84 protein-coding genes and 1 pseudogene are annotated in these 85,238 nt (G+C 59.3%); 32 read left to right on the top strand and 53 right to left on the bottom strand.

The window, feature by feature from the left end:
• Positions 1–1,170 (top strand): annotated as a pseudogene (locus tag K5D32_RS18195) (hypothetical protein); the annotation flags it as partial.
• Between the two features lie 176 nt (positions 1,171–1,346).
• Positions 1,347–1,877, top strand: a complete 531-nt coding sequence (locus K5D32_RS18190) for a permease (protein WP_221601323.1) — start codon at positions 1,347–1,349, stop codon at positions 1,875–1,877.
• Between the two features lie 49 nt (positions 1,878–1,926).
• Here K5D32_RS18190 and osmE read toward each other — a convergent pair whose 3' ends face one another.
• Positions 1,927–2,265 (bottom strand): osmotically-inducible lipoprotein OsmE, encoded by a 339-nt coding sequence (gene osmE / locus K5D32_RS18185; RefSeq protein ID WP_221578557.1) that lies wholly within the window; start codon positions 2,263–2,265, stop codon positions 1,927–1,929.
• A gap of 274 nt (positions 2,266–2,539) precedes the next feature.
• Here osmE and K5D32_RS18180 point away from each other — a divergent pair, with 274 nt between their 5' ends.
• A complete protein-coding gene (locus tag K5D32_RS18180) occupies positions 2,540–3,430 on the top strand; it encodes a triacylglycerol lipase (protein WP_198727632.1) in 891 nt (296 codons plus the stop codon).
• Here K5D32_RS18180 and K5D32_RS18175 read toward each other — a convergent pair.
• Positions 3,427–4,305 carry a DMT family transporter gene (locus K5D32_RS18175; protein WP_221578556.1) on the bottom strand — a complete coding sequence of 293 codons (879 nt, stop codon included), beginning with the start codon at positions 4,303–4,305 and terminating at the stop codon, positions 3,427–3,429. The genes K5D32_RS18180 and K5D32_RS18175 overlap by 4 nt on opposite strands.
• Before the next feature lie 134 nt (positions 4,306–4,439).
• Between K5D32_RS18175 and K5D32_RS18170 the strand changes: the two genes are divergently transcribed.
• On the top strand, positions 4,440–4,730 hold the full coding sequence (locus tag K5D32_RS18170; protein WP_025262180.1) for a PsiF family protein: 291 nt from the start codon (positions 4,440–4,442) through the stop codon (positions 4,728–4,730).
• Between the two features lie 188 nt (positions 4,731–4,918).
• The gene (locus K5D32_RS18165) at positions 4,919–5,929 is read left to right on the top strand and encodes an AI-2E family transporter (protein ID WP_221578555.1); all 1,011 of its coding nucleotides are present in this window, start codon (positions 4,919–4,921) and stop codon (positions 5,927–5,929) included.
• A 105-nt stretch (positions 5,930–6,034) separates the two neighbouring features.
• Here the strand turns inward: K5D32_RS18165 and K5D32_RS18160 are convergent, their stop codons facing one another.
• Complete coding sequence (locus K5D32_RS18160) at positions 6,035–7,300, bottom strand: Hsp70 family protein (protein ID WP_221601322.1); 1,266 nt, start codon at positions 7,298–7,300, stop codon at positions 6,035–6,037.
• 302 nt (positions 7,301–7,602) lie between these two features.
• Between K5D32_RS18160 and cbpA the strand changes: the two genes are divergently transcribed.
• A complete protein-coding gene (gene cbpA, locus K5D32_RS18155) occupies positions 7,603–8,553 on the top strand; it encodes a curved DNA-binding protein (protein ID WP_221601321.1) in 951 nt (316 codons plus the stop codon).
• Positions 8,554–8,592: 39 nt separating this feature from the next.
• On the opposite strand, the gene K5D32_RS18150 is transcribed toward cbpA, so the two are convergent.
• Positions 8,593–9,714 (bottom strand): sensor histidine kinase KdpD, encoded by a 1,122-nt coding sequence (locus K5D32_RS18150; protein ID WP_221578552.1) that lies wholly within the window; start codon positions 9,712–9,714, stop codon positions 8,593–8,595.
• 228 nt (positions 9,715–9,942) lie between these two features.
• Between K5D32_RS18150 and K5D32_RS18145 the strand changes: the two genes are divergently transcribed.
• Positions 9,943–10,269, top strand: a complete 327-nt coding sequence (locus K5D32_RS18145; RefSeq protein WP_221578551.1) for a co-chaperone YbbN — start codon at positions 9,943–9,945, stop codon at positions 10,267–10,269.
• 39 nt (positions 10,270–10,308) lie between these two features.
• On the opposite strand, the gene ureC is transcribed toward K5D32_RS18145, so the two are convergent.
• The 18 genes from ureC to cbiE all read right to left on the bottom strand — a co-directional run bounded on the left by ureC (position 10,309) and on the right by cbiE (position 26,787).
• Positions 10,309–12,009: an urease subunit alpha gene (ureC, locus tag K5D32_RS18140; RefSeq protein WP_025262173.1), complete on the bottom strand. Its 1,701-nt coding sequence runs from the start codon at positions 12,007–12,009 to the stop codon at positions 10,309–10,311.
• 134 nt (positions 12,010–12,143) lie between these two features.
• Positions 12,144–12,449, bottom strand: coding sequence for an urease subunit beta (locus K5D32_RS18135; RefSeq protein ID WP_095068296.1), 306 nt, complete (start codon positions 12,447–12,449; stop codon positions 12,144–12,146).
• Entirely contained in the window at positions 12,446–12,979 is a 534-nt protein-coding gene (locus K5D32_RS18130) for a GNAT family N-acetyltransferase (protein ID WP_221601320.1), read from the bottom strand. The genes K5D32_RS18135 and K5D32_RS18130 overlap by 4 nt, the downstream gene beginning before the upstream one ends.
• Before the next feature lie 10 nt (positions 12,980–12,989).
• Positions 12,990–13,532 (bottom strand): GNAT family N-acetyltransferase, encoded by a 543-nt coding sequence (locus K5D32_RS18125; protein WP_221601319.1) that lies wholly within the window; start codon positions 13,530–13,532, stop codon positions 12,990–12,992.
• 12 nt (positions 13,533–13,544) lie between these two features.
• Positions 13,545–13,847: an urease subunit gamma gene (gene ureA / locus K5D32_RS18120; protein WP_025262169.1), complete on the bottom strand. Its 303-nt coding sequence runs from the start codon at positions 13,845–13,847 to the stop codon at positions 13,545–13,547.
• Between the two features lie 56 nt (positions 13,848–13,903).
• Complete coding sequence (locus tag K5D32_RS18115; protein WP_221601318.1) at positions 13,904–14,749, bottom strand: urease accessory protein UreD; 846 nt, start codon at positions 14,747–14,749, stop codon at positions 13,904–13,906.
• A gap of 48 nt (positions 14,750–14,797) precedes the next feature.
• Positions 14,798–15,496: an urea ABC transporter ATP-binding subunit UrtE gene (urtE, locus tag K5D32_RS18110; protein WP_025262167.1), complete on the bottom strand. Its 699-nt coding sequence runs from the start codon at positions 15,494–15,496 to the stop codon at positions 14,798–14,800.
• Between the two features lie 157 nt (positions 15,497–15,653).
• Positions 15,654–16,514 carry an urea ABC transporter ATP-binding protein UrtD gene (gene urtD / locus K5D32_RS18105; RefSeq protein WP_216704211.1) on the bottom strand — a complete coding sequence of 287 codons (861 nt, stop codon included), beginning with the start codon at positions 16,512–16,514 and terminating at the stop codon, positions 15,654–15,656.
• Entirely contained in the window at positions 16,511–17,590 is a 1,080-nt protein-coding gene (gene urtC, locus K5D32_RS18100) for an urea ABC transporter permease subunit UrtC (RefSeq protein ID WP_221601317.1), read from the bottom strand. Before urtC ends, urtD begins: the two co-directional genes overlap by 4 nt.
• Positions 17,590–19,179, bottom strand: coding sequence for an urea ABC transporter permease subunit UrtB (gene urtB / locus K5D32_RS18095; protein WP_221601316.1), 1,590 nt, complete (start codon positions 19,177–19,179; stop codon positions 17,590–17,592). Before urtB ends, urtC begins: the two co-directional genes overlap by 1 nt.
• A gap of 86 nt (positions 19,180–19,265) precedes the next feature.
• On the bottom strand, positions 19,266–20,531 hold the full coding sequence (gene urtA, locus K5D32_RS18090; RefSeq protein WP_198727645.1) for an urea ABC transporter substrate-binding protein: 1,266 nt from the start codon (positions 20,529–20,531) through the stop codon (positions 19,266–19,268).
• A 318-nt stretch (positions 20,532–20,849) separates the two neighbouring features.
• The gene (locus K5D32_RS18085; RefSeq protein WP_221601315.1) at positions 20,850–22,223 is read right to left on the bottom strand and encodes a PepSY domain-containing protein; all 1,374 of its coding nucleotides are present in this window, start codon (positions 22,221–22,223) and stop codon (positions 20,850–20,852) included.
• A 101-nt stretch (positions 22,224–22,324) separates the two neighbouring features.
• Positions 22,325–22,759 (bottom strand): DUF2946 domain-containing protein, encoded by a 435-nt coding sequence (locus K5D32_RS18080; protein ID WP_409339076.1) that lies wholly within the window; start codon positions 22,757–22,759, stop codon positions 22,325–22,327.
• Between the two features lie 13 nt (positions 22,760–22,772).
• Positions 22,773–23,234, bottom strand: coding sequence for a copper chaperone PCu(A)C (locus tag K5D32_RS18075; protein WP_221594196.1), 462 nt, complete (start codon positions 23,232–23,234; stop codon positions 22,773–22,775).
• Between the two features lie 55 nt (positions 23,235–23,289).
• The gene (locus tag K5D32_RS18070) at positions 23,290–23,667 is read right to left on the bottom strand and encodes a DUF2946 domain-containing protein (RefSeq protein ID WP_221578543.1); all 378 of its coding nucleotides are present in this window, start codon (positions 23,665–23,667) and stop codon (positions 23,290–23,292) included.
• Positions 23,668–23,765: 98 nt separating this feature from the next.
• The gene (locus K5D32_RS18065) at positions 23,766–24,491 is read right to left on the bottom strand and encodes a cobalt-precorrin-6A reductase (RefSeq protein ID WP_221601313.1); all 726 of its coding nucleotides are present in this window, start codon (positions 24,489–24,491) and stop codon (positions 23,766–23,768) included.
• Positions 24,488–25,585 carry a cobalt-precorrin-5B (C(1))-methyltransferase gene (locus K5D32_RS18060; protein ID WP_221601312.1) on the bottom strand — a complete coding sequence of 366 codons (1,098 nt, stop codon included), beginning with the start codon at positions 25,583–25,585 and terminating at the stop codon, positions 24,488–24,490. The genes K5D32_RS18065 and K5D32_RS18060 overlap by 4 nt, the downstream gene beginning before the upstream one ends.
• The gene (gene cbiE, locus K5D32_RS18055; RefSeq protein WP_221601326.1) at positions 25,585–26,787 is read right to left on the bottom strand and encodes a precorrin-6y C5,15-methyltransferase (decarboxylating) subunit CbiE; all 1,203 of its coding nucleotides are present in this window, start codon (positions 26,785–26,787) and stop codon (positions 25,585–25,587) included. The genes K5D32_RS18060 and cbiE overlap by 1 nt, the downstream gene beginning before the upstream one ends.
• A 129-nt stretch (positions 26,788–26,916) precedes the next feature.
• On the opposite strand from cbiE, the gene cobG reads away from it, so the two are divergent.
• From cobG to K5D32_RS18015, 8 genes are all read left to right on the top strand, one after another.
• Positions 26,917–28,257 carry a precorrin-3B synthase gene (gene cobG / locus K5D32_RS18050; protein ID WP_311775791.1) on the top strand — a complete coding sequence of 447 codons (1,341 nt, stop codon included), beginning with the start codon at positions 26,917–26,919 and terminating at the stop codon, positions 28,255–28,257.
• The gene (locus K5D32_RS18045; RefSeq protein WP_198727653.1) at positions 28,254–28,880 is read left to right on the top strand and encodes a precorrin-8X methylmutase; all 627 of its coding nucleotides are present in this window, start codon (positions 28,254–28,256) and stop codon (positions 28,878–28,880) included. The genes cobG and K5D32_RS18045 overlap by 4 nt, the downstream gene beginning before the upstream one ends.
• The gene (locus tag K5D32_RS18040; RefSeq protein ID WP_221601324.1) at positions 28,880–29,611 is read left to right on the top strand and encodes a precorrin-2 C(20)-methyltransferase; all 732 of its coding nucleotides are present in this window, start codon (positions 28,880–28,882) and stop codon (positions 29,609–29,611) included. The genes K5D32_RS18045 and K5D32_RS18040 overlap by 1 nt, the downstream gene beginning before the upstream one ends.
• On the top strand, positions 29,611–31,314 hold the full coding sequence (cobJ, locus tag K5D32_RS18035) for a precorrin-3B C(17)-methyltransferase (RefSeq protein WP_221601308.1): 1,704 nt from the start codon (positions 29,611–29,613) through the stop codon (positions 31,312–31,314). The genes K5D32_RS18040 and cobJ overlap by 1 nt, the downstream gene beginning before the upstream one ends.
• A gap of 198 nt (positions 31,315–31,512) precedes the next feature.
• Positions 31,513–32,160: a hypothetical protein gene (locus tag K5D32_RS18030; RefSeq protein ID WP_221578537.1), complete on the top strand. Its 648-nt coding sequence runs from the start codon at positions 31,513–31,515 to the stop codon at positions 32,158–32,160.
• A 311-nt stretch (positions 32,161–32,471) separates the two neighbouring features.
• Entirely contained in the window at positions 32,472–33,263 is a 792-nt protein-coding gene (locus tag K5D32_RS18025; RefSeq protein WP_221601306.1) for a hypothetical protein, read from the top strand.
• Between the two features lie 72 nt (positions 33,264–33,335).
• Positions 33,336–34,046 (top strand): hypothetical protein, encoded by a 711-nt coding sequence (locus K5D32_RS18020; RefSeq protein WP_221601304.1) that lies wholly within the window; start codon positions 33,336–33,338, stop codon positions 34,044–34,046.
• On the top strand, positions 34,043–34,702 hold the full coding sequence (locus tag K5D32_RS18015; protein ID WP_221601302.1) for a hypothetical protein: 660 nt from the start codon (positions 34,043–34,045) through the stop codon (positions 34,700–34,702). The genes K5D32_RS18020 and K5D32_RS18015 overlap by 4 nt, the downstream gene beginning before the upstream one ends.
• 4 nt (positions 34,703–34,706) lie before the next feature.
• Here K5D32_RS18015 and K5D32_RS18010 read toward each other — a convergent pair whose 3' ends face one another.
• The 13 genes from K5D32_RS18010 to K5D32_RS17950 all read right to left on the bottom strand — a co-directional run bounded on the left by K5D32_RS18010 (position 34,707) and on the right by K5D32_RS17950 (position 51,385).
• Complete coding sequence (locus K5D32_RS18010) at positions 34,707–35,303, bottom strand: MarC family protein (RefSeq protein WP_201005026.1); 597 nt, start codon at positions 35,301–35,303, stop codon at positions 34,707–34,709.
• A gap of 39 nt (positions 35,304–35,342) precedes the next feature.
• Positions 35,343–38,129: a hybrid sensor histidine kinase/response regulator gene (locus K5D32_RS18005; protein ID WP_221578533.1), complete on the bottom strand. Its 2,787-nt coding sequence runs from the start codon at positions 38,127–38,129 to the stop codon at positions 35,343–35,345.
• 91 nt (positions 38,130–38,220) lie between these two features.
• Positions 38,221–39,516: a phosphoribosylamine--glycine ligase gene (gene purD, locus K5D32_RS18000; protein WP_025262145.1), complete on the bottom strand. Its 1,296-nt coding sequence runs from the start codon at positions 39,514–39,516 to the stop codon at positions 38,221–38,223.
• 165 nt (positions 39,517–39,681) lie between these two features.
• Complete coding sequence (purH, locus tag K5D32_RS17995) at positions 39,682–41,283, bottom strand: bifunctional phosphoribosylaminoimidazolecarboxamide formyltransferase/IMP cyclohydrolase (protein ID WP_221601300.1); 1,602 nt, start codon at positions 41,281–41,283, stop codon at positions 39,682–39,684.
• 86 nt (positions 41,284–41,369) lie between these two features.
• Positions 41,370–41,690: a DNA-binding transcriptional regulator Fis gene (fis, locus tag K5D32_RS17990; RefSeq protein WP_002555375.1), complete on the bottom strand. Its 321-nt coding sequence runs from the start codon at positions 41,688–41,690 to the stop codon at positions 41,370–41,372.
• A complete protein-coding gene (gene dusB / locus K5D32_RS17985; RefSeq protein WP_025262143.1) occupies positions 41,687–42,700 on the bottom strand; it encodes a tRNA dihydrouridine synthase DusB in 1,014 nt (337 codons plus the stop codon). Before dusB ends, fis begins: the two co-directional genes overlap by 4 nt.
• 315 nt (positions 42,701–43,015) lie before the next feature.
• Positions 43,016–44,341, bottom strand: coding sequence for a DUF3426 domain-containing protein (locus K5D32_RS17980; RefSeq protein WP_221601298.1), 1,326 nt, complete (start codon positions 44,339–44,341; stop codon positions 43,016–43,018).
• A 24-nt stretch (positions 44,342–44,365) separates the two neighbouring features.
• The gene (gene prmA / locus K5D32_RS17975; protein ID WP_221601296.1) at positions 44,366–45,244 is read right to left on the bottom strand and encodes a 50S ribosomal protein L11 methyltransferase; all 879 of its coding nucleotides are present in this window, start codon (positions 45,242–45,244) and stop codon (positions 44,366–44,368) included.
• Between the two features lie 126 nt (positions 45,245–45,370).
• Positions 45,371–46,714, bottom strand: a complete 1,344-nt coding sequence (gene accC / locus K5D32_RS17970; RefSeq protein WP_221578529.1) for an acetyl-CoA carboxylase biotin carboxylase subunit — start codon at positions 46,712–46,714, stop codon at positions 45,371–45,373.
• 17 nt (positions 46,715–46,731) lie between these two features.
• The gene (gene accB / locus K5D32_RS17965; protein ID WP_221578528.1) at positions 46,732–47,187 is read right to left on the bottom strand and encodes an acetyl-CoA carboxylase biotin carboxyl carrier protein; all 456 of its coding nucleotides are present in this window, start codon (positions 47,185–47,187) and stop codon (positions 46,732–46,734) included.
• Positions 47,188–47,266: 79 nt separating this feature from the next.
• Positions 47,267–47,719: a type II 3-dehydroquinate dehydratase gene (aroQ, locus tag K5D32_RS17960; protein WP_025262138.1), complete on the bottom strand. Its 453-nt coding sequence runs from the start codon at positions 47,717–47,719 to the stop codon at positions 47,267–47,269.
• Positions 47,720–47,847: 128 nt separating this feature from the next.
• Positions 47,848–49,620 carry a protein-disulfide reductase DsbD gene (locus K5D32_RS17955; protein ID WP_221601294.1) on the bottom strand — a complete coding sequence of 591 codons (1,773 nt, stop codon included), beginning with the start codon at positions 49,618–49,620 and terminating at the stop codon, positions 47,848–47,850.
• 100 nt (positions 49,621–49,720) lie between these two features.
• On the bottom strand, positions 49,721–51,385 hold the full coding sequence (locus K5D32_RS17950) for a PleD family two-component system response regulator (RefSeq protein WP_221578526.1): 1,665 nt from the start codon (positions 51,383–51,385) through the stop codon (positions 49,721–49,723).
• Between the two features lie 300 nt (positions 51,386–51,685).
• Between K5D32_RS17950 and K5D32_RS17945 the strand changes: the two genes are divergently transcribed.
• The 5 genes from K5D32_RS17945 to K5D32_RS17925 all read left to right on the top strand — a co-directional run bounded on the left by K5D32_RS17945 (position 51,686) and on the right by K5D32_RS17925 (position 57,437).
• Entirely contained in the window at positions 51,686–52,765 is a 1,080-nt protein-coding gene (locus K5D32_RS17945; RefSeq protein ID WP_221578525.1) for a DUF2333 family protein, read from the top strand.
• Positions 52,765–53,310 (top strand): NUDIX hydrolase, encoded by a 546-nt coding sequence (locus tag K5D32_RS17940; protein ID WP_221578524.1) that lies wholly within the window; start codon positions 52,765–52,767, stop codon positions 53,308–53,310. The genes K5D32_RS17945 and K5D32_RS17940 overlap by 1 nt, the downstream gene beginning before the upstream one ends.
• Before the next feature lie 175 nt (positions 53,311–53,485).
• Positions 53,486–53,857, top strand: a complete 372-nt coding sequence (locus tag K5D32_RS17935; RefSeq protein WP_221578523.1) for a translation initiation factor Sui1 — start codon at positions 53,486–53,488, stop codon at positions 53,855–53,857.
• A gap of 88 nt (positions 53,858–53,945) precedes the next feature.
• Positions 53,946–55,859, top strand: coding sequence for an arginine decarboxylase (gene speA, locus K5D32_RS17930; protein ID WP_221601291.1), 1,914 nt, complete (start codon positions 53,946–53,948; stop codon positions 55,857–55,859).
• 177 nt (positions 55,860–56,036) lie between these two features.
• Positions 56,037–57,437 carry a contractile injection system protein, VgrG/Pvc8 family gene (locus K5D32_RS17925; protein WP_221594208.1) on the top strand — a complete coding sequence of 467 codons (1,401 nt, stop codon included), beginning with the start codon at positions 56,037–56,039 and terminating at the stop codon, positions 57,435–57,437.
• On the opposite strand, the gene K5D32_RS17920 is transcribed toward K5D32_RS17925, so the two are convergent.
• From K5D32_RS17920 to K5D32_RS17900, 5 genes are all read right to left on the bottom strand, one after another.
• Positions 57,431–58,771, bottom strand: a complete 1,341-nt coding sequence (locus K5D32_RS17920) for an MATE family efflux transporter (RefSeq protein WP_221601289.1) — start codon at positions 58,769–58,771, stop codon at positions 57,431–57,433. The two genes, K5D32_RS17925 and K5D32_RS17920, sit on opposite strands and share 7 nt — an antisense overlap.
• Before the next feature lie 70 nt (positions 58,772–58,841).
• The gene (locus tag K5D32_RS17915) at positions 58,842–59,135 is read right to left on the bottom strand and encodes a hypothetical protein (RefSeq protein WP_200995295.1); all 294 of its coding nucleotides are present in this window, start codon (positions 59,133–59,135) and stop codon (positions 58,842–58,844) included.
• 83 nt (positions 59,136–59,218) lie between these two features.
• Positions 59,219–59,626: a response regulator gene (locus K5D32_RS17910; protein WP_025262128.1), complete on the bottom strand. Its 408-nt coding sequence runs from the start codon at positions 59,624–59,626 to the stop codon at positions 59,219–59,221.
• A 69-nt stretch (positions 59,627–59,695) separates the two neighbouring features.
• Complete coding sequence (locus tag K5D32_RS17905) at positions 59,696–59,899, bottom strand: Flp family type IVb pilin (protein WP_025262127.1); 204 nt, start codon at positions 59,897–59,899, stop codon at positions 59,696–59,698.
• Positions 59,900–59,962: 63 nt separating this feature from the next.
• Positions 59,963–60,193 carry a hypothetical protein gene (locus K5D32_RS17900; protein WP_221578740.1) on the bottom strand — a complete coding sequence of 77 codons (231 nt, stop codon included), beginning with the start codon at positions 60,191–60,193 and terminating at the stop codon, positions 59,963–59,965.
• Between K5D32_RS17900 and cpaB the strand changes: the two genes are divergently transcribed.
• Genes cpaB through K5D32_RS17860 form a run of 8 tightly spaced genes read left to right on the top strand, consistent with a single transcriptional unit; the run spans position 60,192 to position 67,688 of the window.
• A complete protein-coding gene (cpaB, locus tag K5D32_RS17895) occupies positions 60,192–61,148 on the top strand; it encodes a Flp pilus assembly protein CpaB (RefSeq protein WP_221601288.1) in 957 nt (318 codons plus the stop codon). The genes K5D32_RS17900 and cpaB overlap by 2 nt on opposite strands.
• Positions 61,149–61,167: 19 nt before the next feature.
• Positions 61,168–62,439: a type II and III secretion system protein family protein gene (locus tag K5D32_RS17890; RefSeq protein ID WP_221601286.1), complete on the top strand. Its 1,272-nt coding sequence runs from the start codon at positions 61,168–61,170 to the stop codon at positions 62,437–62,439.
• Entirely contained in the window at positions 62,436–63,626 is a 1,191-nt protein-coding gene (locus K5D32_RS17885; protein WP_221578738.1) for a pilus assembly protein, read from the top strand. The genes K5D32_RS17890 and K5D32_RS17885 overlap by 4 nt, the downstream gene beginning before the upstream one ends.
• Positions 63,626–64,882 (top strand): CpaF family protein, encoded by a 1,257-nt coding sequence (locus tag K5D32_RS17880; protein ID WP_025262123.1) that lies wholly within the window; start codon positions 63,626–63,628, stop codon positions 64,880–64,882. The genes K5D32_RS17885 and K5D32_RS17880 overlap by 1 nt, the downstream gene beginning before the upstream one ends.
• Before the next feature lie 21 nt (positions 64,883–64,903).
• A complete protein-coding gene (locus K5D32_RS17875; protein ID WP_221601284.1) occupies positions 64,904–65,788 on the top strand; it encodes a type II secretion system F family protein in 885 nt (294 codons plus the stop codon).
• A gap of 1 nt (position 65,789) precedes the next feature.
• The gene (locus K5D32_RS17870) at positions 65,790–66,677 is read left to right on the top strand and encodes a type II secretion system F family protein (protein ID WP_221601282.1); all 888 of its coding nucleotides are present in this window, start codon (positions 65,790–65,792) and stop codon (positions 66,675–66,677) included.
• A gap of 28 nt (positions 66,678–66,705) precedes the next feature.
• Entirely contained in the window at positions 66,706–67,419 is a 714-nt protein-coding gene (locus K5D32_RS17865) for a tetratricopeptide repeat protein (protein ID WP_221601280.1), read from the top strand.
• Complete coding sequence (locus tag K5D32_RS17860) at positions 67,416–67,688, top strand: DUF3613 domain-containing protein (RefSeq protein WP_221596830.1); 273 nt, start codon at positions 67,416–67,418, stop codon at positions 67,686–67,688. The genes K5D32_RS17865 and K5D32_RS17860 overlap by 4 nt, the downstream gene beginning before the upstream one ends.
• A gap of 26 nt (positions 67,689–67,714) precedes the next feature.
• On the opposite strand, the gene K5D32_RS17855 is transcribed toward K5D32_RS17860, so the two are convergent.
• Together K5D32_RS17855 and K5D32_RS17850 are read right to left on the bottom strand one after the other, a co-directional pair.
• Complete coding sequence (locus K5D32_RS17855) at positions 67,715–68,455, bottom strand: response regulator transcription factor (protein WP_221601278.1); 741 nt, start codon at positions 68,453–68,455, stop codon at positions 67,715–67,717.
• 124 nt (positions 68,456–68,579) lie between these two features.
• On the bottom strand, positions 68,580–69,050 hold the full coding sequence (locus K5D32_RS17850) for a prepilin peptidase (RefSeq protein ID WP_221594214.1): 471 nt from the start codon (positions 69,048–69,050) through the stop codon (positions 68,580–68,582).
• A 75-nt stretch (positions 69,051–69,125) separates the two neighbouring features.
• On the opposite strand from K5D32_RS17850, the gene K5D32_RS17845 reads away from it, so the two are divergent.
• Together K5D32_RS17845 and K5D32_RS17840 are read left to right on the top strand one after the other, a co-directional pair.
• Positions 69,126–69,581, top strand: a complete 456-nt coding sequence (locus K5D32_RS17845) for a TadE/TadG family type IV pilus assembly protein (RefSeq protein WP_221578730.1) — start codon at positions 69,126–69,128, stop codon at positions 69,579–69,581.
• Positions 69,571–72,339 carry an ATP-binding protein gene (locus K5D32_RS17840; RefSeq protein WP_221601276.1) on the top strand — a complete coding sequence of 923 codons (2,769 nt, stop codon included), beginning with the start codon at positions 69,571–69,573 and terminating at the stop codon, positions 72,337–72,339. Before K5D32_RS17845 ends, K5D32_RS17840 begins: the two co-directional genes overlap by 11 nt.
• Here the strand turns inward: K5D32_RS17840 and K5D32_RS17835 are convergent.
• From K5D32_RS17835 to K5D32_RS17805, 7 genes are all read right to left on the bottom strand, one after another.
• Positions 72,336–74,381 carry a TadG family pilus assembly protein gene (locus K5D32_RS17835; RefSeq protein WP_221601274.1) on the bottom strand — a complete coding sequence of 682 codons (2,046 nt, stop codon included), beginning with the start codon at positions 74,379–74,381 and terminating at the stop codon, positions 72,336–72,338. The two genes, K5D32_RS17840 and K5D32_RS17835, sit on opposite strands and share 4 nt — an antisense overlap.
• 150 nt (positions 74,382–74,531) lie before the next feature.
• Positions 74,532–75,095 carry a DUF4136 domain-containing protein gene (locus K5D32_RS17830; RefSeq protein ID WP_221601273.1) on the bottom strand — a complete coding sequence of 188 codons (564 nt, stop codon included), beginning with the start codon at positions 75,093–75,095 and terminating at the stop codon, positions 74,532–74,534.
• An 18-nt stretch (positions 75,096–75,113) separates the two neighbouring features.
• A complete protein-coding gene (locus K5D32_RS17825; protein ID WP_221537339.1) occupies positions 75,114–75,740 on the bottom strand; it encodes a DUF4136 domain-containing protein in 627 nt (208 codons plus the stop codon).
• 18 nt (positions 75,741–75,758) lie between these two features.
• On the bottom strand, positions 75,759–76,508 hold the full coding sequence (locus K5D32_RS17820) for a methyltransferase (protein WP_221601272.1): 750 nt from the start codon (positions 76,506–76,508) through the stop codon (positions 75,759–75,761).
• On the bottom strand, positions 76,505–76,810 hold the full coding sequence (locus K5D32_RS17815) for a MazG-like family protein (RefSeq protein ID WP_198727691.1): 306 nt from the start codon (positions 76,808–76,810) through the stop codon (positions 76,505–76,507). Before K5D32_RS17815 ends, K5D32_RS17820 begins: the two co-directional genes overlap by 4 nt.
• 70 nt (positions 76,811–76,880) lie before the next feature.
• Positions 76,881–77,732, bottom strand: coding sequence for a MaoC family dehydratase (locus K5D32_RS17810; RefSeq protein ID WP_221537337.1), 852 nt, complete (start codon positions 77,730–77,732; stop codon positions 76,881–76,883).
• Positions 77,733–77,760: 28 nt separating this feature from the next.
• Positions 77,761–79,116, bottom strand: coding sequence for a 3-oxoacyl-ACP reductase (locus tag K5D32_RS17805; protein WP_221601271.1), 1,356 nt, complete (start codon positions 79,114–79,116; stop codon positions 77,761–77,763).
• A 120-nt stretch (positions 79,117–79,236) separates the two neighbouring features.
• On the opposite strand from K5D32_RS17805, the gene K5D32_RS17800 reads away from it, so the two are divergent.
• Positions 79,237–80,514 carry an acetyl-CoA C-acetyltransferase gene (locus K5D32_RS17800; protein WP_221601270.1) on the top strand — a complete coding sequence of 426 codons (1,278 nt, stop codon included), beginning with the start codon at positions 79,237–79,239 and terminating at the stop codon, positions 80,512–80,514.
• Between the two features lie 114 nt (positions 80,515–80,628).
• On the opposite strand, the gene estP is transcribed toward K5D32_RS17800, so the two are convergent.
• From estP to K5D32_RS17780, 4 genes are all read right to left on the bottom strand, one after another.
• Positions 80,629–82,557: an esterase EstP gene (estP, locus tag K5D32_RS17795; protein ID WP_221537334.1), complete on the bottom strand. Its 1,929-nt coding sequence runs from the start codon at positions 82,555–82,557 to the stop codon at positions 80,629–80,631.
• A gap of 200 nt (positions 82,558–82,757) precedes the next feature.
• Positions 82,758–83,000 (bottom strand): pyocin activator PrtN family protein, encoded by a 243-nt coding sequence (locus K5D32_RS17790; protein ID WP_221601269.1) that lies wholly within the window; start codon positions 82,998–83,000, stop codon positions 82,758–82,760.
• Between the two features lie 165 nt (positions 83,001–83,165).
• Entirely contained in the window at positions 83,166–83,435 is a 270-nt protein-coding gene (locus K5D32_RS17785) for a DUF1654 domain-containing protein (protein WP_221578723.1), read from the bottom strand.
• Between the two features lie 155 nt (positions 83,436–83,590).
• Positions 83,591–84,202, bottom strand: coding sequence for a LexA family transcriptional regulator (locus K5D32_RS17780; RefSeq protein ID WP_221537365.1), 612 nt, complete (start codon positions 84,200–84,202; stop codon positions 83,591–83,593).
• Positions 84,203–84,360: 158 nt separating this feature from the next.
• On the opposite strand from K5D32_RS17780, the gene K5D32_RS17775 reads away from it, so the two are divergent.
• Positions 84,361–84,819: a hypothetical protein gene (locus K5D32_RS17775; protein WP_221601268.1), complete on the top strand. Its 459-nt coding sequence runs from the start codon at positions 84,361–84,363 to the stop codon at positions 84,817–84,819.
• Positions 84,820–85,238: the final 419 nt, after the last annotated feature.

Raw genomic sequence — 85,238 nt, 5'->3', positions numbered from 1 at the left:
AAGGATATCGTCAAGGTCGGTTACAGCCTGGGGTACAGCTTCAACCTGTTGATGGCAGTGTTTGTTGAAGCGCCGTGGGCGGTGATCAAGGAGGCGAAGCCGGTGGTTATTGGTGGATATGACATCGGTATTCTGGATCGCTCTTCCGCCTATTGGAAAGCTCAGGGGAATAAGGTCTGGGGGGATGCGATTCGCGGGTTCAGGGTCACGATGGTGGCGTTGGGAGCTTTTGCAGTGGTGGCGGCGGTGTTGGAGCTTTGGGATATTAGAGGCGATTACCAGAATGCTAAAACAGAGGAGGAGAAAGCAGCGCTTTTTGTAAAAGGCATTTCTGTCTTTGTGATGATTACTGCCGGTACATTTCAATTAATTGCAGGCCTAACTCTCTACAGTAAGGTCGTGTTTTTTGTGATGAGTACGTGGTTTACCATCGGTCTTCTAATAGCAGGTGTCGTTTATTTAATTGCCACCATGGTTCTGAACTATTTCAAGCAGGACAGTGTCGGTTGGTGGTTGAGGAAATGCTGCTGGTCGCGCTCGTCTGAACATCGGCATACGGATACTCCAGAAGGAAAGTTCGAAGAAAAGCGCGCTCTATTGGAGATCCAGTTAAGCCCGCAAATCCTCATTAAAAGCACGGTTGAATATAGGCAGATATACATAGGTGCAGCCGGGTATGTAAATATGCCAGTGCAAAACGGTGCCTGGATACAAATACGTTTGCCTGAAACCATACGCGGGCAATGGGTTCAGCTTAACGTAATCAGCAGTACACGACCTTTCGGTTTTCTGCCTACGGAGGAAGCCAATACACCCATTGCAGATAAATTTGAAGAGCTTGGCAAGTTTACTCCGCTCAAGGAGTTCGGCAGGCTCGGCAATGAACAAAAGCCCTATCACCCATCGGATCTGTATTTTCCGAGTTTTCCTGCGGGCGAGGATGTTGTCTGGCAGACCTGGGTTCCGCTGAGGGAAGATGCCACCTACATCGAGTTGCAAATCTGGTATCCGAAGGCAGTCGGTGTCTCGGGTGAAAAAGCTCAAAGCTATCTTTACCAGATAGAACTAAGCCAAGAGGGAAGCATGGTTGTAGATGGCTCAACACTCACACAAATTGAAGTCAGTAAAAAAAGCCGTGCCAACGCATTGATCCTTGCTCTTCCGGAATAAGAAATATGATGAATAACATAATGCCTTACAATGCAGAGCAGAGCGTACCTTCTTGCAAAGAGATATCCGTAATGGTCTGGAGTATCAAAACAATTGACTGCCCACCAAAGGAATTAAGAAAGATTTATATTGTAATAATATTGTCATGCCTCTTACCCTTTCTTTATTGCGTATGGATGATGTGGAATACGCTTCCCGCTGATGTGGAACTGCTTATAGGGTTCGGTTGTGCGGCAGTGGTTTCCGCGACTTACATGATTATGCTTGTCGCCAGAAAAAAGACCATATTCAATTACCAAATAGATATCCAGGCAGGCTCTGTCGAGTACTACGACTACTACCCAAGCTTTGCAGGCCCGCTCTTCAAAGGCATCGCCATTTTCACCATCCTGCTCTTTCTCGGCGTCGCGCTCGCCACCGGCTCGCTGCTCTTCCTGCTCGGCCCAGCCGCCATTTCAATCGGGGCAGCGCGTACTTTGCTGAATTGGAAGAACCCGATTCATCATCGAGAGACTCGTCCATGGGATATGCATAACTTCGTCACGATTGATCCTAAGCGCTCAATCATTGTTATCCATTGCACTGATATCACCACAGGCTTTGTGGCCCACTTCCCCGACAAGGCGTTATTCGAGCAGTACCTGCAATTCCTGCATTCCGTCCTGCCACCCACGGTCGAGTACATGGAGAAAGACTGGGAGTGGTGAAAAGCCCGGTGCTTGCTGCAACGAGCTTTTTATTACTACACGGCGCACGTCACATGGCGCGTTCGTTCGCTTCGCGCTGTTCGCAGGTCATGAAGCCTTTGTGGTTCACACGGCCGTCGCCGTTGAAGCTCACGTGATAGACCTGCTTGTGGCCTTCCTTGAACAACACGTAGTTATTGCAGGTTCCCGGGTTCACCTTGCGCTCGAAGATGGACGATGGCTCACCGCCGATTGTCAGGACTTGTTGTCGGGTCATGCCGTTTTCGACCTGCTTGACCAGCGGTTCGTCGCGATAGGTCACGAAGTCCACCGGATTCTGCACGGTAGTGGTGCCACAACCCGCCAATGTCCCCAATACACAGGTAGCCGCCAGGATTTTCTTGTACATCGTTGTCTCTCCGCATGACAGAGCCGTTCTTGGCCCGATGGAGGTTGGAGCCGGGAAGGTGTGCGAGAGTTCGATAATTGATGGCTATAGGGCAGTACGTGTGTTTGTCATATATATCTGTCTTGCTGCCAAACACCGCTAGGCTTTGTCTGAAAAGTACCTGCGCGTCGACCAGGCAGCGTTGAAAACAGGCTCGCCTTGCCTGATCACCGCTCGGTGACTTTTCAAACAAACCCAAAGGTTCTAGCTATTGGCTAACGTGGGAGAGGCATATATGGCGCAAGAACAAGCTACGCGATATCCGTTGCTGCTCGTGCCCGGGTTGTTGGGGTTTGTGCGTTTACTGGTCTATCCCTACTGGTTCGGCATCATAAAGGCGCTGGAGCGGGGTGGGGCGACGGTGATTCCGGTGATGGTTTCCGGGGTCAACTCCACCGAGATACGGGGAGAGCAGTTGCTCAAGGTTGTCGAGAAGACCATCCGCGAAACCGGTGTGTCCAAGGTCAACCTGATCGGCCATAGCCAAGGCGCACTGACGGTTCGTTATGTCGCCGCAAAGCGCCCGGATCTGGTGGCTTCGGTGACCTCTGTGGCCGGTCCCAATCATGGCTCCGAACTGGCGGATTATCTGGAGCGTACTTTCCCGGTAGGCAGTGCGGGCGGGCGTGTGGTGAATGCGGTGATCGGTTTGCTGTCCTGGACGATCACGGTGTTTGAAACCGGGTATCGCGGGCCGAAGTTGCCGATGAATATCTCGGCTTCCCACCAGTCCCTGACCACGACCGGGGTGGCACTGTTCAACCGGCAGTACCCTCAGGGGCTGCCGCATACCTGGGGTGGTCAGGGTGAGGAACTGGTCAATGGGGTGCGTTATTACTCCTGGTCCGGGATTCTGCAGCCAGGCGTTACCAATCGTGGGCGCAACCTGATCGACGGGACCAACGTCACCTGTCGGATCTTCGCCCGCACCTTCGTCAAGGAAAAGGGCCAGTGCGACGGTATGGTCGGGCGTTTCAGCTCACACCTGGGCACCGTGATCGGTGATGACTTTCCCCTCGACCACTTCGATATCGTCAACCAGACCTTTGGCCTTGTAGGCAAGGGTGCGAACCCCGTGAAGCTCTTTCTTGACCACGCCGCACGCCTGAAAGCCGCCGGCCTTTAGGTCGTCTGCCGCAGCGGGGTCTTCCAGCGTTCTGCCAGGATGACTCCGCACAGGGTCAAGGCTCCGCCGGCCAGGTGATAGAGCGCCAGTCGTTCGCCCAGAAAGGCGGCCGCGATCAGCGCGGTAGCAATGGGCATGAGGTTGAAGAACAGCGTCGTGCGGCTGGGCCCCAGCCGCATGATGGACGTCATCCACAACCAGGGCGCGAGCATCGAGGTCGGAATGGCCGCATACAGAACCATGGGAATATTACTCATGTTCAGGCCGGTTCTGGGCGAGAGAATGAACAGCGGAAACAGCACAATGATTGCCACCAGAATCTGCAAATACAGCAACTGCAAGGGCGGCAGGCACAGTTGCCATTTTTTCAGCAGGGTGCTGTAGACAGCGTAGGCAGCAGCCGCGACCAGAACCATCGCATCCCCGCGATTGATGCCCTGTTCCACGAGTGCGCTCAGGTTGCCAGCCGAGACCACCACGACCACGCCTGCAAAAGACAGTACGGCCCCGAGCAGGGCACCGAAAGTCAGGCGATTGCCCAGGCAGGCGATGGAAAGCCCCAGCGCCATCATCGGCACCAGGGATTGAATGATCCCCATGTTGGTGGCCGTGGTCATGCCGGCGGCGAAATACGCCAGGCTCTGGTACACCGCCATGCCCAGCACGCCCAGAATGATGATCTTGCCCAGCACCGGTTTGATCCGCGTCCGGTTCTTCCACACGGGCCTCAGCATGAAGGGCGTAAACAGCAGGCCCGCCAGCAACCAGCGGTAGAAACCGATCTCGGAAGGGAAGATCACCAGCGATGAAGCCTTGGTAATCACGGTGTTGGCTGCCCAGATCAGGATGGTCAGCAGAGGAAAGGCGTATTGCATGGGATAACCGATAAAAAACCTGAGGGGATTATCCACCCGATGGGGCGTCTTGGCTCGACATACATCGCAACATCTTTGACTACACTCTTCTGAGGCTGCGCTGATCGGCACGGTCGTTATGGAGAGTTGACCTGATGAAGACGCTCGGTATTTCTTTGTTGCTCGTTGGTCTGATGGTATCCGCCCAAGGTTTTGCCGCCACGGAGCAGCAGAACAAAATGACTTCCTGCAATGCTGACGCCAGTGCCAAATCGCTCAAGGGCGATGAGCGCAAGGCCTTCATGAGTACCTGCCTGAAAGCGGCACCGGCTCCGGCGCAAACCCAGCAGGAAAAAATGAAGACCTGCAACGCGACAGCCACCACCCAGGCCCTCAAGGGCGATGCCCGCAAGAGTTTCATGAGCGATTGTCTCAAGAAGAAATAATTTTCCGGCGAGGGACGCATCCGTCCGAATGCCGGTTCAGGTGCGGGAAATAAAGCCCTCTGGCCTGATTCCCGCCGCAGCGCTTCAGCCAAGGGTCGCGCTATTGCTGTTCAGGCCTTCGGATCACTGGTCCTCGGCTCTGAACGCTGGCAGACTGCCGTCTTCTTTGTGCCGCCCGTTGAGACTTTATGCCAACGTTTTCTGCGCGTCAGGTGTTGTTAGCCAGCTGGATTCTGGTCTTTGGCGGTCTGCTGCTGATCCTGCCTTTCAAGCTCCTGCCAAGTCTGTTGGCCGGTCTGCTGGTCTACGAACTGGTCAACATGCTGACCCCCAGGCTGCAACGCCTGATTTCCGGCGAGCGTGCCCGCTGGCTGGCGGTGGCCTTGCTGGGGACCATCATTGTCAGTCTGCTGACCCTGATTTTCGCTGGCGCCATCAGTTTTGTACTGCATGAAGCCGAGAACCCCGGCGCGTCACTGGACAAGTTCATGGTCCTGGTGGAGCGGGCCCGTGGGCAATTGCCGCCTTTCATCGATGCCTACCTGCCTGCCAGTGCGGCCGAGTTTCAGGTGTCCTTGGGCCAATGGCTGCAAAAGCATATCGGTGAGTTGCAGATGATCGGCAAGGGCGCTGCCCACATGTTCGTGACCATGCTGATCGGCATGGTACTGGGCGCGATCATCGCCTTGCAGCGCATCTCGGACGTTCACACCCGCAAGCCGCTGGCCGCTGCGCTGTTTGACCGACTGAGCCTGCTGAGCCGTGCGTTTCGCAACATCGTCTTTGCCCAGATCAAGATCTCGCTGCTCAACACCGCCTTTACTTCAGTGTTCCTGGCGATTGTCCTGCCGTTGTGGGGCATTCACCTGCCGCTGACCAAGACCCTGATCATCATGACCTTCCTGCTCGGCCTGTTGCCGGTGGTGGGTAACCTGATGTCTAACACCCTGATCTTCATCGTCGGCATGTCGGTCTCGATCTGGGTGGCCTTCGCGGCGCTGACCTACCTGATCGTCATCCACAAGGTCGAATACTTCCTCAATGCGCGGATCGTCGGCGGGCAGATCAATGCCAAGTCCTGGGAACTGCTGCTGGCCATGCTCCTGTTCGAAGCAGCCTTCGGCCTGCCGGGCGTCGTGGCAGGGCCGATTTATTATGCGTATCTCAAGAGCGAGCTACAGAAGGAAGGGTTGGTGTAGGAGGGGAAGTTTCAAGCTGCAAGCTTTAAGCGGCAAGTAAAAGCACAGCGCGTACACCGCCCGCTTTTTCTTGCAGCTTGAAGCTTAAAACTTGCAGCTCACGCCTTACCCATACCTCTTCTTGGCCTCAATCGCCAACCCGCTCCCAATACTCCCGAATATATTGCCTTCCACATGTCGGGCATTGGGCAGCATGGCTGACACGCTGTTGCGCAAGGCCGGAATCCCGCTTGAACCACCGGTGAAGAACACCGTGTTCACCTGCTCGACGCCTACGCCTGCATCGCTCAGCAGTTTGCGGACGCTGTCACGCACACGTTCAAGCTGTGCGTCGATGGCTGACTCGAACATTGCCCGGCTCAAGTCCACGCTCAGGCCGCTTTCGATGCGGTCCATCGGGACGTGACGGTTGTCGGCATGGGTCAGCTGTATCTTGGTTTCTTCCACTTCCATCGCCAGCCAGTGCCCGGCGCGCTGTTCGATCAGTTTGAACAGGCGGTCGATGCCGCCGGTGTCTTCGATGTCGTAGCGCATGCTGCCCAAGGCCAGCTGGGATTTCTGCGAGTACACGGCGTTGATGGTGTGCCAGGTCGCCAGGTTCATGTGATGGCTGGTCGGCATGTAGGCACCGCTTTTCATGCGGCTGCCATAACCGAACAACGGCATCACGCCTTGCAGGCTCAATTGCTTGTCGAAGTCGGTACCGCCGATATGCACGCCGCCCGTGGCCAGGATGTCTTGGTGGCGATCATTGTGGGTACGGCGTTCCGGTGACAGGCGCACCAGAGAGAAGTCCGACGTACCACCGCCGATATCGACGATCAGTACCAGCTCTTCGCTGTTGATGCCGGATTCATAGTCGAAGGCGGCAGCAATCGGCTCGTACTGGAACGACACGTCCTTGAAGCCGATCTTGCGGGCGACTTCGGCCAGGGTGTCTTCGGCCTCCTGATCGGCTTGGGCGTCGTCATCGACGAAATGCACCGGACGACCCAGCACAACCTGCTCGAACTCCCTGCCAGCGGTGCGTTCTGCACGCTTTTTCAGCTCGCCGATGAACAGCCCCAGCAAATCCTTGAATGGCATCGCTGTACCCAGCACGCTGGTGTCGTGCTTGATCAGCTTGGAACCCAGCAGGCTCTTGAGCGAGCGCATCAGGCGGCCTTCGTAGCCTTCCAGGTACTCGTGCAGTGCCAGGCGGCCATACACCGGGCGACGTTCTTCCATATTGAAGAACACCACCGACGGCAGGGTGATCTTGTCGTCCTCCAGCGCAATCAACGCCTCCACGCCAGGTCTTTGCCAGCCGACAGTGGAATTGGACGTGCCGAAATCGATGCCGCAGGCACGGGCCGGGGATTGGTCATTCATGTCTTTTACGTTCCAGTCAAAAAACGGCCGCGCAGTGTATGTCAGTGCATCGCGATTGCGTAGCGGGGAAAACAGTAGATAGGTTGTTATCGGTAATTGCACCCAAGGCTTGAACTCTGGCCGCTCACCCCAATCTTCAGGGAATTGTCGGCAGACCCGGGCTGTATTTCATGTGCCCGGCGCCAGATGCGTTACATTATCCAGCGCGAAATTATCCGGATTGCCTCAAATAAGAGGATGCTGTGCGCATTACACCGACGCACGGAGTTGCGCTGGACATATTGGGGATGGGTGATCGTTAGATGGATTTCAAAGATTATTACAAGATTCTCGGCGTTGAGCCGACGGTCGATGACAAGGCGCTCAAGGCGGCCTATCGCAAGCTTGCGCGCAAGTATCATCCGGACGTCAGCAGAGAAGCTGGCGCGGAAGACAAGTTCAAGGAAGCGTCCGAGGCTTATGAAGTCCTGAGCAGCCCGGAAAAGCGCGCCGAGTATGACGAGCTGCGCAAGTACGGGCGTCAGGGCCGGCCTTTTCAGCCTCCACCCGGCTGGCAAAGCCGTGCGGGTGCGGGCGGCGGTGGTTTTGGTGGGGATACCACGGACTTCTCCGAGTTCTTCAGCTCGATCTTTGGCGGTCGCGCCCAGCAGCAGGGTGGCCGTACACGTAACCAGGGTCGCAAGGGACAGGACGTGGAAATGGAACTGGCGATCTTCCTGGAAGAAACCCTGTCGGGCGAATCCAAGCAGGTCAGCTTCAAGGTTCCCCAGCACAGCCCCAACGGGCAGCGCATGGCGGATATCACCAAGACCCTGAACGTGAAGATTCCTGCCGGAGTCGTGGATGGCGAGCGTATCCGCCTCAAGGGTCAGGGCGCGCCCGGTGTTGCAGGTGGCGAGAATGGCGATCTGTACCTGATCATTCGCCTGGCGCCGCATCCGCTTTTCGAGGTGGAGAACCATGACCTGATCATTACCGTGCCGCTTGCTCCATGGGAGGCTGCGCTGGGTGCCAAGGTGGCTGTGCCGACCCTGACCGGCAAGATCAACCTGACCATCCGGCCGGAAAGTCAGAACGGTCAGCGCCTGCGCATCAAGGGCAATGGCCTGCTGGACAAGAAAGGCGAGCGTGGCGATCTGTACGCTCAGCTCAAGATTGTCATGCCCCGCACGGTCGACGAGGCCACCAGGGCGCTCTGGCAGAAGCTGGCCGACAAGGCTGCCTTTGATCCGCGGAGTCAGTGGGGTAATTGAGTCGTCTGTCAGGTGGTCGATGACCGGCCACCTGAATGTTCAGACGCCGCGTGGCAAGACCACGGTAAAGGTGGTTCCCTCGCCGATGTTCGAGGTCACGGTGATGCTGCCCGCATGAGCGTTCACCACTTCCTTGACGATGAACAGTCCCAGACCGAGGCTGGTCGAGGGCTGCCGGGTGTCCGAGTCATTATTCACGCTGCGCACCATCGGATCGAAAATTGTGCCGATGGCCTCTTCGGCAATGGGCTCGCCGTCGTTGTGGACAATCAGTTCCACGCTGTTTTCCCAGCCAGTGACCTTGACGGTGACTTCGTGGTTTGCGGTTCCGTGTTGCAGTGCATTGCCGATCAGGTTCTGCAGCAGCTGACCGATTCTTGAGCTGTCCCATTCGCCCCGGGTATTACCTTCGATTTTCAGATGCGGTGTGCTGGTCGGCTGCCCGGCACAGGCTTCTTCGATGGCTTCACGGCAGGCGGTTGCCAGGTCCATGGGTTTGCGCTCGACCGGCAGGCTGGCACCCAGGCGGCTGCGCACGAACTCCAGTAAATCTGCGACCATGACGCCCATGTGGCGTGTACTGCTCTTGATCTGAGAAATATAGGCGAGCGTCTTTTCATCCTGCTGTTCTTTGCGCATCAGCATTTCCGTGGACATGCTGACGGCCTGCAACGGTGCCCGCAGGTCATGGCCGAGAATGGCCAGGAACATGTCCCGGGAACGGGTGACCTGCTCGACGTAGGCTGCCGTGGATTCGGCCAGGGCTTCGTCGATGACTTCGTTGAAACGGATCATGTCCTCGAACGCGGTCGGCTCCGGTGCGCTCAGGCTTTCGCTCCACAGCCGGATGACACTGGTGCGCAAGTGGCGAAACTCGGAGGTCATCTGCACCAGGTCGAAGCCTACGGTGTGCCGCAGTTCACCATGGCTGGCGGCTGCTTCATCGAGTTTCAGCGCGGACTTGGGAGCCTTGATGGCTTGATCGCGCTTGCTCAGGACCGCTTCCATGTCTCTGGCGGCCGCCAGCAGAATCGACTTGGCATGGTCGCGCAGTTCGACACGACTCATGGTGTCGGCCGCGGGTTTCAGCGTCTTGGCGAAGTCTTCCCATTCATCGACGATGCTATCCACATGAGCGACGATGAATTCAGATAGTCGCATTGTCGGTTACCTTGCTTCAGGGGTAATGAGGGGTGCCGGGCATATTACCGTTTTTGCCTTGTCCGACAAACAGCCGTCTGACGCCTTTGAAGAGGCGGATACTGTCATTTCTGACAGGTAGACGAGGTGAGAGAGCAGTTATAGGTTACTCGCTAGCGATGAAGACGTTTTGTGAATGAGGTATCGCGTACATCCCGCTCCTGTAGATCAAATAGGAGAAATTGAATCATGAACGTTATGAATGTGGATGATGACAGCTTTCAGGATCAGATATTTACCACGGACAGACTCGTACTGGCCGAGTTCAGTACTTCGGGCAGCAGTGACAGTGCCCTGACCAGCCGGATCATCGATGACCTCGCGACAACGTTCGATGACCAGATATTGATTCTTCGGTTAGATGCCGACAGCACTGAGGCGACTGTCGAGAATTTCGCCGTAGACAGTGTCCCCACGGTCATCTTTTTCAGGAACGGTGCTGAGGTGTCGAGAATGAGCGGCGTTCACGAGCAGGACGATTACGAACAGGAAATCGAGAGGCTCCTGGAAGACTGAAAACCAAAAGGGCCTTCCTGAAGGAAGGCCCTTGCGGGATCAGAACAGGAAGTATCGCTGCGCCATGGGCAGTACATCCGCCGGTTCACACCATAGCAACACCCCATCAGCCTTGACCTGATAGGTCTGCGGATCGACATCGATGTCGGGCAGGTAGTCGTTGTGAATCAGGTCTTTCTTCTGCACGCTGCGGCAGCCTTTGACCACACCAATCTGTTTCTTCAGGCCCAGGGTTTCCGGCACGCCGGCGTCGAACGCTGCCTGGCTGATGAAGGTCAGGCTGGTGGCATGCAACGAGCTGCCATAGCTGGCGAACATCGGGCGGTAATGCACCGGTTGTGGCGTCGGGATCGAGGCGTTGGCGTCGCCCATCAGGCTGGCCGCGATGGCACCGCCCTTGAGAATCAGGGTGGGTTTCACGCCGAAGAACGCTGGACGCCACAACACCAGATCCGCCCACTTGCCCACTTCGATGGAGCCCACTTCATGGCTGATGCCGTGGGTGATCGCCGGGTTGATGGTGTATTTGGCGATATAACGCTTGGCGCGGAAGTTGTCGTTGCCCGGACCGTCTCCAGGCAAAGGGCCGCGCTGTTTCTTCATTTTGTCGGCGGTCTGCCAGGTGCGCATGATCACTTCGCCGACACGGCCCATGGCCTGGCTGTCGGAGCTGAGCATCGAGAACGCGCCCAGGTCGTGAAGGATATCCTCGGCGGCAATGGTTTCCCGGCGGATACGGCTTTCGGCGAAGGCCACGTCTTCGGCGATGCTGGGGTCCAGGTGATGGCAGACCATCAGCATGTCCAGGTGCTCGTCGATGGTGTTACGGGTGAATGGCCGGGTCGGGTTGGTGGAGCTGGGCAGGACATTGGGCGAGCCGCAGGCCTTGATGATATCGGGAGCGTGACCGCCACCGGCACCTTCGGTGTGATAGGTGTGGATGGTGCGGTTCTTGAACGCTGCCAGTGTGGTTTCGACAAAGCCCGATTCGTTGAGCGTATCGGTATGAATCGCGACCTGCACATCGTATTCGTCAGCCACGCTCAGGCAGTTGTCGATGGCCGCAGGCGTGGTGCCCCAGTCTTCGTGCAATTTCAGGCCGATGGCTCCGGCCTTGACCTGTTCGATCAACGGGCCGGGAACGCTGACGTTACCCTTGCCGGTCAGGCCGATGTTCATCGGGAACGAGTCGGCGGCTTTCAGCATGAGAGCCATGTGCCACGGACCTGGCGTGACGGTGGTGGCATTGGTGCCAGTGGCCGGGCCGGTGCCGCCACCGATCATGGTGGTCACGCCACTCATCAGCGCTTCTTCGATCTGCTGCGGGCAGATGAAGTGAATGTGCGTATCGACGCCTCCAGCGGTCAGGATCATGCCTTCACCGGCGATTACCTCGGTCGCCGCGCCCACGGCGATGGTCACGTCCGGCTGGATATCCGGGTTGCCCGCCTTGCCGATGGCGGCGATCCGGCCATCCTTGATCCCGACGTCCGCCTTGACGATCCCCCAGTGATCGATGATCAGGGCATTGGTGATCAGCGTGTCCACCACTTCGGCGGCCAGCAACTGGCCCTGACCCATGCCGTCACGGATGACCTTGCCACCGCCGAATTTCACTTCCTCTCCGTAGGTGGTGAAGTCCTTTTCGACCTCGATCCACAGCTCGGTATCGGCCAGGCGCACCTTGTCGCCAACGGTGGGGCCGAACATGTCGGCGTAGGCTTGTCGGCTTATTTTCATTTATCGGGTCTCGAATTTTGAGCTGCAAGCTTCAAGCTGCGAGCTTCAAGTAAAAGCGGATCACAAGCGCGGCTGCTGCTGTTTCTTGCAGCTTGTAGCCTGGCGCTTGCAACTGGACCTGGTGCGGACACGTTCTACAGGTCTCCCATAACCCGGCCTGCAAACCCGAAAACCCGCCTCAATCCGGCCAGGTCCACCAGTTCCACTTCTCGCGACTGGCCCGGCTCGAAACGCACGGCGGTGCCGGCCGGGATGTTCAGGCGCATGCCGCGGCTGGCGGCACGGTCGAAAGTCAGGGCGTCGTTGGTTTCAAAAAAGTGAAAGTGCGAACCGACCTGAATCGGACGGTCGCCGCTGTTGGCAACGGTCAGGCTGATGGTGCGGCGTCCGGCGTTGAGTTCGATGTCGCCGGGCTGAATCTGGTATTGGCCAGGGATCATGTCTGTTGCCCCAAGGTTTTGAAATAAATGGCGGTTGGCATGTAGCGACCATCCGGTGTGGCGCAGTAATCCGGCAGTTCGCCCACACGGGTGTAGTCGAGGGCGCGGTAGAAGGCCTCCGCAGGCGAACCGGCTTCGGTGTCCAGATGCAGCAGGCCGCGCTTTTGCTGGACGGCAGCCTGTTCGACCGCTTCCATCAGTTGAGTACCCAGCCCACGGCCTCTGGCCTTTTGCAGCACCATGAGCTTTTGCACTTCTGCACGATTGAGGCCGTTGGGCTTCTGGCACAGCGACAATTGCGCGCTGGCCAGTACCTGTTCGTCCTGAACCACTACCCACAACAGCAGACTGCCGCTGGTGATATCGGTCTTCAGGCTGTCGCACCAGGCCAGGGCCTGTTCCGTGTTCAGGTCAGCCATGAATCCTACCGACGCTCCGTTGTGTACGGCATCGAGCAGCAGCTCGGCCAGCCCGTGGCGGTAATGCGCAAAACTGTCAGCGTTTACACGACGCAACTGTGCAGGATTCATGAGCAATGCCCTAGTGAGGTTGTGGGGCCTGAGAAGCCGGTGCCGGTGCGCCGGGCGACAGATCCAGTTGCATGAACGTCAGATCCAGCCAGCGTCCGAACTTGGTGCCGACCTGTGGCATCTGCCCGGTGGTCTTGAAGCCCAGGCGTTCATGCAGGGCGATGGAGGCCGCGTTGCCGCTCTCGATGGCCGCCACCATGATGTGCTTGTCGCAAAGACGGGCGCGTTCTATCAGCGCGGCCATCAGCTTTGGCCCCAATCCCTTGCCGCGCTGATCGGCGCGAACGTAGACCGAATGCTCGACCGTATGCCGAAAGCCCTCGAAGGGACGCCAGTCGCCAAATGACGAGTAGCCCAGCACTTCACCCGAATCGTCGACAGCGATCAGGATCGGGTAGGCCTGTACCTTGCGCGCCTCGAACCAGGCCTGACGATTGGCCAGGTCCACGGGCTGCTCGTTCCAGATCGCCGTGGTGTTGAGCACCGCGTCGTTGTAGATGGCGAGGATGCCTTGCAGATCGGCGGGCAGTGCATCGCGAATCAGGTCGTTCATAAGTCTTTTGGCTCAGGCAATCGGTTGATGCACGGTGACCAGCTTGGTGCCGTCCGGGAAGGTGGCTTCCACCTGAATCTCGGGGATCATTTCCGGGATGCCTTCCATGACCTGATCGCGGCTCAGCAGCGTGGTGCCGTAATGCATCAGATCGGCCACGGTCTGCCCGTCGCGGGCACCTTCCAGCAGTGCCGCAGAGATATAGGCCATGGCTTCCGGGTAGTTGAGTTTCACCCCGCGGGCCAGACGGCGCTCGGCAACCAGGCCAGCGGTGAAAATCAGCAGTTTGTCTTTTTCGCGTGGACTCAGATCCATGGTGTATTCCGTTTCTTAAAGTTCTGGTGTGGGAGCGAACAAACCACACCGCAAAATCATGTGTTCCAGATCCTGGGCGTCACCGCCTCGCGCCCCAGCAATGCCGGGCGCAGCAGTTTCCATAGTTCGATCAGCCAGGCCCGTGCATGCAGGGCTTCATCCGCCAGACAACGGGCAACTACCAGACCCGGCAATTGGGTCAGGTCACCGCTGACCGGGTTGGGCATCGAAAGCGAGCGGCAGGCTTCGAGCAGTTCGCTGTCGATGTCACCGGTGATCAGCAGGGTTGCGAATACGGTCCTGCCGTTCAGCCCGATAGGCGAATCCAGCAGGCCGTCGCCGCCGGCAATTCGCTGCCGTTCATGCCATAGCAACTGGCCGTCGCGGCGGATATCCAGATGTGACTGAAAATGCCCCTGCCCGAAACGCTCGCTACTGGCTGGACGCCCCAGCGCCACCACATCCCAATAACACAGCCGGGCATCGCCTTGCAGGTCGATACGGGTGGTCAGTTCGGCCTGGGCCTGGCTGAACACGATGGTTTCCTGGGGCAGCCACTCCAGCGTCGCGCCGGGTTCGACGCGCAGCTCCAGTTGCTGATAGGCCGGGCTTGCGGCGCGATACCACTTGGCCGCTCCGGGGCTGGTCAGTTGCGCCCAGGCCTGCTGGCCGACAGTGGCCGAGATATCCAGCCGGTCCCCGCCCGCAATGCCTCCGGGCGGATGGACGATGATGTGCTGACAGACTTGCGGACCTTCGGCATACAAATGCTTCTGCACCCGCAGCGGTCCTTTATGGCGTCGCTGGACCGGTCGCGTGCAGTCGTCGAAACGTCCATAGCCCAGCTCCAGCTCGGCATGCCAGCTGGGCGTGAACAGGGCGGTGTGGGCAGGCAGATTCATGGTGTCTTCATTGTTTTGTCGAGTACTGCACCTTAACGGATTGGCGTCTCAAATGGTGACAAGACCACGAACGCCCTCGGCTTCCATGTTCTCGCCACGACCTTGCTGGACGATCTCGCCACGGGACATCACCAGATACTGGTCCGCCAGCTCGGCTGCGAAATCGTAGAACTGCTCTACCAGCAGAATAGCCATGTCACCACGCTCGGCCAGCTTCTTGATGACCGCGCCGATTTCCTTGATGACCGAGGGCTGAATGCCTTCGGTGGGCTCGTCGAGAATCAGCAGGCGAGGGCGACTGGCCAAGGCGCGGCCGATTGCCAGTTGCTGTTGCTGACCCCCGGACAGGTCGCCGCCACGGCGATGCTTCATTTGCAGCAGAACCGGGAACAGCTCGTAGATGAACGCTGGAACCTCTTTGGCTTCGGAGCCCGGGAAACGCGACAGGCCCATCAGCAGGTTTTCCTCCACCGTCAGGCGCCCGAAAATCTCCCGGCCCTGAGGCACGTAGGCAATCCCGGCATGCACCCGCTGGTGCGGTTTGAAGCCGGTGATGGGCTTGCCTTCCCACTCGACCGAACCCTCTTTGGACGGCAACAGCCCCATCAATACCTTGAGCAACGTGGTCTTGCCGACGCCGTTACGACCCAGCAGGCAAGTGACTTCGCCGACTTTCACGTCAAAGGACAGACCGCGAAGAATGTGACTGCCGCCGTAGTATTGGTGGAGTTTGCTAACGTTCAGCATGTGTGTTCCTCGGAGCTGAAAGCGGCAAGCTAAAAGCCGCAAGAAGAATCAAAAGCAGAAAAGCAGTCATCAAGCGGAAAGCTACAAGCTCCAAGAAAAATCAAAAGCCAGGGCGCTTTTTCTTGTCGCTTGCAGCTCACAGCTTGCAACTGGGCGCTCAGCGCCCCAAATACACTTCAATCACTCGTTCATCGGCCTGTACGTCTTCCAGCGACCCTTCAGCCAGAACGCTGCCCTGGTGCAATACGGTCACGTGGTCGGCAATCGAGCCGACGAAACCCATGTCGTGTTCCACCACCATCAGCGAATGCTTGCCTGCCAGGCTCTTGAACAGCTCGGCGGTGAATTCGGTTTCGGCGTCGGTCATGCCGGCAACGGGTTCGTCGAGCAGCAGCAATTGCGGGTCCTGGACCAGCAGCATGCCGATTTCCAGAAACTGCTTCTGGCCGTGGGACAGCAGACCGGCCGGGCGTTGTGCGGATGCGGTCAGGCGAATGGTTTCCAGCACTTCGTTGATCCGGTCGCGCTGTTCGCCATTGAGTTTTGCGCGCAGTGAAGCCCAGACCGATTTGTCGGTCTTTTGCGCCAGCTCCAGGTTCTCGAACACGCTCAGGGCTTCGAAAACCGTGGGTTTCTGAAACTTGCGACCGATCCCGGCCTGAGCGATCTGCACTTCGCTCATTTGTGTCAGGTCCAGGGTTTCACCGAACCAGGCCTTGCCGTGGCTGGGGCGTGTCTTGCCGGTGATCACGTCCATCAGCGTGGTCTTGCCCGCGCCGTTGGGGCCGATGATGCAGCGCAATTCGCCCACGCCGATGTACAGATTCAAGTCATTGAGGGCCTTGAAGCCGTCGAAGCTGACGCTGATGTCTTCCAGGGTCAGTATCGTACCGTGCCGGGTGTTGAGCCCCTGGCCTGCAACCTGGCCCAGACCGATGGCGTCTCGGCTGGTGCCCGCGTCGGAGTTGGGATCGAGGATCGGTTCGAGCATGAAAGCGGGTGTCGGTGTGTTGTTCATGACTCGCTCCTTTTCTTCAGCAGGCCGATCACGCCCTTGGGCAGATACAGCGTCACGATGATGAACAGTGCGCCAAGAAAGAACAGCCAGTATTCAGGGAAGGCCACGGTGAACCAGCTCTTCATGCCGTTGACCAGACCCGCGCCCAGTAATGGGCCGATCAAGGTGCCGCGACCACCCAGTGCCACCCAGACGGCGGCCTCGATGGAGTTGGTCGGTGACATTTCGCTGGGGTTGATGATGCCGACCTGTGGCACATACAAGGCTCCGGCCAAGCCACAGAGCACGGCGCTCAGGACCCAGACGAACAGCTTGAAGCCACGAGGGTCGTAGCCACAGAACATCAGGCGGTTTTCTGCATCGCGCAAGGCGGTCAGCACTCGACCGAACTTGCTCTGTGCCAGACGCCAGCCCACATACAGGCTCGCCACCAGCAACAGGACCGTGAGCAGAAACAGCGTGGCCCGGGTGCCCTGGGAACTGATGCTGAAACCCAGGATGCTGCGGAAGTTGGTAAAGCCGTTGTTGCCGCCAAAACCGGTTTCGTTACGGAAGAACAGCAACATGCCAGCGAAGGTCAGCGCCTGGGTCATGATCGAGAAATACACGCCTTTGATCCGCGAGCGGAAAGCGAAGAAGCCGAACACCAGCGCCAGCAAGCCCGGAGCCAATACCACCAGACACATGGCCCAGAGGAAATTGTCGGTGCCTGCCCAATACCAGGGCAGTTCGGTCCACGACAGAAAGGTCATGAACGCTGGCAGGCCATCGCCTGCCGCTTCACGCATCAGGTACATGCCCATGGCATAACCGCCCAGGGCGAAGAACAGGCCGTGGCCCAGCGACAACAGGCCTGCATAACCCCAGACCAGATCCAGCGCCAGAGCAACGATGGCGTAGCAGAGGATCTTGCCCACCAGCGTCAGGGTATAGGCCGAAACCTGCAGGCCGTTATCGGCAGGCAGCAACGACAACAGCGGCATGGCCAGCAGAATGGCCAGAACCAGAATGCCCACGGTCAGCGTGCCCTTTGGCCCGACTTTCTGTACGGCGGTCACTATCAATGGCTGATTCATCAGTCGATCACCCGTCCTTTCAGTGCGAAGAGACCTTGCGGACGTTTCTGGATAAACAGAATGATCAGCGCCAGGATCAGGATCTTGCCCAATACGGCACCGATTTGCGGTTCAAGAATCTTGTTGGCGATGCCCAGCCCGAAAGCGGCCATTACGCTGCCTGCCAGTTGGCCGACACCGCCGAGCACCACCACCAGGAACGAGTCGATGATGTAGCTCTGGCCAAGGTCCGGGCCGACGTTGCCGATCTGACTCAAGGCCACGCCGCCCAGCCCGGCGATACCCGAGCCCAACCCGAAGGCCATCATGTCGATGCGCCCGGTGGGCACGCCGCAGCAGGCGGCCATATTGCGGTTCTGAGTCACGGCGCGCACGTTCAGACCCAGGCGGGTCTTGTTCAGCAGCAGCCAGGTCAGCACCACCACGAACAGTGCGAAAGCGATGATCACGATACGGTTGTAAGGCAGCACCAGGTTGGGCAGCACTTGAATGCCGCCCGACAGCCATTCAGGGTTGGCGACTTCAACGTTCTGCGCGCCGAAAGCCAGACGCACGGCCTGGATCAGCATCAGGCTGATACCCCAGGTGGCGAGCAGGGTTTCCAGCGGGCGCCCATACAAGTGGCGAATCACGGTGCGCTCCAGCGCCATGCCGATCAGTGCCGTGACAAAAAACGCTACCGGCAAGGCAATCAACGGGTAGTACTCGATGGCACCCGGCGCATAGCGCTGGAACATCAACTGCACCACATAGGTTGAATAGGCACCCAGCATCAGCATTTCGCCGTGGGCCATGTTGATCACGCCCAGCAGGCCGAAGGTGATCGCCAGCCCCAGAGCGGCCAGCAACAGAATCGAACCCAGAGACATGCCACTGAAGGCCTGGCCCAATACTTCGCCGATCATCAGCTTGCGTTTGACCTGCGCCAGACTGGTTTCGGCAGCAATGCGCACGGTTGCATCGGTTTCCACGCCGGGCGACAGCAAGGATTCAAGCCGGGTACGCGCCAGCGGATCGCCGGTTTCACCCAGCAGCCGCACGGCGGCCAGACGCACCGAAGGGCTGCTGTCGACCAGTTGCAGATTGGCCAGCGCCAGTGTCAAGGCGTCCTTTACGCCGGAGTCGGTTTCGGCGGCGACCCGTTGGGTCAGCAGTTCAAGCTGAGCGGGACGGGCGCTTTTCTGCAATTGCCGGGCAGCGGCCAGACGCAATTTCGCATCGGCCGCCAGCAATTGATGACTGGCCAGCGCGGTCTCGACCAGACCCCGCAGCCGATTGTTCAGGCGCAGTTTGCGCGGTTCATCAGGGTTTGGTGCATCGGCGGCGGCAGGTGCCTGGGCATCCACGGCCACGTATTGCTCGTTGTTTTCGAGGTAGGCGCGTTTACTGCTGTCTGCTGCAACACGTCCATCGCGCAAGGCCTCGAGCAGCTCGACACGTTCGGGCACAGGTTTGGCTGCCCAGGTTTCAAGCAGGTCGGCCTGTTGCGAAGAGCTGGCAGAAACGAAGTCGCCGGCATCACTGGCGTGTACTGCCAATGGCAGCAGGAACGCGAACGTGAGAATGAGGCGGTACAGGGTCTTGGGCATATCGATAGCCTGGGAGTCGGCGGTGAGGCATTTCGCGAATGAATTGCCCCGTAGGAGCGAATTCATTCGCGAAGGTCATCTAGGTATTAATTACTCTTCACCGCATGATCCGGCTTCTTGTCGTTGCCAGGGATGTACGGGCTCCATGGCTGGGCACGGATCGGCTCCTTGGTCTGCCAGACCACGTTGAACTGACCGTTATCCTCGACTTCACCGATCATCACCGGCTTGTGCAGGTGGTGGTTGGTCTTGTCCATGGTCAGGGTGAAGCCCGACGGCGCGGCGAAGGTCTGACCGGCCATGGCTTCGCGAACCTTGTCCACATCGGTGGACTTGGCTTTCTCGACCGCCTGCGCCCACATGTGGATGCCGACGTAGGTGGCTTCCATCGGGTCGTTGGTCACTGCCTTGTCTGCACCCGGCAGATTCTTTTTGGTGGCGTAGGCTTTCCAGTCAGCCACGAACTTTTTGTTGACCGGGTTTTCCACGGACTGGAAGTAGTTCCAGGCAGCCAGATGGCCGACCAGTGGCTTGGTGTCGATGCCGCGCAGTTCTTCTTCGCCGACCGAGAACGCAACCACTGGCACGTCGGTGGCCTTGAGGCCCTGGTTGGCCAGTTCCTTGTAGAACGGCACGTTGGAGTCGCCGTTCACAGTGGAGATCACAGCGGTCTTGCCGCCTGCCGAGAACTTTTTGATGTTCGCCACGATGGTCTGGTAATCGGCGTGGCCGAACGGTGTGTAAACCTCTTCGATGTCGCTGTCCTTCACGCCTTTGGAGTGCAGGAAGGCGCGCAGAATCTTGTTGGTGGTGCGCGGGTAGACGTAGTCGGTGCCCAGCAGGAAGAAACGCTTGGCTGCGCCGCCGTCTTCGCCCATCAGGTACTCGACCGCAGGAATGGCCTGCTGGTTAGGCGCTGCACCGGTGTAGAACACGTTCGGCGACATTTCTTCGCCTTCGTACTGCACGGGGTAGAACAGCAGGCCATTGAGTTCTTCAAATACCGGCAATACCGACTTGCGCGATACCGACGTCCAGCAACCGAACACGACAGCGACCTTGTCCTGAGTCAGCAGTTGACGGCCCTTTTCCGCGAACAGCGGCCAGTTGGAGGCCGGGTCGACGATGACAGGTTCCAGCATCTTGCCGTTCACGCCACCCTTGGCATTGATTTCGTCGATGGTCATCAACGCCATGTCCTTGAGCGAAGTCTCGGAAATGGCCATGGTCCCGGAAAGCGAATGCAGAATACCGACCTTGATCGTTTCGGCTGCCTGAACTGTCCAGGTCATACCCATTGCGGCGATTGATGCGGTCAGGGTGAAAGCTTTGATCAGGCTGCGACGCTTCATTGGACGGGCTCCGTTCGGTTGGCTTTTTTGGTAGGGCGAAAGAATTGCCTCAGAGGTCCTAAGCAAAGGCTGTGCCCAGCCGGGCAAATGGAGCACATATCCGTTCTAGAAGAGTCGCCGGGGAAGCGAGCGCACTGAAGTGGCGCTGAGGGTGGTGCGTCGTGGGTTTTTTGTTCGTTGTTGGTGCGTGGAGTGTTCGCGCCCATGAAAAAGCCGACTCGAGGTCGGCTTTTTCAGAGAATCTGACGAGGCCCGAACCGGTCGGGTGAGGAATTCATCACAAAACCGCCCGCCGGTTTCAGGCTTCGCAGCTGCAATTTAAGCTGCCGCCGAAGATTTAGCAAAGCGGGAAAAAACAATCCGATCGAATGCCCATACCAGCAGCAGTGAAATGCCCACCAGCGGGAAGGCTACGGCCAGTGCGAACATGATCACGATTGCCGTTTTCCAGCGTGGCAGATCATGGCGCAAGGGCGGTACACCAAGGCCTCCAACAGGACGGCGTTTCCACCAGATCACCAGCCCGCTGACCGAGCCGAGCAGAATCATCAGGCACGCCACAAAGATCAGCATCTGGTTGATCCAGCCGAAGAACTTGCCTTCATGGAGCATCACGCTCATCTCGGTAGCCCTGGAAACCAGGCTGTAATCCTTCCAGCCCACGTCAGCCAGCACCTTGCCGCTGTACTGATCGATATGCAGGGTGGCGTCATTGCGCGGATCGTCCGCGAACACCGCCACCGTGAACACCCCTTCGGCAGTCTTGGGCGCGGTGATGCTATAGCCGGGCTCGACACTACGTTCGGTGGCGATATCCACCACTTGCTGCAGCGTGACCTTCGGTGCCGCCGGGCCGGCTGACATGCCGTGATGGTGCATGTGTTCGGCATGTTCACCCGTGGACTGCGGCATCGGCGTGTTTTCCAGCGCCCATGGCACGGTCTGCACGCTGGCGGTATTGAGTTCACCGGCCAGTTGCGTGGATTTGGGCACATCGGTCCACATCGCGGCCGGGAAGGTGTTCCACAGCTCGGCGTATTGCTTGCCCCAGAATCCGGTCCAGGTCATGCCGCTGAGCAGCATGAACAGCAGAATCAGCGAGCCCCAGAAGCCGGTGACCGCATGCAGGTCGCGCCACAGCACTCGCCCGCGACTGCTCAAGCGTGGCCACAAGACTCCAGCGGCATTGCTTCCCCGTGGCCACCACAGGTACAGACCTGAAACCACCAACATGATGCCCCAGCCAGCGGCCAGTTCGATCAGCCGGTCGCCGACTGTGCCGATCATCAGTTCGCCATGCAGAGCGCGTGCGATGGCTTGCAGGTTGTCTTTGGCATCTTGGGTGCCCAGGATCTCGCCGCGATAAGGGTCGATAAAGACATTCAGCTCACGACCCTGCTCGCGCACCACAAACTGCGCGCTGCCCTCGGCGTTGACGGGCGGGAAGTATTTGCTGACAGCTGCCTGTGGATAACTGCTCAGCACCCGCTGTTGCAACTCGTCGGCGCTGAGCTGGTGATGAGCGGGTTTGACGGTCAGCAGGTCGCTGTACATCAACTGGTCCAGCTGTGGCTTGAACAGGTAAATGATCCCGGTCAGCGCCAGCAGGATCATGAACGGCGCGACGAACAGCCCGGCATAGAAATGCCAGCGCCAGGCCAGGTTATAGAAAGAGACTTTACGCTGTGACATGAAAAGCGTGCTCACGGTAAAAGGTACAGGACTGATTCGCGCAGGTTTGCGCCAGCTCAGTCAGGTTCGCGCAACCTTCCGGGCTGCGGTCGTTATGGGGGTCAGGCTGCTGTCGTGGCGGGAGGTGCCCGGCTGCGGGCATGCAGGAAGGCGCTCTGACGCGCATGACCTTGCCGGGTGAGCGCGGCAAAGAAATCGGAGGGTTTGGGTGGTGTGGCGGCAACCAGTGTCAGCACTCGAGGCAGAGCGGGGCAGCCGAACAGCAAAGTACAGTAGCCGCATTTGGCCCATAAGGCGTGGTCGTCCATGCCTGTATTGGCAGGCTTGGCCTGCTCGCTGCCAGGGTGGGCGTGGTGCGATTCCATATCCATCGAGGTCGGCGTGGACATGGACATACCGGCGTGATGCTCCATCGGCATCGACTGGGAAACCAGTGGACCGATAAAGATCATCAACATGGCGAACAGACTCAGCCACGTGCCCCGGACTTTACGAGGCGTGGATGAGTGAACGCGATCAGTGCGCATGGCGCTCAAGTCAGGCAGTCACTCAATGCTTGTGTTCAGGTTCCTGCTTCTGGACCACGACCTGTACGTCGATATCGCCAGCTTTCTCGAAGTGCAGCGTCATCGGAAAACGCTGGCCCAATGCGAGCATGGACCGGTCTTTGATACCCAGCAACATCACATGATAAGCCATGGGCGCAAAACTGACCTTGGCACCGGCTGGAACGTCGACTGACGGGACCTGGCGCATTTTCATCAGGCCATCTGCCTGCACGTGTTCATGCAATTGTGCTTCACCGGCGATAGGGGTTTTGACGCTGAGCAGGCGGTCGGCGCTGTTGCCCTTGTTCTCGATGGTGAAATACGCCGCGACGGTCGGCGCATTCGGTGGCAGCTCCATGGACCACGGGTGGCCGATCAACAGCTTCCCGCCGGTGTATTCATGGGCATTGGCAAAACAGGCAGGCAGCAACAATGCCGCCAGCATGAGGGCTTTCTTGAGCATGGGTGATTCTCCGGTCAATTCATTCAGGTGCGTCAAGACACGTGCGAAGTGAATATCAGGTTAGCGGAGAGGCTCGGGGATTGGCGCTTGGCCATTGCTGGCGAGGCGAGGTGTGGATCACAAAAAGGGCAGGCGGGAAGTATTCCGGTCCGGGCCGTGTCTGCGGGCCATGGGTAAAGCCGGAGGGGATGACGACAATGATCGAACCTGAGCAGCATGCGCAATGCTGCATGCCCGAGTGATCGTCATTGCCGGGAATGCTGTTTGTCGCATCGCCCAGGGAAATCGCCACCAGACGCGTGCCGCTGCCACTACAGAAACTGCCCCACAACACCTGATCACCCTGAGAACGAGGCGACAGAGGCATGGCCAGCAGGCTGAACAGCACTGCAAAGCAGGCAATCCAGACCGATGTTGTCCGGCGTTGGGACATTACGGTTTCCGTTTTATCGAAGGGACCCATCAACCCCGCCATTTAGCCTGAATGGTGACGATAAGTAAAAAGGGAGGCGTGTGGCCGGGTGTCGCGGGTTATTTGCGAAGGGCACTAAGGGCATGCAGGGTTTCTTCGACACTTCTCAACACCCGATCCACCTCCGGCAACTCCGGCCGTTTCAACACCAGCACCGGCAACCCGCGTTCCCGGGCGACTTGCAGTTTGGGTTCGGTGGAGCTGCTGCCGCTGTTCTTGCTGATCAGGACGTCGATCTGGCGACGCTCGAAGAGGGTGCGTTCGTCTTTGAGGTGGAAAGGGCCGCGTGCGCCGATCACTTCGCAGCGCTCGTTGCCGGGATATGGGTCCAGGGCGCGGAGGGTCCAGAACTGGTGTTCGGGGATTTCGTGCAGGTGTTGCAAGGGCTCGCGGCCCAGGGTGAACAGTGGGCGCTTGAAAGGCCGCAGTGCCGTTGTCAGATCGGCCCAGTCAGCCACTTCGCGCCAGTCATCGCCAGGGCCGGGCTGCCACGCCGAACGACGCAGCGCCCAGCACTCGATACCCGCCAGACCCGCAGCAACAGCGGCATTGCGGCTGATTTGCGCGGCATAGGGATGGGTGGCATCCAGCAACAGGTCGACACCCTGTTCACGGATGAACTGCGCCATGCCTTCTGCGCCGCCATAGCCGCCAACCTTGAGCTGGCAGGTCAGATCCGTTGGCACGCGGCCAACGCCCGCCAGGCTGTAAATGTGCTCCGGCCCCAAGGTGCGGGCGATGGCCAGAGCCTCGGTTACGCCGCCCAGTAGCAATATGCGTTTCATGCAGTCACTCCGGCTTGTCCCACAATCCCGCCTTGACGATCAATGGCAAAAACCTCCACCTGAACTTGCGCCGGGACCACACTACGGGCGAAGTCCAGGGCGTGCTGGCAGACCGCATCCCCCAAAGGCACACCCGCCGCTGCGCTCATGGCCAACGCCTGCTGGCTGGTATTGGCGTCGCGGATCTGCTGCTGCAACACTTCATCGGCACCGACGTCGGCTGCCCATTGCGCCAGTTGCGGCAGGTCGATGCTGGAATGGCGGCTGTGCAGGTCCATATGCCCGGCAGCCAGTTTGCTGATCTTGCCGAAGCCGCCGCAGAGGCTCAGTTTATCCACAGGCACTTTGCGCAGATGCTTGAGCACTGCGCCCACAAAGTCGCCCATTTCGATCAAGGCGATATCCGGGATTCCGTAAACCCGGCGCATGGTGTCTTCGCTGGCATTGCCGGTGCAGGCGGCGATATGCAGGTAGCCATTGGTCTTGGCGACATCGATACCCTGATGGATCGATGCGATGTAAGCCGCACAGGAAAACGGCCGGACAATGCCGCTGGTGCCCAGAATCGACAGCCCGCCAAGAATGCCCAGGCGCGGGTTCATGGTTTTCAGCGCCAACGCTTCACCGCCTTCGACGCCCACCGTCACCTCGAAACCGCCCGCATAGCCCATCTCCTGCGCCAGCCCCAGCAAATGCTCGGTCATCATGCGCCGTGGCACCGGGTTGATGGCGGGTTCGCCGACATTCAGCACCAGACCGGGGCGTGTCACCGTGCCCACGCCGGGGCCTGCGACAAAACGCACGCCCGGTTCGGCATCAAGCCGCACACGGGCAAATACCAGCGCGCCATGGGTCACGTCGGGGTCGTCTCCGGCATCCTTGATGGTTGCCGACTCCGCGCCATCTTCCCAAAGGCGGCAGAACTCCAGGCGCATCTGCACCTGTTTGCCCTTGGGCAGCACGATCTGCACCGCATCGCTGGCGTGTCCGCCAAGCAGCAGGCGCGCCGCCGCCAGGCTGGTCGCGGTGGCGCAACTGCCCGTCGTCAGGCCACTGCGCAGCGGGGCGGGCTGTTCGGCGGTTTCTTCACGCATCAGGGTTTGACCACATCCAGCAGAGTGATAGGCAATGCCTGACGCCAGGTATCGAATTCGCCCAGAGGTTTGGCATGGGCGACGTGGATGCGGGTCAGCTCACCGCCATGCTGTTCGCGCCAGGCCATCAGGGTGATTTCGCTTTGCAGGGTCACGGCATTGGCGACCAGCCGGCCACCGGAGCGAAGCTGTTTCCAGCAGGCTTCCAGCACGCCGGGGCGAGTAACGCCGCCGCCGATGAAGATGGCATCAGGGGTTTCAAGGCCATTCAGCGCTTCGGGCGCACTGCCGCGCACCAGTTGCAGGCCGGGCACGCCCAGCGCGTCACGGTTGAATTCGATCAGATGCTGACGGCCTTCATCAGCCTCGATGGCCAGGGTCCGGCAGGTGGGATGGGCGCGCATCCATTCGATGCCGATGGAGCCGCAACCCGCGCCCACATCCCAGAGCAGTTCGCCGGGCAGCGGAGCCAGACGCGCCAGGGTGATTGCCCGCACATCGCGCTTGGTGAGCTGGCCGTCATGCTCGAACGCCGAGTCCGGCAAGCCTGCCAGCGTACTCAGGCGCGGGGCGTCGGCGCTGGCGCGGCAGTCGATGGCGACCAGATTCAGCGCCGCGATCTCCGGGTTGCCCCATTCGCTGGCCAGTCCGTCGATACGCCGCTCGGCTTCGCCGCCCAGATGTTCGAGCACGGTCATGTGGCTGGGGCCGAAGCCGCGCTCGCGCAACAAGCCGGCAATGGCTGCCGGGCTGCTGCCATCGTTGCTCAGCACCAGCAGGCGCAGGCCATGGTGAAAGTGTGCGTTCAGGGCGGCCAATGGGCGGGCGACCACCGAAAGCGTGACGACGTCCTGTAACGGCCAGCCCAGGCGTGCCGCGGCAAGGGAATAGGAGGAGGGCGCGGAGACAACGCGCATTTCTTCGATGGCGACCACGCGGGCAAGGCTGGCACCGACACCAAACAGCATCGGATCGCCGCTGGCCAGCACGCAGACTTCGGCACCGCGCTGCTCCAGCACCGGATTCAGGGAAAACGGGCTGGGCCAGTTGCGGCGTTCTGCGCGGATGCAGCGCGGTAACAAGGCCAGTTGGCGCGGGCTGCCGAACACCTGATCGGCGTGCAGCAGCGCATGCCGGGCATTCTTGCCCAGGCCTTTGTAACCGTCTTCCCCGATTCCCACGACTGTCAGCCACGGCGACATGTGCATCCCTCGATCCAAACTTCCGACAGAGCGTCTTTTCATGCTGGCGGACAAAGCAGGCATAATACCGCGCCCGATAGGCACATGTGCCTATTGAAGCTGCAACCAGAGTCCAGATCGGGTGATTCATTGAACGAGCCGAAGTACGCTCGCAAGTCCTCCATAGCCATTCGCCCCTCGGCCTGTCCGGGGTTGCTGCGTATCGTCCCGGCTCTGGACGGCGGAATCTGCCGTATCAAGCTGGCTGGTGGCGTGATCACCAGCGCCCAGGCGTTGGCGGTGGCCCAGGCCGCGAGCACTTATGCACAGGGCGTGATCGAGGCCACCAACCGGTCCAACCTGCAGCTTCGCGGGATCGGTGCCGATCATGACGGGCTGATCGAGTCGTTGATGGCTGCCGGTCTTGGGCCTGCCAATCCCGATAGCGACGATGTACGCAACCTGATGCTCAGCCCGACTGCCGGGCTGGACCCGCAGATGCTCTTCGACACTCGACCACTGGCGGCGCAGATTCTGGCGTCTCTGGAAACCCACGCCCGTTTTCATGAACTGTCGGCCAAGTTCGCCCTGTCGCTGGACGGCGGCGAGGCGCTAGTCATGCTTGAACATCCTCATGACCTGTGGCTTTCGGCGCTGGCGGTGGACGGTGAAGTGCTGCTGGCCTTCGGACTGGCCGGTTGCCCAGCCCATGATCGCCCGCTGGCAGCGGTGCCACTGACGAACGGGCATGAACTGGTTGTCGCGTTGCTGGAGCTGTTTCTCGATCTGGCCAGTGCCGAACACACTCGCATGCGGCATTTGCTGGCTGAAGTGCCGGTCGAGGAAATCCTCCGTCAGTTGGCGGCGCGACTGAGCGTGCCCCTGCGATCTGATCAAAAAATAACCGGATGGCAGCGTCCGAACCCTGGCGACAATCGTCACCTCGGCATTTATCCACAGGCGCAACCCGGCCTTGTGTCAGTCGGCGGCGCAGTACCCCTCGGACGTCTGGATGCCGCGATGCTCACCAGCGTCGCCCGGCTGGCCAGCGAAAAAGGCGATGGCACCTTGCGGCTGACGCCCTGGCAAAGCCTGTTGTTGCCCAATGTTCCCGGCGAGCGGGCACAAGAGGTGATGGCGGCCTTGCAGGTGGCGGGCCTGATCTGTTCCAGCGAGCAGCCGCTGTCGCGCATCGTTGCCTGCACCGGTTCTGCCGGTTGCGGCAAAGGGCTTGCCGATACCAAGGCCGATGCCCTGTTGCTGGCCGAGCAGTTGCCCCCCGGCGAAGCGGCGCACCTGACCGGTTGCGGTCGCTCCTGTGCGGCGGCCCATGTCGCGCCTGTGACCTTGCTGGCGGTTTCGCCCGGCCATTACGACCTCTATTTTCGCGATGCAGCACATTCCGGTTTCGGTGTGCTGCGTGCGCGTGACCTCACTATTGAAGCAGTCGGCGCGCAGCTGGCAGCCGACTCACGGAGCAGTTCTGCATGATTGATTACATCCGCGATGGTCAGGAGATTTATCGCAACTCCTTCTCGATCATTCGCGCCGAAGCGCGTCTGGACACGATCCCCGCCGACCTGGAAAAACTCGCCGTGCGCGTGATCCACGCCTGCGGCATGGTCGAGGTCATCGAAGACCTGCGCTTCTCCCCGGGTGCCGGTACGGCCGGGCGCAATGCACTGGCGGCGGGCGCGCCGATTCTCTGCGATGCGCGCATGGTGTCCGAAGGCATCACCCGTTCGCGGCTGCCGGCCAACAATCAGATCATCTGCACCCTGCATGACGAGGGTGTTCCGGAAATGGCCCGTGAACTGGGCAATACCCGCTCCGCCGTGGCGCTGGAGCGGTGGCGTCCGCATCTGGAAGGCAGCGTCGTGGTGATCGGCAATGCACCGACCGCGCTGTTCTATCTGCTGGAAATGCTTGATGCAGGCGCCCCGAAACCGGCCTTGATCCTCGGTTTCCCTGTGGGCTTCGTTGGAGCGGCCGAGTCCAAGGCCATGCTGGCTGCCGACAGCCGTGGCGTGCCCTTCGTCATCATGCAGGGTCGTCGCGGCGGTAGCGCCATGGCAGTGGCCGCGGTCAATGCACTGGCGACGGAGATCGAATGATGCAGGCTCGTGGTCGATTGATTGGCCTGGGCGTCGGCCCCGGCGACCCGGAACTGATTACCGTCAAGGCGCTGCGCCTGCTGCGCGAATCCCCCGTCGTGGCTTACTTCGTGGCCAAGGGCAAGAAAGGCAATGCGTTCGGCATCATCGAAGGTCATTTGCAGGAAGCCCAGACGCTGATGCCGCTGGTCTACCCTGTGACCACCGAAGCGCTGCCTGCGCCGCTGTCTTACGAGCAGGTCATCAGTGACTTCTATGACGAGGCCAGCCTCGACGTGGCAGCCCATCTGGATGCCGGTCGCGATGTAGCGGTGATCTGTGAAGGCGATCCGTTCTTCTACGGCTCTTATATGTACCTGCATGATCGTCTGGCCGAGCGTTACGAGGCCCAGGTGATTCCAGGTGTGTGCTCGATGCTGGGTGGTGCGTCCGTGCTGGGTGCGCCGCTGGTCTATCGCAATCAGAGCCTGTCGGTACTGTCCGGTGTGCTGCCGCACGACGAACTCAAGCGCAAGCTGGCCGACGCCGATGCGGCGGTCATCATGAAACTGGGCCGTAACTTTCCCAAGGTGCGGGATGTGCTGACAGAGCTGAGCATGGCCGGGCGTGCGCTGTACGTCGAGCGCGCCACCATGGCCAATCAGAAGATCGTGCCGCTGGATGAGGTCAATCCCATGTCGTCACCTTACTTTTCGCTGATCATCGTTCCCGGTGAAAGGTGGCAAGGCTGATGGTCCTGAATATTCCAGCCATTGTGATCCTGGGCAATGGCAGCCTGGCTACTGCGCGACGCATCCAGCAGCTTTACCCGGACGCGCTGATTCATGGTCTTGCCGAGCGGGTGCAGGGTGCGGACAGCACTTACACCGAGTTTGGTGCGACCCTGCGCCAGTTGTATCAACAGAACACCCCGATTATTGCCCTGTGTGCCGCCGGTATCGTGATCCGGACCCTGGCGCCACTGCTGCTCGAAAAGGGTGCCGAACCCGCCGTGCTGGCTGTGGCCGAAGATGGCAGTGCCGTCGTGCCGCTGCTGGGCGGATTGGGTGGCGTGAATGTCATGGCTCGTGAAATAGCCGCGGGCCTTGGCGTTGCACCGGCTATCACCACCAGTGGCGAACTGCGTTTCGGCACCTGTTTGCTCAACCCGCCCAGTGGTTATGCCCTGGGCGATCTGGAACTGGGCAAGCGCTTCGTTTCCGATCTGCTTTCCGGCGAGCGCGTGCGTATCGAAGGCGCTGCGCCCTGGCTGGCTCAGGCGCAGTTGCCGGAGGACCCACACGCCGAGCTGGCCATTCACGTGGGCTGTGCCGAGCGTGAGCCTTCAAGTAACGAATTGCTGATTTACCCACGTAGCGTGCTGGTCGCCGTCAGTGAAACCGGCCCGCAACTGGCCGACAGCGTACGTGCGGCTCTGCACGAAGCCCGAGTGGCTGTGCAATCCCTGGCCTGTCTGCTGGCGGGTGATGCGCAGATGGCGGATGCCGACTTGCATCAGGCGGCTGCCGATCTGGGTGTGCCAGTGCGTTTTGTCCAGACCGAAACTGCCAGTGAAATGGCCCGGCATGCGGTGCCGCAACTGCTGCCGCCCATCAGCGTGGGCGAGGGCATGGCGATTGCGGTTGCCCGGCAGCCGCTGGATGTTCAACAGATCGGCCGTGGACGCGGTCGGCTGGCGGTGATCGGCCTTGGGCCGGGTGCTGCCGAGTTCATGGTGCCTGCGGTCAAGGCCGAGCTGTCCCGTGCCAACGATGTGCTGGGCTATGAAACCTATGTGCGCATGGCCGGGCCATTCCGGGCCGATCAGGTGCTGCACTGCACCGACAACCGCGAAGAAATGCTGCGTGCCCGCCATGCGTTCGAGCTGGCTGCCCAAGGGCGTTCGGTGGTGGTGGTGTCGTCCGGTGATCCGGGCGTATTCGCCATGGCCTCGGCTGTGCTGGAAGCGTTGCATGAGTCCACGGACCCCGAATGGCATGCCGTCGAGCTGGAAATCCTGCCGGGCGTCTCGGCTTCCCTGGCGACTGCTGCTCAGGCTGGCGCGCCATTGGGGCATGACTTCTGTGTCATGTCGCTGTCGGACAACCTCAAGCCCTGGGATGTGATCGAAAAGCGTCTGGACCTGGCTTCTCAGGCTGATCTGGCTCTGGCTTTCTACAACCCGATTTCGCGCTCACGCCCCTGGCAACTGGGCAGGGCGCTGGAAATCGTGCGTCAGCACCGCAGCCCTGAAACGCCCGTGACGCTGGGGCGTGATATCGGTCGTCCGGGGCAGACATTGCGTGTCATTACCCTGGGTGAGCTGACGCCTGAACAGGTAGATATGCGCACCATGGTGCTGATAGGTTCTTCGACCACCTGCACTTTTGCCCGCTCTAATGGCGAGCAATGGGTGTATACGCCGCGCTGGTATCCGGTCAAACCGGGTAGCTGATGTCTTTCGCGAATGAATTTCCCCCTACAAATAGTAGGAGCGAATTCATTCGCGAAGGCAAAACGTAAGAAGTCTCTTTAAATCCTGCGGGTGGTTGTTTATTGTTTTTGTAATTTCCCTCAGGCCGCTATTTCTCTTGTTGTATAACCGTGTCAGTCTGGCTAGTTTCATGTCCTTGTTTCTATAAGGATGTAGATAATGACAAGTCAAACTTTCAATGCCCTGATCGCGGGCAGTAACATTGTTTCCTTCTCTTCCAGTGTCTCAGTGCAGGCGCGGCAGGATATTGCAGATATGCTGTTGTATGCCGAGTTCTTTGCCACCCAGAGTTATCGGCCAAACGAGTTCTGGACCAGCTGGCTCAACTATTACCGCAGCAGCCTCGTCCGCTCAGGGTGCAAACTCAAAAGCCAGATCGTCAAGCAGCCGATGGTGATTAACGATGCTGAAGAGCTGGATGTCATCAGTTTCGATATCACCGGCTCAGTAAGTGTCGGCAACCTGCTGGAGCTCACCCGGCGCTCATTCAAGGCGGCTCGGCTCAATCAGTATGCGCAGCATTTCTTTCAGTACGGCTCGGGTTCTGGGGCGGTTGGCAATTTTCAGGTCGTGCCCTGTGAAGAAGTTGCCGGGGAGGTGCACCTTCTGCTCTGCGGTCTGAATGCCAGCGCCACTGTCACCTCGGATAGCCGTGGTGGGGACTCGTGGATCAAGCGCGAGATGGTGGTGCGTCTGGGCGGTGGTGTCTACGGTTTCACAAGCGCCGCTTTTGCTCCCCAGAGGGAGCGTATCCGCGCCCGCTTGAAGGAAGTCGGCAACTTCAATATCCGGCAGATAAACATCTGAATTATTTGCTTACGGCAGAAGCTGTAAGAAATGTTCCATCTATGAATCGGGTTTTTGGAACGCCTGGATGTCATCCAGGCTCCTCAAGGGTGACGGACATAAAAGATTTTTTGAACATAACGTTCGATCTATCCCTTTGCCTATCTTGTGTTTTTGGTATGTGCGGTATTTATTTGTTTTGTTTTTAATTGTTTGCCGGGGTCCTACTTTTTGCCGTTTTCAGCTTTGGCACGGTATGGAGAAACGCAAAGGCATGGGGTAGCTTTGAATTGTCCCTTACGGATGAACTTTACTTGAAAAGGAATTTGAAAATGTTTGATGTAGTTGAAAAAAGCAAAATCGAAATCGCTAACTGTGACCTGGGTGACTGTGGTCATCAGGAACATGTCGATAACAAGCGGAAGTCTTTGGGCCTTATGGAAGTGGATGAGAAAAATCCTGGTGCACTGGTTGCCGGCGATACCGTTGTCTCTATCGTTTCCGGCATGTCGAAAGAGAACAAACAGATTCTCAAGGACAGTGTTCTGCTCGCTTCGCTGGCCGCCAACAAGAAGTACCTCGACAGCAATGAAAATGCCGTGCAGTGGTATGAAACCTTCACCAAGGTGCTGGGTTACTGCGGCTGGTTCTCCCAGTCCAAAGAGCTTTCTGACTATCGAAGCAGCAATACGCGTTTCACCATGGAGCAGGAAGCACTGAAGATTCTGGAATCGGCCATCGTTGCCATGGCAGTGCCAGGTCCGACCTCTGTATTGCTGCTCAAGGTCGCCAAGGATACCGTCAAGGCTCTGCAGTCCAGCGACAAGCCACTTCGTTTGTTCGAGAACTCAAGCAAAACCCACAAGAGTGCCAAATTCACGATCGCATCCGCCGCCGAGTCCAGTGATGGTGAAGTGGTCATGGCCATGGGTGCAGTGAACTTTGTCACGTCTCAGGACATCACCAACGTGCTGTTCTGGGAGTGGAACAATGCTTCTGTTCGCATCAAGCGTGCCGAGAACAATCTGGTTCTCAACCCTCAGCATTATGCGCGGGTAAAGGGTGAGGTTGAGGCGAAGCTGACGGCAAATGCCCGATTTGCCCTGGCTGAATTCGAGATCTGATGTGTTGTTGAGCCGCGGTTCGCCGCGGCTTTTTTTTGATGAGCGTAGTGAGGGCGTCTTATGTGCAAAGGAATGCAGCAGAGTTATATCAATGCAGGCAGCCTGTTCTTTTTTTCCAGCGGTGTTTCCCCTTCATTCATGGCGGATGTGCTGGACTGCAGCCTGTATAGCCAGTTGGCCGCTTCGGCCAAGCATGAAAAGTTTGTCGAGCCTGTCGAATGGCGTCAGACCTATCTCAATGCGCTGACCCGCTTTCGCTGCAATATCGTTTACCGCGAAGTGCAGGATGCGCCTCTGGAGTACGCAGGTTCACTGTGGGCCTACACTAGGGAAAAGCTGGCCAGGCGCGTGTCTTTGTCGCTTGTCGAGCGTGCAGAGTGCATCTTGAAACGCTTTGCGGATGGCACCGAATCGGAGGCCACCACGGCCTTGTTGGCGGAGCAAACGACGCATTGTCTGCCGGTTCTGGCGCTCCCTGAACCGACCACGGAGCCGGACGCAACAGGCCAGCAGGATTGCTCGGTCATCCTGCAACTGGCGTTCGTCGATGTCGAACCAGTAGTCAACCTGATCATTCTCACTTTCAAAAGCACGCCACCTGCAGGTGAGCTGCCGCTTGCGCAGTTGTTTGCCGAACTGGGCAGCGTGAAGGGGCTGGAGATCGCACATGTCTCAGCCGAGCTGGATGAACATGGTTTCGGTTATTTCAGAAAGGATCTGATCGCCAGGATGGGAGCCAGACGGGACAAGTTGATTGTTGCTCTGAGGGAGGATGAACCATGAGTTCAAACTCTCTGTTGATGGCCAATAATCTGGTTTCTTTCCTGCCTGGCTTTGATGCGCAGGAGCGGGCGGATATTCAGGATTGCCTGTTACTGGCCGAGCTGTGTGCTTTCGAGGCTTTTGATCGCAAGAAAAACTGGGATGGCTGGATCAATGCTTACCAGCAGAAGCTGGTGGCGTGCGGGCTTTCACGCACATCGGTCATTGACCAAAAGTCTGCGGTATTCAAGAAGCCCAAGGATTTTCAGAGCCAGGCCGCGCTGCTGGTGGCGCGTATTACTTCTCCCCGGCTCGCTGAGCTGGCGAAATCCTCGCTGCAGGACATGTTCAACAGCGAGCATGCGAAGGTTTTCTTCAGCAGCTGGTTCAGTGTGGGGCGCTCCGAAAGCTTTCAGATGGTGCCTTGCGAGAAACGTGAGTCCGGGCAGATCCATATCGTGATCTGTGGGCTGCAAATGATCAGTCTTACCAGACCCAAGCCCTGGTATTCATGGATTTCGAAGATTCCCATGTGGCCGCTCAACTATGAAATGAAGTTGTTGCTCAAGGGTGGAGGCTTCGTCTTCGACAATACCCAATACGCTTTGAATCGCGACCGTGTGCGAAAGGAGTTACAGGACAGGGGAGCGGAGCGTATCAAGCGCATTCCGCTCTGAAGTATCAGGGCACCAGATACCCTCTGACTCCGGTGAAAATGATTTGCGCTGCCAGGGCGCAGACGAACAACCCCATCAGACGGCTGACAATCTGCAAGCCCTGGTCACCGAGGATGCGTTCGATTCGGTCCGACAGATACAGAACGACACCAACGCTGAAGCTGGCCAGGGCAATACTCAGGATGGCAGTGAGCTTGTCATCCCAATGAGGCTGGCTGACCCCCATGACCAGCAGCGCACCGATGGTGCCCGGGCCTACGGTGATCGGGATGGTCAGCGGGACGATGGTGACATCCTGCTGGATGTTATCGGTCTGTACCGCCGATTTGCCTTGCGCCATGCCCAGCGCCGAAATGAACAGCACGCTGCCTGCGCCAATCCGGAAGGCATCCACGGTGATGCCGAATACATCGAAGATCACCCGGCCGAACAGATAGAGCAGAACGCTGGAAATCAGCGTCGCCAGCGCGACTTTCCAGGCCAGACGCCGCTGCTCCTTGCGTGAGTGGCCACGGGTCAGGCTGATGAAGCAGGAAAGTACGAAAAAAGGGCTATAGAGCACCAGCATCTTCAGATAAACGCTGAACAGCACATGAAGCATGGTCTTGGCTCACTTGGGGAAAGGCTTTGTCATGGCCCGTCAGTTCTGCTGGTAGAGGTTGCCATTGGACGTCAGGGTGCGGGTTGCCTCGCGCTGTTCGACCCAGTATTCGATCAACTCCCTCAACTGCGACAACTCGATGGGTTTTGCCATATGCCCGTCCATACCCGCCTGACGGGCACGATCCTTGTGTTCGGTCAGAATGTGCGCAGTCAGGGCCACTACCGGAGTCCGCACCCGCTGGTTGCCCACTTCCCAGGCCCGTAGTTGCTCGGTGGCCGAGAAACCATCGAGGATTGGCATTTCACAGTCCATGAGCACCAGGTCGTAACGCTGTGCCTTCATGGCTCGCAGCGCTTCTTCGCCGTTGCTGGCGGTGTCGGGGCGCAGGTTGAGTTTGCCGAGCATGCCGCGAATGACCTTGGTCGAGATGGTGTTGTCTTCGGCTACCAGAATACGGAAGTCGCCGGGCACGCTGACCGGCGTGTTCAAGGCAGGCTGCGACGAAAGCGGAACGACACCCTTGTTCAGTTGAGTCAGTTCGTCTGCCAGCGTGGTCTTGAGCGTATAGCCAGCCACCGGTTTGGCCAGAATGCGCTTGATGCCGGCATTGCGGGCGATGATCTTGCTGGGTGCATTGCTGATGCCGGTGAGCATGATCAGCAGGATGTCGTGATTGAGGCTCGGGTCTTCCTTGATCTTGGCCGCCAGTTGCATGCCGCTCATGCCGGGCATGTTCTGGTCGAGCAGTACCACATCGAAATAGTCGCGCAAGTTCGCCTTGGTACGCAGCAACGCCAGCGCTTCCTTGCCGGACGGCACGGCACTGACGTTCAGGCCCCAGGCGCTGCACTGCTGCACCAGCACTTTGCGGCAGGTATCGTTGTCATCAACCACCAGCACGCGAGCATCCTTGAGCGGGCCGTCCAGATCGGTGGTCGGCTGCTCCAGCAGCTTGGCGTCCAGTGGCAGGCTCAGCCAGAGTGTGGTGCCCTGAGTGTGGCCGCTCTGGATACCGAATTCGCCATCCATCAGCTCTGTCAGCCGGCGCGCAATGACCAGCCCCAAGTGGCCACCGAGCTTGTTGCTGGTCAGGAAGTGCTTGCTGTGCAGTTCGGTGTGCATCAATGCATCGCGCTCTTCCGCGGACAACGGCATGCCACTGTCCTGCACCGAGATGCGTACGCGATGTTTGCCGGGCTTGGAGTCAAGCGCGACCGCCAGCAGGATTTCGCCTTCCTCGGTTTTCTTCAGCGCGTTTTCCAGCAGGCTCAGCAGCGTCTGGCGCAGACGTGTCGGGTCGCCACTGATGACTCGCGGCACCTGGGGATGGATCAGGCTGATCAGTTCGACGTTCTGCTGTTCGGCCTTGGCGCGGAATATGTTGAGGCAGTCCTCGATCAGGGCGCTGATATCGAATTGCACGTCATCGAGTTCGATCTGGCCCGACTCGAGCTTGGAGATATCAAGGATCTCGTTGATCAGTGTCAGCAGTTCGTTGCCTGCGCTGTGGATGGTTTCCACATAGTCGCGCTGCTTGACCGAAAGCGGGGTATCCAGCAGCAGTTCGGTCATGCCGAGCACGCCGTTCATGGGCGTGCGGATTTCGTGGCTGATCTTGGCCAGGAACTCGGCCTTGGCGTTGACTTCCGCCGTGCTGGCGGCCTGATCGCGGCTCAGGCTGAACTTGTCCTCGGTAATGCTGCGCGAGCGTTCGTTGAGAGCGATGCTCATCAGCAGGCCGCAGATACAGAAAACCCCCAGCAGGGCGAGGATCAGCCATTGCGGCGGGATCAGGCTCAGCCACAACAGACCCGGCACGATCACCAGATAACCGAGGTTGAAGAGGATCATCGAGGCCACGAACGTCCGCGCCGGACGGTAGCCTTTCTGCCAGTGCCAGACCGATACCGTCAGGATGCTCAGCGTGGTCAGGGAAACCAGCAGGAAGGTCATGACGTTGAGTGGCACGCTGTCGAACAGCAGTACCAGCAGCACGCCGGTGCCCATGAGCACGGCATCGACCTGCATCAGTCGGTCGAGTACCTTGATGCCTCGATGCACGAAGAAGCAGTAGGTGTAGAACAGGCCGGCCACGGCGGCGAGCAACAGCGCAACGTGGGCCCCCGGCGTTTGCGCGATATGCCAGGTCTTGGCCATGTCGATCAGGTTGAGCAGCAGGAACGCGCTCAATGCCAGCAGGGTTTCACAGGCGGCCAGCCACAGGTTGCTGCGCGACTTGGTGTGCCAGTAGCGCGTGAGGTTCTGGATGATCAGCATGATCAGCGCGCCGAACAGCAGGCCGAACAGGAAAGGTTCGCGCTCGTCGGCCGCGCTGGCTATCGCCGGTTGCAGCGTGATGCTGGGGCGCAGTTTCTGGGTCGAGACGAGTCGCAGGTACAGGTCCAGCGGGACATCGCTTTGCGGTACGGGGAGCAGGAAATCGTTGGAGGGCAGTCGCTGATCCTGCTTGGGCACATCGTTGCCGGTGCGCAGGTGGTCGACCAGCTTTTCGCCTTCGATGATGTACAGGTCTCCGCTGGCCAGGTCTGGCGCGAAGATGCGTATCAGTTGTTCGTGTCGGGTAGGAGGTACCCGGTAGTGCAGCCATAACGCGCTGTCGCGGTCGGCTGCCGTGACCCGTTCAAGGTCGATGGGGCTGAACTGGTTCTGGTAGCGGGCCGAGCGGATATCGTTCAGTTGCAGGCTTGCCTGTTCGTCGAGCAGCGTGGACCACCCTGCGCCATGCTCGGCCTTGGCCGTGAGCATGAAGAGCAAGGACAGTAGTCCAGCTGTTGAAACTATGGCAATCCTGAGCCAGCGCACGGTGATATCCCTTCCTGAGTGAATGCCTGATAACAGTGCGCAGCGCCGGAGCAACCGACCAGCCCCCTTGTCAGGGGCTGGTCCGGCAGACTTACTCCTGACTCTCACCACGCTCACGGGCAATGGCACGGTAGCCAATGTCCTTGCGGTAGAAGCAACCTTCCCAATCAATCCTTGCAGCCAGGGCATAGGCATTTTCCTGTGCCTTGCCGACTGTTTCGCCCAGAGCGGTTGCGCACAATACGCGACCGCCGCTGGTGACGACACGCTCGTCCTTGAGTGCTGTGCCTGCATGGAAGACCTTGCCCGGCAGTTGTGCTGCAGCATCCAGACCTTCGATCGCGGCGCCCTTGGCGTAATCGCCAGGGTAACCACCGGCAGCCAGAACGATGCCCAGACTTGGACGAGGGTCCCACTGTGCCTCGACCTTGTCCAGTGCCTGTGCCAGCGCAGCTTCGACCAGCAGCACCAGGCTCGATTGCAGGCGCAGCATGACCGGTTGGGTTTCCGGGTCGCCGAAGCGGCAGTTGAACTCGATGACTTTCGGGTTGCCTGCCTTGTCGATCATCAGACCAGCATAGAGGAAACCGGTATAAACGTTGCCTTCTTCTGCCATGCCACGAACAGTTGGCCAGATGACCAGATCCATGACGCGCTGGTGAACTTCGGCAGTCACCACAGGCGCCGGGGAGTAAGCACCCATGCCGCCAGTGTTCGGACCGCTGTCGCCGTCGCCGACGCGCTTGTGGTCCTGGCTGGTGGCCATTGGCAGAACATTCTTGCCATCGACCATCACGATGAAGCTGGCTTCTTCGCCGTCCAGGAATTCTTCGATCACGACCCGCGAACCGGCTTCGCCAAAGGCATTGCCAGCCAGCATGTCGCGCACGGCGTCTTCGGCTTCGGCCAGCGTCATGGCAACGATCACGCCTTTACCGGCAGCCAGGCCGTCAGCCTTGATGACGATCGGAGCGCCTTTTTCACGCAAGTAAGCCAGTGCAGGCTCGATCTCGGTGAAGTTCTGGTAGTCGGCGGTCGGGATCTTGTGGCGAGCCAGGAAGTCCTTGGTGAACGCCTTGGAGCCTTCAAGCTGAGCAGCACCGGCAGTCGGGCCGAAGCAGTCCAGGCCACGGCTGCGGAACAGATCCACAACGCCTGCGACCAGCGGGACTTCCGGGCCGACGATGGTCAGGGACACGTTCTTCTCGGCGAAGTCGGCCAGTTGCTCAAGAGCCAGCACGTCGATGGCGACGTTCTCGCACTTGGCTTCGATAGCCGTACCGGCGTTGCCCGGCGCAACGAAAACCTTCTCGACCCGCGGGTCCTGAGCCACTTTCCAGGCCAGAGCGTGTTCACGACCGCCGCTGCCGATAATCAATACGTTCATAAGTGAAAGTCTCCTTCGGAGAAAAGCTACAAGCTGCAAGTGAAGGCTGATCGCGCAGCTCTCGAACTACAGCTTATGGCTTTGAAAAATGGAACTGCCGCATCAAGAAAGAACGGTGCAATCCGCTCTTTCTTGTCGCTTGCAGCTTTAGGCTCAAAACTGCAATCAATGGCGGAAATGACGCATGCCGGTGAATACCATCGCAATACCCGCTTCGTCTGCTGCCGCAATCACTTCGCTGTCGCGCATCGAGCCGCCTGGCTGGATGACGGCAGTGATGCCGGCCTTGGCGGCATTGTCGATGCCGTCGCGGAACGGGAAGAAGGCGTCGGATGCCATGACCGCGCCCTGAACCTGCAGGCCTGCGTGCTCGGCCTTGATGGCGGCGATGCGGGCAGAGTTAACGCGGCTCATCTGGCCGGCGCCGACACCGATGGTCTGGCGGTTCTTGGCGTAGACGATGGCGTTGGACTTGACGTACTTGGCGACTTTCCAGGCGAAGATCAGGTCGTGTACTTCGTGTTCGGTCGGTGCGCGCTGGGTGACGATCTTGAGGTCGGCAGAGGTGATCATGCCGATGTCGCGGCTTTGTACCAGCAGGCCGCCATTGACGCGCTTGTAGTCCCAGGCCGCGCCACGTTCGGCAGCCCATTGACCGGTGGTCAGCAGGCGAACGTTGGCTTTGGCGGAGACGATGGCCGCAGCTTCAACGCTGACGCTTGGGGCGATGATGACTTCGACGAATTGACGATCGACGATGGCCTTGGCGGTTTCGGCGTCCAGCTCGCGGTTGAAGGCGATGATCCCGCCAAAAGCGGATTCGGTATCGGTGGCGTAGGCCAGTTCGTAGGCCTGGCGAATGCCGCCTTCGGGGCTTACGGCAACGCCGCACGGGTTGGCGTGCTTGACGATCACGCAGGCCGGCTTGACGAAGCTCTTGACGCATTCCAGTGCAGCATCGGTGTCGGCCACGTTGTTGAACGACAGTTCCTTGCCTTGCAGCTGGGTAGCGGTCGCGATGCCGACTTCGGCAGGCCTGGCTTCAACGTAGAACGCCGCGCTCTGGTGCGGGTTCTCGCCGTAACGCATTTCCTGCGCCTTGACGAACTGGGTGTTGAAGGTACGCGGGAACTGGCTGCGGCCTTCGGTGCTGAGGGTTTCTGCGCTCTGGTCGACGCTGCCCAGGTAGTTGGCGATCATGCCGTCGTAGGCGGCAGTGTGCTCGAAGGCCTTGAGCATCAGGTCGAAACGCTGAGCGTAGGTCAGGCCGCCGGCCTTGAGGTTTTCCAGGACCTGAGCGTAGTCACTGGCATTGACCACGATGGCGACGTCCTTGTGGTTCTTCGCAGCGGAGCGAACCATGGTCGGGCCGCCGATATCGATGTTCTCGATGGCGGTCGGCAGGTCGCAGCCCGGCTTGGAAACCGTGGCTTCAAACGGATAGAGGTTGACCGCAACCAGATCGATCGGCTTGATGCCGTGCTCGCTCATGATTGCATCGTCGATGCCGCGACGACCCAGGATGCCGCCGTGGATCTTGGGGTGCAGGGTCTTGACCCGGCCATCCATCATCTCGGCAAAACCGGTGTAGTCGGCTACTTCCACGGCTGCAACACCGTTGTCCTGCAGCAGCTTGAAAGTACCGCCAGTCGAAAGAATCTCTACGCCCAGCGCTTCAAGCTCGCGTGCGAATTCGAGGATTCCTGTCTTGTCGGAAACGCTGATCAAAGCGCGGCGGATCGGCAGGCGGGTAGTCTGGTCGGTCATTTCAATTTCCATCAAAAGCAAAGGAAGTCAGCAAAAAAAGGCGACCGCTGTGCAAGGTGGGTCGCCTTTTCTGTATTGAATAATGCTTAAAGCAGATCGTACTGCTTGAGTTTCTTGCGCAGCGTGCCGCGATTGAGCCCCAGCAGTTCGGAAGCCTTCGTCTGGTTGCCCTTGACGTAGTTCATCACGCTTTCGAGAAGCGGAGCCTCGACTTCCGACAACACCAGGTTGTAGACGTCAGTGACGGAAGCGCCTTCGAGGTGGGCGAAATAATTGTGCAGCGCCTTCTCTACACTGCCGCGCAGGGTCTGGCCCTCTTCGCTCGGCGTGTTGAGGTGCTGTTTCAAATTGACGTTGTCGCTCACGGGTGTTGTTCCACTCACTAAAGTCTCGGTCATCATCGTCATGCGGCCACCTCTTCTTTATTCTCGTTATCCGGGCCCCTGTAGCCTTGGCTCAAGAACTCCCGGACGTTGGCGCACTGTGCTTCCGTATCTTCCAAACGATTGAAATGGGCGCGAAATTCCCTGGCGCCCGGCAAGGTTGCGAGATACCAACCGACATGCTTGCGTGCAATACGCACGCCCATCACGTCTCCATAGAAGGCGTGCAGGGCTGTCAGATGTTCAAGCAGAATACGTTCCACTTCACTCACCGGCAGCGCCGGCAGTTTCTCGCCGGTACGCAGGTAGTGATCTATTTCACGAAAAATCCATGGTCGCCCCTGGGCGGCCCTGCCAATCAACAACCCGTCCGCTCCGGTGGCCTGCAGCACGTACCGGGCTTTCTCGGGTGAAACGATGTCTCCATTGGCAAACACCGGAATCGACATCGCCTGCTTGATTTCGGCGATGGTGTCGTACTCGGCTTCACCGGTGTAAAGGTCTGCACGGGTCCGCCCGTGAACCGCCAGCGCCTGTATGCCGGCCTGCTCGGCGATTCTGGCGACCGTAAGGCCGTTCTTGTTATCGCGGTCCCAGCCGGTGCGGATCTTCAGGGTCACCGGTACATCGACTGCGGCCACCACGGCCTGCAGTATTTCACTTACCAGCTTTTCATCTTTCAGAAGCGCCGAACCTGCGGCCTTGTTACAGACCTTCTTGGCCGGGCAGCCCATGTTGATGTCGATGATCTGGGCACCCAGTTCGACATTGGCCCGCGCTGCCTGAGCGAGCATCTGTGGATCGCCACCGGCGATCTGGACCGAGCGGGGCTCGGGATCACCTTCGTGGATCATGCGCAGACGCGATTTGCGACTGTTCCACAGGCTCATGTCACTGGTGACCATCTCCGACACCACAAGCCCTGCGCCGAGTTCTCTGCACAGTTGCCGGAAAGGCTGGTCGGTGACACCCGCCATCGGGGCGAGGATCAAGCCGTTCTGTAACGTATATGGACCGATGCGTACCGCCGACATAGCTTTACCTATCGTGGGGCCGAATCATCCGCAGGCCGTGTAAAAACCGTTCTACACGGTCTGCAACAGCCCCGTCTTCGGTTGCTTTCGCAACATTCAGACCGAACCGAGAGTTTGAAAAAGGGTTGGCATGATACCCGCTCTCGATGACTGGATAAAGGCTGAATTGGATAAAATCTGAACAGTTATTTTCTTATCGCCAACGGTTCGCTTCTTGAGCGAATTGTCATGAAAACGTCGGTATTCAGGCTGTCTGCCATGGGAAAACGTGCCTTCAGGCCCGAAGAGCACCGGCAGACAGGATCAGGCAGAAGCTTATTCCGGTGATCGGAAGTTCAGGCTGTAATTCACGGCTTTCGCGCCAGGATCGAGAATATCCAGCGCAATATGGATCGGTGTCTGGGGTGGCATCTCTTCCTTGCCCGCCATTTCGCCGCTCAGGTATTCGCCCGGCTTGAACCGACGACTGGCAATGAGCTGACCGCTGGTATCGGCAAATCTTAGCTCAAGGAGCGGAAAGGGCTGGGAGAAAGAGGCGCGGTTATAAATGATGGCGTCCACTACCAGCGCGCCCTGGAACTCGGGATGACTGCGTACCACCAGATTGCTGCTCTTGAGCAGGTTGATGTCGACCTTGGAAGGCACCTTGCAGTCGATTTTCGGGCAGATCTGCTGGAACCAGGGGCGATACTGGTCCTGTCTGGCCAGATGGTCGAAGTGATACCAGATGTACTGGCCAGCCAGGCCGGCCAGGGCGAGCAGAACCAGCAGGCTCCAGAACAGGCGACGGCCCCAGCGTGGCTTGGGGCGTTGCCAGTCCAGTTGCAACGGGTCATCGGTCAGGTCCAGAAGGGCCTGATCGCGGACTGCCGGTTCGTTTCGGGCGCGTTTGCCACGAGATTCGATTGCTGGCTCGTGGTCATCGTCGTGATCGTCTTCGTCGTCATCCCGCGCCGACCAGCGCTCTGTGCTTTCGCTGGCTGGCTGCTTGCGGGCGTTTAGTGCTGGCTGATCATCGTCCAGATCGACAGGGGTCGATGACAATGAAGGCTCGGTCCGCTCGCGACCTGAAGGCTGCTCGGGTTCATCTTCATGGTCTGGCTCAGGAGCCTGCTCCGTGGTGCTGATAACCTCGGCCTGGATTTCCGGTAGCTGGCTGACATCGTCGTTGCGCAGGCTGCCGACCCATGTGCCTTCTTCGGTTTGCGAATGGTCACGCTGGGCAGTCAGCGTTGCATCGCTGTTGCGTGTGCCCGGCTTGCCGAAATTGTCGGCCAGCTGGATTTCCCGCTGCTCGAGCCGGGCGAGTTCTTCGTCCAGGTCCAGATTGTCCAGATCGAACTCGCTGACTTTCCAGGGATCGTCATCTTCTGGAGCGGTCTGCGTCGGCTCGGGAGGCGGCTCGGCAATCAGCACCGCAGGCGCTTGCTCGACGACTTCGGGGGCGACGATTTCCTGATCGGGTGGTGGCGTGATGTCGGCTTCGTCGATCGAGCGCTGCTCCAGCAGTTGCCGGGCGGCATTGAAGACCTGCAGGCAGGCCCCGCAGCGCACCACGCCGCGGGCCACGCTCAGTTGGGCGTGGCTGACTCTGAAACTGGTTTGGCAGTGGGGGCACTGGGTGACGAAGCTGTCGGTCATGCTGCTGTCCGGTTCAGGCGGCTGTTAACGGCGACGACCCGTGATGCGTACCCAGCCATCACGGTTGGCGATAGGGTCCAGATCGAATGTAGCAGCATAGGCGGCTGCCACTTCCGGGCCTTGCTCTGCAAGGATGCCGGACAGCGCCAGGCGACCGCCGGTCTTGATCAGGGTTGCCAGTTGCGGAGCCAGCGATACCAGCGGACCGGCCAGGATGTTGGCGACCAGCACGTCAGCTTGTTGCTGAGGCATGTCTTCAGGCAAATAAAGCGGGAAACGTTCGGCGGCAATGTTGTTGCGCCCGGCGTTGTCGCGAGAGGCTTCGAGCGCCTGGACGTCGATATCGGTGCCGACTGCCTGCTCTGCGCCCAGCAACAGTGCAGCGATGGCCAGAATGCCTGAACCGCAACCGAAGTCCAGCACGTTGCAGCCTTTGAGGTCCTGACCGTCCAGCCATTCCAGGCACAGGGCCGTGGTGGGGTGGGTGCCGGTACCGAATGCCAGGCCCGGATCGAGCAGCAGGTTCACGGCATCAGGCTCGGGCGCGGCGTGCCAGCTCGGGACGATCCACAGGCGCTGGCCGAAGCGCATTGGCTGGAAGTTGTCCATCCAGCTGCGTTCCCAATCCTGGTCTTCGATGACTTCGGCGGTGTGCTCGGGCAGTTCGGCGTCGGTCAGCAGACGCAGGTGCGCCAGGGCCAGATCGGCGTCGGTGTCTGCTTCGAACAGGGCCAGCAGGTGGGTGTGTGCCCACAGTGGCGTGGTGTTGAGTTCTGGCTCGAAAATCGGCTGGTCTTCGGCATCCATGAAGGTTACGGATACGGCGCCGACTTCAAGCAGCGCGTCCTCGTAGGTTTCGGCTTGTTCTGGGCTGATGGCGAGGCGGACTTGCAGCCAAGGCATGGCGGATTACCTTCGAGTCAAAATGGGTGCGCGGTACTGCCGCGAAGAAGCGGGCAAGTTTACTTCTATGCGACGCAAACAACAAAGCCGCATCGCTGCGGCTTTGTTGATCTGAAACACGCTGACTTATTGATTGGCCAGTTTGTGTTCCAGATAGTGGATGTTGACTCCGCCTTCGCAGAAGCCTTCATCACGGGTCAGATCGCGATGCAGCGGGATATTGGTCTTGATCCCGTCGACCACGATTTCGTCCAGGGCATTGCGCATGCGTGCCATGGCTTCGTCGCGGGTCGCACCCCAGGTGATCAGCTTGCCGATCAATGAGTCGTAGTTCGAAGGAACCTTGTATCCGCTGTACAGGTGCGAGTCGACACGTACACCGTTGCCGCCTGGTGCGTGGAAGTGCTTGACCAGGCCCGGGCTCGGAATGAAGGTTTTCGGATCTTCAGCGTTGATCCGGCATTCCAGCGCATGACCATTGATGACGACGTCATCCTGGGTGTACGACAGTTTGTTGCCGGCGGCGATGCTCAGCATCTCCTTGACGATGTCGATACCGGTGACCATTTCCGAAACCGGGTGCTCTACCTGAACACGAGTGTTCATTTCGATGAAGTAGAAACGGCCGTTTTCGTACAGGAACTCGAAAGTGCCCGCGCCACGGTAGCCGATGTCGATACAGGCCTGAACGCAGCTTTGCAGTACGTCCTTGCGCGCGTCTTCGTCGATGAACGGTGCCGGTGCTTCTTCCAGGACTTTCTGGTGACGGCGTTGCAGCGAGCAGTCACGGTCACCCAGGTGAATCGCATTGCCCTGGCCGTCGGAAATGACCTGGACTTCCACGTGACGTGGATTGGTCAGGTACTTTTCCAGGTAGACCATCGGGTTGCTGAACCAGGCAGCCGCTTCGGCGCGGGTCTGGCTGGCCGCTTCGATCAGGTCTTCCTCGCGGTGAACCACGCGCATGCCGCGACCACCACCGCCACCGGCGGCCTTGATGATCACCGGGTAGCCGACTTCACGGCCGATGCGCAGTGCGGTTTCTTCGTCTTCCGGCAGCGGGCCGTCAGAACCTGGAACCGTTGGCACGCTGGCACGCTTCATGGCGTCCTTGGCGGAAACCTTGTCGCCCATCAGGCGAATGGTGTCTGCTTTCGGACCAATGAAGGCGAAGCCCGACTTCTCTACCTGCTCGGCGAAATCCGCGTTTTCCGCGAGGAAGCCGTAGCCCGGGTGAATCGCCGTGGCGCCGGTCAGTTCGGCGGCCGAGATGATTGCCGGGATATTCAGGTAGGACAGGTTGGCTGGAGCCGGGCCGATACAGACGGTTTCGTCTGCCAGACCCAGGTGCATCAACTCGCGATCTGCCGTGGAATGTACAGCGACGGTCTTGATGCCCAGTTCCTTACAGGCACGCAGGATGCGCAAGGCAATTTCGCCGCGGTTGGCGATCAGAACTTTTTCCAACATCGCAGGCTCTCCCCGGTTCAAACGATAGTGAACAGCGGCTGGTCAAATTCAACCGGCTGACCGTTTTCTACCAGGATGGATTCGATGACGCCGCTGGCTTCTGCCTGGATGTGGTTCATCATTTTCATTGCTTCGACGATGCAGATGGTGTCGCCTTTCTTGACGGTCTGGCCGACTTCGACGAATGCAGGCGAAGTAGGAGCCGGGGTGCGGTAGAAAGTACCGACCATTGGCGACTTGACCACGTGACCGTTCAGCTTTGGAGCCGAAGGTGCTTCTGCAGCAGCGGCAACCGGTGCGGCCGGAGCAGCCGCTACAGGCGCAGCTACTGGAGCTGGCGCGTAATACGGTTGTGCCGGAGTCTTGCTGTGACGGCTGATCCGTACGGATTCTTCGCCTTCACGGATCTCCAGCTCGTCGATACCGGATTCTTCCAGCAGTTCGATCAGTTTCTTGACTTTGCGAATATCCATTAATCATCAACTCCCAAGGGGTCTGTCAGGGCATTTCGGCAGCCGGTTCAAGCCGGGTGGGCCAGCGTTGCTGGTCCGCTCATGGCTTGGAGCTAACGGCCAATTGTTCCAGGGCGGCCTCCAGGGCCAGTCGGTAACCGCTGGCGCCAAGGCCGCAGATCACTCCTACAGCAGCATCTGAAAAGTAGGAGTGATGGCGGAAAGGTTCGCGTTTGTGCACGTTTGATAAATGCACTTCGATGAATGGGATGCTCACTCCCAGCAGCGCGTCACGTATTGCCACACTTGTATGTGTAAAAGCAGCCGGATTGATCAGAATGAAGTCCACGCCTTCCGTGCGGGCGGCATGGATCCGGTCGATCAATTCGTACTCGGCGTTGCTTTGCAGGTACATCAGATGGTGACCGGCGTCGCGAGCGCGCCGCTCCAGATCCTGGTTGATTTGAGCCAGGGTCACTGCGCCATATATCCCGGGCTCGCGAGTACCGAGCAGATTCAGGTTGGGGCCGTGCAGTACCAGGAAAGTCGCCATCGTTTATTCCTTTTTGTGTTTACGGGCGTTCACGCCCGGCGACTATGCCGCAAGGAGGATGTACTGTCCAGTTAACTACAGTAGCCAGCACAATGAGCGATGTTTGCGTAAAGTTTGTGACCCGGCAGCTATTTTGGGTCATTTGCTCTATTTATGCGCTCAATGAAGGCAGGGGCGTCGATTTCACCGATGACCCGGACATTTTCCAGTTCTTCGCCGCTTTTACTGAAAAATAACAACGCGGGTGGTCCGAACAGCTTGTAGCGGTCAAGCAGCGCTCGTTGTTCTGCATTGCTGTCAGTCATGTCGAAACGGATCAGGCTGTAGCCTGCCAGTTTCTCGACGACGCCCGGATCGGGCAGTACTTCGTGCTCGATCACCTTGCAACTGATGCACCAGTCGGCATACCAGTCGAGCAGCAAGGGCTTACCTGCATTTCTGGCTTCGCTGAGGGCACGCTCCAGTTCGGCAGACGTGGTGATGGTCTGCCATTGGGATGACGTCGGTAATACCGTGCCGTTGTTGAGGGTCGCTTGTGGGCGTCCCAGTGGACGAGTCGGGTCGGTCTGCCCGCTCAATGCGCCGTACCAGCATGCCAGAGCGTAGACCAACAAAAGCAGGCCGAGCAGTTGTGCGAGCTTTTGTCGTGGAGATTTTGCAGTGAGTTCCAGCGTTCCGAGGAACAGCGCGACACCGGCACACAGAATGCCGATCAGCAGCAACGTGACCTGCCCCGGCAATACACGGCTCAGCAAGCCTATGGCCAGACCCAGCAGCAGCACGCCAATGGCGTTTTTCACGGTGACCAGCCATGGGCCGCTTTTTGGCAGCCAGGCCGCACCGCCGGTCGCGACCAGCAACAGCGGCGCTCCCATGCCCAGGCCCAGGGCGAACAGTTTCAAACCACCGCCCAGTGCGTCTCCGCTGGCACTTATATAAAGCAGCGCACCGGCCAGTGGCGCCGAGACACAAGGTGATACCAGCAGGCTGGAAACCACACCCAGTACGGCGGCGCCCCACAGCGAGCCGCCTTCGGTCTTGCCTGCAATACGATCCAGCCGGTTGCTGATGGCCTGAGGGAGGCGCAATTCGAAGACGCCAAACATCGCCACCGCAAACAGCACGAAGAACAGTGAGAACGGCACCAGCACCCAGGCCGATTGCAGGCGTGCCTGCAGGTTCAGTCCTGCGCCGAACATGCCCATCAATGCGCCCAGCAAGGCGAAGCACAGCGCCATCGGCAGTATGTAGGCCAGTGACAGATTCAGACCGCGCAGCCCGCCGACCTGACCCCGCAGGACCACGCCGGAAAGAATCGGCAGCATCGGCAGCACGCAAGGAGTGAAGGTCAGGCCGATACCTGCGAGGAAAAACAGTGCCAGTTCTTTCCAGCTCCAGGCCTGCTGGCCGGTTGTTGACGCTGTGTCGGCGGGCACATCACCAATATTCAGGCGTTCGGTTTCCGGGGGATAGCACAGGCCTTTGTCGGCGCAGCCCTGATAGCTCACGCTCAGGACAAAGGGGCGCTCTTCGCCGGGCTTGCGGGGCAGGTCGATATCGAGAATGCCGTGATAGACCTCGACGTCGCCAAAGTACTCATCGTGCTTCTTTTCGCCGGGAGGCAGTTGTGCTTCGCCCAGGCCGATGTCGGCGGGTTCGGTGCGGAACTGGAAACGATGGCGATACAGGTAATAACCGTCGGTGGCGACGAAGCGCAGCTTGATCGATTGCGGAGTCGTTTCGATCAGGCTCAGTTTGAATGCCTCGCGTACAGGCAGGAATTCCTTGCTGTTATCCAGTGAGGTGCCACCCAGTGTCGGTGCAGGGCGACTGTCCAGCAGGCTGGTCCCGAAAGCGGGCAGGGCCAGGATCAACAGCATCAGGCATAACAAACGGCGCATGGCAGGCTCGATTCTCGAAAGTCAGCGCATGATAGCGGAGTGTTTCAAGGCATGCAGGGGTGAGGTTTGTAAGGACGGATTTCGTACTTGTCCTCGGCGGCTATTGTTCCTGGACTTGCGGCTCGGGCAGTACTACGTGATAGGGCTCTTCAACTACGGCCGAGTGAACCTGATTGCGGCCTGCATGTTTGGCACGATACAGCGCGTTGTCGGCCTGGGAGGCAAGGGTCAGGCTGTCGTCATGCACGCCCAGCGCCACCACGCCGGCACTGAAGGTGCAGAACAGGTCCGTGGGCTGGGCGGGGTAATGTATTTCCGCAAAACGATAGCGGATCTCTTCGAGTACCTGATGGGCACTCTGAATATCGGTATCCGGCATCACGATGGCGAACTCTTCGCCGCCGTAGCGCCCGATGAAGTCGGTCTTGCGCAGGCGCTGCTTGAGAAACAGCGCCAGGCTCTTGATGACGCGGTCGCCCATGGGGTGGCCGTGGCTGTCATTGACCTTCTTGAAATGGTCGATATCGAGCATGGCAAAGCACAGCGGCTTGTTTTCGCGCCGGGCGCGAAAGCTGCAGTCTTCCAGCAACTGGAGAATGTGGGTGTGGTTGTACAGGCCGGTCAGGCTGTCACGCACCATGCGCGCCTTCAGGCTGCGCGCCCGGGCCGCCCGGTTGCGGACCGTTGTAATCAGGTGGCGCGCCTTGATGGGTTTGGTCAGGAAGTCATCGCCGCCTTCGCTCATGGCGTCGAGCTGCTTGTCCTGATCGTCTTCGGCGGACAGGTAGATGATCGGCACACTGACGTAACGGTCGTTGTGACGAATGACTTTGGCCAGTTCCGTGCCTGTACAGCCGGGCATGTACATGTCGAGGATGATCAGGTCCGGCTGGAATTCCGCCAGTTCGGACATGGCCTGGATCGGGTCCAGCAATGTGCGGGTCACGATTCCGGCAGCATTGAGCACCCGTTCGGTGTGGGTGGCCTGGGCGCGGGAGTCATCGATGACCAGCACCTTGTAAGGCTCGTACTGGGCCACGCAGGTCAGGACTTCGATTTTCTCCAGCAGGCTTGAAGCTTCCAGGGTTCCGGTCAGGAATTCCTCACCGCCGGCGCGAACGGCCGCCAGTCTCGTCGGTGTATCGGTTTCATGATGGCTGAAGAAGAGGAGGGGCAGTTTCTGCTCAAGTCCTTCCTGAACCTGTGAGGCGAGTTTCAGGCCTTCGCCCGGTCCGCTGAAGTCTACATCCATGATGATGACCGACGGATGGCGCTCCAGCATTGCTGACTGAAACTGGGCAACGCTGTCCAGTGACAGGGCTGACAGGCCGAAGAACTCCAGCTGTTTGGCAAGGCGTTCGGCCCGTTCGCGATCTTGAAGCACGACATAGACCGGTTTGCGCAGTGGCGGGAGTGCGGTTTGTTCCAGTTTGTCGCCGTGACGCAGGCCGGTGCGGGAAAGGCGCTGCATCAAACGGTTGAGTTCGGTGATCAGGGTGCTGTTGAGTCGGCCGCGGTTGGCTTCGACGGTTTCCAGTGCCTGCCCGATATCCCGGGCCAGCCCCAGGTGTTCGTCCTGCTCGAATCGTTCGGCGAACCGCTGCAGGCGCAGGGTCGAGTCCTTCAGTTCGGCCATGTCGGCGATAGACCATTCGGATTTCTGCAGTCGCTGCCAAGTCTCAAGAATCTGACGTGCTTGATGAGTGACCCTTTGGGCAAAGTGGTGCTTGAGACGATCGCGGCTAGGGTCTTCTGACTCGGTCATATTATGAGTACTGTGGGGTTGCTGAGTAGTACCGATGCTGGCTCTATGCTAGCACCTCCGCTTGTATAGAAGAGTGCCGTAAGTCACTTATTCGTCAACAAAAGGGCGTCCGGTTTCTGTCAGAGTCATTTTTGCGCCTAAAGTTTGCACGATGGCGGTATTTCTCTGCCATTCGCACCTTGTTCCCGAGCGGCATGTGTCGATGCGACAACAAAACCTTGCGTCGCGCATGTCAGCAAAAGGCACCTTGCTGTAAGGTTGCGGTCGAAGCCCTGAACCCGGACTGAAAGGACCCTTACCATGCTGGATTGGAAGAACCGCGCAGGCAGCGCGGGTGAGCGTACCGCTGATACTGCGTCGGTCAAGAGACGTGGTTACCTGGGCAACCTTTTCTATAGCAGAGCCCTGGGTTCCCTGATTCTGATCTATTTGCTGGTCACCCTGCTGGTGGGCTGGTACTGGAGCAAGGAGCCTGCGCTGTTTCCCGTGCAGCAGAATGCCCAGGCCGCTGCCGAGCGTGAAGGCAAGCCGATGGTGATCGGTTACACCACGGTCGAAACCCTCAAGACAGTTTCCCGGACACTGCTCGACAAGCGTGGCGGCTACCTGTCCAACGATCGCTTCCCGCCAGGTCTGTGGCTGGACAACATGCCAAGCTGGGAATATGGCGTGCTGGTACAGGTCCGCGACCTGAGCCGTGCGTTGCGCAAGGACTTTGCCCGTTCGCAGTCGCAATCGGCTGAAGACGGTGATCTGGCCCGTGCCGAGCCGTTGTTCAACTTTGATAACCGCAGTTGGGTGCTGCCGTCGAGCGAGTCGCAGTACACCGATGGCATCAATGCCCTGAGCCGCTATCAGGCACGCCTCTCCGACCCCAATCAGAAGGGCGCCTTGTTCTATGCCCGTGCCGACAACCTGAATAACTGGCTGGGCGACGTGGGCACACGCCTGGGTTCCCTGTCCCAGCGTCTGTCGGCCAGTGTCGGTCGGGTCAAGCTCAACAGCACTCTGAAAACCGAAGCCATTGCCTCGGTCAAGCCGGGCGAAGTTCCACAGGTCGACGAGGAAATAGTTGAAACCCCGTGGCTGCAGATCGACAACGTCTTCTATGAAGCCCGTGGTCAGGCCTGGGCCCTGTCGCATCTGTTGCGCGCCATCGAAGTGGACTTCGCCGATGTATTGGCCAAGAAGAACGCGACCGTCAGCGTGCGTCAGATCATTCGTGAGCTGGAGGCTTCCCAGGAGCCGCTGTGGAGCCCGATGGTCCTGAACGGCAGCGCGTTTGGCGTGCTGGCCAACCACTCGCTGGTCATGGCCAACTACATCTCCCGTGCCAACGCGGCGGTGATCGACCTTCGCCAGTTGCTGTCCCAGGGCTGATGGACGTTTCTGCGCAAGAGGCCGCGCATCGCGCCGCCTCGGACGCCGAGCAGATCGCCTGGGTCGATGAGCAGGACCGGCTCCTGGGTTCGCTCCCTCGGGCCGAACTGCGCGAGCGTGGCCTGATCGGGCGAGGCACTTATATCTTGCTGTTCAATTCGGCAGGCGAGCTTTGCGTTCACCAGCGCACCCTGAGCAAGGCCATTTATCCCGGTTTCTGGGATGTGGCGGCGGGAGGCATGGTGCAGGCCGGTGAAAGCTATGCCGAATCGGCTGCCCGTGAGCTTGAGGAAGAGCTGGGTGTTGGCGGTGTTGCGTTGCAGGCTCATGAGCAGTTTCTCTTCGATCAGCCGGGCAACCGGATCTGGTGCGCGGTATTTTCCGCCGTCTGGGACGGGCCTCTGAGCCTGCAACCGGAAGAGGTCTTGCAGGCGCGCTTCATCCCGGTGGCCCAGGTCTTGGCAGAAACTGCCGAAAAGCCTTATTGCCCGGACTCTCTGGCAGCGTTGAAACGCTACCTGGAGCAGGTCGCAAATGTTCAGTAAATTGGCGCATTCAGGCTCTTAGCAAGCATGCTTTTTGCCGGTACACTGCGCGACCTTTTAAAACTGGGCCGGTCATGCCGTTCCAGTAGCGCTGCCCCTGCCAGAGTGGGGCTTCGCGGTCGAAGGCTCACGATCGAGCCCGGCCCGTCTTCAGTCCTCAACAAGAGGATTTCCAGTGGCTAAAAAAGCCGCATCCTTCGCCGCCCTGGGTGGCCTGGTGTTTTCAACCGACGCAGGGCGTCATTGTCCCGAATGTCGTCAGCCTGTCGATGCCTGCACCTGCAAGCAGAACGTCATCCCCGAGGGAGACGGCATTGCGCGCGTGCGGCGCGAGAGCAAAGGCCGTGGAGGCAAGACCGTGACCACCATCACGGGCGTGCCGCTGGCCGAGGATGGGCTCAAGGAGCTGGCCAAGGCGCTCAAGCAGCGTTGTGGCACGGGCGGAGCCCTCAAGGACGGAGTGATCGAGATTCAGGGCGATCACGTCGAGCTGTTGCTGGCGGAACTGGTCAAGAAAGGTTTCAAGGCCAGAAAGTCCGGCGGCTGAGCGAGAACCAAACCGTCATTTCCACTCTCTACACTGCGCATGCCTGTCATTGGGGCGGCGCTACATGACTTATCTATAGGGGACTTCGATGTCCGTAAGACGCACACGCAAAGACGATGGCAGCCAATGGACCGTTGCGGACAGCCGCAGTGTTTACGGGATTCGTCATTGGGGGGCCGGTTATTTTGCGATCAATGAATCCGGTCGCGTTGAAGTTCGTCCCAACGGGCCGGGCAGTTCGCCCATCGACCTTTATGAGCAGGTCGACAATCTGCGCAAGAGCGGTTTGTCCCTGCCATTGCTGGTGCGTTTCCCCGATATCCTTCAAGACCGCGTTCGCCAGTTGACCGGTGCCTTCGACAGCAACATCGCGCGCCTGGAATACCAGAGCCAGTACACCGCGCTGTACCCGATCAAGGTCAACCAGCAGGAAGCGGTGGTGGAAAACATCATTGCTACCCAGAACGTCTCCATCGGCCTTGAGGCGGGTTCAAAGCCTGAGTTGATGGCGGTGCTGGCGCTGGCGCCCAAGGGCGGGACCATTGTCTGCAACGGTTACAAGGACCGTGAGTTCATCCGTCTGGCGCTGATGGGCCAGAAGCTGGGCCACAACGTCTTCATCGTGATCGAGAAAGAATCCGAAGTCGAACTGGTCATCGAAGAGGCTGCCGAGCTCAAGGTTGCTCCGCAAGTGGGCCTGCGCGTGCGCCTGTCTTCGCTGGCGTCGAGCAAGTGGGCCGATACCGGCGGCGAGAAATCCAAGTTCGGCCTGTCGGCCGCGCAACTGCTTTCGGTGGTTGATCGTTTCCGCAAGGAGGGTCTGGATCAGGGCATTCGCCTGCTGCATTTCCATATGGGCTCGCAGATCGCCAATCTGGCGGACTACCAGCACGGCTTCAAGGAAGCGATTCGTTACTACGGCGAGCTGCGCAATCTGGGGCTGCCGGTAGACCACATCGACGTGGGCGGCGGTCTGGGCGTGGATTACGACGGTACGCACTCGCGTAACGCCAGCTCCATCAACTACGACATGGATGACTACGCCGGTGTCGTGGTCGGCATGCTCAAGGAGTTCTGCGACGCCCAGGGTCTGCCGCATCCGCACATCTTCTCCGAAAGCGGCCGCTCGCTGACCGCCCACCACGCCATGCTGGTGGTGCAGGTGACCGACGTCGAAAGGCACAACGACGAAGTCCCGCTGATCGAAGACAAGGAAAGCCTGCCGGAAACCGTGCAGTGGCTGATCGATCTGCTGGGCCCGACCGATATCGAGATGGTGACCGAAACCTACTGGCGTGCCACGCACTACATGAGCGATATCGCGACCCAGTATGCCGACGGCAAGATCAGCCTGGCGCAGAAAGCCCTGGGCGAGCAGTGCTATTTCGCGGTTTGCCGCCGCCTGCACAACTCGTTGAAAGCCCGTCAGCGTTCCCATCGCCAGGTGCTGGACGAACTCAACGACAAGCTGGCCGACAAGTACATCTGTAACTTCTCGGTCTTCCAGAGCCTGCCCGACACCTGGGCCATCGGCCAGGTGCTGCCGATCATTCCGCTGCATCGTCTGGGCGAAGAGCCCGTACGTCGTGCGGTGCTTCAGGACCTGACCTGCGACTCCGACGGCAAGATCAACCAGTACGTGGACGAGCAGAGCATTGAAACCAGCATGCCGGTGCATCCCCTGAATGAAGGTGAAGACTATCTGCTGGGTATCTTCCTGGTAGGTGCCTACCAGGAAATTCTGGGTGACATGCACAACCTGTTCGGCGATACCGACTCGGTGAACATCTACCAGAATCAGGATGGCAGCGTTTACCACGCCGGTATCGAAACCCACGACACCATCGAAGACATGCTGCGTTACGTGCACCTGTCGCCGGAAGAACTGATGACCCATTACCGGGACAAGGTTGCCAGCGCCAGGATCAGCCCGCGTGAACGCACTCAGTACCTGGATGCGTTGCGCCTTGGCTTGACGCGTTCCTCTTACTTGTCTTCCTGACCTTTCGCGAATGAATTGGCTCCTGCACCTGTGGGAGCGAATTCATTCGCGATCAATCACTGTGTAGTCCAAAGCCTCTTCACATGTAGGCAGCTTCCTGTTCTGCCTTTTGCTCTCTACTCGATCCCGCTTCTCGGCCAGAATCGCCGCTCGGATTCCTCTGTAGAGAACACCCTCATGCCCGATCCCGCCAGCGCGCCGCTTTTTCGTCTGGAGATCGCCCGTCTGCGTCATTGTTTTACCGTCCTCTGGTTACGGGGTACGGAAGCGATCAGTCAGCCGTTTGCCTTCGAGCTGGAAGTCGTCAACGAAAGCCTCGATGTGGATCTGGCAAGCCTGATGTACAAACCGGTATTCCTGAGCTTCAAAGATGGTAGTCATGGCTTTCATGGCCAGATCCACAGTGCGGTGCGCAGCCATTTCCGGCCCGGGCCTGCCTGTTATCGATTGAAGATCGGCCCTCGGCTGGCCTGTCTCGGGCAGCGTTACAACCAGCGCATCTTTCAACACATGACCGCCCCGCAGATTATTGCCAGGGTTCTGGAGGAGCATGGACTGCGCAAGGGCAGCTATCGCTTCGAGCTGAAAACCCAATGCCGCGAGCGTGAGTATTGCGCGCAATATCAGGAGTCTGACCTGCAACTGGTGGAGCGCCTGTGTGCCGAAGAGGGCATTCACTATCACTTCATTCATTCTCGCCAGCGCCATGAGCTGGTCTTTGGCGATAGCCTGCGCGGTTTTCGTCCTGCGCCTGCGGCGCCCTGGCAGCAATTGCCACACCGACAGGGCGTCACCCGTTTTGCTGTTACCACCCAGGGTCAGGACTTGCCGGGCAGTCGCTCCCGGCAGCGGGCCGAAGGCGAAAGCAGCCTGCCATTTGTGGTCTCGGGGTATCTGCTGCCGCTGACTGGCCATCCTGAAACCGAGTGGAACCACATGTGGCTGGTCAACCAGGTCGAGCATCACTGCGTTGAACCGGGGCCGGAAGCTGAAGACGGTGAGGGTTATACCAATCGTTTTCAGGCTGTTCCCTGGGAAGTGGGCTTTAGCGTGCCTGAGCCGCAGCCTCGTGCGAAGGTGCCGCAGTTGCAGCGCGCCTGGGTCGTCGGTCCGCCGGGGCAGGAGGTCGAGCGCGATTCGGTGGGGCGTCTGAAGGTGCAGTTCGAGTGGGGGTTGCAGGGATGTGGTGCGCGTTACAACGATTGCTGGCTGCCGGTGATGCAGGGGCTTGAATGGGTGTTTACCGGCGGGATGGAAGTGCTGGTGAGCTTGCTCGATGACGATATGGATCGCCCGGTGATTACGGCCTGCCTGCATTCTCGTGCCTGTGAGCCGGCTTTCAGTCCGTGCGAAAGTGCCTTGCCCGCCGACAGCGTGCAGGCGCAACTGGACTGGCAGATGATCATGGGCGAGAAGCGCCGCTTTCGTCTGGATAACGGGCCGACCGTGTCGTTTGAAGAGGGCAGCGAGCTGTCGTTGAGCATCGGTTCCAGTCGGGTGCGGCTTGATTCACGCGGGCTGACCCTGACCAGCCCGAGAATCACCTTTGCCGGCAGGATGGCCGAGAGCGATCAATAGGCGAACCAGCCGTCCTTGCGGTTCAGGCGCCAGGCGATGGTCCCAAGGCTCAAGCCACGCACCAGGGTGAAGGTCATGAACGTCAGCCAGAGTCCATGGTTGCCTTGGTCGACGGCGAAAAAGGCGACGGGAGCGATCAGGGCAACGCTGATCAGCATCGCATTGCGCATTTCACGGGCGCGTGTGGCGCCGATGAAGAGGCCGTCCAGCAAATAACTCCAGACCGCGAGCAGGGGCATGGCAGCCAGATAGGGCAAATAGACAAGAGCGGTTTCACGCACTTCGGGGATGTTGGTCTGCATCTGCACGAACAGATGCCCACTCGTCAGGAACAACAGCGCAAAGGCCAGGCTGGCAATCAGGGACCAGCCACCGGCGACCACCAGAGAGCGCCGTAATGCCGTGCGGTCACGGGCTCCGATGGCATGCCCGCACAAGGCTTCCACGGCATGGGCCAGCCCGTCCAGTGCGTGGGACGTCAGCAGCAGGCCGTTGAGCAGCAATGCATTGGCGGCGACGGTGGCATCTCCCAGTCGAGCGCCCTGGGCGGTGATCAGGAACATGATCGATTGCAGCGCCAGGGTGCGAATGAAGATGTCGCGGTTGACCGCCAGCAGCGGGCGCCAATTGCTCCAGAGTTTCAAGGCTGCCCAGACGATCCTGCCCGGCCAGGCCCGCAGAGCGTTGCGAGCCATGAACAGACCGATCAATGCGCCGGTCCACTCTGCCAGCACCGAAGCCCGCGCCGAGCCGACCACTCCCCAGTCCAGGCCCAGAACGAACCACAGGTTGAGAAGGATGTTCACCGCATTGGTGATCAACAGAATGGCCAGCGGCGCCCTGGCGTTCTGGGTGCCGAGAAACCAGCCCACCAGCGCATACGTTGCCAGTGCCGCAGGCAGGCCGAACAGCCGGGCGTGGAAGAAATCCAGGGTCATCTGTTGCAGGTCGGCCGAGGGCTGCATCAGCGACAGGGCCAGATGACTGAAGGGCAGGGCAATCAGTCCCAGCAGGCAGGCCAGCCCCATCGCCAGCAGCAGGCCTTGCAGCAGAATCTGGCGCAACGCCGCGCCGTCGCTACGCCCGGCAGCCTGGGCAGCGAAGCCGGTGGTGCCCATGCGCAGAAAACCCATGGCCCAGGCCAGGAAGGTATAGAGCGTGGCCCCCACCGCGACTGCGCCCAGTTGATGGGCGTGGGGCAGGTGGCCGATCACGGCGGTGTCCACCAGCGCCACCAGCGGTACGGAGATATTCGACAGAATCATCGGTAGCGCCAGGCCCCAGACCCGATGATGAGTGGGGCGATGACGCCAATCGCTGGACAACTTGGACATGAGGACTCCCGGCAAGGCGGGCATTGTAGCCGTAATGCCGGTCAGTTGAAGCGCACGGGGCGTGTGACGGTCAGTGAATGATCCAGCTCAGCAGCCACAGTCCCAGCGCCAGCCAGATGATGCCCATGATGATGGAGGCGCGCATGAAGGCACGGATGGCGGAGTACAGAAGCATCAGGCCGATGACCAGTGCGACGATGCTGATCAGTGAAGCGTCCATGCCCAGGGTGCGGGACAAACCGTCCACGAAGTTGCCGCCGGCATGGGTGAAACCGTTGAACAGCCAGGCCAGAGCATCCACCACGAAGCGGATCACGGACCCGATTGCCTGGCCCAGCCATTCAAAAAAGCTTTCTACCTTCATTTGTGCATCCTGATCACGTTATAGGTCTGCTCGCTTTGGCTATGGAGCAGTATGGCTAGTTCCGTGGATCATGAAGGTTCGTGTCACTGCACCTGAAAGATTTTCGGCTCGGGAAAGAGGTTGTTGAGGGTTTCCAGCAGGCGGACGTGGTAGATCGGCTTGCGGAACAGATCCAGTACCTGCAGGCGCAGCAAGTCGCTGACGTCCTCCATGTCGGCATGTCCCGAAGTGACGATCACAGGCAAGTGCTGGCGCGAAGTGTGTTCACGCAGGCGTTTGATCAACTGAATACCGCTCTCTTCCGGCATGCGCAGGTCGGTGATGACCAGCGCAATGTCCGGGTGGCGTGTCAACTGCTGCAGAGCCATCTTGACGGAGGACGCAGTGAAGCAGCAGAACCCCTCGCCTTCGAGCAGTTCTGCCAACTCTTCATTGGCGTCCTCTTCGTCATCAACCAGAAGCAGCTGTTGGCGTGTGGGGTGGACGGCCATATAGATACCCTTGAAAACGTTGGTAACGGCCTCGGATCTTACAACACTTTATCCTCGTTCAATCAAGCGTCAGACTGCCGTACCGCCCAATGCCACCAGGACCTGGTTGAAGATGACTCGCACCTGAGCACTGATGGCTGGCACGAAGGCAACAATGGCCACGGCCACCATGGCAGCCAGAAGTACGTACTCGATAGCCGAAGCGGCTTCCCGGTTTTTCAGGAAGGCCTGAATGTGCGTATAGACGCGTATGTACAGATTGGTAAGGAACATCTCGATTCTCCTTGCACCCTTCATGGCGCGGCTCATACCAGCAATTTCGTACAACCTTTGCACTTACAGCATTGCCTCCAACTCGCGAACCCACAACCGTAATAAAGCATTAATCACAAAGTTATAAATCGCCTTTCCAGACCATCCAGAGAAGGATATTTCACCGACCTTGATGGCGTTTTGGGTGGTGTGGGCTACCTTCAAAAGAGCGGCATGTGATTGTTCTTCATTGCTATTGCGAAGTTGATGCGTTGGATTGAGGTGGTCATGCGATGACAAAGGAAGCGTTGCCATGAGCAGTCGTATCACCATGGTGCTCGCTATCGTTTTTTTACTCGGCGCACTGATTGCCGGGTATCTGGGAATAGTGGTCAGTAAAGAGCCAGCGCCGCCGCCCCCTCCTGTGGAGGCTCCCGTCGTACAGGCACCGCCTCCTGTGGAGGTCGCGCCGCCTGCTCCACCCGTCGAAGAAGCGCTGCGCCAGAGTGTCGTGGTGCTGGCGCGCGATGTGCCTCCCTACACCTCTCTCAAGGAAGACGATCTGCTGATCGAGCGTCTCAAGGTCGCGCCTGTCGGCAGTTTCAGCAAGATCGAAGACGTGCTCGAACGCCGCACCTGGCGTCCACTGGCGGCAGGGACCTGGCTGAGTGAAAGCAGTTTCGAGGCGGGTGGCTCCCTGGCGCGGATGATTCGTCCCGACGAACGGGCACTGGCCTTGTCCGTCGATGAGGTGATTGGTGCTGGCGGGCTGCTCAGCCCCGGCGACTATGTCGACGTTCTGCTTTATCTCCCCGAAGACACCGCCAACCCTGTCCGTTCCAGTCAGGTGGTGGTGCCCGCTTTGAGAATCCTGAGTGTAGGTGGGCTGCTCGGGCTGACTCGCGACGGCAAGCCTGCCCACAACATCAGTGCCGACGAGCGCTTCCAGCTGGAACAGCAACGCATAAATGCCAGGAGCGTAGTGGTGGCGGTGCCCGAAGCCTTGCTGAGCCGCTTGCTGCTTGCCACCCAGACTGGCGTGTTGCGTCTGGCTGTGCGCAGTGCCGATGAAGGCAATCTGCAGGATTACTGGACCGGTGACTCCGGTCGCCCCGATGTTGCCGTACGCCTGGATACGGCCAGACGCAACCTGGTGCAGTTCAGCCAGTTGGCCCTCAGTGGTGGAGGCAACCAGCATGGCGGTGCGTCTCGCGGATCGCGTGGTGTCGAGGTGATACGCGGCAACCAGGTAACGCAACAAACTCCCTGATCGAGCAAGGAAGCATTTGATGAGCCGTTGTTTCGTACCGGTCTTAAAACGTCACGCGCTGTTTTTACTGTTCGCTGGACTGGGCGTTGATTCAAGCTGGGCAGCTTCAAGCACTGCCAGTAATGCCAGCAATGGCTGTGCAAGTCTGGCGGCCATGCCGACCGTGCTGGAAGTCACGCAAGGCATGCAGCAGGATGTTCGTTCGCCGGTGGCTATCACCCGGATTGCCGTGGGTAATCCGAAGGTGGCCGATGTGTTGGTCAATGGCAACCAGGGCTTTCTGCTGACGGGCGTCTCTACGGGGGCCACCAGCCTGATGGTCTGGACGGCCTGTTCCACCTCGCCGCGCCAGAGCATGGTGTTTGTTCGGGGCAGCGGCACCGCCGCGCTGGTCGATCCTGCGCCGGTGCCTTCTCTCGACCCCCAGTTGCCCAGTCAGGTGCAGACCGACATCCGCTTCATTGAAGTCAGTCGTACCAAGCTCAAGGAGGCCAGTACCTCGATCTTCGGGACCGGCTCGAACAACTTTCTCTTCGGCGCTCCCGGCACGGTAACCGATGTCACGGTCTCGCCAGGCACGGTCGGGTCCACGCGGCCAGCCATCGGCTTGAATAACAACAACTTCAATATCGTCTGGGGCGGTGGCAGCAGCAAGGTGCTGGGCATGATCAACGCCATGGAAGGCAGCGGCTTTGCCTACACCCTGGCGCGCCCGAGCCTTGTGGCGCTGAACGGGCAGAGTGCGAGCTTTCTGGCGGGCGGCGAGTTTCCGGTGCCGGTACCCAGCGGAGATGGCAATGGCATTTCCATCGAGTACAAGGAGTACGGCGTACGCCTGACGTTGACGCCTACCGTGGTCGGACGTGACCGGATTCTGCTCAAGGTCGCGCCCGAGGTCAGCGAGCTGGACTTCTCGGCAGGCATCACCATTTCAGGAACCACTGTGCCTGCACTTAATGTGCGACGTACCGACACCAGTATTTCCCTGGCCGACGGGGAAAGCTTTGTGGTCAGCGGCCTGATCAGCTCCAGCAATATCGCCTCGGTGGACAAGTTTCCGGGGCTTGGCGATATCCCCATTCTGGGCGCTTTTTTCCGTAATTCGCAGATCCAGCGCGATGAGCGTGAGCTGCTGATGATCGTCACGCCGCATCTGGTGCAGCCTCTGGCGGTCAACGCCCAGTTGCCTACGCTGCCAGGCGAAGGCCTGCGCAATTACGATCCGAATTTCTTCCGTATGTATTTCCTCGAGAACGGTGATTTCGAGCGCCGTAGCGGGTTATCTCAATGAGTCAGAGCCTGAGCCAGACATTCCTGGCGATTACCCGAAACCCCACTGATCTTGAATGGTTGCAGGGCGCTCTGGGATCGCTGGGGCAGGTGGTGAGTGCTGGCAGCGGCAGCCTGGACGATTTGCTGGCGCTGGTGGACGTGACCTTCGCCAGCGTGGTGTTCGTGGGGCTCGATCGTGAGCACCTGATGAACCAGAGCGCGTTGATCGAGGGCGCACTGGAAGCCAAGCCGATGCTGGCGATTGTTGCGCTGGGCGATGGCATGGATAACCAGTTGGTGCTCAATGCCATGCGCGCCGGAGCCAGGGATTTCGTGGCCTATGGCTCGCGCTCCAGTGAGGTCGCCGGTCTGGTGCGGCGCTTGAGCAAACGTCTGCCAGCGGTGACGCCCAACCCCAACATGAGCGGTCTGTCGGTGTTGTATGGGGCTCAATGCGATGGCGACGGTGCCCTGATCGCCTCGCACCTGGCGATGGTGGTGCAGAAGGCCGGGCAACGCACCTTGCTGCTGGATCTGGGCTTGCCCCGTGGCGACAGCCTGTCGATGCTCGGTCTTGAATCGACGTTCAGTTTTGGCGATGCACTGCGCCATTTGCGCAGGCTGGACGCGACCCTTATCGACAGTGCTTTCACCACAGCCGAGAACGGCTTGCGCATTCTGGCCTACACCGAGGCCGACGATCATCTGGAGCAGTCCAGTGCGGCCGAGCTTTACATGCTGCTCAGTGCCCTGCGCCAGCATTTTCAGCATGTCATCGTGAATCTGGTGGGCCAGCCCGACAGCGAAGCCCTGCGCACCTTTGTAAGCCACTGTGACCAGCTGCTGTGGTACGCCGACCAGAGCGTGATCGAGTGCCGACGCAATCTGGCAGTGCTCAATCTGTGGCGGGACAAGGGCATGCGGATGCAGCACGCCGGGTTGCTGATCGACGGCTATCTGCGCTCGGTAGCGCCCAATTCGGAAACCGTGGGGAAAACCTTCGGCCTGCCGGTGATTTCGGTCTTGCCGCTGAGCCCTGAATTGCGACTCAACGCGAAGAATCAGGGTGTTTCGCTGTTCGATCTGGCGCCCAGGGAAGCCTTGTGCGCGGGTTTACGTCGACTGGGTGATCACCTGGTCCGTCATTCCGATGCTTATGAAAAACCCAGTGAAGGTTTCTTCGCTCGACTATGGGGGAATAAATAATGGCGGAGAAATTGTTTGGCGTTGCTTCGCGTACCCAGGGCAGTACGGATGACGGGCAAGGGCTCAAGCTGGTGCTGCATCGCTACATCATCGATGGCATCGAGGAGAGCGGCAAGAACCTGCTCGAAGGCTCGCGGCCAGTCCTGGCGCAGTTTGTGTTCGACAAGGTGGCTGAATATGTCGCCCGGCTGCGGCTGGCCATTTCGCGTTATGAAATGGAGCGTCTTGCGGAGGAGCTGGTCGACGAACTGACCGGCTTCGGCCCGCTGGAAGTGCTGCTGCGCGATACCGCAGTGACGGAAATTCTGGTCAACGGGCCGGGCAAGGTCTTTGTGGAACGTGACGGTATCTTGCACCACACCGACTTGCGTTTTATCGACTCGCACCACGTCGAGCGCGTCATGCAGCGCATTCTGGCGCCTCTTGGCCGTCGGCTGGATGAGTCCTCGCCGATGGTGGATGCGCGACTGCCCGACGGCAGCCGGGTCAACGCAATCATCCCGCCGATTGCTCTGGACGGGCCTTGCCTGTCGATCCGGAAATTCCGCAAGGACATGCTCAAGAGCACCGATCTGGTGGCGATGCAGACCATCGATCAATCGATCTTCGACTTCTTCCACGAGGCGGTGGGCAAGCGTTGCAATGTGTTGGTCAGCGGCGGTACCGGCACCGGCAAGACCACCATGCTCAACGTGCTCAGTCAGATGATCGACACGCAACAGCGGCTGGTGACCATTGAAGACGTTGCCGAACTGCAACTGATTCACCCCCATGTGGTGCGCCTGGAAACCCGGCCGCCCAACGCCGAAGGCCATGGTGAGGTGCGCGCCAGCGACCTGATCCGCAACTCCCTGCGAATGCGCCCGGACCGCATCATCCTTGGGGAGATTCGTGGTGTGGAAGTGCTGGATGTACTGACAGCCATGAACACTGGCCACGATGGCTCCATGAGTACCGTACACGCCAACAACGCTCAGGATGCCTTGTTGCGTCTGGAAACCCTGGTCGGCCTGACTGGCCGGCAGATTCCCGAGCGGACCCTGCGGCAAATGATCTGCGCGGCACTGGACGTCATCATCCAGCTGGCCCGCCTGCCTGACGGGCGTCGTTGCGTCAGTGAGGTGGTCGAGGTGGTGGGCATTCGCGACGACATTTATGTCACCAACACCCTGTTCCGTCTGGACCGGCGCACCGGCATCGGCTTTCTGCGTGAGGCCGTACACGCTGCGGGTGACAAATTGCGACCTTCTTACTGACGCGAGCAGGGAGGCTGCCCCATGAAAGCATCACTGGTGCTGGCGATCATTTTTGTACTGCTGCTGGGCGCTGCGTTCTACATGTTCTATCTGGCGCTGAATCGTGGCGCCAGCGAGCGAGTGATGAAGCGCCTGCAGGTCGGGCAGACGATCGCGGTAAAGGAAAAGCCCGGTATCGAGTGGCTGGAACGTGCCTTCCTGCGCGCCGGGCTGGGCAGGCCCACCGAGCGAATCGGTCTGGCGATTACCTTGTGGGCCGTCTCGATGTTGCTGGGCTACCTCATGGGCGACTGGTTTGGTTTCGGAGTCGGTCTGGTCGCAGCCCCATTGATGCTGCGCATGTTCATTTCCTGGCGCTATCGCAAGCGGGTACGGCGCATGATCGAGCAGTTGCCGCAGATGCTCGATCACACGGTGCGCAGCCTCAAATCCGGGCGGACCCTGGCCGATGCGGTGTTGCACGGTATCCAGGCCGCAGACCAGCCGTTGCACGACGGCATGCTGCGGATCGAGCGCAATGTGCAAATGGGCGTCAGCCTGCCGGATGCTGCCCGGGATTTTGCCGAGCTGTATGAGCGAGATGAATTTCATCTGTTCGCTCTTGGGCTCAAGGTCAATCACCGCTATGGCGGCAACGCCAGCGAACTCATGGAGAACCTGATCAAGCTGATCCGCGAGCGTGAGCAGGCAAGCCGGCAGTTGCGTGCCATGACCGGTGAAACCCGGATGACCGCTATCGTGCTGGCGCTGTTGCCCATCGCGATGGTGGGTTATTTCATGCTGACCAATCCCGATTACCTGATGCACATGTGGCAAGACAGCGGCGGGCAGCGAATGCTGATCGTCGCGTTTGCCTTCCAGGTGATGGGTTGTCTGGCGTTGTGGCGCATGCTGCGGAGTGTATGAGATGGGCCTGACTATCAGTGCAGTGATGTTTGTGGCAGCAGCCTTGTTGCTGTTGTCCAATCTGGCTCGCCAGCGTCGTAACGAGCGCCAGGTCGCCTTGCGGCTCAAAGGGCAGATAGTGCGTGAAAGCCGAATTGGCAGTTGGCTTCGACTGCTGGGCGATACGCGTCTCGGGCAGCGCTCGATCAGCCTGGATACCGAAACCCAGATACTGCTCAACCGTATCGGTTGGCGCCGGGCCAGCAAGCGCTCGTTGTATGCGGCTTGCCAGATCGGCGTGCCCTTCGGGCTTTGCACGCTGGTGATCCTGCTTCAGATAGTGTTTTTCAATGCCATCGAGCAGCCCTTTATCGCGCCGGTCTTTGCATTCGGCGTGGGTTATCTGATCCCTAAAAGGGCGCTGGCTGCCTACGCCAAGTATCGTCAGAAGCAGGTGGTGATAGAGATATCTACCTTCATTCCGCTGCTGCGGATTCTCTTCGAGTCCGGCATGGCTGTGGAGCAGGCGTTGCGGGTGCTGAGCAACGAGGGCAAGGACTTGCTGCCGGTGCTGTCCGAGGAAATCCGGGTGATTCTGGTGCGAGTCGATTCCGGGCTGGAGCTGGGCGAAGAATTGAGAAAGTCTGCTGCCCTGCTGGCCGTGGATGAGTTCAGCGATACCTGCGTGATCCTCAATCAATTGATCCATCAGGGCGGCGGAGCCATGCGCTCCTTGCTGGCCCTCAAGCAATTGCTCGACGACCGTCGTCTGACGCGCTTGCAGGAATACATTTCCAAACTGTCGGCCAAAATGTCGGTGGTGATGATGGTGTTTCTGTTCCCCGCGCTATTGATCGTGCTGGCCGGGCCAGGGTTTACCGCCATCGGTCATGCCTTGAGCGGCCGGTGAAACGTGCATGGATGAAGGAAAGTGTGCAATGAAAGCAGCGATGATCCTCTTGGGACTCTTGATGCTGGGTGGGTGCGCCAGCCACGGTGCTACGCCCTGGATGCAATCGGCGGCGAGTTGTCCCAAGCCGACATCGGATCAGGAATTCACGCTGAATATGGCTCAGAGCATGGCCGATGAAGGGCGTTTGCACGCCAGCCTGGCCAATCTCGAAACGCTGCCTGACAACCTCGAGGAAGTGAGGCTGCGCAAGGCGCGGGTATTGCGTCTGCTGGGCAGTCGCGAAGCCGAGCCTCTGTATCGCAGCCTGCTGGGCACTTGTCGCGCGGCTCAGGGCGAGCATGGCCTGGGGCAACTGGCGGCGTCCCGTGGTGACAATGTCCAGGCCCAGCAACACTTGATGCGAGCCAGCAAGCTGGCGCCCACCGATGAAAAGATTCGCAATGATCTGGGTGTGGTTTATCTCAATCAACTTAAGCTTGAACAGGCCCGCTTCGAGTTCCTGACCGCCATCGAGCTTCGACAGTCCGACACTTTGGCGGCGGCCAATCTGGTCACGCTGCTGATTTATCAGGACAACTGGACCCAGGCCGCAGAACTGGCTTCCCGAGCCGGGCTGACGGCACAGCAGGTCAGCGACGCTCAGGTCAGGGCCGAAAAACTGAAAGTCCCTGTCGTCAGCCAGGCAATCCCTAAAGACCAGGTTGCGTCCAGTCGTCTACCGGAGGGAGCACACCCATGAAAAGCATCATCTTCAGCGGCATTCTGGTTTTTGGTCTGTGCGGCGATGCATGGGCCATCGACGAAGGGCCTTCATCGAAGGCGCAGAAGCAGACCGAGGCCTGGCTGCAATTGCAGGTTCGCGGCAATGCGGCTTCGCCCACTCCGCAGACCGTTACGCCTGCCGAGCGTGATCTGAGCCTGCAGCGCTGGCTCGAAACCTACAAACATGAGATTCCGGAGTTTTATGAGCAAAAGGAAGGAGGGAGTGTTTCGTCGGGCGGGAAATAACCGCCTTCGTGCCCTTCTGATCGATCCTACATGGCGGATATGCGTTGTCGACTGGGTGACAGGGCCAGCGCCAATTGGGTGCGGTTGTGCATGTGGGTCAGGCGCAGTACCTGCGACACATACAGCTTGACGGTGTTTTCCGTGATGCCCAGTTCGCAGGCGATCTGGTAGTTGGTCTGGCCCTTGCTCACCAGACGGGCGACGGCAAGTTGTCTGGGCGACAGTTGGGCGAAAAGCTTGCTTTCGACCTCAATGCTGTCCTGCTCCGGGGCGTCCTGTTTTTTATCCAGATTCTTGTACAGATCGTCGATGGATGCCGCCAGGTACTGAAGCTTTTCATTGAGCAGCCCCAGTTGCTGCAGGTTTTTTTGCCGCTCCAGTAGCGCCAGTTCCTGAGTCTGGATACCCTGAAGCAGCTCGTTCAGGTCGACGGGTTTCTGGTAGTAGTCGGCGATACCTGCACGCAGCGCCTTGATGACGTCTTTTTTCTCCGCAAGCCCGGTGAGCATGATGGCTTCGAACAGGTGCTGCTTGCCGCCGGCCTGCTTCATGGCTTCGACCATCTCGATGCCGTTCATGTCCGGCATATCCAGATCGCACAGCACGATGCCGATGCTGTCGTCATTGCGAAACCGTTCGACGGCTTCGGCCCCCGAGTGGCAAGGGATGCAGTGATAGCTGTTGTTTTCGAGGAAGTCGCTCAGTTCTTCAACGATAAGAGGCTGGTCATCGACTACCAGAACTTTGACGGCTGAATACTTGTTCACGCGCTACTCCATGCCGGTGGGCCACAACTATTGACTGAGGCCGGTCCCTATCAGCAAAACACGGTTTACAATTTACCGTAGTCGTACTTTCCGACTATGTACATAGCGTTAGTCTGCCATTCGACTAGTGGATACAGAGTGCTGCCAACAGGAAGCCGACAAGTAAGAAGGGCGAGAAGGGATGTTTATTTGTCGCTTCGGCATTCATATAAAGATAGCGCTGTGTAAACCGTTGTCCCATAAGGGGCCAGACTTTTTGACGTATAGCCATCCATGTAAGCATGGCCAGTCCTGCACCGATGAAAGTACCCAGCAGATACAGGCTGCCGCTTGCCAGAGCCAGCGCTGACAGCAGCTTCACATCGCCTGCGCCCAGTCTGCCCATGGCATAGCCGGGCAGCGTCAGCGCCACCGCCAATAAAAATGCCCAGCCCGCATCTGTTGATTCATATCCCAGCCATGTATGGCCGCTATACAGCAGATAACCCAGCGCCAGGGCAAAGCCACCCAGGGTCAGCCAGTTGGATATCTGCCGTTGGCGGGCGTCCTGTTCTGCGCATATGGCGAACCATATGAGTAGGAAAAGTAATTCCATTGTGTAAAAAACATCCTGTTTTTCTGAAAGAACCTATGCTGTCTAAAGGTAGTAAAGGTCAGAATGGACGTCGACATGCCAACAGCCTTTCGTAAATTCTCCCGGCGAAAGCAGAAGGGCGCCGCTGCAATCGAGTTCGCGGTGGTGTTCGTTGTGTTCTTCGCTGTGTTCTATGGCGTGGTGAGCTATAGCCTGCCCTTGCTGATGGTGCAGTCTTTCAATGCTGCTGCCAGTGAAGCGGTGCGCCGCAGTGTGGCGTTGAGCCCGACCATTGCCAATTACGACACCTTGCTGGTTACTCAGGCTCGTACCGTCCTGACCAACCAACTGGCCTGGATGCCTGCCGGGCTGAACTTCACTGCCTCCGACATGACGGTGAGTTACACCGCGGGCGTCCTGACGGTGAGTATTCACTACCCCAAGAGCAAACTGACCAGAATTCTGCCGGTGTTGACCCTGCCAGGAATCGGCGAAGTACCGAACCTGCCGACCAACCTTTCTGCCCGAGCGAGTCTGCAACTTGTCCCTTGATAAAACCCGTTTGAGTCGTTGGTTGGGGCGTTCCGATGCGCCGACGGCCCCGCAACCTGTGCCAGCGACAGTCGAACCCGAACCGATTGGCGCCGACCTCTATCTGCTGCTCGATGACGAGGGGCGTGTGCAGAGCGTCAGCCAGCACCTGCTCTCGCGTCTGGGAATCTCGGCCCAGCATGTGGTGATGCAGCGCTTGATGAATCTGCTGCTGCCCAACAGCGCCCTGGTGATCGAAGGTGTGCCGTCCGAATGGGTAGGGCACATGCTGGATCTGGACTTCAAGAGTGCAGATGCCCATACCCTGCATGCCCGTGGCTGGGTTCAGGCCCATGGCAAGGGCTGGTTATTGCAGTTGCTGGACATCAGCGACCTGATGGAGGAGGCCAGCGCCGCCCGCATTCGTCAGCAATGCCTGCGCCTGGCCGGGCAGATCGCCGAAAAGATACGGGTCTGCACCCTGGAGCGACTGGCCGCGGTGGTGACCGAGCAACTGGAAGAGCTGGCCCAACTCTGGCACATCCCCTGCGTGGCTTTGGCGCTGCCGGAGATCAATGGCGTCGGCTGGCGAGTCTATGCCCAGTACCACGCCCATACCGCGCCGGAGTTGTGGCAGGTCGGTCAGCGGCTGGGAGTAGAGCTGGACAGGCTGGATGCCAACATCAGCCATCAACTGGCGTTTGGACCCGGTACGGGGTTTGCGCAACTGCAAAGCGCCTTCGGCAATGCCGACGGCTTTGTCATGCCCCACAGCCGTGATCGGGTGGCCAAGGCCTGGCTGATGTTCGGTTTCTACAATGCACAGCAGCAGGCGCCGGACCTGGGCGAGCGGGAGTGGCTGAATCTTTGCTCGGCGCTGGCCGGCCCGGTGCTGTTCCGCTTGTCGGAGCAGCATAACCGCCATCATGTCGAGCGGCTGGCTGTGCTTCAGGATTTGCTGGGCACCGGCTGGTGGGAGTTGTTGCCCGACAGCGACGAGATTCTGCTGGCTCCGCAACTGGCACGCAGCCTGCGTCTGAGCGACAGGGTCGATCGTTTGCCACGCCAGGACTGGCTGGCGATGATTCACCCGGCCGACCGTCAGGAGCTGTCCACGCGCCTTGTCCAGTTACGAGACAAAGGCATGCCGATGCTGCTGTGTGTGCGCCTGCTGCAGGCGGATCCTGCACAGGAAAATATCTGGTTCCGCATTCAGGGCCAGGCCTTGATCAGCGGTCAGGTGCAGCGGGTACTGGGTTTCATGCTCGACGTGAGCGATATCAAGAACCAGGAAACCGAAGCGGCAGCCGCCCATGCGCGACTGGGTAACCTGATTGCCAGTTCGCCAGCGGTGATCTACGTCCAGCGCTATGATCAGGGCAACCTGGAGCCGAGTTTCTTCAGCGACAGCCTCACGCCTTTGCTGGGCTGGACGCTGGCCGATTGCGTGGACGGACAACTGGCCGGGTATATCCATCACGACGATCAGGACATCTGGTTCGATCGCAACCGGCAGTTGCTGCGCGAAGGTTTTGTCAGCCGTCGTTACCGGCTGCGGGACAAGAAGGGCGATTATCACTGGCTGCTGGATGAGGCGCGTCTGCTGCGCGATGACCTCGGAATACCGGTGGAAGCCGTCGGCCTGTGGCTGGACGTGACCGACGCCACCCTGGCGGCCGAACAGGTTCGCAAGAGCGAAGAGCGCTACCGGATTCTGGTGGAAGACTCGCCCGCGATGATCTGCCGTTACACACCGGATCTGGTGCTCAGTTTCGGCAACCGTCCGCTGGCCAATTACATGGAATGCACGCCGGAGCAACTGACAGGCATCAATCTGGGCGACTGGCTTTCAGACGAGCAGCGCGAGGCGTTCAAGAAGCGTATTGGCCTGCTGACGCCTGAAGCACCCATGAGCACCGAGGAAATCTGCATCGCGTTGCCCGGCCGTGAATATGCCTGGTGGGTGTGGGCCGACCGGGGTGTGTTCGACGAGGACGGCAAGCTGATCGAGATTCAGGCGGTCGGGCGCGATAACACCGATGTGCGCCGCTCGCGGATGCAACTGAATCAGAGCGCGAAAATGGCGACACTGGGCGAGATGGCGACCGGTCTGGCCCACGAGATCAACCAGCCGCTCAATGTCATGCGCATGGCGGTGGTCAACGTGCTCAAGCGTCTGGGCAAAGGCGATGTCGATGTCGACTACCTCACCGAAAAACTCAATCGCATCGACACCCAGGTGCAGCGTGCGGCCCGTGTCGTGGACCATATGCGGGTATTCGGCCGTCGCTCGGAGATCGAGGAGCAGCTATTCAACCCGATCCAGGCCGTGGAAGGCACCATCTCCATGCTTGCCGAAGGCATGAAAGGCAAGGGCGTGCAGATCCGCATCGGAGAAATGTGCGCCACCGTTCAGGTGCGAGGGCATGTGGACCAACTGGAACAAGTGCTGATCAACCTGATGGTCAACGCCCGGGACGCCTTGCTCTCGCGTCGGGAAAAGGACCGCGACTTCGAGCCCTGGATCGGTCTTGGCGTGGAAGAAGACGAAAACATCATTCGCCTCTCGGTTCAGGACAACGGCGGTGGTATCGATCCACGTTTGCTGGAGCGTATTTTCGAGCCGTTCTTCACCACCAAGCCTGTGGGCGTCGGCACCGGTCTGGGGTTATCCGTCAGCTACGGCATTGTCGATCAGATGGGTGGGCAACTGAGTGTCAGCAATGTCGATGAGGGCGCAAGGTTCCAGATCGAGTTGCCGATTTTCAAACACACCTAAATGACCAGCGTGGCCTGACCGAAGTTACAACTGAGGTTACCGCCCACCTCGGCTGGTGACAGGGTCAGGCCCAGTGCGTCAATCAGCGGGTCTACCACCGATGTCAGCAATGGTCTGAGGGTGCTGGCGACAATTCCATCCAGGCTGGTGGTGATTGCTCCCAGCAGGGATGCAGCACCGGTGATCACGTTGCCCAGACCATTGGGGCTGGTGGTCGATGGTCTGTAGACACTGACTTTTGCGCTGGCGATAACGCCGTCGAGCAAGGTGCTGGGCAGAACAGCGGCTGCCGGGTCTGTAGGGAAGTGTGGCGCGTTACTGACCTCCGGGAGATTGGGTGAGCTGAAGGAGCTGTTGGTGGAGGACGAGCTTCCTCCCAGCGAGGACTGATTGACCGGATCAAAACTGATTCCCACGCCTCCACCGCCAAAGGGAACCCGTGTGGTGCAACTACCCAGCAAGCCCAGGATTTTCTGGCAGGTCTGGGTACCGATATCGATTACCGGTATGGGAAGTGCGGTAATGGCGGAAGGGTCGGTGCTTGCCGGAAAGGCGCTTGCGGTGTCGATCAGGCCTATTTTGGTGCTGATCAGTGCCGTATCGGTGTGAATGTTCAGGGTCTTGTTGGTGTTGCTTGTGCAGGTGTAACCGGTGACGTAAGTGTCAGCGCTTGCCAGTGAAATGCTCAGGTCGATTCTGGGGCCGGCGTTTGAGGATGAGCTCGAAGTCAGCAGCTTGATGTCCGAGACCATGCAACTGGTCAGGCCGAGGGCACAGGTGGTTGAGCCCAGTACCCCGGCGAGGTTCAGGCTCAGGGCGCTGTTGAGTACCGGCGTGAGGCTGCTGACCAGAGACGTTGCGGTATTGACCAGTGGGGTAATTGCCCCGAGCACCGGCAAGTTGATCGAAACCAGCGCACGCATCTGCGCGGTACGCACATAGAGCCTGTTGGCACCGGTCTTGGGGTTGAGCGGGTCGATCTTGCTGGGGTCGCCCACCGCAGACAGTTGCGGTGGCTCGATGACCTGAACCTTGGTGGTGACTTGCGCCAGCCCGGCCAGGTTGATCTGTGCGGCAGACGAAATACCGTTCTTGTCATTGGCCAGTTGCGCGAGGCCTTGCACCAGGTCGAGCAGGCGCAGGTTGGTATTGAGCGCCGCGATATCCGAACTGCCTTGTACCGACAGCAGATCCCCCAGCAACACAGTGGTTGCGCCAGCCGCGACCTTCAAGGCTCTCAGCCCGGCGATGGTGGCGGTGGCGCTCAAGGTTCCGGCAGGGTCCAGCACATTGATCGCGGTCTGGATCAACTGGCTGACCGCGACATTCGTGTTCAGCACGTCGGTGTAGCCTATGGCATTGATGTTCAGGTCGGTCTTGAGCCGGTTCAGGTAACTGAGCACGCTCAGGTCGGTGCCCGCGATTCCTTGCCAGTTGGCAACACTGAGGTTCAGAGTGCCGCCCAGCAGGCTGCCGATAACCGGGTTGAGAAGCGCAGCTTTGGTGCTGTCGATGGTCATCGCGGCGCTGCGGATGGTCAATGCTGCCAGTGGCGGTGTACCTGCCGCGACCGCTATGGCACTGAGCTGAATGTTCGGCGGAGTCGGTGTCTTGTCGAAAATCGCAGCAATGCCCGCAGCGATGCTTCTGGGGACGGCATGAGTGGCGACGACCCTGATGGCCTCGGATTTGGTGGCGTCGGCGGTAAAGGTGCGTTTGCTGTCGAGATCCAGCGCCAGGGTGCCGCAGTTGATTGTCAGCGTGCGGTTGCCGTTGCCAGCCACGAAACTGTTTCGGGTCGCGCTCTGGTTGGCGAATGTGGAGGCACTGCTTCCCGGGCTGCAGGTGCCTTTACGGCCTGCCGCTTCCAGTGCGGCCATGTCCGCTACACGTTGCAGCGAGCGCTTTTCCAGATACAGCCTGCCGCTGTCGATGACCAGCAACGTGCACAGCAGGGCGAAAGCCAGAGTCAACCCAGCGAGCAAGCTGATGGCGCCACGTTGCCGTGCCGGTAACCCGGCATAACGATTCAGGGGAGACATCAGCACTCCTTCGGCCACGCCGTCGCTTACTCGCCTGTGTGCAAAGGAGTGTAGACAAGGCCTTGTGAGGTTGCCGCATGCTTCTCTGGGTCTGTGGGAGTAATGCCGTCAAGGCACATGTGTGCAGCAGGATTCATCCGCGAAAACGGCTCAGCGAGGCGGATACTGCTCCAGGATTCTGGCCACGGTATTGCGCACGGCAGTGTCCCTGGCCGCCGGGTTTGCTGCGTTGTCGCTCAGGATGCGTTCGGTGCTGCCGCGCCAGACCAGTTTGCCGTCCTTACCGTCGAACAGGTCGATCTGCAAGGTCGTGACCTTGTAATCCACGCTGCGGGTTTCAGTCGGGAACGAACCGCCCCAATAGCCATAGCTGCCCCAGGGACCCCAACCGGCATTGTTGTTGGTGCTGACCAGTTGCTGGCGGTTTTCGACGATCAGCCAGGCCTGCACATGCAGATCGGCCTGGGCTCCATTGGGTGCCAGGCGCAGGCCGCGCTGGTCCAGTTGATCGCCAATCGACTGGCGAATGCGCTGTTCGGTCAGGTCGCTCTTGATACGCGGATCTTCGGGCTGATACTGGACGCCGGGCTCTTTCCAGCTCCAGCTGCGATAGCCAGCGAAATCCCGCTGGGCATCGAAGTCACGGTTGATCTGACTGGTCTGGCAGGCGCTGAGCAACAAGGCCAGTGACAGCAAGGCTAGGCGGCGAAACATGGCAGTTCTCCGAAAAGGTTACGACGGGGGATACGCCGTCAAGGCTTGTTGCACCGCCTGACGCAAGGCTTTGCTGCGCGACGCTTCATCGTTACCGCTGCCGGTGTCTGCGCTGGCGCTCCATACCGGCTGGCCGGTGCGGGCATCGAGCATGTTGATCTGCACCACCATCACTTTTACCTGATAGGTGCGCACCACCGGGACGCTGGCGTAACCGCCATAGCCATTACGATAACCGTTGTAGCGGCCATAACCCACACCGCCGCCATAGTATGGGTCGGAATAATCTTCACGCACCTGCCGCAACCGGGTTTCCTGGCGAATCGAGGCGCTGACGTAGACGTCTGCCGGCTGGCCATTGCGGTTGGGGCGCAGCCCGCGCTGATCCAGGCCATTGCTGACCGCATCCGCGATCTGCGCCGAATCCATCCACGCCGTTCCCGCTGGCAGATGACCGTCCAGCCAGGCCCAGTTTCGATAGCGGGCGTAATCTCGCGGCGCTGCCGGGTAGGCGCTCATGTCCACAGTGTTTGCCGCTTGCGGCGGGGCAGGCGGCAGAGGCGTGGAGCTGGCGACATAGGGGTTGTCGCTTTGGCAGGCACTCACGCTCAGGCAGATGGCGATCAGGGCGAGGCGGCGTTTCATGATGATCTCCGCGTGGTTTCAGACCGGACGGCATATCCAGTGCAGGTAACGACCCAGACCTGCAAAGCCCGGATGGCGTCGATGGGCCAGCTCCATCTCCAGCAGGTCCTGCAGTTCGGCCCGTGCCTGGAACTCGACCGGCATGTAATCGTGGAACACTCGCACGCCACTGCGGGTTTCGACCTGCCACAGGCCTTCAAGTTGCGTTGCCAGTTCCCGAGGGTCGAGAGGCTGTTGTGGCGTCAGGCTCTGTTTTTCGCCTGCCATGTCATTTTTGCGCATCTTGCGGAAGTGGCCCTTGAGCAAGTTGCGATAAATCAGCGCGTCACGGTTATAGAACGCCAGCGACAACCAGCCATCGGCCTTGGTCAAGCGATGCAGCACCGGCAGGATGGCATGGGGTTCGGCCAGCCACTCCAGCACGGCATGGCACAACACCAGATCATAAGGCTCGCTCAGTTGCCCGGTAAGATCCTGCCAGGGTGCCTGAATGAATGTGGCATTCTGGCCTGCCTCGGCAAAGCGCTGGCGCGCGCCTTCGAGCATCGGTTCGGCAGGTTCGGCCAGGGTGACTTCATGGCCACGTTCTGCCAGCCACAACGACATATGTCCAAGCCCCGCGCCGATATCCAGCACGCGCAGCGGGCGCTCGGGCAGCGTCTCGGCAAGGTCGGCTTGCAGCACGGCAAGACGGATGGCGCCTTTGGCACCGCCGTAGATCTTTTCCGCGAAACGGGTGGCCAACTGGTCGAAATGACGGTCGCTCACTTGGCGAATCTCCGCTCGCTGTCGGCCAGCTTGCTGCGCACGACCTCTTCCATGTCCAGCCCGAGTTCGCTGCACAGAAGCAGCAGATACAGCACGATATCGCCGACTTCCTGGCCTGCATGGGCCAGTTGCTCCGGTGGCAGTTCGCGAGACTGGTCTTCGCGCAGCCACTGGAATATTTCCACCAGTTCGGCCATCTCCACGCTGGCGGCCATGGCCAGGTTCTTGGGGCTGTGAAACTGTTTCCAGTCGTTCTGATCGCGAATGCTGTGCAGACGCCGGGTCAACTCGTCGATGTTCATGATGCTCTCCTGAAGGCGCATAGCTTCAGGGGGAACCGGGCTTCAGGCAAGTCATTCACGGATGAAATCGTTACAGCGGCTGCCAGCTACCGGTCATGTGTACGATGCCTTGTTCACCTTCTACTTGCAGTTGACCGTGGGAACCGGCTTCGCTGGCCGACAGCACGACTTCGGCAGGCAGGCGGACCGGCTTGTGGAACTGCACGCTGATTTCAACGTTGGAGGCCGGCAAGTGATCGTCCAGGGTCGCCAGTGTCTGGGCCTTGAGCCACATGCCATGGGCGATGGCCCTTGGGAAGCCGAACAGCTTGGCACTGGGCGCACTCAGGTGAATCGGGTTGTAGTCGCCCGAAACCCTGGCGTACTGCCTGCCGATATGCGATGGCGCCTGCCAGCGGGCCAGTTCGTTCATCGCCAGTGGAGCGGGCTCGAAATCGTCGCTGATCTCGCCTTCCAGTTTCACGCCCTTGCAGAGCATGGTGCTTTCTTCTTCCCAGAGCAGTCCCAGACCGTCTTCGACCTGAGTGAGCAGGCTGAATGTCGCGCCTTTGGCGTGAGGTTGCAGGTTGTTGGCCTGGACACTGATATACAGCTGGCTGATGCCGCCCAGAGGGCGATGAATCCGGATGCGGTTGGCAATGTGGATCAGGCCCAGTAACGGGAACGGGAACTCCCGGGAGGTCATCAACTGCATCTGCAGCGGGAAGGCGAGTATGTGCGGGTAAGTCGGCGGCAGGAGGCTCCCATCCTTGAAGCCACAGACACTGCGGTAGGCCGCCAGCTTGTCGGCGTCTACCGACATCCAGCTGCGCAGGCCAAGATCAGGCAGTTGGGTCCCGGTCACCTTGCGTTTCAGTGCCGCCTGGATGAACAGGTTGGACAAGGGTTGAAGGGAATCCAGGTAGCGCCAGTGAGCAGTCATTATCCATCTCCTTTTAACGAATGCGGGCTCAGGCCCCGATCACACTTTGGCCGCAGACACGCAAGACCTGGCCGGTCACAGCGCCGCTTCCGGGCTGGCTCAACCAGGCAACGGCTTCAGCGACATCCTGAGGCAGGCCGCCCTGGCCAAGGGAATTCATGCGTCGACCCGCTTCACGCAAGGTGAAAGGCATTTCGGCCGTCATGCGGGTTTCGATAAAACCGGGGGCCACGGCGTTGATGCTGATACCGCGCGGGCCCAGCGACGGAGCCATTGCCCGGGCAAACCCGACCAGGCCAGCTTTGCTGGCGCTGTAGTTGGTTTGTCCGCGATTGCCTGCCAGCCCGCTGGTGGAGGACATCAATACCACTCGGGCGTTGTCGTTCAGGGCACCGTTATCCAGCAACGCCTGGGTCAGTGTCTGCGGCGCTTCGAGGTTGACGGCCAGTACCGAATCCCAGAAGTCGTCGGGCATGTTGGCCAGAGTCTTGTCTCGGGTGATACCGGCGTTGTGTACCAGGATGTCGATACTGCCCTGCAGGTGTTCCAATAGCTGGGCGGCGGCATCCGGGCTGCAGATATCCAGAGCCAGTGCCTGGCCACCCAGCCGCGCCGCCAGTGCTTCCAGGTCTGAACGTGCCTGTGGCACATCCAGCAGCACCACGTCGGCACCATCGCGGGTGAGGGTTTCTGCAATCGCGGCACCGATACCTCGCGCTGCGCCCGTGACCACCGCCTTGCGCCCGGCCAGCGGGCGGCTCCAGTCCTGAACCTGCGCCGTAGACGGGCTCAGGCGGATGACCTGACCGGAAACGAATGCGCTCTTGGGCGACAGGAAAAAGCGCAGCGCGCCTTCCAGTTGGTCTTCGGCACCTTCGTCTACCTGCAAGAGTTGAAGGGTGCCGCCGTTGCGCATTTCCTTGGCCAGTGAGCGACTGAACCCTTCGACGGCCTGTTGCGTGCTGGCTGCCAGAGGATCATCGAGTGTCCCGGGCGCACGGCCGAGGATGACCACATGGGCACATCGATCCAGACTGCGCAGCAATGGCTTGAAGAAGTCGCGCAACTGAGTGAGCTGTTCGGCACGCACCAGGGAGCTGGCGTCATACACCACGGCCTTGAGTTTCGGGCCCTGTTCGGCGACCCAGGTGGATGCGCCGGGGATGTCACTGCCAAAGCTGTAGAGTGAATCGGTCAGGCGCTGGGCGAACAGCCTGATGTGATCGGCCAGCGGTCCTGCGCTGATCAGCAAGGTTCCGTCTACAGGCCGCAAGCGCCCGGCTTGCCAGCGCTCCAGGTGCGTCGGGTTCGGAAGGCCTACGGCTTTCACCAAGCGCCGACCCACGTCGGAATTGGCGAAATTGATGTAGCGATCTGACGACATGGAACACTCTCCTTGAATCGGGGTTCAAAGACATGGACCACACTGAAGCGAGATTTGTTCTTGTTTCAGCACGCTGTTCATCACCTGCCCAGACAACGCTTGAAGAAAAGGGAGTTTTTCATGACGCAGCTACGTCGTGTCGCCATCATCGGTGGCAACCGGATTCCATTTGCCCGTTCCAGCGGCGCTTATGCCACTGCGAGTAACCAGGACATGCTGACGGCCGCGCTGGAGGGCTTGATCGAGCGCTTCAACCTGCATGGCCTGCGTCTGGGCGAAGTGGTTGCCGGTGCAGTGCTCAAGCACTCCCGGGACTTCAACCTGACCCGTGAATGCGTGCTGGGCTCGCGCCTGTCGGCGCAAACACCTGCTTACGATTTGCAGCAGGCCTGCGGCACCGGCCTTGAATCTGCCTTGCTGGTGGCTAACAAGATTGCGTTGGGGCAGATCGAATGCGGGATTGCCGGAGGCGTTGATACGACGTCCGATGCGCCCATAGGCGTCAATGAAGAGCTGCGTAATATTCTGTTGCAGATCAATCGCAGCAAGACAGGAGCCGACAAGCTCAAGGCTCTCCTGCAATTGCGTCCTCAGCACCTGAAACCGGAACTGCCCCGCAATGGTGAGCCACGCACAGGCTTGTCCATGGGCCAGCATTGCGAACTGATGGCGCAGCACTGGGGGATCGAGCGCGAGGCTCAGGATCAACTGGCACTGGAGAGTCATCTGAAAATGGCAGCCGCCTATGCCGAGGGCTGGCAGAACGATCTGATGACGCCTTATCTCGGCCTGACCCGCGATAACAACCTTCGTCCTGATCTGACCCTGGAGAAACTGGCGAGTCTCAAGTCTGCATTCGAACGCAGTGCCAAAGGCACTTTGACGGCCGGTAACTCTACGCCGCTGACCGATGGCGCGTCGCTGGTGCTGCTGTCCAGTGAGGAATGGGCCAGGGAGCGGGGCTTGCCCGTGCTGGCGTACTTGCGTGACGGTGAGACGGCAGCCGTGAATTTCGTCAATGGCGAAGAAGGGCTGCTGATGGCGCCGGCCTATGCGGTGCCGCGTCTGCTGGCACGCAATGGTTTGACCCTTCAGGATTTCGATTACTACGAGATTCACGAGGCCTTCGCGGCTCAGGTGCTGTGTACGCTCAAGGCCTGGGAAGACCCCGAATACTGCAAGACTCGTCTGGGTCTTGATGCGCCGCTGGGCTCTATCGACCGCAGCAAAATCAACATCAAGGGCAGCTCACTGGCGGCCGGTCACCCCTTTGCGGCAACCGGTGGCCGGATCGTTGCCAACCTGGCCAAATTGCTGGCGGTTGCAGGACAAGGGCGTGGTCTGATCTCGATCTGTGCGGCGGGCGGGCAGGGCGTTACCGCTATTCTGGAGCGCTGAAACAGGCCCGGCGTACCTCTCATCAAGTGGGAGGGGCCTTGGCCGCGACGACACACTGACAGGCAACACATTTTCAGCGCCTTCAACATGCTGTCGCGGCCCGGATTCAAGGCCTCAGAAGTCCAGGCTCAATGCCACGCTGACACCCTGTTGAGTGGCGTCATCGTTCTTGCGCCAGTTGTAACCCGCACGCAGGGTCAGGTCGCGACTCAGTTGCTGGCTCACGCCAAGGGTGGCGCGGTTCAGGTTTCGTTGTGGCGTGTAGCCTTCAAGGGTGAAATCAAGACCGGGCACGCTGTTGAGAGCCATGGTCACGTTCTGCCGGTCCGTTTCAAATTCCCGTTCATGAGCGAACTCGCCCCATATCCGTGTCGAGGAAGTCAACTCGAATGCGGTCTGCAAGCCTACGCCTGCGCGCCGGGATTTGCGGGTCTGGTCGCTGAAAGTCAGGGCTGTCGAACGGTTGCTCTGTTCCGAGTAGCCGTCTACATCGATATGGGCGTAATCGGCGCTGACAAAAGGTGACAGGTGCCAGCGGCTCGCCGACCCCGCAATATCAAAACCCAGACGTGCGCTTGCGGCCCAGAGCTTGCCTTCGGTATCGCCTTTTTCCTGTCCTTCGCCTGCGCCCAGTGCGAACTTGCGTTCGGCCTTGTCGTAATCCAGATGCCCGCCGGATGCTGACAGGTCGCCCCACCAGTGATTTGCCTGATACTGCACAAAGGCTGTGGCAATGTAGCTGTTGAGCCGGTATTGCGAGTCTTGCGCGCCAGCCTCCAGACTTTGCCGATACGCCCCGCCAACCACCCCTGCCCGCCAGTTTTCAGCAAACCGGTAGCTGCCGCCGACCGTCAGGTTATAGCCACGGCCATCCGCCTGGGCTGATGTGTCCTGAGCATCGAAGTCGATCTTCTGCCCGCCTGCAGCAAGGATGCTGCGCCACTGGCCAACGCCCTGCCAATTACCCAGGTCACCGAGCCACTGGGAACGAAGTTCATCCTGTTGGGTACGCAAGGTGCCGAGGGCCACTTCCGGCAGCAGCGTGATTTCCCAGGGCGCGGCCAATAATGAGTAGGCGTAGTCAGCCAGAAGGCGCTGGGCTGCGGTGGTGGGATGCACGCGATCGTTGAAGAACAGTCGGTCCGGGTCAGGCGTGGCGCTGTCCAGGCCGTAAGTGCTGTTTTCATCGCAGCCTGCGCCGTTGAAGCAGGTGCCCACCAGATCCTGATCGGCAGCAAAACCGAAGCGGGCAGGGTTGGCCAGGGTTTCACTGATGAAAAGCGGCACGTTGAGCGGGATGATCTGGGCATTGATCTGCTGCAGGCGACTGATCAGTTGCTCGTTGAAGTCGGCGCTGAGTGCAGACGTCAGCGGTTGCAGGATGGTGCCGCTCAGAGCGGGTGTCTGGCCAATGTCCGGCAGCAGCCAGACCATGATGTAGCGCGCCCCGGCCTGTTGCAGGGCCTGGACGCTGTCAGCCAGATTGTCGGCGGCATCCGCGGCGTCACTGCGGCTCAGCACCCGGCCTTGCAGGAAGTCATTGCCGCCTCCCGTCAGGTAATACAGCGCGTTTGGGTCCGCCTGAAAATTGATGCCAGGCAGATAGCCGGTCCGGGTTCGCAACACGGTGCCGCTATCGGGATCCACCACACTGGATTCGGAGGTGATGGCATCGAAGATCTGATCCGTTCGGTCACCGCCCACTGCCCAGTTATTACCGTCCGGTATCCCCAGCGCCGCATTTACTGCAGAAGTGGAAGCATTAAGGTCACGGCCTGGAATATTGAGCAGTGTGCCCAGCACAGTCGAGGAGTTGAGCCCGATGATCTCACCGCTGCCATCCTGATAGGTCGGCCCGACCCGGTTGGTGAAGCGCAACGTTGCGCCGGGTGGCCCATCCACATCGGGAAATTGTCCGGCATCGGCCAGGCTGTCGCCAAACACGACCATCGTGGAGTAAGGCGTGGGGGCTGCGAATGTCGAAGTGCAGGCCAGGGTGAACAAACATGCCGCCAAAGGCATGCGCAGTGATATTCCGGTCATGGAAAAGCCCTTTTTATTGTTTTGTCACTGTAGGGACCCTAGCAAGCATCCTAGGCACTGCCAGAACTGAAATGAATTACCGCCCAGTGGTGGTAGAACTGATCCGAAAGCTCGATAGGTGTGTATGAGGATTATTACAGTACAACCGGCTCTGTCGTAGCGCTCAGCGGGATTGCTCCCGCTGGCTCTCTTGCTTCACATCATGCCGCCTGGTTGTGTGCGATTGCATCCAGGTAGGAAGCCAGTTCGTGCAGGTACACGAAGGGGTGGCCCTGGCGCGTGCCGCCAGTGCGGTTGACTTTCAAGGCGATGCGGCCTGCGTTGATCTTGCGCAGCAGATTGCGATCGTTCGAGATGTGCGAGAAATACCGCTCCCTGACCGCGCTCAAGGTCGGGCATGGGGTGGCGAATTCCTTGCGAAGCAGATCCAGTGTGTTGGTCATTGTCGATTACTCCCTGTGGGTAAAAGTATGAGTCATGTTTCGTCTCTTTCCCACGGGCCATCGGGTCTTCAAGTGTTGCCTAGATGGCTCGGTCATCTGCGATGAGAGACGTGAGGCAACAATACGATATGTATGGGAGGCGCGCAATACGTTTTGTATTTTAATCTACGATTTGTATTTTTCATCATCTTCATATTCCACGTACCAGGAGAGGTGAATGGTGTCGTTTGTGCTGTCGCGGGTGACGGTGACACCCTCGGCTTCCATGAGCTGTTCGGCTATCTGTTCCCAATGCAAAAGCGATTCGCCGGGCTCCCGGTGCAGGCGGATCTGGTGCTCGATCTGAGCCTGGGGGCTGGTTATGAGTGCTTGAATACGTTGCACCAACGCCAGGTAAGCATCGTGCTGCGGGATATCAGGTGTCCGGACAGGCATGTTTCAATTCCTTTTTACTGTATGTGCATACAGTAATTCAGGTCTTTTTCCTACGCAACAGTGAAATGGGTCCTGCCTGCCTGATATGGGAATGATACGGACAGCGAAAACAAAAAAGCCCCGAACATTCGGGGCCTTGGGCTGGAAAGCCTGAGCTAGAGTCGCATCGTCATCTGTCTGATGACGCCGATCAGCTTGCAGTCTTCCGTGATGGGGATTGTCGGATAGGCCGGGTTAAGGGGCTTGAGGAAATAGCGACCAGCATCCTCGACCAGCTTCTTGAATGTGGCTTCGTTACTTTCGGGCAGTTTGGCAATCACCAGCTTGCCGGGGGTTGGCTCAAGTCCGGTGTCGACCAGAATCAACATGCCTTCCGGAATGCTCTGGCCTGCGGGCGCGGTCATCGAGTCACCGCGCACCATCAGCCAGAAGGCACGGCCCTTGGCCTTGTAGTCGGTGAGTTCAAAGGTGTCGGAGTAGCCCGCCGGGTAAGGCTCTACGGCTTCATTCCAGCCGCCTGCCTCTACCCAACTGATCACGGGATACCGATAAAAACGCGAGGGTTGAGCGGTAGGCTCAACGTTCTGTTGTCCTTGCTCATGGGCAGGGAGCGATGTTTCAAGAATGGGTAACCCCAGCTCGCGCAAAAACCGGTTGATCACATCGATCTTCGGTTCACGCTTTCCGTTCAGCCAATGCCCTACGGCACCTGGAGTCACACCCATTCGTTCAGCCATCTCTTCCTGGCTTATTGACTGGTTGTCCATGGCTTGCCTGGCGATTTCATACCATTTTTTCATGCGCGAAATACTACAGCCTGTATGGGGTTGGACAATCGACACAGTGTAGTGGTTTTTCTGGATTTAAAATACAAAATGTATTTTACTCGCCAAATAAACAGTTTGTTTAATGGCGGGCAGAGAAGATGATTGATGAAGTTGAAGCAGTAATGGTGAATTGGGGCGAGCAGCGCATGCGGGTTGGCCTGGGCGGCGGATTGAGCAGCCCTATGGCAGGCATTATGGAGTGGGGCGCCTATATTCCTCGCCGTACGCCTGGCTCTCGAGCCTTGATCGGTAATGGCAGTGGCATGGATTACATCGGCAGTGAAGTCGAGGCCGCCGTGGCGGAACTGGCCCGTGGCCCGGCCAAGGGCCGGGGACCCGAACTGGCGAAGTTGGCGCAATACCGTTACGTCGACCTGTTGCCTGCCCGTGAACAGATGCGCCTGCTCGGTATCAATGAAGGTGCCGACAGGACTTACCGCAACTGGGTGGAGAAACTGCATCAGCAGGTTTTGTCGATCCTGGCGAACCGCAGCGCGAATCGCGGCGCAAAAGATAAAGCTCAGGCATCCGAGGTGGCTGGCCGCAAGGCAGGTTAAGTGCTGCTTTGAACCTGTTTGCCAGAACCGTCCTGCGTACTGGCGAATGCAGATGTACTTCACGGCTATTTCTGGGCCGTGTTCTATAGAGGGACGCTGCTCCCTCCCTTTTTTTCCTCTATCAAAACCCCGTTCCGCCTTCGCGCAGCAGGCAGGAGCATATGTTTGTGGGAGCGGATTTATCCGCGAGACGCCATTTGAAGGCGATACATTTTCTTTGGATCTAAAGGCCCCTCGCGAATGAATTCGCTCTCATCAAACAAGACGCAAGACCACGAATTAGAACGTATTTTATGTAGGATAAAAACGTTATCCGGCGTACATATCCATTATCGGCATGTGCTGGTCCTACTGGTTCCGCCTTTACGGCGGCCCCCTTTTGTTTCGGCAAAAGGGGGGAAAACCATCCGCTCCGGTTC

The organism is Pseudomonas cichorii (assembly GCF_019719005.1).
GTDB classification, from domain to species: domain Bacteria; phylum Pseudomonadota; class Gammaproteobacteria; order Pseudomonadales; family Pseudomonadaceae; genus Aquipseudomonas; species Aquipseudomonas cichorii_E.
The sequence above is the reverse complement of the archived record's forward strand: the minus strand, read 5'-3'. Positions and strand labels throughout refer to the sequence as shown.

Excerpts from the sequence above, each read along its gene's own strand:
- purH (WP_221601300.1), bottom strand. The coding sequence starts at position 41,283 with ATGACCGACCAGACTACCCGCCTGCCGATCCGCCGCGCTTTGATCAGC.
- K5D32_RS18070 (WP_221578543.1), bottom strand. The coding sequence starts at position 23,667 with ATGTCCCAACGCCGGACAACATCGGTCTGGATTGCCTGCTTTGCAGTG.
- K5D32_RS18085 (WP_221601315.1), bottom strand. The coding sequence starts at position 22,223 with ATGTCACAGCGTAAAGTCTCTTTCTATAACCTGGCCTGGCGCTGGCAT.
- K5D32_RS18060 (WP_221601312.1), bottom strand. The coding sequence starts at position 25,585 with ATGCGTGAAGAAACCGCCGAACAGCCCGCCCCGCTGCGCAGTGGCCTG.
- K5D32_RS17845 (WP_221578730.1), top strand. The coding sequence starts at position 69,126 with ATGCCAACAGCCTTTCGTAAATTCTCCCGGCGAAAGCAGAAGGGCGCC.
- K5D32_RS18170 (WP_025262180.1), top strand. The coding sequence starts at position 4,440 with ATGAAGACGCTCGGTATTTCTTTGTTGCTCGTTGGTCTGATGGTATCC.
- K5D32_RS18165 (WP_221578555.1), top strand. The coding sequence starts at position 4,919 with ATGCCAACGTTTTCTGCGCGTCAGGTGTTGTTAGCCAGCTGGATTCTG.
- K5D32_RS17900 (WP_221578740.1), bottom strand. The coding sequence starts at position 60,193 with ATGGCAACGCTTCCTTTGTCATCGCATGACCACCTCAATCCAACGCAT.
- K5D32_RS17780 (WP_221537365.1), bottom strand. The coding sequence starts at position 84,202 with ATGGACAACCAGTCAATAAGCCAGGAAGAGATGGCTGAACGAATGGGT.
- K5D32_RS18040 (WP_221601324.1), top strand. The coding sequence starts at position 28,880 with ATGCAGGCTCGTGGTCGATTGATTGGCCTGGGCGTCGGCCCCGGCGAC.
- K5D32_RS18180 (WP_198727632.1), top strand. The coding sequence starts at position 2,540 with ATGGCGCAAGAACAAGCTACGCGATATCCGTTGCTGCTCGTGCCCGGG.
- K5D32_RS17905 (WP_025262127.1), bottom strand. The coding sequence starts at position 59,899 with ATGTTCCTTACCAATCTGTACATACGCGTCTATACGCACATTCAGGCC.
- K5D32_RS18030 (WP_221578537.1), top strand. The coding sequence starts at position 31,513 with ATGACAAGTCAAACTTTCAATGCCCTGATCGCGGGCAGTAACATTGTT.
- ureC (WP_025262173.1), bottom strand. The coding sequence starts at position 12,009 with ATGAAAATAAGCCGACAAGCCTACGCCGACATGTTCGGCCCCACCGTT.
- K5D32_RS17790 (WP_221601269.1), bottom strand. The coding sequence starts at position 83,000 with ATGACCAACACACTGGATCTGCTTCGCAAGGAATTCGCCACCCCATGC.
- K5D32_RS17825 (WP_221537339.1), bottom strand. The coding sequence starts at position 75,740 with ATGAAACGCCGCCTCGCCCTGATCGCCATCTGCCTGAGCGTGAGTGCC.
- K5D32_RS17890 (WP_221601286.1), top strand. The coding sequence starts at position 61,168 with ATGAGCCGTTGTTTCGTACCGGTCTTAAAACGTCACGCGCTGTTTTTA.
- prmA (WP_221601296.1), bottom strand. The coding sequence starts at position 45,244 with ATGCCTTGGCTGCAAGTCCGCCTCGCCATCAGCCCAGAACAAGCCGAA.
- cbiE (WP_221601326.1), bottom strand. The coding sequence starts at position 26,787 with ATGTCGCCGTGGCTGACAGTCGTGGGAATCGGGGAAGACGGTTACAAA.
- aroQ (WP_025262138.1), bottom strand. The coding sequence starts at position 47,719 with ATGGCGACTTTCCTGGTACTGCACGGCCCCAACCTGAATCTGCTCGGT.
- K5D32_RS17940 (WP_221578524.1), top strand. The coding sequence starts at position 52,765 with ATGGACGTTTCTGCGCAAGAGGCCGCGCATCGCGCCGCCTCGGACGCC.
- K5D32_RS17835 (WP_221601274.1), bottom strand. The coding sequence starts at position 74,381 with ATGTCTCCCCTGAATCGTTATGCCGGGTTACCGGCACGGCAACGTGGC.
- K5D32_RS18150 (WP_221578552.1), bottom strand. The coding sequence starts at position 9,714 with ATGCGACTATCTGAATTCATCGTCGCTCATGTGGATAGCATCGTCGAT.
- K5D32_RS17870 (WP_221601282.1), top strand. The coding sequence starts at position 65,790 with ATGGGCCTGACTATCAGTGCAGTGATGTTTGTGGCAGCAGCCTTGTTG.
- K5D32_RS17885 (WP_221578738.1), top strand. The coding sequence starts at position 62,436 with ATGAGTCAGAGCCTGAGCCAGACATTCCTGGCGATTACCCGAAACCCC.
- K5D32_RS18115 (WP_221601318.1), bottom strand. The coding sequence starts at position 14,749 with ATGAATCTGCCTGCCCACACCGCCCTGTTCACGCCCAGCTGGCATGCC.
- estP (WP_221537334.1), bottom strand. The coding sequence starts at position 82,557 with ATGACCGGAATATCACTGCGCATGCCTTTGGCGGCATGTTTGTTCACC.
- speA (WP_221601291.1), top strand. The coding sequence starts at position 53,946 with ATGTCCGTAAGACGCACACGCAAAGACGATGGCAGCCAATGGACCGTT.
- urtC (WP_221601317.1), bottom strand. The coding sequence starts at position 17,590 with ATGAATCAGCCATTGATAGTGACCGCCGTACAGAAAGTCGGGCCAAAG.
- dusB (WP_025262143.1), bottom strand. The coding sequence starts at position 42,700 with ATGTCGGCGGTACGCATCGGTCCATATACGTTACAGAACGGCTTGATC.
- fis (WP_002555375.1), bottom strand. The coding sequence starts at position 41,690 with ATGACGATGATGACCGAGACTTTAGTGAGTGGAACAACACCCGTGAGC.
- K5D32_RS18075 (WP_221594196.1), bottom strand. The coding sequence starts at position 23,234 with ATGCTCAAGAAAGCCCTCATGCTGGCGGCATTGTTGCTGCCTGCCTGT.
- K5D32_RS17810 (WP_221537337.1), bottom strand. The coding sequence starts at position 77,732 with ATGACTGCTCACTGGCGCTACCTGGATTCCCTTCAACCCTTGTCCAAC.
- accC (WP_221578529.1), bottom strand. The coding sequence starts at position 46,714 with ATGTTGGAAAAAGTTCTGATCGCCAACCGCGGCGAAATTGCCTTGCGC.
- K5D32_RS18130 (WP_221601320.1), bottom strand. The coding sequence starts at position 12,979 with ATGAATCCTGCACAGTTGCGTCGTGTAAACGCTGACAGTTTTGCGCAT.
- urtD (WP_216704211.1), bottom strand. The coding sequence starts at position 16,514 with ATGAACAACACACCGACACCCGCTTTCATGCTCGAACCGATCCTCGAT.
- K5D32_RS18125 (WP_221601319.1), bottom strand. The coding sequence starts at position 13,532 with ATGAACGACCTGATTCGCGATGCACTGCCCGCCGATCTGCAAGGCATC.
- K5D32_RS17800 (WP_221601270.1), top strand. The coding sequence starts at position 79,237 with ATGACGCAGCTACGTCGTGTCGCCATCATCGGTGGCAACCGGATTCCA.
- K5D32_RS17865 (WP_221601280.1), top strand. The coding sequence starts at position 66,706 with ATGAAAGCAGCGATGATCCTCTTGGGACTCTTGATGCTGGGTGGGTGC.
- cobJ (WP_221601308.1), top strand. The coding sequence starts at position 29,611 with ATGGTCCTGAATATTCCAGCCATTGTGATCCTGGGCAATGGCAGCCTG.
- K5D32_RS18190 (WP_221601323.1), top strand. The coding sequence starts at position 1,347 with ATGATGTGGAATACGCTTCCCGCTGATGTGGAACTGCTTATAGGGTTC.
- urtB (WP_221601316.1), bottom strand. The coding sequence starts at position 19,179 with ATGCCCAAGACCCTGTACCGCCTCATTCTCACGTTCGCGTTCCTGCTG.
- K5D32_RS17910 (WP_025262128.1), bottom strand. The coding sequence starts at position 59,626 with ATGGCCGTCCACCCCACACGCCAACAGCTGCTTCTGGTTGATGACGAA.
- K5D32_RS17955 (WP_221601294.1), bottom strand. The coding sequence starts at position 49,620 with ATGCGCCGTTTGTTATGCCTGATGCTGTTGATCCTGGCCCTGCCCGCT.
- accB (WP_221578528.1), bottom strand. The coding sequence starts at position 47,187 with ATGGATATTCGCAAAGTCAAGAAACTGATCGAACTGCTGGAAGAATCC.
- cpaB (WP_221601288.1), top strand. The coding sequence starts at position 60,192 with ATGAGCAGTCGTATCACCATGGTGCTCGCTATCGTTTTTTTACTCGGC.
- K5D32_RS18160 (WP_221601322.1), bottom strand. The coding sequence starts at position 7,300 with ATGAATGACCAATCCCCGGCCCGTGCCTGCGGCATCGATTTCGGCACG.
- K5D32_RS17860 (WP_221596830.1), top strand. The coding sequence starts at position 67,416 with ATGAAAAGCATCATCTTCAGCGGCATTCTGGTTTTTGGTCTGTGCGGC.
- K5D32_RS18010 (WP_201005026.1), bottom strand. The coding sequence starts at position 35,303 with ATGCTTCATGTGCTGTTCAGCGTTTATCTGAAGATGCTGGTGCTCTAT.
- ureA (WP_025262169.1), bottom strand. The coding sequence starts at position 13,847 with ATGGATCTGAGTCCACGCGAAAAAGACAAACTGCTGATTTTCACCGCT.
- K5D32_RS17815 (WP_198727691.1), bottom strand. The coding sequence starts at position 76,810 with ATGAACATCGACGAGTTGACCCGGCGTCTGCACAGCATTCGCGATCAG.
- K5D32_RS17805 (WP_221601271.1), bottom strand. The coding sequence starts at position 79,116 with ATGTCGTCAGATCGCTACATCAATTTCGCCAATTCCGACGTGGGTCGG.
- K5D32_RS17880 (WP_025262123.1), top strand. The coding sequence starts at position 63,626 with ATGGCGGAGAAATTGTTTGGCGTTGCTTCGCGTACCCAGGGCAGTACG.
- K5D32_RS17775 (WP_221601268.1), top strand. The coding sequence starts at position 84,361 with ATGATTGATGAAGTTGAAGCAGTAATGGTGAATTGGGGCGAGCAGCGC.
- K5D32_RS17980 (WP_221601298.1), bottom strand. The coding sequence starts at position 44,341 with ATGACCGACAGCTTCGTCACCCAGTGCCCCCACTGCCAAACCAGTTTC.
- K5D32_RS18135 (WP_095068296.1), bottom strand. The coding sequence starts at position 12,449 with ATGATCCCTGGCCAATACCAGATTCAGCCCGGCGACATCGAACTCAAC.
- K5D32_RS18175 (WP_221578556.1), bottom strand. The coding sequence starts at position 4,305 with ATGCAATACGCCTTTCCTCTGCTGACCATCCTGATCTGGGCAGCCAAC.
- K5D32_RS17925 (WP_221594208.1), top strand. The coding sequence starts at position 56,037 with ATGCCCGATCCCGCCAGCGCGCCGCTTTTTCGTCTGGAGATCGCCCGT.
- K5D32_RS17875 (WP_221601284.1), top strand. The coding sequence starts at position 64,904 with ATGAAAGCATCACTGGTGCTGGCGATCATTTTTGTACTGCTGCTGGGC.
- urtE (WP_025262167.1), bottom strand. The coding sequence starts at position 15,496 with ATGCTGAACGTTAGCAAACTCCACCAATACTACGGCGGCAGTCACATT.
- K5D32_RS18020 (WP_221601304.1), top strand. The coding sequence starts at position 33,336 with ATGCAGCAGAGTTATATCAATGCAGGCAGCCTGTTCTTTTTTTCCAGC.
- K5D32_RS18065 (WP_221601313.1), bottom strand. The coding sequence starts at position 24,491 with ATGAAACGCATATTGCTACTGGGCGGCGTAACCGAGGCTCTGGCCATC.
- K5D32_RS18025 (WP_221601306.1), top strand. The coding sequence starts at position 32,472 with ATGTTTGATGTAGTTGAAAAAAGCAAAATCGAAATCGCTAACTGTGAC.
- K5D32_RS17945 (WP_221578525.1), top strand. The coding sequence starts at position 51,686 with ATGCTGGATTGGAAGAACCGCGCAGGCAGCGCGGGTGAGCGTACCGCT.
- K5D32_RS17950 (WP_221578526.1), bottom strand. The coding sequence starts at position 51,385 with ATGACCGAGTCAGAAGACCCTAGCCGCGATCGTCTCAAGCACCACTTT.
- K5D32_RS18145 (WP_221578551.1), top strand. The coding sequence starts at position 9,943 with ATGAACGTTATGAATGTGGATGATGACAGCTTTCAGGATCAGATATTT.
- K5D32_RS17920 (WP_221601289.1), bottom strand. The coding sequence starts at position 58,771 with ATGTCCAAGTTGTCCAGCGATTGGCGTCATCGCCCCACTCATCATCGG.
- K5D32_RS17830 (WP_221601273.1), bottom strand. The coding sequence starts at position 75,095 with ATGTTTCGCCGCCTAGCCTTGCTGTCACTGGCCTTGTTGCTCAGCGCC.
- purD (WP_025262145.1), bottom strand. The coding sequence starts at position 39,516 with ATGAACGTATTGATTATCGGCAGCGGCGGTCGTGAACACGCTCTGGCC.
- K5D32_RS18015 (WP_221601302.1), top strand. The coding sequence starts at position 34,043 with ATGAGTTCAAACTCTCTGTTGATGGCCAATAATCTGGTTTCTTTCCTG.
- K5D32_RS17850 (WP_221594214.1), bottom strand. The coding sequence starts at position 69,050 with ATGGAATTACTTTTCCTACTCATATGGTTCGCCATATGCGCAGAACAG.
- K5D32_RS17785 (WP_221578723.1), bottom strand. The coding sequence starts at position 83,435 with ATGCCTGTCCGGACACCTGATATCCCGCAGCACGATGCTTACCTGGCG.
- urtA (WP_198727645.1), bottom strand. The coding sequence starts at position 20,531 with ATGAAGCGTCGCAGCCTGATCAAAGCTTTCACCCTGACCGCATCAATC.
- K5D32_RS17915 (WP_200995295.1), bottom strand. The coding sequence starts at position 59,135 with ATGAAGGTAGAAAGCTTTTTTGAATGGCTGGGCCAGGCAATCGGGTCC.
- K5D32_RS18045 (WP_198727653.1), top strand. The coding sequence starts at position 28,254 with ATGATTGATTACATCCGCGATGGTCAGGAGATTTATCGCAACTCCTTC.
- osmE (WP_221578557.1), bottom strand. The coding sequence starts at position 2,265 with ATGTACAAGAAAATCCTGGCGGCTACCTGTGTATTGGGGACATTGGCG.
- cbpA (WP_221601321.1), top strand. The coding sequence starts at position 7,603 with ATGGATTTCAAAGATTATTACAAGATTCTCGGCGTTGAGCCGACGGTC.